Here is a 115,343-nt window from a genome sequence, read left to right as displayed (position 1 = left end):
GCGTCGATATCGGCTTCGCCGGGCACGTGGCCGTACTTGTCCGCCCATGCCTGCGACACACGCGGCAGCGCCATCAGCGCCGCGATGTGCGGGCGCTTGGCCATGCCCATCGGACCGCGCGCTTCGTCGATCGAGATCGAGACGCCGAACTGTTCGAAGGTCTCGACGAACGCGCCCATCGGCGCGAGCGAACCATAGTCGACGACCGTGCCGGCCCAGTCGAAAATCACCGCTTTGACGTGTTTCATTGACTTCGATCCTCAAGAGGTTCAAAAGCTCGCGCGATGGATCGCACGCTAGCATTCATTCGTGACAGCCTGGTGAGGCTTGTCGGCCCAATGCGTTTCAGGCCGCCTGCGCCAGGGTTTTGCGTTCTTCGAGTGCGGCTTCGGGCGGCGCGGCGTGCGGCACGCCCATCGCTTCCAGCGAGCGCGCGCAGGCGTCGACCACGCGCCGCATCACGTCCTGATCCACCTGACCGATGCAGCCGATACGGAAGCTGTCCACCGCCGTCAGCTTGCCCGGATAGATGATGAAACCCTGCTGCTTCATCAATTCATAGAAGCGTTCGAACCTGAATTGCGGATGCGCGGGCGCGAAAAACGTCACGATGATCGGCGAGCGCCAGCGCGCATTCAGCAGCGGTTCGAAGCCGAGTTCGTGCATGCCGGCCACCAGCACGTCGCGATTGTTCGCATAGCGCGCGAGCCGCCCGGGCTGGCCGCCTTCGAGCTTGTGCAGACGCAGCGCCTCGATAAACGCGGCCACCGTGTGCGTGGGCGGCGTAAAGCGCCACTGCCCGGTGCGGTTCATCACATCCCATTGATCGTAGACATCGAGCGCGAGTGAATGACTGCGGCCCTTCGCTTCGCGCAACGCACTCTTGCGGGCGATCACGAAGCCAAAACCCGGCACGCCCTCGATGCATTTATTCGCCGACGACACGAAGGCCTCGCACGCAATCTCACGGACATCGAGCGGCACTGCGCCGAAGGCGCTCATCGAATCGATCAGCAGCTTGCGGCCTTTCTTTGCGGTGGCAGCGGCGATTTCCTCGAGCGGATTCAAGATGCCCGAGCTGGTTTCGCAATGCACGGCGACCACATGCGTGATACGCGGATCGGCGTCCAGCATCCGTTCGATTTCGGCTCCGCGCGGCGGCAGGTAGTCGCCTTTGTCGAGCACCGTGCAGGCACGGCCCAGGTAGCCGAGCGTGGTCGCGATGCGCTTGCCATAAGCGCCGTTGGCGAGCACGAGCGCGTGGCCGTCGCGCGGCATCAGGCTGCCGAGCATCGCTTCGACGCAGTAGCTGCCGCTGCCTTGCAGCGGCACGCAGTCGTAGTCGCCCGCCGTGTCGCCGGCGATATCCAGCAGGCTGCGGCGCAGATGGGCGGTCATCGCGCGGAAATCGCCGTCCCATGAACCCCAGTCGCGCAGCATCGCCTCTTTCGTCGAGAACGCCGTGGTGAGCGGCCCCGGCGTCAGCAGATACGGCTCCCCCTTGGCGGGCGCGGCGCAGCGCACGGTTGAGACTTCCGCCGACGCGTCCTGCGAACTGTCAATCGCGCTTTCCATGTCCGGTACTCCGATATCGCTATGTCGATGCATGACACAGTACCGAAAGGCCGACCATCGGTAAAATCGATATAATCGATGATGGTATCGCTAAAACTTATCACCTACAGCCAGATGAGGCATACGTGCAATACGCGCAATTGCGGGCGTTCCATGCGGTCGCGGAACACGGCGGGTTTTCGAAGGCGGCGCAGGCGCTGTCGCTGACGCAGCCTGCGGTGTCGGATCACGTGCGGCGTCTGGAACAGGATTACGGGGTCAAATTGTTCGAGCGCGGGCCGCGTGGCGTCGAAACGACCGAACTGGGCCTGCGGCTTTTCAGCGTGACGCGTCATATGCTGAGTTGCGAGCGCGACGCGCGGCAATTGCTGGAGTCGGCGGGCGGGCTGGAATCGGGCTCGCTGTCGCTGGTGGCCGATGCGCCCGATCTGGCGGTCACGCTGATCGGCGCGTTTCGCAAACTGCATCCGGGCATTGTCGTGACGCTGTCGATCGCGAATGCCGCCGACTGCATGCAGCGCGTGCTGTCGAGCGCGGTCGACGCGGCCATTACCGCTGCGCCGCAGGTTCACAGCCGGCTCGAATCGCGCGTGTTGCGGCGCGACCCGCTGGTGGCGATGGTGCCGCTCGGCTATCCGGTCGCGAAGAAGCGCAAGCTGAGCTACGCGGAACTCGTTCGTCAACCGATGATTTTCCGCGAGCCGCAATCGGTCACGCAGCAGTTGCTCGAAATCGAACTGGTGCGCGAGTCGTTGCAGGTGGAACCGGTGATGTATGTCGACGGACGCGAAGCGCTCGAAGAAGCGGTTGCGCAAGGGATGGGCGTCGGCGTGATCGCGCGCGCCGAATTCAACGAGTCGCGGCGGATCAGGATGATTCCGCTACAGGACTGCCGGGTGCAGATGATCGAATCGCTGACGCGGCTCGCCGAGCGGCCGGGATCGAATCTGCTGGATGCGCTGTTTGCCGTCGAGTTGCCGGCGGTGCAAGCACCGGTTATCGGTGGATAAACAGCGCCACATAAACAGAAACCGCCCGCCAGGGGTTGCCTGGGGGCGGCTTGACGGCTTCTGTTCCGATGCGGCCTTTGCCGCAGCTATCCCGACAGAGGCCATCGGGACCGTCGCATTGCGCTAACTCTCTTAACGCGAGCCGCCGCTGGCAATCAGGCTTTCGCCGGTCAACCAGCGCGAGTCGTCGGAGGCGAGGAACACGGCGACATCGGCGATATCTTCAGGCTGACCGATACGGCCGAGCGGCGTCGTGTTGACGGCCCACGTTTCGAAATCCGAACCGATGATGCCTGCCGTATGCGTGCCTTCCGTCGCGACCATGCCCGGGTTCACCGAGTTCACGCGAATCTTGCGCGGGCCGAGTTCCTTCGCCAGCACGCCGGTGATGCCGTCCACCGCGCCTTTGGTCGCCGTATAAACTGCGCTTCCCGGCGGCGTGATGCGGCTCACCACCGAACTCACGTTGACGATGCTGCCGCCTTCGCCGAGATGTTTCGCTGCGGCCTGCGTGGTCAGCAACAGACCCAGCACGTTCACGTTGAAGTGCTTATGGAAATGCTCTTCGGTGATCTCGTCGATCGTCGCGAATTCGTACACACCCGAATTGTTCACGAGGATGTCGAGACGGCCATACGTTTCGACTGCCGAGTCGATGATGCCCTTCGCATCCGCCGCTTTCGACACATCGCCTGCGACGGCGATCGCCTTGCCGCCCGCTGCGGTGATCGCGTCGACCACGCTGTCCGCGCCCGCCTTGCTCGACGCGTAGTTCACCACCACCGACGCGCCCTGCGCCGCGAGTGCCTTCGCAATAGCCGCACCAATACCTTTCGATGCGCCGGTTACAACAGCAACCTTACCTGTGAGCTTGCTCATGATCGTGTCCTTTCAATGGGGTTTCGCGCCGGCGTGATATCGCGAAGATTCGCGGACTCACATCGATGAAGCGGGAAAAATGCAGTGGCGCTGTCACTGGACACAATGTAGGCATCCCGGCCAACGGGATAAAGCGGCTGGAGGCGAATAGATACGTCGGTTCAGCCGAACAATCGGAAATTAGTCGAACGCAGGCGAGGTGCGACTTGATGCAGAGGCGGCGTTTTCAGGCGTTCTCAGGCGTTTCCCAGCGTTTTCCACCACGCATGACGAATACCGTGCTCCGTTCATTCAACGCTTACGTATCAGCGTAATCTGCGCTGCGACGCTGGCCAGCACCGCCAACGCGCCTAACGTATCGAGAATAATGGGCCACATGATTTCGCCCTCCTTATCCGGTTTCGTCGCCTTGTCGTTAAACGAATGCGCGCGCGATCAATTGAATGCCGAGCGCCAGCAGGCAGATAAAGAACCAGCGTCGAAATGTTTCCGCGCTGATGCGTCCGCGCACGCGCTGTCCAATAGCCATCCCCGCCAGCGCCGGGACGACCGCAAATAACGACGCGCGCAGATCGCCCACTGCGAATGCGTTTTCGCGGACGAGACCGATCGCGAGCGCAATCGTCGACACGGTGAACGACAGGCCGAGCGCCTGAACCAGATCCTCCTTCTTCAACGCGAGTCCCTGAAGATAAGGCACCGCCGGAACGACGAACACGCCCGTGCCACCAGTGACCACGCCCGTCACCGTGCCGATGGCCGGCGACAGCCAGCGCTCATATCGCGCCGGAACCGAAAAGCGCCACGCCATCAACCCGGCGGCTGCGTAGAGCGTCAACGCCACACCAAGACCGACGACAGCCCACACGCCTCCACCACCCGCGATGAACGACGCGGCAGCAATCGTTCCGACGACGATGCCGGCCATCATCGGCCAGAGCCGCCTGGTCAAAGCAAGCACGCCGGGCCCCGCGAACAGTTGCCACACGTTGGTGACGAACGACGGTAACAACAGCAACGCGGCCGCCTGCGCGGGCAGCATCAACGTGCCGAGAATGCCCATCGCGACGGTCGGCAGGCCCATGCCGGTCACGCCCTTGACGAAGCCGGCCACGACGAAGGTCACGACCACGATGCCGGTGCGCAGCACGAACGAAGAGATCATCGGAGAGTTGATGGATGGGGAAGATGGCTGGATTCTCGATCGCCCCGGCGCGCTCCACAATGCGTAAGATACTTACCGTGGCTTAGGCTGCGGCTAAGGCTGACCCAGGCAATGGCCGCTTTCGTTTTCATTTGCAACGGTCCTTCATGCGCTTCGATCTCATCGATCTCCGGCTGTTCCTGCATATTCTCGATACCGGCAGCATTACCCACGGCGCCTCGCGCGCGAACATGTCGCTGCCGTCCGCGAGCGCCCGGTTACGCGGCATGGAAGACGCGCTGGGCATGCCGCTGCTCGAACGCGGCCGGCGCGGTGTCGAGTCCACGCCGACCGGCGACACGCTCGCGCATCACGCACGGCTGGTGCTCGGGCAGATCGAGCGCATGCAGGGCGAGTTGGGCGAACATCAGGAGGGACGCAAGGCGTGCATCCGCCTGTGGACCAATACCGCGGCGATGACGGAGTTTTTGCCGTCCGCGATCGCGGTGTTTCTGCGCGATCATCCGAATGTGCAGATCGACATGAAGGAGCGGCAAAGCACGGAAACGGTCAAGGCGGTGCTTGGCGGCGCGGCCGAGATCGGCATCATTTCCGATGCGGTCGATCATGGCGCGCTGCACACATTGCCCTTTGCCGTCGACAAACTGGTGTTGATCGCAAGCCGCGACGACGTGCTCGCGACGCGCCGTCGCGTGACGCTGTCCGAGGTGGTGGATCGGGAATTCATTGGTCTCGATACGGAAAGCGCATTGCAGACGTATCTGGGAGAACGGGCGCTGCTCGCCGGTCAGGCGTTGAGTTTTCGCACCCACGTGCGCACGTTCGACAGCATCTGCTGCATGGTCGAACAGGGCGCGGGTGTGGCCATTGTCCCGGCCACGGCGGCGAAGCGGTATCGCGGCACCCTGGGCATTCGCGTCATCGAACTGACAGACAACTGGGCCACGCGGCAGTTGCTGATCTGCATGCGCGATCTGAACGGGATGGCGCGCGCGGAGAAAGCGCTCGTCAGGCATCTTTCAGGTTCATGACCGGCGGATAAGTCCGACTTCTGCCGATGCAGTCGTCAAGCTGCAAGCAAAAGCGTAAGACCGAGTTGCTCAACGAATTTGCGCCGGGTTAAACCCGCTTTCAAACCGGGGACATAAAAACTCAAGAGATTGATTTCAAACATAAAGACCGATTTATTACCCTTTCTCGCGCGACTCTTGAAAGGAAAAGTAATTTTTTGCCACGCGCGATTAGAACCGATTCGCCCGATCCTGTATGACGAGTACCTCCAAGTTAATCCAGTTACCGAGAAACTGAAGTCACGGCGAAACGGATTATCAGATCTCCCTGCTCTCGTCATTCGGGCAGAAAAATAATCGACAAATATCTATTAAGAATACTTTTACATGGTCGTTAACTGATTTGACCTGTGCCGGCTTCCCCGGGTTGCGCCGATCCGCAATATGCGAATTCGTCAGAACAACCGGACAACAATCTGCAAACAACGGTTAATCCCGCTGTCATCGCGATCGGCAAGAACATTGCACCGGTTATCCGTCGGGTTTTGCCAACGGTTTGCCTGGAGAGAAATAGCAGCAATGAAAGTTCATGCAGATATCCTGCATCGCGATCTCGCTCTGATCACTGTTAATCGATCAGGCGATGTCGTCATGTATTACACCGCGCTTGCGTCCACATTAGTCGCGCTGGCAATCGGCCAGTACTATGGCGATCTGCAGCTTGCGATCATTATCGGCGCCGTCGTTATCGCGGCCGCCAGCCTTGCGTTCTGTTTATTGCGAGGTTCATTCGCCGCACGCGCGGTATTGACTGTCTGCAACGTCTGTCTCGTTGCGCTGCACATCCAGTTGGGACGCGGCACAACCGAATTTCATTTCGGCGTATTCGTTCTTCTCGGGCTATTGCTCGTGTACCGGGACTGGCGGGTGCTCGTGCTGGCGGCCGCGCTCTTCGCTATCCATCATCTGGTATTCGACCGGCTTCAGGCGCTCAGCTTCAACGTCTACTGCACCACGCAACCCAATATTCTGGTCGTGATCCTGCACGCAGGCTATGTGGTCGGGCAAACGGCCATCGAGGTCTACCTTGCGCGGAAGTTGAATCAGGCCGCGGTCGAAGCATCGGACCTGCTGTCCCTCGTACGGGCGGTCGATCAGGGCGAGTTGATCTGCCTCGACGTCGAGAATATCCACGTTGAGGCGCCGACCGCCCGCGCGTTGAAACGCGCCGTCCTGAATATCGGTGAAGCGATCCGCGAGGTCAGCGTGGCGACGTCGTCGATCGAGAATGCGTCGTCCGAAATCGTGCTCGGCAACAACTATCTGAGCCAGAGAACTTCGGAACAGGCGAACAGCCTTCAGCAGACAGCGGAATCGATGGAGCGCCTCACAGGCTCCGTCACCGACACGGCCCAGACGGCCGAGCAGGCGTCTCTGGTGGCACGTTCGGCCTCGTCCGCGGCGCTCGACGGCGGCAAGGCCGTCGGCCGGGTGGTGGCGACGATGAACGAGATTTCGCAGTCGTCGGAACGGATCGGCGTGATCAGTTCGGTGGTCGACAGTATCGCGTTCCAGACCAACATCCTCGCGCTCAATGCGGCGGTCGAGGCAGCGCGCGCCAAAGATCAGGGCCGGGGCTTCAGCGTCGTCGCCGCCGAGGTGCGCATGCTCGCCCAACGCTCGGCGACCGCCGCGAAAGAAATCAAGGACCTGATCGACGACAGCCGCAAGCGGGTGGACGTGGGCGTCGACCTCGTTCACGAAACCGGCGGCAGCATCGAAGAACTCGTACACCAGGCGAGCCGCGTGAGCGAACTGATCGGCACGATTTCCGTGGCGAGCGAGCAGCAGACCTCGGGCATCACCCAGGTCAGCGTGGCCATGAATCAACTCGACAACGTCACGCAGCAGAATGCGGCGCTGGTCGAGCAAAGTGCGGCGGCGACCGAAAGCCTGAAGGATCAGGCGACACGGCTGAAAGAAGTCGTCGGCAGTTTTGTTCTCGCGCAGCGCAGGACCGCGTGAGCCGCCGGTAATGGGTATCGGCGAATCGTCGCGCCGGGACCGGCGTTCGGTCCTGGTCAGGCGGTTCATGTTCGAGGTCGAGGGCGCCGGGCGGCAGTGACCGTCAATTCGCGTCGATACAAGCAAGCAAGGAATGATTGAATGCTGTCCGGCACATACAACCCGTTACTCGTTCTCTGGTCGCTACTGGTAGCGATCCTCGCGTCTTACACAGCGCTCGACATGGCTGGGCGCATCACCACGGCCACGGGGCGGGCCGCTCACTGGTGGCTCGCGGGCGGAGCGTGCTCGATGGGGCTGGGTATCTGGTCAATGCATTTCGTGGCCATGCTGGCGTTCCGCCTGCCCGTTCCGCTTGGCTACGATCCCGAGATCACCGGGCTGTCGCTGCTGCTCGCCGTCGCGTCCTCGACGCTGGCCTTGTGGCTCGTCTCGCAGAAGACCTTGCCGTGGTCGCGTCTGTTCGTCGGCGCGTTGCTGATGGGGTCGGCCATCGCCGGCATGCACTACACCGGTATGGCGGCCATGCACATGACGCCCGCGATTCAATACAAGCCGGGACTCTTCGCGCTTTCGATTGCCATTGCCATCGGGGCGTCGGGAGCCGCGCTCTGGATTGCCTACCGCTTGCGCCGCGAAGGTTCGCGGGTGTGGTCCTTGCGGGCGGGCGCGGCGGTCGTGATGGGCTTTACGATCGCGGGCATGCATTACACCGGCATGGCTGCCGCGCGCTTTCCGTACGGCAGCATCTGCGGCGCGGCGCGAACCGGCGTCAGTACCGGCTGGCTGGCCGTGGTCGTCATTATCATCACGCTGGCCGTGTTGGCGATCGCGCTCATCATCTCGGTTCTGGATTTGCGGCTGGAGGCGCGCACCTCGGTTCTGGCGAGTTCATTGGCCAAGGCAAACCAGGAGCTGACCTACCTGGCGCTGCACGACAGCCTGACCAAACTGCCGAACCGCCTGATGCTCGAAGACCGTTTGAGCCAGGCCATCCAGGCATCCGATCGCAGTAGCGGCAGCTTCGCTCTGTTGTTCATGGATCTGGACGGTTTCAAGGCGGTGAACGACGCGTTCGGACATCATGCGGGCGACCTGCTGCTGCTCGAGGTGGCGCGCCGCATCGGCGCTCAGGTCCGCAGGCAGGACACCGTCGCGCGGCTGGGCGGCGACGAATTCGTCGTGCTGGCCGGCATCGACGAACCCGCGGACGCGGCCACGCTGGCGGAAGCATTGATGACGGTAATTCGCGAGCCGATCCATACCGACGAACACGAGTTGTGCGTGTCGATGAGCATCGGCATCGCGATCTATCCGGGCAACGGCGCGCAGCAACACGATCTGATGAGCAACGCGGATGCGGCCATGTATCACGCAAAAGCACTAGGACGCGACGCCTACTGCTTTTTCGAGACCTCGATGAACGCCAACGTTCACGAACAGTTGCAGATCGTGCAGGATCTGCGGCTCGCCCTGACGCGCGGACAACTGATCCTCCATTACCAGCCCAAGTTCGACGCGCCCAATGGACCGCTCGTCGGCGCAGAGGCACTGCTGCGCTGGGAGCACCCGACGCGCGGACTGATCCCGCCCGACCAGTTCATTCCGCTCGCGGAGAAAAGCGGGCTGATCGTGCCCATCGGCGAGTGGGTGCTCAACGAGGCGTGCCGGCAGATGCGCGCGTGGCACGACGCCGGCAACACCAACTGGACGGTGGCCGTGAATCTTTCGCCGCTGCAGTTCAATCACACGCATCTCGTCGAAACGGTCAGGCAAACGCTGCTGCGCCATTCGCTCGAACCCGCCTGCCTGACGCTGGAAATTACCGAAACGACCGCGATGCACAACGTCGAGGCGAGTCTCGCGATCCTGATGCAACTCCATGCAATGGGCGTGCGTATTTCCATCGACGATTTCGGTACTGGCTATTCGAGCCTGCTGTATCTGAAACGGCTGCCCGCGAGCGAACTCAAGATCGACCGCGGGTTTATCCGCGACATGGCCCGCGACAGCGAGGACGCGGCGATCGTCTCGGCGATCGTGGCGCTCGGCCGGACCCTGAAGCTCAATATCGTCGCGGAAGGCGTCGAGACGCCGATGCAGCAAACCTTTCTGACCAGCCTGGGCTGCGATACGCTGCAAGGTTTTCTGCTCGGACGCCCGATGCCGGCCGAGCAGTTCGTCGAGGCGGCATCCCAGTTGAAATCGCCGCCCTTGCTGGATGAGCCCTCGTCGCTCGCCGAGGAAGGCAGCGCGGACTGAGCGTCGGCGGTCACAGTCCGTGGCGCCGTGGCCGCTGCCGCGCGGGGCGGATCTTCCGCCTCGCCTGTCACGCGTCGAACGACGCACGTTATGCACATAGGCACATAGGCACATAGGCACATCAGGCATGCCCCACGCATGCAATCCGGCAAACTCCCGTTTTTTGACGTGGATAAAAAGGGTAAGGTGACCGTCATCATCGGGACCCGTGTGCGAAGGACCGTCATTTTGCACATGCCTCGCTCCCCACAACCTGTTGACGAGTGCCCATCTGATGCTGCCCGTTTCCCTGCAGATCGAGCCGACGGCCCTGCGCAAATACCGATATTTCGAATCCACGGACGTCGACGACACGCGTCAGCGCATTGCGGCCGTGCTGCAACCGCATCGGCTGATGCCGGGTCCGGCGCGGCCCGGCCACTCGGCGTACATGAACTACGCGCGGCTCGAAAACCTGGCCTTCGGCTCGCTCGGCTACGCGGGCGCGATGAGCGTCGAGGCGGGCGAACTGGGCGACTACTACCTCGTGATCCTCACGCTGAGCGGCTATGCGGACGTGTCGGTCGGTTCGCGGCGGCTGATCGCCGCGCAGTCCCAGGGCGTGGTGGTCGGGCCGTCGACGCGCTTCGGCGGCACCTTTTCCGGCGATTGCGAACAGTTTTTCGTCCGCATCGACAAGCAGGCGATGCTCGCGCATTCCGGTTTCGAGCATCTGCAGATGGAGCCGACGATCGATCTGTCGCGCCCCGAACTTGCGCCGTGGCTCGCGCAATTGCGGCTGCTGGCCGGGTCGCCTGAGACGGTCGCATTGGCGCAGCGCGACCGCCGTGTTGCAGTTGAAATCGAGCGGCTGCTGGTGATGCTTCTGCTGGCCGGGCAACCGCATCACAGTCAGGAACGGACGCAGACATCGGTGCTGCTGCCGCGTACCGTGCGGCGCGCCGAGGCGTACATCGGCGAACATGCGTGCGAGCCGCTGACGCTGTCCGATATCGCCGATGCCGCAGGTGTGCCGGTGCGCACGCTGCTGCACAGTTTCCGCCGCTTTCGCGATGTCAGCCCGATGCAACTGGTGCGCGAGGCGCGTATCGAACGTGCCCGCGACAGGCTGATGCGTGCCGGCGACGCCGACCGCGTCGCGGATATCGCGCTGAGTTGCGGCTTCGTGAATCTCGGCCGCTTCGCAAGCGTGTATCGGGAGAAATTCGGCGAAGCGCCGTCCGACACGTTGCGCAACGCGCAGCAGCGCGGCGTTTAGGCCGCCGTCCTGATTCCCGGTTGGCGATCGCGGCGCGCGTTCGCGCGCATCGCCGCTTTATTTTCCCCTGTTACGCCCCCCTCCTTCCCGCATTCGCCCCCTCCCGCGCGATAAAGCTGCGCATTCTGGACATTCGCTGCGATCAACGGCTATAGACCGCCAAAGCGCTGCCCTACAGTCGTCTGGATCGACCCCGCAATGCAATCGAAGGAGTTCCAGGATGACAACGCTGCGCATGCGCGTTGCGCGTATCGACGCGCTGACGCCGACGATACGGCGCCTGCTGCTGGTCGCCGCCGACGGCGCGCCGCTTCCCGCCTTCAGCGCAGGCGCGCATATCGGCCTGCATGTGCCGATCGACGGACGCACGCAGCGCCGTGCGTACTCGCTCGTCAACGCGCCCGCTCACACGGACCACTACGAAATCGCCGTGCAACTGGAAGCCACGAGCAGCGGCGGTTCGCGCTGGGTGCATGAACTGGAACCAGGCGCGGAACTGGAGATCGGCGTACCGCGCAACGACTTTCCACTCGATCCGGCCACTCAGGATGCGCTGCTGATAGCCGGCGGCATCGGCATCACGCCGATCCTTGCCATGGCACGCGCGCTGGATGCCGCCGGGACCGCCTATGCGCTCCACTACGCCGCCCGCGAAGCCGCGACCATGGCTTACCGCGACGACGTGCTCGCAATGCCCGCCGCGACCTGCTGGCTCGACGGCGGCGATCCGCGCAACGGCATGCCGCTCGCGACGACGATCGGTGCGCCGCAAGCCGGGCGTCATCTGTATGTTTGCGGGCCGCGTCCGCTGATCGACGCCGTGCTGGCTCAAGCGGACACGCTCGGCTGGCCGGCTGCGCAAGTTCACAGCGAACTCTTCACCGCCAATCAGGACAGCACCGGGGACACCGCCTTCGAAGTCGTGCTGAAAGCCAGCAACCTTAGCTTGAACGTAGCCGCAGGAAAAACCGTGCTCGACGCGATGATCGACGCCGGACTCGATCCGCTATTCGACTGCCGGCGTGGCGACTGCGGTGTCTGCACGACCCAGGTGATCGACGGCACGCCGGATCACCGCGATATCTGTCTGTCGGAGCAGGACCGCGAACGCGGCGACTTCTGCCCGTGCGTGTCACGCGCGACATCGTCGCGGCTCGTGCTCGACCTGTAAACCTCTCCCCATTCAAGGAAGCCGAATGAGCCTCAGCAACGAGACCCTCGCGAGCCTGGTGCGCCCGGACAGCGTGCATAAACGCGTCTACACCGACCCGCAGATTTTCGAGCTTGAAATGCAGCGTATTTATGGTCAGGCGTGGATCTACGTCGGCCATGAAAGCCAGGTGAAAAATCCCGGCGACTATCACACCACGCTCCTCGGCGATCAGGACGTCGTCATGGTGCGCGCGGGCGACGGACAGATTCACGTCGTCTACAACCGCTGTCCGCACAAAGGTGCGAAAGTCGTCGCCGACGGCGACGGCTCGACCGGCAAGTTCTTTCGCTGCCCGTATCACGCGTGGACCTTCAGGCTCGACGGCGCGCACCTGTCGGCGCCGCTGAAAAACGGCCTGCAAAACACCTGCTTCGATCCGAAGCACCCGGATTTTTCGATGCGCAAAGTGGCGCGCGTCGGCGTGTATCGCGGCTTCGTGTTCGCGAGCCAGTCGAAAGAAGGACCGGAGCTGGCCGAGTTCCTGAACGGCGTCGCGTCGTCGATCGACAACCTGTGCGACCGCTCGCCGGTCGGCGAAGTCGAAGTGGCGGGCGGTGTGTTCCGCGTGCTGCAACGCTCGAACTGGAAGGTGTTTTACGAGAATCTGCACGACACGATGCATGCGCCGGTCACGCACGAATCGTCGGTGGTGTCCGCGCGTTCGCAGGCCGAGGCGCAAGGCTCACTGCCCTTCGAACTGTTGATCATGGAAGGCAACGGCGAGCCGTACGAGTTCTGGGAAAAGCTCGAACTGCGCGCGTATGAAAACGGCCACGGCTACATGGAAGGCATTTTCGATCCGGCCGCCGCCGAACGCGATCCGGTCTCGAGCGCGCATTTCGCGGCGCTGACGGAAGCGTATGGCGAAACCCGCGCACGCGACATTCTCGGCATGAACCGGCATAACACGGTGATCTACGGCAGCGGATCGCCGCATACGGTGTTCCAGCAGTTTCGCGTGATCCGTCCACTCGCCGTGGACCGGACCCTGGTCGAAATCCAGATATTCAAACTCAAGGGCGCGCCCGACTCGGTATTCGAACGCGCAATGACCTACGCGAACGTGATCAATTCGCCGTCGTCGAACGTGATGCCCGACGACGTCGAAGTGTATGCGCGTTGCCAGCAGGGCAACCAGACCAACGGCGGCGACTGGATCAGCATGCACCGCTATGCGGGCACCGATCGCGCGGTGGAGAACGGCATGGTGTCGATCAACGGCACCAGCGAGTTGCCCATGCGCAATCAGTTTGTCGCGTGGAAGCGCTTCATGCTCAACGAGATCGCCGGAAACCAGGGAGCCGCATGATGTTGTTCGACACGACTTTCGACCTCTCTACCCAGGTTGCAAATCCAGTTCGCGTGACTGATACGTTGCGCGTTGATGTCGAGCAGTTTCTGTTTCGCGAAGCGCGTTTGCTCGACACGCGCGCCTTCGACGCGTGGCTCGATCTCTGGACCGCCGACGGTATGTACTGGATGCCGCATGATCCAGAGCAGACCAATGCACGCGACCACATTTCGCTGTTCTGGGAAGACGCGACATTGCGCGAAGTACGCGTGCGCCGCATCACGAATCCGCGCAACTGGTCGCAACAACCGGTCACGCGCACCGCTCGCGTGATCGGCAACGTGATGATCGACGGCACCGATGAAGCCGGCCGGCTGATCGTCCATTCCACGTTCAGTCTGACCGAATGGCGCAACGGCCAGCGTCAGCTCGCCGGACTCACGACGCACAAGCTCGTCGCCCAGGACAACGGCGGCTGGCAGATCTACCTGAAGCGCGTGGACCTGATCAATGCCGCCGACGCCTTCGCGAATCTGGAAGTGTTCGTCTGATGACGGCGATTTCCACGCCCCCGTTGCAGCGCACCGCCGTGCTCGCGCTGCACTATCAGAACGACGTGCTGCATCCGGACGGCAAGATTCGCGTCGGCCTCGCGGCGGCGGACCCGGCGCGCGAACGTGTCATCGATGCGGCGAAAAAGCTGCTCGACGGCGCGCGACGCATGCACCTGCCGCTGATTCACGTGCGCATCGCATTTCGTCCGGACTATGCCGACCTCGTGCAGAACTGCTGGATTTTCCGCAAGACCGCGGAACTCGGCGCGGTGCAGGAAGGCACATGGGGCGCGTCGTTTTACGACGGACTCGGCCCCGATGAAACCCGCGCGAACGAGTTCGTGATCCGGCATCGGCGCACCAGCGCTTTTATCGGCACGCCGCTCGAACAGTTGCTGCTGAAACTCGGCGTGCGTCATCTGATCGTGGCGGGCGTGGCGACGCATTCGGTCGTCGAAATGACGGTGCGTCATGCCGTCGATCTCGGCTATGAAGCAACGGTCGCCGCCGATGCGTGCGCGGCGGCCGATACGCGAACTCACGAAGCGTCGCTCGACAGCATGCGTCTGCTGGCGGAAATCGGCAGCGTCGACACGGCGCTCGCGCAACAGGAGAACCACGCATGAACGCGCCCGCTTCCACCCGATTGCATGGCCGGCTGGCCGGTAAAGTCGCGATTGTCAGCGGCAGCACGCAAGGGCTCGGCGCCGACATCGCGCGCGGGCTCGTCGCGGCGGGCGCCTCGGTGACGATCCTCGGACTCGACGCACCCACGGGCCGGGCCGTCGCCGATTCGCTCGGCGACGCCGCCTGTTTCGTCGACACCGATATCACCGACGACGCGCAGATCGACCGCGCAATCGACGTGACGTTGCGCCGTTTCGGACGGCTCGACTTTCTGATCAATAACGCGTGCACGTATGCCGATTCCGGCCTCGCGTCGACGCGCGAGCAATGGACGCATCTGCTGAATGTGAACCTGGTGTCCGCCGCGATCTTCGCGCAGAAGGCCGCGCCGCATCTGTCGCGCGGCGGCGTGATCGTCAATCTGGGCAGCACCGGCGGCAAGTTCGGCGCGGCGGGGCGCGCGTTGTATCCGGCGTCGAAAGCGGCGTTGCAGCAGTTCACGCGCAATCTCGCGGTGACGCTCGCGCCCGACGGCATTCGGGCGGTCACGGTGTCGCCCGCATGGACCTGGTCGCCGTCGCTCGAACAACTCGCGCAAGGCTCGATCGATACCGCCGACAAGGTCGGCGAGGCACTGCATCCACTCGGGCGCGTCGGGCGTGGACACGAAATCGCGCAGGTGGTCGCATTCCTCTGCTCGGCCGACGCGTCGTGGATTACCGGCGTCGATATTCCGGTCGACGGTGGTTTTTCGATTCTCGGACCCGACCAGGGCGTGTCGCCGCGCGACTGGTTCGCGCGTCTTCAGCCTGCCGATTGACACGGCATCACACACACGTTTCGTCCCATTCAGAAAGAACGTCCCCGAAGGAGACACCCATGTCGCAGCAGATCAAGATCACGTCGAACGGCTCGCAGTTCGATGCCTGGCTCGCGTTGCCGGATACGGGCAGCGGTCCGGTCATCGTGCTGTTGCAGGAGATTTTCGGCATCAATGCCGAGATGCGCGAAGTCGCGGACCTGTACGCGAGCGAAGGCTATGTCGTGCTCGCGCCGGATCTGTTCCACCAGTTCGAGCCGAACATCGAACTTGGCTATAGCGAAGCCGATCACGCGAAAGCATTCGATTACTACAAGCGCTTCGACGTTGCGCGCGCCATTGGCGATATTCGCGCGACGGTGCAATTTGCGCGCTCGATGCCGGAATCGACCGGTGCGGTGGGCGCGCTCGGCTTCTGCCTCGGCGGCAAGCTTGCGTATCTGGCGGCGGCGCAATGCGGTGTCGATTGCGCGGTCGGCTATTACGGCGTCGGCATTCAGGATGCACTCGATCTCGCGGCAGAGATCACCTGTCCGCTCGCGTTGCACTTCGGCGAAACCGATCCGATGAATCCGCCTGCGGCCGTTGCGGCAATCAAGGCGGCGCTCGGCGACAAGCCGAACGTCAAACTCCACGTCTATCCCGAAGCCGGCCACGCGTTCAACCGTAGCGGCCCGACCTTCGTCAAGAGCGCCGCGATGCCCGCGCATACGCGCAGTCTCGACGTATTCCGCAAGACGTTGGGGCCGGACTACGACCTGAGCGCGATCGCCGATCATCACTTCTACCTCGAATTCGCCGCGCGCGATCCCGAAGCGACGATGCAGACGATGGTGCCGCAACCGTACGTCAACCACGTGCCGACGATGACCGGTGGCACCGGCTATACCGAACTCAAGCGCTTTTACGCGAACCATTTCATCCACAACAATCCCGCCGACACGAAGATGGTGCCGATCTCGCGCGTGGTCGGCGTGGACCGGATGGTCGACGAATTCATTCTGTGTTTCACGCACGATCGCGAAATCGACTGGCTGTTGCCCGGCGTCGCGCCGACCGGCCGCTACGTCGAAATTCCGATGCTCGTGGTGGTCGGCTTTCGCGGACCGAAGCTCTACAACGAGCACATCTACTGGGATCAGGCGAGCGTGCTCGTGCAGATCGGGCTGCTCGATCCCGCTGGATTGCCGGTGTCCGGCGCCGAAGCGGCGCGCAAGCTGATGAACGAAAAACTGCCGTCGAACACGCTGATGGCGCGCTGGAAAGACAGCGCGCCGGTCGAATAGATCCGGGGCTTGCGCGCCGCCCTCTTTCAGCTCTTCCGCACGTCAACCGCTGTTTCCTCTCTGGAGCCGCATCATCATGACAACCGATACCGCCGCGCGCGTGATCCGCGAAGGCAAACTGTTTATCGACGGGCAATGGGTCGCCGGGTCCGACGGCCAGACGCGGCCCGACTACAACCCGGCAACCGGTGAGCAGTTTGCAAACGTGCATCAGGCGACCCGCGCCGACGCAATGCGCGCGGTCGATGCCGCGCATCGGGCGAAAGACATGTGGGCGAACATGGTCGTGTCGAAGCGCGCGGATATTCTGCTGGCCTGCGCCGATGCGCTGGCCGCCATGGCCGACGACGTGCGCGACGTGCTGATCGAAGAGTCCGGTTCGACCTATCCGAAAGCGATGTTCGAAGTGATGAGCGGCATCGACCTGCTGCGCAGCGCGGCGGGCGATGCACGGCATGTGTTCGGCGAGACGCTGCCGCATAGCATGCAGGGACAACTCGGCTTCACGCTGCGCCGTCCGCTTGGCGTGATCGCCGGAATCGCGCCATTCAACGCACCGTTCTGGCTGGCGATGAAAAAGGTCGTGCTCGCGCTCGCGGCGGGCAATACGTTCGTGCTGAAGCCATCTGAAGAAACGCCGGTGACGGGCCTGAAAATCGCCGAACTGTTCGAGCGCGGCGGCTTGCCGCCCGGCGTGCTGAACGTGGTGCCCGGTCCCGCCGATGAAGTCGGCGACGTGCTGCTCACCGATCCGCGCGTGCGGATGCTGACGTTCACGGGTTCGACGCGTGTGGGCCGACACCTGGCGGTCGAAGCGGCGAAGCAGATGAAAAAGGTCACGCTGGAACTGGGCGGCAAGAATCCACTGATCGTGTTGCGCGACGCCGACCTCGACTACGCAGTGCGCGCCGCCTGCTTCGGCATCTTCTTTCATCAGGGCCAGGTGTGCATGGCGAATTCGCGGATCGTTGTCGAAGCACCGGTGTACGACGCGTTCGCGGAAGCCTTCGTCGCGCGGGCGAAGACGTATCAGGTCGGTGATCCGCGCGATCCAAAGACCGTCATCGGACCGCTGATCCGCCGCTCGCAATGTGGCGTGATCGACGCGCAGGTGGAAGACGCCGTGTCGAAAGGCGCGCGCCTGCTGATGGGCGGCACGCATCGCGAGAACTTCTACGATCCCACCGTTCTCGCCGATGTCACGTCCGCGATGACGATCTACGACGACGAGAGTTTCGGCCCGGTCACCTCGCTGATTCGCGTGGCCGATTCCGAGGAAGCGTTGCACGTCGCCAACGATACGTCGTACGGATTGTCGGCGGGCGTGATCACCAACGATCTGCAGAAAGCGTTCGATCTTGCGTTGCGGATCGAAGCCGGCATGGTTCATCTCAACGACACGACGGTGTCCGATGAACCGCATGTGCCGTTTGGCGGCACGAAAATGAGCGGCAGCGGCCGTGAAGGCGGCCGTTATTCGATGGAGGAAATGACCGAGCTGAAGTGGGTCACGGTGCAGATGGGGCAGCGGGTGTTTCCGTTTTGAGGGTTTGTCTCGTTCTGATTCTGACGTGAACTGAAGATAACGATCTGTTGTCGGGGTGCGGGTATGCCGCCGCACCCTTTTTTATCGGCCTCTCCTCGCCTGAAGACCAGAACGCTGCGGAGCAGCGTTTTCGGTGAATACGATCGGCCTGACGGTTAGTTGCATTTCAATCGTTATCTGAAACTGCGTGCTGGTCCTGTCCACGACACCATAATCGACGCCCTCCACGATAGTGGAATTTATGTCACGCACTGGTGCGATGAAACGTGACGGTGCATCGCTGCACAAAAACGCGCCCTCGAAGTCTTTCGAACCGCACCGCATCCCTCATCCACCGCCCGTCCTCGCCGCGTCCCAAACGCAGCAACCCCGTCTTTTTTCTCCTCCGCGAGAAGCTGACAAATCCCCCGCCAACCCCATTCGTACGGCTTTCACCCTCCCTCATCACCTTCCTTTTCGCCGGGAACATAACCACGGCCCCTCTCAAATGGCATGGACGTTGCTCTACTTTAAGAGAATCGCCTCTACCATCGTTACAGGGAGCCACCATGAGTCAAGTCACGGCAGACGCGCCGCCGGCAGTCGCAACACCCGCGTCGCAGCATCTCCATCACGAGCGACGGCGCGTGCTGATCGCCAGCGTGATCGGATCGATCTTCGAGTGGTACGACTTCGTCGTGTACGCGATTGCCTCCGCGCTGGTCTTCAACAAGTTGTTCTTTCCAGCGGCCAATCCGCTGGTCGGCACGATCGCGGCATTCGGCACCTATGCGGTCGGCTATGTCGCGCGACCGCTGGGCGGCATCGTGTTCGGCCACTTCGGCGACCGGCTCGGGCGCAAGGCGATGCTGTCGTTGACGCTCGCGATCATGGGCGTCGGCACGTTTCTGATCGGCTGTCTGCCGACGTATGCGCAGATCGGCCTGTGGGCGCCCGCGCTGCTGATCGTGCTGCGCTTCACGCAGGGTCTCGGGATCGGCGGCGAATGGGGCGGCTCGATCCTGATGGCCGTCGAACACGCGCCGCCGAATCGGCGCGGACTGTTCGGCAGTCTGGTGCAACTCGGCTATCCGGTCGGCGTGATCGTCTCCACCGGCGTGTTTTCGATGATGGCGTGGCTGCCGCAAGCGGACTTCCTGTCGTGGGGCTGGCGTCTGCCCTTTCTGATCAGCATCCTGTTCGCGGTGGCGGGAATCGTGATCCGCCTGCGTGTCGCCGAAAGCCCCGCGTTCGAACGCGTCGCCCAACCGGAAAAGCTCGCCAAGGTGCCGTTCTTCGAGATTCTCGCCAACCACCGCCGGACCTTCCTGGTGGCGGTCGGCCTGAAAATTTCGGAGATCGCGTGGGTTAGCGTCGCGACCATCGTGACCATCAGCTACGTGACAGTTCATCTGAGCCTGCCGAAGAGCGTGATTCTGAACGGCCTGCTCTTGGCGGCCGCGCTCGAACTCGTGACGATTCCGTTGTTCGGCTGGCTATCCGATCTATACGGACGACGCACCATGTTCTTCACCGGCTGCGTATTTTCGATCGTGTTCGCGTTTCCGCTGTTCCATCTGCTCGATAGCCGCGATCCCACCACGATTGCACTGACCATCGCGATCGCAGTCAGCCTCGGACAAGGGATCATGTTCGGCCCGGAAGCAGCATGGGTGTCGGAACTGTTCCCGACGCGTCTGCGCTACAGCGGCGCATCGCTCGGCTTCCAGCTAGGCGGCGCGATATCCGGCGGATTGACGCCGCTCGTCGCTACGTTGCTGATGAACTGGGCGGGCGGCGCGACGTGGCCGGTATCGATCCTGCTGATCGGCACGGCGTGCATCACGTTGCTCGCTGCGTGGCACGCGCCTGAAACCGCGCATGAGCCGTTGCGGAACTGAGTGGCCGCGCCTTTCTGATCTACGTTGGAACCGTATCCGGCCACGAGTTCTCGCGTGTGCCGGATACCGCTCCTTGCATCGCCGAGACGCTTCAGCTACGAACCGGATTGATGATGATCAGATACTTGCAGACGCTGCGTCCGGTGTTTTCGAAACGATGCGGCGCGTCGGCGCGGTAGTACAGCGAATCCGTCGCATTGAGCACGGTGCGGGTATCGCCGATCGTCACAATAAGCGAGCCCGACAACACGTACACATACTCCTCGACCGGCAACGTATGCGCGACCAGCGGCCCCGTATCCGCTTTCGACGGCATTTCCGCCATCACGAAATCGAGGCCGCGGCCTGGCAGGATCGGCGAAAGGACGCGCCGCGAGAAACCCGTATCGGGATCGACCAGCACCGTTTGCTGGTCGTGCCGCATCACGACGACATCGTGCTGACGCACTTCCTGACCGAGCAGGCGAGCGACCGTCGTGTCGAGTGCATCGACGAGTTTGGAGAGAATCGACGTTGACGGTGAAGACTGAGCGCGTTCGATCTTCGAGATCATCGCGCGGCTGACGCCCGACGCGCTGGCCAGATCGTCGAGCGACATGCTTTTGAGCTTGCGCTGACGGCGCAATTCGTCGCCGAGCGCGGCATTGGTCGCGTGAGTTGCGGGGGTCGCTGCTGCGGCGCTGTCTGCCGCAACCGGAGCATTGTCGTGGTCGACGGGGACAGTATCGTCCTGCGCCGTCTGACTGGTTGAACTGGCAGGATGCCGCGCGCCGGTTTTGCTTTTTATCACAGTCGAATTCGCGTTCGTTTGAATCCCGTGATTTTATAGCGTTACGCGCGCGCGGCATTGAATCACATCATGAGACTACGCCATGACCTCACGCCGCGAGGCAATCCGGGTGATTGCGTTGAGCACGCCGCGCGTAGTACGCGAAGGTCACCATGTCGCGTTTGATCGTGGAGACCCAGTCGTGCGCTTCGACCGCCAGCATCTGAGGCAAGGGCTTGATGGTGCCCGCCGCCATGGCCAGCAATTGCAGGCGCGCCGCCCGTTCCATCAACAGCGCGAGCATGCACGCTTCCTCGATGGTTTTACCGACCACCAGTTGACCGTGATGCGCGAGCAGGATCGCGCGTTTGTCGCCGAGCGCCGCCGAAATGATCTCGCCTTCTTCGTTGCCGACCGGCACGCCAGGCCATTTTTCGAGGAACGCGCAATCGTCGAACAGCGGACTGGTGTCCATATGCGACACCGCGAGCGGCACTTCGAGCATCGACAAGGCCGAGATGTACGGCGGATGCGTATGGATGATGCAGTTGATCTCGGGCCGCGCCCGGTAGATCCACGTATGAAAACGGTTAGCAGGGTTCGGAATGCCCTCGCCGGACACCACCTGCAAGTCTTCGTCCACCTTGATCAGGTTGGACGGCGCAATCTCGTCGAAGCCGAGGCCGAGCCGCTGCGTGTAGAACGTGCCCGCTTCGGCGCGGGAGGTGATCTGCCCGGCAAGACCCGAATCATGACCGCCGTCGAACAGAATGCGACAGGTCAGCGCCAGTTTTTCGGACACACTCCAGTTGCCTTCGCGCACGTCGGCGTCGAGCCTGCGCTCGGCCAGTTCGATCAGGTCCTTTTTGGACATCTCAAGCGTTTCTGCCATGACATCGACCCCTTTATGAAATCCACCTAAAGTAGAATTAGCTCTACTTTAGGAGATAAATAAAGCGGTGTAAAGCAGCGCTCACCCCTTGTGGAGCGATCCGTAGTGTTGCGCTGTCCGGGAGCGCGAGCGCAGCAGCAGATAGAAGGCGGCGCCGTGCGTCAGCATCAGCAGCGGCACGTAGATGATCACGATCGCGTACATCGCGCCCAACTCTCCCGCGCGCGCCGGCAGATCGGCCTGGATCGCGTGGTAGTAGTCGAGCATGAGTTCGCCTGCGCCGACCACATTGAACGCGACGACGAACAGCCAGAAGATGCGCGGCATCCGTGCGGTGAGGAGCGCCAGCAGCGCCAGAACGCCGGTTGCGAAATCGCCGTATGCGGCGGGCCCGGCGAAACTGCCCGGCAGATGCGCGCCGACCACGCCCGGCAGAACGAATACCAGCCCGAAGAACCGGAAGCTGTGCAAAGTGGCGATGGCGCGATGCGCTTCGAACGGATCCATCGATTTGAGCCTGGGCCAGATGTACGTGCGCAGGCAGAGCAGCCACGCGAGGTATCCCAGAACGAGATGCGATAGAAAGATAAGTTCGGGTGGCATGCTGGCTCCTGTCGCGGGATAGGTGCGGTGCATCGGGGGGCAGTTGGCGAGGTGTCGGATACATCAGGCTGATCCGGCACATCGGTTGGGCGTCCCGGTTGGGCGTATCACGCACATCCATCGCTCACCGCAAGTTTTTTCCGTGAGTTTCCTCACCGGTCTTAACGGCCTTGCGAGCCTGCCTGGCGCGACTCACCGGCTACAGGCATAGGTGTACCATGGCCTCTCGCGACCGACTATTCATCACAATGTTGACGGGCTATGAAGCAGAACTTCACAGTCAGGCAAGGCGCGCTCGACGGCGTGGAAGTGTTCCTGAGCGTGGCCCGGCATCGCAGCTTCCGGCAAGCCGCCGCGGAACTCGGTGTGACGCCGTCGGCGGTCAGTCAGACGGTGCGTGTCCTCGAAGCGCGCATCGGCGCCACGCTCTTCATACGGACCACACGCAGCGTCGGCCTGACCGAAGCGGGCGAACGGTTTCTGGCGCACGCAAAACCGGCGTTCGACGAGCTGGTCGCCGCCAGCGAGGTGGCGCGCGGATTCGGTCAGCGGCCCACCGGCCTGTTGCGTCTTTCGGTGCCGCGTGCGGTGGTGCCGATCCTGCTGGAACCGCTGATCGCCTCGTTTTGCGCCGCTTATCCCGAAGTCGAAGTGGAGATCGCCGCCAGCAAGGAACTGATCGATCTTGCCGCGCAAGGATTCGACGCCGGAATCCGGCTCGGCCAGTTCGTCGACGCCGATATGGTCGCGATCCCGTTGACGCCGCCGCTTCGTCTGATCGTCGTGGGCAGTCCGGCTTATCTGGCGGCGCGCGGTCTGCCGACCCACACCGACGAACTTCGCCAGCACGCGTGCCTGCGATGGCGGCGATCCGGCGGTGCGCTCGCGCTATGGTCGTTCAACGACCAGGGCCGCACGATCGAGATCGCCGTAGCGGGCCCGCTGATCGCCAATGACTTTCCCACGATGCTCGGTGCGGCGATCGAAGGCATGGGTCTCGCCCAACTACCCGAACCGCTGGCCGCCGAAGGATTGCGGGCGGGGAAACTGGTGCAGGTGCTGGAACCGTTCGCGCCCGTGATTCCGGGGGTGTTTCTCTACTATCCGGACCGGCGGCAGATGATGCCGAAGCTGCGCGCATTCATCGATCATGTGAAAAGCCGAGCGGCGGCTGACGGCAAGGCCGCCGATACGCAATGAGCCAACTCGCCGCGCCGTCGCCCTGAACACGGCGAGCGGCGCGGCGCATCTCCGCATTCCCGCGTTACTTCACGTTGAACGAATAGTCGCCATGCGTGCGATGCCCGTCCGACGCAACCGCCACCCAGTGCACCTGATAACGGCCCGCTGCCAGCGTCGGCAAGGGCACCGTGATCAACGCCGCCTCGTGATCATCGACTGAGGATTTCGCGGTGTTCACCTGCTTGCCGCTGGCATCGGTGACGGTCAGCGAACTGAAGGCCGGTTCCAGCGGTCCATCGAACATCACGCGAACCTGAGCGGGCGACGTGACCGTCGAGCCCGCACCGGGCTCCTGCTTCTGCGGAAACACATGCGCGCAGGCAGCACCCGCCAGCGCGAGTCCCGCCAGCAGCGTCGTCAGTTTCGCGATGCCACGCAAACCGGCATCGTTCGAAAAATGCTTCGTTTTCATCGTCTCTCTCCTCGTTCACTGGAATAGCGGTTTGCCGATCGTCGTCGGCGCGATGTCGTCGAGGAAGATATGCGCCTGCACCAGGATGCCCACGTGCGACCCGCTCGCGCGATTGACCGGAATCTGTGCCTCGACCCCGAACTGCCCGTAACGGTTTATCCAGATAAAGCCGGGATTGACCGTGCCGGTGGTCTGCCCCTGGCTTCTCGACAACGGAATTTCGACCAGCGGAATCAGGCTCGCGAGCGGCTGCGGCAACCCGACGTCGTGCACATGCTGCTGCAGATACGGCAGGCTGTACTGCACCGTCACGCCGTAGTTGAACGCGTTCGGCTGACCTGCGCCGGTGGTGAGCGCCGGACCGGCCTCGGCGGTGATCGCGACCGGCCGCAGGTACGCGAGCGAATCCGGCAGATCGCCCATGCCCTTGCCGGCATAGACAGTCGGCGAAATCGTCGAGAAATTATCGGCAATCGCACGGCTGCCAGTGCCGCCGAGTTCGGCATCCACGCCAATCGACGTCATGAATTCGTGCGCATCGTTGACATACAGCAGGTACTTCAGCCCGACGCCGAAGTTGTCGAATCCGCGCGCCCGCGGATTGTTCTGCATCGCATAAGTGCCGTCGACGGATACCGCGAGGCGCGGCGTGATCAGCTTGTCGTATTCGACGTCGAAGGTGTTGATGCTCTGATCGCCGTCGTCGCCGGGTACACGCTGATGGCCGTACTCGAAGTTGGCTTCGTCGCCGACACCGGGGTCGTCGACGGACATCGTCGACGGAAAGACGCGGTCGCCCGCAATCGCGTGCGCATTCGCCAGCGACGGCGCGCATAGCGCGATACCGGCCGCAACGAGCGATGCCGCGCGCAGCGTGCGAGCGCAGCGGACTGATTGTTTCTGCATGGTTCATCCTGTTTCATGGGTCGTGACAACGCCGGCGCGCACGCCCGAACGGACGTGCGGCGGCAGCCGCGCTGCGCATGGGCGCAACGGGCGACGAGGACTCGAATCAGGCGATGAACGGAGGTGCGCGAGGCTGCGCGAAGGTAAGCGGTTCGACGCGGCGGACGCTCTTGAAGCGTGTTGCGACGACGTGCTGGCGAGTGCGCACGGCGGCGACGAAGAGCGTCTCGACGCCGGGCATGACCGGCAGGTGAGCGAGCAGGCTGCAATAGCCGCAGGCGTCGCCATCGGACATTTGCGTGTGTTTGGTGGTGGAGTCGCTGGTTGGGGTGGAGGCTTGAGGGGCGTCGTCGGTGGCGTCGCGCATGGACGACATCGAGCCCATCTGCGGCATGGCGTGCATCGATTGCATGGAATCCATCGACACCATGTCGCAATGCTCATCCGCCATCGCCCCTCGCTCTGCGCGAGCGGCGAGCGTTTGCGAAATCGTCGGAGCGAGCGTGGCCATCAGGATCGCGAGCAATCCCAGCCAACTGCCAATGTTCCGATAAAAACGACTCAAGATGCGCCCGGCAAGACGATTAGAAGCGGATTAAAGCCGATTAGAAGCTGTCGCGGATTATGCCACGGTCAATAGAGCAAACTGCCGACGGCAAAGCCGCCCCGGACGATGGACAATGCATCATTCAGGCCCCGGCACGGAGTGCCCATGAAAGCGCAGCGCCCGCATCCCCCGCACTTTCCCGGCGACCACCATGCCGAATGGCGCGACCATACGATGCCTTACGTCATCGTCGCCGTGCTGATCCTGCTGGCGATCACGCTGGTCATCTGGGTGGTCGATCCGGCGCCGCCCAAAACCATCACGATCAGCGCAGGTCCGCGCGACAGTTCGTTCTTCGTCGCCGCCAGTCAGTACAAGAAGATTCTCGCGCGCAACGGCGTGAAGCTGAACGTGCTGGAATCGGACGGCTCGGTGCAGAATCTGCAACGTCTGCTGGACCCGAAACAGCGTGTCGATCTTGCGCTCGTGCAAGGCGGCGTCGCTGACGGAATCGATACGTCGTCGCTGATGTCGCTCGGCAGCGTGTTCTATATCCCCGTGGTGGTGTTTTATCGCGGCGCAGGGCTGACGCAGCTTTCACAACTGGAAGGCAAAAGAATCGCGATAGGCCGCGAAGGCAGCGGCACGCGCCTGCTCGCGCTCAAGTTGCTGGAGGCGAACGGCATCGGGCCGGGCGGCAGCACCGTGCTGGTGCCAACCGATGGTTTGCAGGCCGCCACGCAACTGGTGTCGGCCGAGGTCGACGCGGCGATTCTGAATGGCGACTCGGCAACCCGCCCGCTCATGTTGCGGCTGCTCAAGGTGCCCGGCGTTTCCGTGATGAATTTCGAAGAAGCGAGTGCGTACGCGCGCCTGTTCCCCTACCTTGCGGACATCAGCCTGCCGGCCGGCGTGCTGGATCTGAAGTACAGGATTCCGCCTGAAACGGTGCATCTGATCAGCCCGACTGCCGAACTCGTCGCGCGGACCAACCTGCACCCGGCGATTTCCGATCTGCTGATCGAAGCCGCGCAGGAAGTGCACGGCATGCCGGGCCTGTTGCAGCATGCGGGGGAATTTCCGAATCCGGTGGCGCGCGAATATCAGATCAGCGAGGATGCACAGCGTTATTACAGGACCGGTAAAAGTTTTCTGTACCGGACGCTGCCGTTCTGGCTGGCGAGTATCGGCGACCGCACGCTGGTTCTGCTGCTGCCGATGGCGGTGCTGCTGTTTCCGACCATGCGCCTGATTCCGGCGCTCTACCGGTGGCGGGTGCGTTCGCGCATCTATCGATATTACGGATCGCTGATTGCGATCGAACGCGGCGCGCTGGCCGATCCGAGCGACGATGAACGCAAGCACTTATTCGCGGAACTGGATCAGATCGAAGCGTCGCTGAACCGGCTGCGTATGCCATTGGCATATGCCGATGCGTTTTACGTGCTGCGCGAGCATGTGGGTTTTGTGCGCGGCCGGTTGACGGCCGCGGCGCAGGTGAGCCATCCCTAGGCGGGATGGCGTGCACTTTATGCTTCGGGTTGTGCCGACGGAGTGTCGGTGGAGCTTGCCGGCGCGGCAGTTTCGTTGCTGACCGGTGCTTCCGTCGAAGCGGCTTGCGGCTTGTTGCCGGTGGCCTCGGTAGCTTCGGCTGGTGCGGCGCCTGCTTCCGCAGATGCCGCTTCCGTCGGAGCAACCGCCGTCCCGTCAGCCGGTGCCGCCGCATCGGCCGTACCAGCCGCTGCGGCCTTCGCAGCGCTCCGGTTCGCGCGATGCGCCTGCAGACGCTGCGCGCCCGCGGCTTCCTGCGCGGTGACCTGCCCCGCTTCAGCGCCCGTCAGATCGACGCGTGCTGCGCCTTCGACTAGGCACTTCCAGTAGCGGCTGCCACGGCACCACGTCTTGATCGCGTCGCGCAACTCGGCTTCGCTCAGCGACAGGTCTTTCGCGTGCACGACGAGGTCTTCGAAGATACCGACCTTCAGCGGCAACTTGGGCGCCGGATTCTTCGGGAACGCAACCGGGAACCGCTTTTGCAGTCGCCCAATCGATTTGACCACCGGATCGACCGGTTTGGCATCCACAGCTGGCTTTGCGTCGACGGCAGCCGGGTTCGCGTCGCGACGCGGATGCGCCGGCTTGCGCGCGGGCCTCGCGTCGGGCCGGGCACCCGGCTTGGAACCGGGCTTGAAACCCGCCTTCGCGCCGGGCTTGGAAGCCGGGTTAGAAGCGGCATTGGAGGCATGCTTCGAAGCGGGCTTGGCACCGGATTTGGCGGCAGGCTCAGCTTCGGCACGTGCCGCAGCCAGTTGCTTCTTCAGTTCAGCGAGTTGTTCGAAACCCATAGCGCACAGTCGATTGAGAAAGACGAGATTGTAGCAGCGTGCGCAAACGCGCTTGTGACAACGCTGCGAGGCAGATTCGGCATGACGCCGCGATGTAGCTGGAAGAGTAGGATTTTTACCGCGTTTTTGCAGGTTTTGTCGTTTGAATCGCGGGCGAAATAGATGCGGTGGGGCTGTGGGATGCTGCTGTGCGCCGGCACCTGAAAGCCACTTCCGCCAATATTCGCAAATTCCGAATTTTTATCACGTTCTGGTGGATGCCGCCGCTGCCGCTTCGGCCTCTTGCGCCTTCAGCCCCGTCACCGTGACGCACAAACCCGGCCGCCCCACGTTATTGCGCAGCGAAAGATCCAGTTGATGCCGCCCCGCAATCCGCGAAACGATGGCAAGGCCGAGGCCGCTGCCCTCGCCCTGCGCGTTCTCGCCGCGATAAAACCGGTCGAACACGCGCTCGAGTTCGGCCTCGGGGATGCCCGTCCCGGTATCGACGACCGCCAGCCCCACGCGCCCGCCGTCCGCACGCCGGACGATCACGTCGACACGCCCGCCGTGAGGCGTATGGCGAATCGCGTTGTTGACCAGATTCGCCAGCAGAACGTTCATGCCGTGCGGCTCGGCCAGCACGGTGTAAGCGTCGTCGTCCGTTTGAGCGTGCTCGCATTCGAGACCGAGGTCGATCCCCTTCGCCTCCGCCAGCAGCGAAAAATCGCCGACCACCTGCTCGCCGATCCGTCGCAGGCTAACCGGTTTCATCGACGTGACCAGGTGCGCGTCCTCGCGCGCCAGCGTCAATAACTGCTGTACCAGGTGGATGATCCGGTTGACCCGCCCTTCGACGCGTTCGAGCGCCTGCCCCTCGCCCTTCAACGACCCATCGCGCGATGCCGCCTGGAGTTGCAGCTTCAGCGCGGCGAGTGGCGAACGCAGTTCGTGCGCGGCATCCGCGATAAACGTGCGCTGCGCCTGCGACGCCGTATGCAAGCGCTGCAACAGATCGTTGAGCGCCTCGACCAGCGGCTTGATCTCGACCGGCACGGTGCCGTCCAGACGCAACGGCTCGAGTGAATCGATCGAACGCGTGGTCAGTGCGCGCGACAGCCCGCCGATCGGCCCCAAACCGCGCGCGACCACCAGCAGCACCAGTACGATCGTCACCGGCACCAGCAACGCGAGCGGCCATAGCGTGTGCAGCGCCAGTTGCAGCGCGAGATCCTCGCGCACGGAGACCGGCTGCGCGACCTGCACATAGCGGCCCTTCTGCTCGACCCCGAAAATGCGCCAGTGATAGCGGCCGCGCTCCACCGTGCTGAAACCGGCCGGTTGACGCGAGATTGCCGGTTCGCGCGTCGAGTGATAAATCAGCTCGCCGTCGCCGCCCCAGATCTGGATGACGATGCGGTCGTCGGCGAGATCGCCGAGATCGGGATCGCGATGCTCGCCGTTGCCGACGCCCGCGAGGTTCGACGGTAACGACAGCGCGACCGTGCGCAATTCATAGTCGAACAGCTCGCTGGCCTCCTGCCGCGCCGTGTGAAAGATGCCGTATCCAGCCATGCCCGACGCCGCCGCCATGCCGAAAATCAGCCAGCCCAGCAGCCAGCGGCGAATCGACGTCATCCGCACCTCTTCAGGCGATAGCCCACGCCGCGCACCGTCACGACCTGCTCCGCGCCGATCTTGCGGCGCAGACTGTGCACGTGCACTTCAATCGTGTTGCTGCCGACTTCCTCGCCCCAACCGTACAGTTTTTCTTCGAGTTCGGCCTTCGTGAAGACTCGCGTGGGCTGTTCGATCAACGCATGCAGCAGTGCGAATTCGCGCGGCACGAGCGGCAACGCCGCGCCGTTCAGCGTGACTTCGTGCGCGGCGGGATCGAGCGTCAGTTCGCCGTGCGCATAGACCGGCTGCTTCTGGCCGGTGCGCCGCCGCGACAGCGCGCGCACACGCGCGGCCAGTTCGTCGAGATCGAACGGCTTGATCAGATAGTCGTCGGCGCCGGCGTCGAGACCGCGAATCCGGTCGTCCACCGCATCGCGCGCGGTCAGGATGATGACCGGCGCGTCGCCGCCGTTCTTCCGGTAGGCATTGAGCACGTCGATACCGTCTTTCTTCGGCAGACCGAGGTCGAGCAGGACGAGGTCGTACACGCCGTTTCCCAGCGACAACTCGGCTGCGCGACCGTCTTCGGCCCAGTCGATCGCATAGCCGGCGCGGCGCATCGCGCCTAACACCGTCTCTGCAATCATGTCGTCGTCTTCTACCAGTAGCAGACGCATGGCCTTCTCCTCTGTCCAGTTTTGGCCCGCATTGTCGTGGTTGGGAGCTTAACGGTTCCTTAAGATCAGCGGCAAATCATGACAGATTGGGGGTGCGGTTGATGCCGGCATCGATATTGTGATGCCTATCGCGATGGCCGCGTCGCGCGCTGCTGCGGGCTAGTGACAATCCGTCAGCGGCCAGGAACTGCGAAGGTAGTTATGTTCGAGGATGACGACGGGCAACGTCAATGTCATCGTAAGGCCCAGCCTTCTCTATAAACGAAGGAAGGAGGCGCTCGGGGCATCCCTGCTGCCGTGGATGGGACACGGCAATGTCAGGGCGAAGTACACCATCTCGTGGCGCAGTGACTCGTGGATAAGTCTCACCTACTCGGTTGGTTGCAAACGGCGAGGCAGGATTGTGCTGTTCGAACACTCCCTCAGCATGCTCGACGCATGATGCTCCCTGAAAGGGATCCCACGTCCCAATTGACATACAAGGGACGCCGAGAGCAGCCATTCGAAATGGTGCATCATTGAAACACTCCTCAACGATAACTGACGAAAACCGATCAATGCTTCCCGACGACATCAACGCTGGATGCGCCGAACTGTTCGACATCTGGTGCGAGCGTCGCGTCGTGCGTCCTTTGCGCCACTTGCTGCGGACGTGGCCGCTAACGAGCGGCTTGACAGACGACTGGGGTGACTTGCACGAAGCACTACGAGCATTACGCTCCGACTGTCGAGCAGCGATTTCCGAAGCGGAACAGGTAACGGTCAATGACCTGATCCAGGCTATCGCCGTAAACTTCTTTCAGCGATGAGCGACTGCGATAAGCCAATGAAATGTGATTGCCATGATCAGCCGGCAATCCGCAGGATTGACGGGGTCGTGCCGAAACTGTTTCCCGGCTTCCGACTCGTAGATACCGCGCACTGGAGAGCGCTTGTTCGATGCCCGATGTGCGGGCAACTATGGGCTGTTGACGAATGGGACAAGTATCAGATTCAGTTTGCGGTAAAGGTCGAAGATGCGAAAGGTTGGAATGCTTCAGACGAGGCGCTGCGCAAGGAGTATCTTGTTCAGTCACGCGGGGAGAATGCGACCGCAAAATGCATGTGGAATGGCTGCGAGAAGAACCAGTTGAACGGTAGCGCATACTGCGTTGACCATCTTTACGCCACCGGCGCAAGAACTTGATCAAGTCGCACACCAGTACCGAATCGACCAGAGAGTCGGAAAACGGAAACTGGCTGTTGTTGGTCAACAGGCGTGCTGCACTTTCGAGGTCAGCTAATCGCTAACACCTGGCTGCAACCATAGCTCCGATCCTGGTATCCATGTAATGCTCCAGCCAGTTCCTCGGCCCGCCGAGATAGGCATATTCGAGGTTCGGGTAATCGGCCACGTACTTCCGGCTCAGCGGATTTTTTAGCCATGCATTCACATTTGGCATTGGCCAACCGCTAGTGACCTCAACCATAACGTTACCGACCGAAAGCTCAGCGTCGAGAACCTGACGAAGAGGGCCGGTGAGACGAGGCAAGACAACAGAGAGGTCGTAGCCATGGATCATGGGCGTCCGTAGGCTTAGTAGGTGAGCCAAGGTTTCATTGTCAACGATCTACGTAGCTTCGTCGAATGACCGGAGCTCGCCAAACTGATTCCGATTATTACCCGAACAACTCTCCTCCAACTCGTTAATTGCACGGCCGACATAGATCGAACCACAAGGGTCGGTCGACCTGGTGTAAAGCGGCAAGTCTAGTAAGTTCACGCCGTTATCTACAGCGATGCAGTACAAGGATCGACACTGAACGACGAAAGAAAGGCCACCACGCGGCGGCCTTTCCTCAAGAGAAAATTGTCGCTCGCATTCAGTCAATCATGCAACTCGACGTTGCAACGGCCGATACCCCTATATCAAGATAGACGCCACTCACCACGTGGGAGACTAGGGCAGCAACAGTCCCTAAAATTTCCCAATAGTGAGAAATCGTTCGATGACAAAGTGTGATAACCAACGTTGTCCAATCTGTTACCCGAACTGGAAAGAGGAAGAAGCTGCCGCAAAAAAGCGCGCAGAAGATGACCACCAGGACTGCATCAACTGTTGGCGCTTCTATCAGAAAAAAGCGGAAGCCATCGTTTCTGCCGGCGATCCGATCGCCCGTAACCGACGAATCAATGCGGCCTATGCGCGATTGTGGTTAGATGACCGCCGCTTCCAGTGGGCAGGACTGGCTGCATTCGCATCCAAACAAGTCGGATGCGGCCTGCTTAACGCCGCGGAGTTCATTAGCAAGTCAAATCGCGAACGCAACGCGTATCAGCAATGGGAAAAACAGAGCTCCCTGCTTGAACGGATGGCACCCTACGGATCCCCGCGCATGCCCATTCCCGATCAGGCCAACGGCGCTGGCGCCGGGAATGTTTATCAAATGCTTGCCAAGGGCAACACCGCGCTCTTCCTGGACATCTGGCCACTGCACATGTTCTTTAAGGAGTTCGGTTTGCAGCGGTTCAAGCGCTGTCTGCAGGAGCGTCGGGAACTGAACGGATCGGTCGCATGGCCGCTCGCTGATAGCGTTCCGTTTGGGGTTACCAAAACGCAAGTTGTACAGGGGTTTGAAGCGATTGATGCTGGCGCTATCACTAAAAGTGTCGAATTACTCGCGTGGCATGAACAGATCAACATTTTGCAACCGGCCATGTACGACGATCAGAACTTCGCTCTATTGATGCGGGCCAATCAGTTCGCATGGGCGCTGAACATTCCGACCGGATCGGCGCGCGAAATCCAGCTAACGCTCGCCAACCAGTGCACCGTAACAGGCGCTAGTGCAAGATATGAAACGTTCAGCAAGGAGCCTTTGGCCAATCTTGCGGACGGCCGCCAGCGGATGGCGTTTGTTTTACGCGCTGCGCTGCGGTTCGATCAGCTCTTGAAGGACCCGATTCAGCGGCATTTTGTGGAGAATTCCCTGTTCCTTATCGCGCACGGAGACGCCTGATGCAGATCACAAAACTTAATCGGCGTCGGCGCCTTGCTTGCGCAGGGTTTGTACTCACCGCCCTGTTGGCTATTTACGCGATAGCGCGTCCATCGGATGAATTAGTGCTTGCGATTGGAGAGCCGTATGAACAGGTAAGGCTTCAGTCTCCGTCGGTCTTGCCGGCTATCGAGCCCGATGCAAACTGGGGTGGCTTGGCAAGCCGCCCTGCCAGATTGCGTTTCGTCGATCCCCAATACGGTTTTGTCACTCCCGCAGCGAAATTCCTGGCGGTACATTACGACAGCAAGGGGAATGTCGACTCCGTTACGCTATCCCCGCAAGTGGCGACATTGCTCCTTGATGATGCGATGCAAGTCCTAACGGATTTGCAGGACCAGCTTCGACGCGGAGGGTGGAAGCCATTTCGAGAAGCACGAAGCCAGCCTATAGAAGACACGCCCGCGAGACGCGCAGAAATTCAAACGTGCGTGGCACCTACGAGCTATTGGCAAGCCGGAATCAAATACCAACTCTCGCTAAATATTCGCTGCTTTCGCAGCGAACAGCATCCGGACGATGAGCGTTACCTGATCACGTTGGACCTGGGGCCGCCCGTATTTGAAGACTCAGTTGTCCCTTGAGCGGTTGATAGCGTTTCGGTCGCCTCATGGGCTTACGCTAAAACAGTCCTGCAGGATCAGCCGCTCGCTCTCGACTGTAGATAATCAACGCCTATCGCTGCGCCATCCAATCCGCCCCTCCAACCATGTAGTCAATATCGGTCACCTCATTCTGGAACGCCTCGAAAATCGCTCGCATCGTTGCGATGATCATTCACGCCCAAAATCGCCCTTCCCTTGATCCGGCTCCGAGAGGTACCGGCTAGTACGCGCCGGAGAACTCACGTTCATAAAACTTGGCACGCGCGCATCGGCAATTACAGAGGACAGTCTGTCCCACTTTGTCGCCACCCATACGAGGATCTTGGGAAATGGTAGCTAGCCAGGTAGCTGGTGGCCGGTATTCGGCAGCCAGGCCTTGCTGGCTATAGGCTTCAGTCATTTTTACGCTTAAGCGTTCCTTAAGCCCCCCCTCTGCAAACTCGGCCCCTATTCTGCGGCATCCGTTTCCGGTTGCCGCCACTTCTTCATACAGGAGCCGGATTTTGCCCGTTTTCGACGCCGCGACTGCGGCTACACCCACGGTCATATCGAGCACGGCGTTGCGCCATCTGCGCAGGCTCACGCCCGTTTTCGCGTTGCTCGTCGCCGGTTGCACGTGGTACCACCCTGAGCCGCTTGCACCGCAAAACACGTCGACGTCCGCGCATTCGCTCGAACGTATCCAGATCGATTCGTCGAAGATGCCGCTGCCCGAGCTGGCCGCGCATCGCTTCGATCCGTCCGACGGGCTCGATATCGACGAACTCGCGATGCTCGCGGTCGCCAACAATCCCGATCTCAAACTGTCGCGCGACGACCTCGGCATAGCGCGCGCGCAAGCGTATTCGGCGGGTTTGCTGCCCGATCCGCAACTGAGCGTGTCGAGCGACTATCCAGGCGAGCTCGGCACCACGCGCGCGTTCAACTACGGCCTGAGCATCGACGTGATGGCGATCGTGTTGCGCAGCGCGAATAAACAATCCGCCGACGCCACCGTCGCCAAAACCGATCTCGGCCTGCTCTGGCAGGAATGGCAGATCGTCGCGCAGGCGCGGCAACTGTTCATCAAGACGCGCTTTCAGCAGGACACGTTGCCGCTTCTCCAGCAACAGCGCGACCTCGCGCGTACCCGCTACGAACGCATGGCCGAAGCGCGCCGCGACGGCAACCTGACCGACGACACGCTGACCGCCGCGCTCACCGCTTACAGCGACGCCCGCAAGCAATTCTCCGACGCCGAACGCGCAGCCGAACAGACGCATCACGACCTGAACGCGTTGCTCGGCCTTGCGCCCGAGGTCCGCGTGCAGCTTTCGGGCGACGACCGCATCGAACCGCTCACCGACACGGCACTCGACGCAACACTGCCCGGTCTCGCGCAACGCCGTCCCGATCTGATCGCACTGCAAGCCGGTTATGAGGCACAGGAACAGAAATATCGCGCGGCGATCCTGAGCCAGTTTCCGAGCCTGTCCGTCGGCTTCGTACGCGCACGCGATACGTCGAACATCTACACCAGCGGCTTCCAGATCAACCTGAGCCTGCCGATCTTCAATCGCAATCAGGGCAACGTCGCGATCGAAAAAGCGACCCGTCAGCGCCTGCGCGACGAATATCAAACGCGCTTGAATCAGGCCTATGCGGACGTCGCCCATCTTCGCGCGGACACCGTGATTCTCTCGCGTCAACTTCAGCAGACCGAAGCCGCATTGCCCGATGTTGACCTTGCCGCACAGCACGCCGCTGCGGCCTTCGCCGATCACAACCTCGCACTCGGCGCATACACCGATGCGCAAAGCGCGTCGCTCATCAAACGTATCGACATCGCGACACTGCGCGAATCGCTCGCCGAACAACGCGTTGGCTTGCAGGCGCTGCTAGGCAGTGCGATACCCGACGCCTTCACATCCGCTCAGACCTTCACCGACTCTCATGCGAAATAACCCCTTTCCAGCGATGCGGCCGCGTATCGCCGCAGTCGTCATGTCCGCCGCGGCCTGCAGTGCACTCGCGTACATGACCATCCACGCATCGCCTGCGGCGAGCGCTCCCGCAGCGGCACCCGACGCGTCGAGCCAACCCGTCGTATCCGTGCAAACCGTTCGCGTGCAGCAGGCAACGATTGCGCAACCGGTCCGTGCTTTTGGCATCGTCGCGGCATCCGCATCGAATCTGACGACGGTCAATCTGCCGTACGTCGCGCGGATCGTGCAGATGCGCGTGCAGTCCGGTCAAACGGTGACGCGCGGCACGCCGCTCTTCGCCGTGCAGGCCGACCCAGCCGCCGTCCTCGCTGCGACCCAGGCAAGAAGCGCGGTGACCCTCGCACAGGGCGAACTGGCGCGCACACAGTCGCTGCTCGACAAAGGGCTCGCCACGCAGTCGCAACTCGCGACCGCCCGCAAGGCGCTCGACGATGCACAGCAGGCCAGCGCCGCGCAGAACGAGACCGGCGTCACGAGCGGCAACAAAATCGTGGCCGCGCCGATCGACGGCGTGGTCATGCAACTGTCGGCCGCACAGGGCGACCAGGTGCAGGCGGGCGCGCCAATCCTGCAGCTCGCGGGCGGCAATAGCCGCAATAGCCACGATTTGCGCGCCAACGTGACGCTAGGCGTCGAGCCGTCGGAAGCCGCCTCTATTCATGCGGGCGATTCCGTCACGTTGCGCGGCCTGTCCACCTCGCTCGCGAGAACCACGGCGAACGGCAGCGTGATGCTGGTCGGCGCAGCAGTCAACCAGCAGAGCCAGCTCGTCGACATCGGCGCGAACGTGCCGCTTGCCCAGACGCCGTTCATTCCGGGCACCCGCGTCAGCGCCGATATCGCGACCCGCGCCGGCACGCACTGGATCGTGCCGCGCGCGGCCGTGCTGAAAGACGACAAAGGCGCCTACGTTTTCCAGATTACCCCGCAAAACAAGGCTCGCCGTGTAGCGGTGATCACTCGTGTAGAAAACGGCGACCGCTATGGCGTGGATGGTCCGATCGATGCCGCGCAAGGACTCGTGGTCAGCGGCAACTATGAATTGAAGGACGGCATGGCGGTGCGAACCAGCGGAGGCGCGCCGCAATGAATTTCGGTCAATGGATGCAAACGCACCGGCGTTCGCTGCTGTTCGTGATTGCGCTGCTCGCGATTGCGGGCGCGCTCACCGCGTTCCGTCTGCCGATCTCGCTGTTTCCGAACGTCGCGTTTCCACGCGCCGTCATCTCGCTCGACGCAGGCGACCGCCCCGCCGAACAGATGGCCACACTCGTCACGATGCCGGTCGAAGAAGCGCTGCGGCGGGTGCCGAACGTGCGCGACGTGGAATCGAAAACCAGTCGCGGCGCGGCCGAGATCTCGCTGAACTTCGACTGGGGCACCGACATGGCGCAAGCCACCTTGCAGGCGCAGGCGGCGCTCAGCGAAATTCTCGCGACGCTGCCGCAAGGCACCTCGATGCAGGTCCGGCGCATGGACCCGACGGTGTTTCCGGTGCTCGCCTACAGCCTCACGTCGACGCAGCAGTCGCTATCGGCTCTGCACGATCTGGCGCAATTCCAGATGCGGCCTCTGCTGTCGTCGGTGGAAGGCGTGGCGCGGGTCGATGTGACGGGCGGCGCTCAGGACGAGTTCGAAGTCGCCGTCGATCCCGCGCGCCTCGCCGCGTACAAGCTGTCGCTCGCGGATGTATCGAAGGCGATCGGCGCGAGCAACGTGCTGATGGCGAACGGCCGTATCGAAGATCACGACAAGCTGTATCTCGTGATTACCAACACCACCATCACGCAACTCGACGAACTGCGCAACGTGGTAGTGTCCGCGAACGGCGCGACGCAAATCCGTCTCGGCGACATCGCCACCGTTCGCCAGGGCGTGATGCCGCAATGGCTGCGCGTCACCGCCGACGGCCAGGACGCCGTGCTGCTCAACGTGTATCAGCAGCCCGGCGCGAACAGCGTGGCGATGGCGCAGGCGATCCGCGCGAAGATCGCCGACTTTCAGCATCAGATGCCGCCCGGCGTGCATCTGTCGAACTGGTACGACCAGAGCGAACTGGTGATCGCGTCGGCCACCAGCGTGCGCGACGCGATCATGATCGGCGTGGTGCTGGCCGCGTTGACCCTGTTCGTGTTTCTGCGCAACTGGAAGATCACCGCGATCGCGGTTGCGCTGGTGCCGGTCGTGATGGCCGCGACCATCCTGTTGCTCGACGTGTTCGGCATGGGCTTCAACATCATGACGCTGGGCGGGATGGCGGCGGCGGTGGGCCTCGTCATCGACGATGCGATCGTGATGATCGAACATATCGTGCGACGCATGCGCGAAGGCGGATCACGCGCGTTTCATGGCCGCGTGATGGCCGCCGCGCTCGAATTCACACGGCCGTTGGCGGGATCGTCGGCGGCGACGTTGATCATCTTCGTGCCGCTGGCATTTTTGTCCGGCGTGACCGGCGCGTTCTTCAAGGCGCTGTCGGTGACGATGGCAAGCGCGCTGTTCATTTCGTTTCTCGTCACGTGGCTCGCGGTGCCGATTCTGTGCGACCGCTGGCTCAAACCGAAGGACGCCGAGGAGCATGCGGAAACGCGCTTCGCGTCGTGGATGAACCGGCGCTATGCATTCCTCGTCGAGCGCGTCACCGCCCGGCCGCTGCTCGTGCTGATCGGCCTCGTGCCGCTGATCGTGGTCGCCGCCATCGCGTTCACGCGAGTCGGCAGCGGCTTCATGCCGACCATGGACGAAGGCGGCTTCGTGCTCGACTACCACACGGAACCGGGCACGTCGATCACCGAGACGGACCGGCTGATGAAGCAGATCGAGGCCATCGTCCGCGCGAATCCGAATGTCGCAACTTACTCGCGTCGAACCGGAGCGGGCCTGGGTGGCGATCTGAACGAACCGAACAAGGGCGACTTTTTTGTCCGATTGAAGTCGGGCAATCGTGAACCGATCGACACCGTGATGGAAGAAATCCGCTCGCAGGTCGAGACTCAGGTGCCCGGCGTCAGCGTCGAACTCGCGCAGTTGATGGAAGATCTGATCGGCGACCTGACGGCCGTCCCGCAACCCGTGCAGATCAAGATTTTCTCCGACGACCAGAACACGCTCGATACCACCGCGCGCAAAGTCGCGGCCCGCATCGGCCAGATTCAGGGCGTGGTGGATGTGAACGACGGCATCAATCCCGCCGGTGATGCGCTCGAATTGCACATCCTGCCCGCCGCGGCCGCAGCCGAAGGCATGGACCCGCAATCGATCGCACAGGCCGTATCGGACATGGTCGAAGGCAACGTTGCGACGCAGTTCCAGAACGGCCCGAAAACGGTCGGCGTGCGCGTGCGGGTGGACGGCGCGTTGAAACTGACGGATACGCAACTCGGCCAGTTGCAGATACGCGCGCCGGACGGCCATCTGTTCGCCCTGAACCGCGTGGCCGATCAGATCAAGGTGACAGGTCAGCCGGAAATCAGCCGCGACAATCTGAAACGGATGGTGGCAGTCACTGCACGTATCGACGGACGCGATCTGGGCTCGACCATCGCCGACGTAGAGAAAGCGCTCGGCGACAAGAGCCTGTTACCTACCGGCGTGTACTACGAGCTGGGCGGTTTGTATCAGCAGCAGCAGATTGCGTTCAAGGGCTTGCTGACGGTGTTCGGCGCGGCGATTGCGCTCGTGTTCGGCTTGCTGCTGTTTCTGTACGAACGCTTTCGCGTCGCGCTGGCGGTGATGGCGATGCCCTTGCTCGCAGCGGGCGCGGTGTTCATCGGCTTATGGATCACCGGCATCGAGTTGAACATCTCCGCCATGATGGGCATGACGATGATTATCGGCATCGTCACCGAGGTCGCGATTTTCTACGTGTCGGAATTGCAGTCGCTGGTGCGTGAGGAAATGCCGTTCGATGAGGCATTGTTGAGCGCGGGCCGCAATCGTCTGCGCCCTATCGCGATGACGACGATTGCCGCGATTCTCGCGTTGCTGCCGCTGGCATTCGCGCTCGGGCAAGGTTCGGCGATGCAGCAGCCGCTGGCGATTGCGATTATCTCCGGGTTGATCGTGCAGTTGCCGCTGGTGCTGTTGTTGCTGCCGGTTTTGCTGAAGCTGCTGATGAAGAAGCAGGCGATCTAACGCGTGTTGTTTAGCCACCTGCACGTTCGCGGCGCGCTGCCGTGAACGTGCACGTGGCTCACGTATGGCACGCTACATCGACGCCGGTCACATCAGTACGTCGGCGAATCCGCCGAGCCTCGCGCCCAGCGAGTCAATCGCCGCAGCCACCCTCGGCGATAACAACGCGTGCAATTCATCGGCATGCCGGTAATCGCGCATGCCGTCACTCAGCGCGGTGTCGCCCGGCAATGCAGGGTGGCAATAAATCTCGCCCACACCTTCGGGCAAACCGGCAAGCGCCGCGAGCCATGCCGCCTCGTCCATCCGTCCCGTGTGCGTGATACCGACCACATAGTCGTTGTGGACGATTCCAGCGCGATCGAGACGCGCCCTCACCTGCGCGATCCACGGCCTCAACCACAGCGACGCATCGGGCTCGAACGGCAAACGCATCGCCGTCATGCCGTAGTCGCGGCCAATCGCGAGAATCATTCCGAGCACCGTCGGATGCAGATGAAAATGCTTGTGTGTGTTGACGTGGTCGAGAGTCAGCCCGGTTCGCGCAAACGCGTCGAACTGCGCGCGGATCTCGCGGGCCAGCTGTTTTCGCACATGAGGCAGGAAGAAAAACCGCACGCCGTCGCGCACCATGTTGTCGCCGAAACGGCCATGTTCGTCGAGCAGCGCACGAATCGCCGTGCGCGGCATCAGCGCCGCGCCGTCAGCCAGCACCAGATGCAGGCCGACCCGCAAATGCGGCAGATCGCGCGCGCGTGCCACTGCATCGCGCGCAGCGGGTGCGCCGATCATCAGGCTCGCGGCGCTCAGCACGCCATCGCGATGCGCGCGTTCGACCGCCAGATTCACGCGCTGGTGCAAGCCGAAATCGTCGGCGGTGACGATGAGGCCGCGCGGCTTAATTTCCATCGGAAGCCTCCATGGCGTCCATTGCGGTCAGACGTCCATTGCGTGCATCGAACACATTGAGTGTGGGCGACGTATCGACCGGCACGCGCGCGCCGCGCCACATCACATGCGAACCGGTCCACGCGCTCAGCCATTGCAACATCAGCAGCAGATCGCGTAACGGCACAAGCGGCAGATCGCGCCAGAACCGCTGCTGATGACGCGCTGCACGCAGGTGCAGCAGCAAACGCGCGGCCAGTCCGCCTGCCGCGATCCCGGTACTCAGGAGCGCGGCGGCGATGTGCGGATGGCCGCACGGGCCGGCCGACAGCAGTCCGGTCAGCCACGCGCCGGCCAGCAGCCACGGCGTCGTGAACGTGATCAGCAACGACGCGAATCCCGGCGGATTCACCGAGCGGATCGTGCGCAGCCAGCGCGTCTCGCGCTGCCATAGCGCGGTAAAAGTCGGCTCGATCACATCGGTGGCGACCATCACGCGCGACAGCACCGTTTGCAGGCCGAGCGCGCGGACGTGCTCGGCGAGCCAGTAGTCGTCGGCGAGACAGTTTTTCAGCGCGTCGAAACCGCCGATGCGTTCGAGCGTCGCGCGCCGCAACGCGAGGGTCGCGCCGAAACCGAAACGGCGCGAACCCATCGCATGCGCGACACGCACCGACGGAGCAAACCATTCGTTGATGAAAAGCGCGCCCACACGCGGCCAGAAGCCGCCCACGCCCTCCGCGACGTACAGACAGGTGACGACGCCTACGCGCGGGTCCGCGAGCGGCGCAGCGACGCTATCGAGATAATCGGCTTCGACGGCGATGTCGCTATCGGCGATCACGATCAGATCGTGCCGCGCATGCTCCGCCATGTTGATCAGATTGCTGACCTTGAGATTGCTGCCATGCACGCGCGGATCGACGGCCAGTTCGATGTCGTGTGCCGGATAGGCGGCCTGCAGCCGGCGCACCACGGCAATCGCCGGATCATCGGGCGACGACACGCCGAGCACCAGCTGAAAGTGCCGGTGCCGCTGCTCGCAAAAGGTCCGCAGATTTTCATAGAGACGCGGCTCCGCGCCGCACAGCGGTTTGAGCACGCTGACGCCGACCTGCGCAAATGAACCTGACGTTGGCGAGCAGGTTGCGCTGGAATCGTAGCGGGAGTGTGGTGCGGAGAAACCGGACGAACGACGCCGGCCGGCAAGTGTGCGATGTGTGCGGCGGGGGCCGAAAAACGGCATCGCTACCGCTGCGAAAACCGCGTACAGCGTCGCGCACATGCAGCCGGCCAGCAGAATCCATTCGCATGCCGTCAAAGCGTGCGCCGCCATTGTCCGCGCCTGTCAATGTCCGGCCAGCACGAACGGCTTACCTGTCAGCCGTAAATGAAGAATGACGAGCCAGCGCCGCGGACAATCGGCGTCTACCGCGAATTCGACCGGCCATGCGGCCCGGTTGACCGGCATCGTGTGATGTTTTTCCACAGCGGATTCGAAGGCGGCCTGCGCGAATTCGCGCGCAGCGATGACTCCACCGAGGATCACCACGATCGCAAACAGCCTGAACGACGTGGAGCCGAAGAATTGCTGCGACACCGGCAACACCAGCAGCGCGACGCAGACCAGCGCTTCCGTGCCCACGGCAGTGAGCGAAGCAACCAGCAGATGGGCTCGCAGCATGTCGACGGTGACTGTTTTCATAACAGAAGTCTCGTGACCTGACGGGATGCTTGGCGCGTTGATCAACGCGATTCGTCGAGGCGATTGGCCGGAATAAAACTCCGTGCCCACGCTATCGACATACTTTCAATCACGCCGCGACAACCTGACAAAACACCTGTTTCATCTGTTCGGAAAAAGGCCGCGCGACTGGGGTCTATTGAGGGGCGATAGTATCGATTCAAGCTGAAGGAAACCTTAAGCATCCGCGTGTTAAAACGCTCACTGAACAGGATGGTTCAACTCAGGATCCAGCAGTCGGCACTTGCATAAAAGTGCTTACCGTTGTGCAATAAACATCAAAACGGAATCCCCACCCATGCGCGTACTTCTCGTAGAAGACGACGATCTGATCGGCTGCGGTATCGAAGCCGGGATGCGTCAAGCCGGCTTCACGGTCGACTGGGCGCGCGACGGCCACAAGGCCGGACTTGCGCTCACCACCACCGTTTATGCACTGGTCATTCTCGACCTCGGTTTGCCTCGTGTATCGGGCATGGAATTGCTCAGACGTCTGCGCGATTCCGGCAAGGACGTGCCGGTGCTCGTACTGACCGCGAAAGGCACGGTGGTCGACCGGGTCGGCGGACTCGAAGCGGGCGCCGACGACTATCTCGGCAAGCCCTTCGATCTCACCGAACTGATCGCGCGTTGCCGCGCCCTGCTGCGGCGCGCGCAAGGCCGCAGTGTCGAGTTGATCCGCTATCAGGATCTGACCGTCAATCCGGCTGCGCAGACGGTCGAGGTATCCGGCACGCGCGTGCCGCTCACGTCGCGCGAATGGGCGGTGCTGATGCAGTTGCTGACCCACCAGGGCATTCCGCAATCGCGCTCGCGGCTCGAAGAAAGCCTGTATGGCTGGCAGGAAGAAATCGAAAGCAATGCGATCGAGGTCCACGTGTCCAACCTGCGCAAAAAGCTCGGCGCGACGCTGATCAGAACGGTGCGCAATATCGGCTACGTCGTGGAGAAACTGTGATGGGCGCGTCGATCCGCCGACGCCTGGTGCTGCTGGTTCTCGCCAGCATCGTGCTGTGCTGGGGAATCGCGCTGGTGTCCAGTTATCGCCAGGCCACCCGCGAGCTCGGCGAATGGGAAGATGCGCGCATCGCCGAACTCGCGCAGATTCTCGCGCTGCTCGACCAGCACAATCTGATCACGCTCGCGAACGCGCGCATCGACGTGCGTGAAGAAGAAAAAGGCGGCGAGCCGGGTGCCAACGATCTCGACGACGACGACTCGTTGCCGCGCGATGCGCTGTTCCAGGTGCGCAACGCGAACGGCGACATTCTCGCGGGCAGCCCGCCGTTGCATGCGCTGAACGCATGGGACCTGCCGGTGCCGCCGGTCAGCGGCGCGCGCGACATTACGCTCGGCGGCCAGATGTATCACTCGTTCACGTTGCGCGACACCGCGCTCGGCCATACCGTGCGCGTCTTCGAACCCGCCAATACGCGTAGCGATCTGGTGAGCGGCGTCGCCAGCCGGATCGCGCGGCCCACGCTCGTCGCGTTGCCGCTGCTCGCGCTGCTGGTGTGGTTCAGTATCGGCTGGAGTCTCGCGCCGCTGAAGGTGCTGTCCAACGCCATCCGCTCGCGCGACATCCACCGGATGGAGCCGGTCGACATCGGCCACGTGCCGACCGAGGTGCGGCCGCTGGTCGACGCGATCAATCTGATGCTGTCGCGCTTGCTGAACGCACTGGAACGCGAGCGCGCATTTACCGCCGACGCCGCGCATGAACTGAAGACGCCGCTCGCCGCGATCAAGGTGCAGGCGCAGGTCGCGCTCGCCGAACCGGACACCGCATTGCAGCGGCTCGCCATGCAGCGGGTGGTGCAAGGTGTGGATCGCAGCGCGCGGCTCGCGGAGCAATTGCTGCTGCTGGCGCGTCTGGACGTGCAGGAGAAATTGTCGGCGGTGCCGCTCAAGCCCGCGACTGTCGCGAAGAACGCGCTGCTGGCCAATGAGCGCAACGCGCAGCAGAAGAGCATCAGCGTGATGCTGATGGGCGACATGCGCGCCGAAATCTATGCGGAGCCGGTGCTGATCGGCATTCTGCTCGACAACCTGCTCGATAACGCGATCAAGTACGGACGCACGGGCGGCAATATCGAGGTCGCCGTGCAACATGCGGACGACCGCGTGCAGGTCACCGTGCGTGACGACGGCCCCGGCGTGGCGGCCGACGACCTCGCGCGTCTGACGAACCGCTTTTTTCGTGCGACAGGGAATCAGGCTACCGGGAGCGGTTTGGGGTTGTCGATTGTCGCGCGCATCGCCGAACATTTTGGCGCGAGCCTGCGCATGGGAGCGGGTATTGGCGAGCGCGGCCTGGCGGTCGAGGTGTCGTTTCCGGCCTATGCGCCGGTGCAGCAGTGAACCGAACGGACAATGCCCGGCAAGCTCAATGGCGATGACTCTCGCCGGCCACCGTTTGCTCCGCCATCTCCACCCGCGCCTCCCTCTGCCCACCGCTGGAAGCGCGGTTCGACGACTCGAAAAACTGCCACGCCACCAGCCCGGGAACGAACATCAGCAGATCGCGAATCCGCCGCGCACCGGCGAGTGCGAGACAGGTGGGCGCATCGAGTCCGAGCGCGCCGCCGATCAGGATGAACCCGCCCTCCTGCACGCCCAGACCGCCCGGCACAAAGAACGCCGCGCTGCTGACCGCCTGGATCAGCGATTCGATCACCACGGCTTCGACGAGTGTGACGGGCGCGCCGAGGAAATACAGCGCAAGCCAGATTTCCAGCGACGTCAGGAAGCTTTGCAGCGGCTGCCAGAAGAACAGATAGCGCAACACCACCGCGCGGCGACGCCAGATCAGCCGGATGGCCTGATCGATCTGCGCGGATTGCCCGACGAGAGCGGCGAGCTTGCCGCTCGTCATCCGGTTGAGCACGCGGGTGATGCGCTCGAACGGACTCGCATGCTGCACGAGCGCGAACAGCACCAGCAATGGAGTGAGCACCACGACGCCCCACGCGAGTTGTCCGGCGAGCCGCAACGTGCCGGACTGCGCATGCGCGAACAGAAAGCCGATGCCGACCATCGTGAACAGCAACTGGCTGATGACCGTGAGCTGCATGTCGACGACGATGCTGCCCACCGCCGTCGACGGTTTCACGCCCCAGCGCCTGAGCATGCGGAACGACACGACTTCGCCGCCGATCCGCGCGACCGGCAGCATGCTGTTGACCGACTCGCGCACCCACACCAGATGCAGCATCCTGCCGATGCCGGGCCGGTTTGCGCCGCGAATCAGCGAGCGCCAGTCGATGGCATTCGCGAGCATCGGCAGCACGTGAACCAGCGCTGCCAGCACGAGGCCCGCGCCAGCCGCGCGCAGTGCGCCGAGTACCGCGCCAGGGTTGCTCTGCCACACGAGCCACAGCGACAGCACCAGACCGGCAAGCGCGGCGAAGCGGCCAAGATGTTTCATCACGCGGACACCTCGCGCGCGCGTTGCTCTGCGATTGCCGCCGTCCTCTTTGTGGAACGCGGTCGTTCAGAAAACCCATGCATCATTGCCAATCCAGCCTGCCATTCATATCTGTTCGACCTGTTCGTCCTGCGTGGCCGACAACAGGCCGTCGCCGTCCACCTTGAAACAGAAGCCTCGCCAGATCACCCGCGACGACCAGAAGCTCGCGACAAAAATCGCAAACGATACGAGGTCCCACAGCGGCAGCAGCCACAGGTCGCGATGCGGTTGCCGCAATGCGCGGTCCAGCAGCAGCTTCAGCGTGAGCCGCGCGCACATCGCCGCGAACGCGAGTTGCCACGCCCACAGCATGCCGCCCGAAAACGCGACGGCCAGCAACGCGAACGCGAGCGGATGAATCAGCGCCGAGCCGAAATGACCGAGCGGATCGATACGCCGGATCGTCCGGCTCCAGCGCAGTTCATGCGAGATCAACTGCGTCGCGCTCGATTCGACGCACGCATGCGAAATCGTGAACGGCGGAATCACCACCTTTTCGCCGATCTGGCGTACAGCTTCGCCGATTGCGTGATCGTCGGCGAGATGCCGCACGAACGGCATGAAGCCGCCGATTTTGTCGAGCGTATCGCGGCGCATCGCGATGGTCTGTCCGAAACACGGACGCGCGAGGCCGAGCGCGAGTCCGGTCACGACGCTGGGTAAAAACTGGTAGTTGGTGGCCTTGGCCGACATGCGCGGCCAGAAACCCGGATCGGGTTGTCCGCGATACACGCAGGTGACGAGCCCCACGTCAGGCTTCTGCAATTCGCCGATCACGTTGCGCAGGTAATCGGGCGCGACGCTCACGTCGCTATCGGCGAACACCAGCACGTCGTGCAGCGCATGCGGCAGCATGTTGACGATATTGCTGATCTTGCGATTGGGACCGTAAAGGCGCGCATCGGCGATCACGGTAATGTCCGCCTTGGGATGCAGCCGCCGCAGTTCCTCGACGGCTTGCAGCGCAGGGTCGGTCGAATCGTGTACGCCAAACAGAAATTGCACAGGACCAGGATAGTCCTGCTGACAGAAGCTCGCCAGATTGGCGAGCAATGCCCACTCGGTGCCATGCAGCGGCTTGACGATCGTCACCGGTGGATAGCTGGCCGGCTGCGCCACCGGCCGCCTGAAAAAACGCCCGATCAGCACACCGGTCAGCGCGGTGTACCCGAGCCCGAAGACCGCGCCCGCCGCGCACGCGTAACCCAACGTGACGGCGAGCAGGTGCGTGGCGCTCACGCCTCGTGTGCGCGCAGGAAACGGAAGAATTCGACGCCTTCACGCAAGCGCCGCTTCATCATGTCCCAACTCGTCAGCATCTCGCGCAGGATTTCCCAGATCTTCGATGGACGGAAATAGAAACGTTTATAGAAGTTCTCGAGCTGGTGATACATCTCGTCGCGCGACAGATCCGGATAGCCGATCGCCGCGAGTTGCACGCCTTTCTTGCTGACGAGATTGATGACCTTGTTCTCTTCGAGCCAACCGCTTTCCACTGCCTGCTTATACAACGTGGTGCCCGGATAAGGCGCGGCGAGCGACACCTGGATGGTCAGCGGATTGATCTCTTTCGCGTACTCGATGGTCTTCTGGATTGTTTCCGGCGTCTCGCCCGGCAGACCCAGAATAAAAGTGCCATGAACCTTGATGCCGAGCGTGCGGCAGTCTTTCGCAAAACGACGCGCGATATCGGTGCGCAAGCCCTTTTTCACGTTCAGCAGAATCTGGTCGTCGCCCGATTCATAGCCGACCAGCAGCAGACGCAGACCGTTTTCCTTCATGATCTTCAACGTCGCGAAGGGCACGTTTGCCTTGGCGTTGCAGGACCACGTCACGCCGAGCTTGCCCATGCCGCGGGCAATTTCCTCAGCTCGCGGCTTGAAGTCGGTGAAGGTGTCGTCGTCGAACATGATCTCCTTGACTTCGGGCATGTTGTCGCGAATCCACTTCACTTCTTCCAGCACGTTTTCGACCGAACGCACGCGATAGCGATGACCGCCGACGGTTTGCGGCCACAGGCAGAACGTGCATTTCGAACGGCAGCCACGGCCCGTATAGAGCGAGATATACGGATGTTTCAGGTAGCCGTTGAAGTAGTTCTTGATCGTCAGATCGCGCTTGTAAATTGGTGCTACAAACGGCAGTTCGTCCATGTTCTCGAGGATCGGACGTGCTTCGTTATGCTCGATCGATCCATCGGCGTTGCGATAACTGAGGCCCTTGATGTCGGCGAACGGCTTGCCTTCCGAGACTTCCTTGCACGTGAAGTCGAATTCTTCGCGGCCCACGAAGTCGATGGCGTCGCTCGCGGTCAGCGAGTTATGCGGATCAACTGCGACCTTTGCGCCGACCATGCCAATCAGTAGCGAGGGCTTGCGCTTCTTGAGGTCTTCGGCGAATAAAGCGTCGGTGGGAAACGACGGTGTGCTGGTGTGAATGACCACCAGATCGTATTGCTGTGCAATGTCTAGCGTTTGTTCGACGGACAGGCCGTCTGCGGTGGCGTCGAGTACGCGGCTGTCGGCGATGAGTGCGGCGGGCTGCGCAAGCCACGTGGGATACCAGAACGAGCGGACTTCACGCTTGGCCTGGTAGCGCGAACCCGCACCACCGTCGAAGCCGTCATACGACGGCGCCTGCAAGAACAGAGTTTTCATGGACGCTCCAGCAAGCCTGTTAGGCGCTTTTCAGTTTTCTGGGGAAGAAACTTTCGAAACTATTGCCCCGCATGGATGCGAGAAGGTGGCGCAAATAGTACGGAGCGAAGCTGAAGGAAACCTTAACAATCATACTGCGTTCCGACGGCAAACGGCATTCTTCTAATGGTTCGTTTTTAGTGGCGGATTCATGCTGCAGTCATATTAGTAGGCGCCAAAATAAATCGCGCCACACGTTTGAGAAGATTATGAAGATTGGGAATCGCGCATGAATTAACTGCGCTGCGAAGCCTGGTGTCTGCTCGCGCTTATCGTGCTTACCGCGTTTACCATTAGGCGGGCAGAGATTGAATCAGCCTCTATTCATATGCCGCAGGTTGAACCCAGCTTGAACCTGGCGTTCTGCCCGATTCCGCCATAGCGTCCAATCTGCTTTGATTGTGCGTTTTTATTGGTTCAGTTTCGCTTACGCTTTCACTACATTGAGCGGTCACTACTCAACAATAGACCAGGACCGTTCAATGATCTTCTCGCGGGACACGGCACGCTTGCCGCATTCATCTTCGGGCTCTTCGGGTTTTTCACGCGCGCGGTATGCGGGCTTTCGCACCGGCTTCGCATCGCTTCTCATTGCCGCTACGTCCACGCTCGCTCTTCTCGCGCCCACTATTGCGCGCGCTGCGCCGCCCGCAGAATTGAAACTCGACTACGCGTACTACTCGCCGGAAAGCCTGGTAATCAAACGCAATGGCTGGCTCGAACAGGCACTCGCGCCGCAGCATACGGAAGTCAAATGGGTGCTGAGTCTCGGCAGCAATCGCGCACTGGAGTACCTGAATAGCGGCGCAATCGATATCGGTTCGACCGCCGGACTCGCCGCAGTACTCGCCAGGGCGAACGGCAATCCGATTCGCGCGGTGTATGTTTTCTCGCGCCCTGAATGGACCGCGCTCGTCGTGCGCAAGGATTCTCCGATCAAAACGCTCGCGGACCTCAAAGGCAAGAAGATCGCCGCGACCAAGGGCACCGATCCGTTCCTGTTCACGCTACGCGCATTGCATACCGCAGACCTCTCGCGCGACGACGTGGAGATCGTCAATCTCCAGCATCCCGATGGCCGCACCGCTTTGGCGAACGGTCAGGTCGACGCATGGGCCGGACTCGATCCGCACATGGCCGCCGCGCAGATCGACGACGGCGCGAAGCTGCTTTATCGCAATGTCGATTTCAACACCTGGGGCCTGCTCGACGCTCGCGAAGATTTCATTCACGACCATCCCGAAACGCTCGTGCAAGTGTTGAAGGTCTATGAAAAGGCGCGCGCGTGGATCGCCGCGCATCCCGACGAAACCGCGAAGATCGTCGCCGAGGAATCGAAGCTGTCGTTGCCGGTCGCGAAGCTGCAATTGAGCCGCAACGATTTCAGCCATCCGCAACCGGGTGCGCAGCAACTCACCGCGCTCAAGGCAGCCGCGCCGATTCTCGTGCAGGAACAACTGGTGAAGCCGGGCACGGACCTGAATCAGGTAATCGACGCGCTGATCGACGTGCAGGCGGCGCAACCCGTGATCGCAGCAAACGCCAAGTGAGATGGCGCGCGTTACTGCTTCGACTCCTTGCATCTGACTCGCTGATCTACGCACATGGCTACCGACGAATCGCTCGCCCTTGACCGCCTCGCGCCCGCAGCAACTGAACAGCGCGCACAACCGGCGCGCGACCCGCTCAGACGCTGGCGGGTCGCCGGGCTGATCCTGCCGCTCGCCTTTCTCGCGCTGATCGAAGTGCTGGTGCGTGCGTCGGTGTTGCCGGAGCATCTGGTGCCGGCGCCCAGCTCGATCTTCGAGACGCTCTGGCAACTCGGCGCGGAGCGTCTCGGCCGACATATCGGCGCAAGCACGCTGCGCGTGTTCGCGGGCTTCGGCCTCGGCGCTGCGCTCGCGCTGTTGATCGGCGCGGCGATGGGGCTGAGCCGTCGCCTCGACGCGCTGCTCGACCCGGCGTTCCAGGCATTGCGGGCGATTCCATCGCTGGCATGGGTGCCGATCCTGCTGCTGTGGATGGGTATCGACGAAGCGCCGAAAATCGCACTCGTCGCCATTGGTGCGTTCTTTCCCGTGCAACTGAGCGTGGTGGCCGGGATTCGCGGCGTCGACCGGAAGCTGATCGAACTCGGCGAGGTCAACGGCTTGAGTCGACGGGCGCTGTTCACACGTATTCTGTTGCCCGCATCGTTGCCGCATATTTTCACCGGGCTTCGCACGGGCTTGAGCCTCGCGTGGATGTTCATGGTCGCCGCCGAACTGATCGCGGCCACTCGCGGCCTCGGCTACATGCTCAGCGACGGACGCGAGACCGGACGCCCCGATCTCGTGTTCGGCGCGATCCTGTTGCTCGCGCTGCTGGGCAAGCTCAGCGACAGCGTGCTCAAGGCAATCGAAACGCACGTGCTGTCGTGGCGCGATACGGCTCATGACGATGCCGTCACCGGAGACAAGCAATGAGTGCCCTGACCGGAGTTTCCTCTGCGGGCGCCGCTGCCAGTGACTCGCCGCTGCTCGACGTCCGCGCGCTCAGCAAGCGCTACGACACGCGAACCGTGCTCGATCGGGTGAACTTCACGTTAGCGCGCGGCCAGATCGTCAGCCTGGTCGGTCCGAGCGGATGCGGCAAGAGCACGTTGCTGCGCGTGCTGGCCGGGCTCGACCGCGATTTCGACGGAGAGGTTGTGCTCGACGGCCAGATTCGACGCGGTCCCTCGCCGCGCGTGGGCGTGATTTTTCAGGAGCCGCGTCTGCTGCCGTGGCTGAACGTGGCCGACAACGTCGCGTTTTCCGCCGGACCGCGCCAAGGCGACGATCCGCGTGTGGCACGTCTGCTCGATGAAGTCGGGCTTGCCGGCATCGGCTCCGCTTTGCCCAAACAACTGTCGGGCGGCATGGCGCAGCGTGTCGCGCTCGCCAGGGGCCTGTTTTCGCAGCCGGACCTGCTGCTGCTCGACGAGCCGTTCAGCGCCGTCGACGCGATGACGCGCATGCGTCTGCAAGACCTGCTGTTGTCGCTGACGCAGGCGCACGGCACCGCCGCGCTGATCGTCACGCACGACCTGGACGAAGCGCTGTATCTGTCCGACCGCGTGCTGCTGCTGAACACGACGGGGCCGCACGGTTCCGGGCGTCTGGTGCGCGATATCGCTGTGAGCGGCGGGCATCCGCGTGACCGGCGTGATATGTCGATTGGCGATCTGCGGGATGAATTGCTGGAGGGGATTGGCGCGGGACTCGGCGTCTAGAAACGCTGAAGCGGAAGTTATCAGCGGACTCATGCACCGAAATCGCACATCGAACCGCATCACCCGTGAGAACCCCACGCGTGACCTAACCGCTTCCGGTGACACAAAAAAATCGCGGCCGGCCCACGCTTCCTATAGCGTGAACCAGCCGCCGCCCCGCTCACACCGGCTTGATATCAGCCGCCTGCTTGCCCTTGGGCCCCTGCTTGATTTCAAAACTGACCTTCTGGTTTTCCTGCAACGACTTGAATCCCTCGGAGCGGATCTCCGAGAAATGGGCGAACAGATCTTCACCGCCGTCGTCTGGCGTAATGAAGCCGAAGCCTTTAGCGTCGTTGAACCATTTCACTGTACCGGTAGGCATGTCGATTCCTCGTTTGCATCTGGGTTGATTGGGCGGTATTCGCCGTCGGTTGACTGCTGACTGCTACTTCCGAACCTCGCCCCGCGCCGCTACTGCCTCTATCCGGCACCGTTCAAGGCTGCGGGCCCGCGCCCGCTCTTGCCACTGCATCTGCCACACTGCACCTGCCGCACTGCCACTGCCACTGCCACTGCCACTGCCGTCTGACTTTACGCCTCTTTGCGCGACGCCGCTTCGACCGCAATCCCAGCGCCACCGCAGCATCCGAGCAAGACACGTGCCGCGCACCACGATCGGGCGGACAGCCGATGCGATCGCCCGCAATCAGATAAGATAATTGGTATCGGCAGTCCATCCAGCGCCGCGCACGGCCCGTTGCAGACTTTATGCAGCTTCCACCCGACCGCGCGGCCTGTCGTTTTTTCCACTAACAGGAACCCAGCATGGCCACCTCGAGCTATACCGATACCCGACTTCTGATCAACGGCGAATGGTGCGACGCCGCCAGCGGCAAGACTCTCGACGTCATCAACCCGGCCTCCGGCCAGGCCATCGGCAAAGTGGCGCACGCCGGCATCGCCGACCTGGACCGCGCACTCGAAGCCGCGCAACGCGGCTTCAACGCCTGGCGCAAGATTCCCGCCAACGAGCGCGCTGCGACGATGCGCAAAGCTGCTGCTCTGGTGCGCGAGCGCGCGGCCGACATCGGCCGTCTGATGACGCAGGAGCAAGGCAAGCCGTTCGCGGAAGCGCGCGTCGAAGTGCTGGCCGCCGCCGACATCATCGAATGGTTCGCTGACGAAGGCCGCCGCGTCTACGGCCGGATCGTGCCGTCGCGCAACCTGTCCGCGCAGCAACTGGTACTGAAGGAGCCGATCGGCCCGGTCGCGGCGTTCACGCCGTGGAATTTCCCGGTCAACCAGATCGTGCGCAAGCTGAGCGCGGCGCTGGCAAGCGGCTGCTCGTTCCTCGTCAAGGCGCCGGAAGAAACCCCGGCGTCGCCGGCAGCGCTGCTGCAGGCTTTCGTCGAAGCCGGTGTGCCGGCCGGTACGGTCGGCCTCGTGTTCGGCGATCCGGCTGAAATTTCGAGCTACCTGATCCCGCATCCGGTGATCCGCAAGGTCACGTTCACCGGCTCGACGCCGGTCGGCAAGCAACTGGCCGCGATGGCCGGCGCGCACATGAAGCGGGCCACGATGGAACTGGGCGGTCACGCTCCGGTGATCGTCGCGGAAGATGCCGACGTCGCACTCGCCGTCAAGGCAGCGGGCGGAGCCAAGTTCCGCAACGCAGGCCAGGTCTGCATTTCGCCGACGCGTTTCCTCGTCCACAACAGCATCCGCGAAGAATTTGCTGCGGCGCTGGTCAAGCACGCCGAAAGCCTCAAGCTCGGCGACGGCCTGGCAGAAGGCACGACTCTCGGGCCGCTCGCCAACGCCCGCCGCCTGTCGGCAATGAGCAAGGTAATCGACGACGCGCGCAAGACCGGTGCGAAGATCGAAACCGGCGGCGAACGCGTCGGCTCGGAAGGCAACTTCTTCGCGCCAACCGTGCTGACCAACGTGTCGCTCGAATCGGACGTGTTCAACAACGAGCCGTTCGGCCCGATCGCCGCGATTCGCGGTTTCGACAAGCTCGAAGAAGCGATCGCCGAAGCGAACCGTCTGCCGTACGGTCTCGCTGGCTACGCGTTCACGAAGTCGTTCAGCAACGTGCATCTGCTGTCGCAACAACTGGAAGTCGGCATGCTGTGGATCAACCAGCCCGCTACGCCGTCGCCGGAAATGCCGTTTGGCGGCGTGAAGGATTCGGGCTACGGCTCGGAAGGCGGTCCTGAAGCGATGGAAGGCTATCTTGTCACCAAGGCGGTTTCGGTGATGGCGGCTTAAGGCTCGCTCTAGCTCGCTGTCGATAGCCGGGGCGGGTTTTGCCTGCTGTCCCGGCTGTCCTGCGAAATGCCTGATCGGGTCCGCGAGCCTTCGCTCACGGACCTTTTTTTGCGTCTGCTTTTTCTCCTCTGATCACCCTCTTCGACTCATGCAACCCACGCTCACCGGTCAAATCGTCGAACTTCGTCCGCTGCAGCAGGAGCACGCGCAAGCGCTGCTCGACGCCGCCGCCGACGGACAACTGTGGAATATGAAGCTGACCGTGGTGCCGGGGCCGGAGACCGTCGACCGCTATATCGCGACGGCGCTCGAAGGCCGAGCAGGCGGCACTGTGATGCCGTTCGTGATCGTGTTGCGGGAAACCGGCGCGGTGGTCGGCAGCACGCGGTTCTGGAAGATCGACCGCGCGAATCGCAAGCTCGAAATCGGCCATACGTGGCTGGGCGAATCCGTGCAGCGCTCGCCGGTGAATACCGAGGCGAAGTATCTGCTGCTGAGCCACGCGTTCGACGTGATGCGGTGCGTGCGCGTGCAGTTCACGACCGACGAGCTGAACGAGAAATCGCGCGCGGCGATTCTGCGGATCGGCGCGAAACTGGAAGGCGTGGTGCGGCATGAGCGAATCATGCCGGATGGACGCAAGCGTAACTCGGTGCGCTTTAGCATCATCGATGATGAATGGCCGGCGGTGAAGGCGATGCTCGAAGGGAAACTGGCGCGGTAGCGTTTGACGCCAGTGTGACGCATGTCGAGGCCGCTCATTGGCTTCTGCGAGCGGCCCCGTTCAGGTAAAACGCTCATCTCTCCCGCTTCGCTGCCTTCCCGGCCCGCTCACGCCACTACCGCGCGCGAGCAGGCCGCCCGCAAAGCAGGCTCAAACGTGTGCGTCCCGCTCATTCAAAGGCGCCGACTGCGGAGCAACAGCGGCAAACTCCTCGCGCAACGCATCGCGCGCATGATGCCGGCGCACCCACAGCGCCGTCAGGATCGGCACCAGAATCGCGGTCACCAGGCAGGCCGTCGCGACCATCGCGGTCGCGGCAGGCACCAGCGGCTTGAAGCTAGGAATCATCTCGCCGATGATCGCCGGATTCGCGACCGCCGCTCCCGCCGTCGACGATGCCGCCAACCCCGCCGCTCCATTGCCGCCAGCCAGCCAGCGATCCGCGAGAATCAGCGGAATGCCGGTCACGACGATCACTGCGAGCCCGAGCACGACGCCCGGAAAACCGCTCGTGACGATCACGTTCAGATCGATGCCGTTGCCCAGCGCAAAGCCGAAAAACGGAATCAGCGGATGCACGCAACGTCCGAACAGTTCGCGCAGATCGCTGTCGAGATTGCCGAGCGTGAAGCCGATCAGAAACGGCAGCACCGCGCCGACAAAAAGCCGCGGCTCGAAAAACGCCACGCCCGTCGCGCCGAGAATGATCATGCTGACGAGCGGCCCCGATTCGATCGACATCAGCACGAACGCGCCCGCTTCTTCCTTGGTTCCGTACTGCTGCATCACCGCGGCGTAGAGACCGCCGTTGGTCATGTCCATCGACGTGGTGATCGCCAGCATCGAGAGGCCCGCGAATAAACCGGTTTTGATGCCGTCGACGGGAATGAAGCGCGCGGCGATCAGCGTCACGATCCACGCCACCAGCATTTTGGTCGCGAGCAGCGTGCCGGACTTGCGCAGCACCACGCCGGTGGCCCGCAAATCGATCGTTGCGCCCATGCAGAAGAACCAGACCGCCAGGATCGGCACGGTGCCAGTTATCAGACCATTGGTGAACGAGCCGAAATATTTCCCGGCGCCCGGCGCGAACGTGTGGACACAGGCGCCGAGCAGCAACGGCACCAGCATCAGGCCGCCAGGAATGCGGTCGAGAGCCTTCTTGAGCTTCATGCCTCCTCCATGGACTTGCGTCCCGTTACCGGGCGGATAACCCGGTGTAGTGGATTGTTGGCCCGGTCTGATGTCGGACTTCTCCCCTTTCGGCGCAATATATCACCGTGAAAGGAAGCGGATTCCGATTCGTTTTCGATTTTTCGGTCATCGTTTACCCGCGCGCCGGGTGTGGGCGGGTGCTGCGAATCCTCGCGCCGGAGGGTGATTCCGCGCACGTCCGACGGCGGGCATGAGGGCATCGCCGGGACGTTGGGCGATCCACAACCGACAAGGCAACTGGCGAGCGGCAACGCCGTGCTCTCACCGGCCATTTCCATCACGTCGTGAGCCAATCGTGCGTGATTCACACGCCTCGCTCGCGTATTCGTCTTCACGTGGATGCGAGCCGTCGAGCGTGAATAAGCCATCAGAAGCGCACTCCTACTGTCGCATCGCGTCGTCAGTCTGCAACTGAATGTATCCGCACGGCATCGCAGCGGCGAAACACGATGTGCGCCATTTATCGACAGTTAATGTGTTTGCCGCCCCACGCATTCAAGCGCGCCGCGCCCCCGTATACAGCGTTTTTTTCATAGCGCGTTCAATGGCTTGCCTGCAGTTCTGTAAGCAGGTACCGGGCCGCGAATCCATCCGCGAATAGTGTCCGGTCAAATCCGCGCGCGCCATCTACATGCAGCGCAAACGACACGTCCTGTTACACACAAACACAACCGAAATTTCACCGCTCAGTAGAGTTCGGGTCACAAGCAAAAAGGGAGCAACGTCATGAGAAAAATTATCGCGCTGGCCATTCTGGCAGTCACACTCGGCACCGCTTTGAGCGGCTGTATCGTGGTCCCGGACGGCGGTTATCACGACCATCCGCACTATCACGATCACGATCATTACTAAGCGCATCGCGCGCAGCAACACCCACAATTAAGAATCCGGGATTAAACATGAACACTTCACGAAACCGCTGGATGTCGCTGGCGATCGTTGCAGGCCTGGGGATTGGCGCATCGTCGGCCGCTATGGCTCACGTGGATGTCGGCGTGAACATCGGCGTGCCGGGTGTCGTTCTCGCCGCGCCCGAGCCGGTCTATGCACCGCCGCCGCCCCCGCCGCCCGTCTACGCACCGGCGCCGGTCGTCGTGGTGAGCCCAGGCTGGTACGGCGAACGTTACTACGACGGACATCGCTACTGGGAACGTCGCGAGTGGGAATCGCGTCATCACGATCAGCGCGAGTGGCATGACGCACGCGGCCCGCACGGCGACTGGCACGGTCACGACGACGGCCCGCACGGCCGTGACGACGACCATGGTCGCGGCTACCACTAATGCATCGGCTGGAGCGGCTTCGGTAACGCGGCCGCGCCGCGTACGCATTCGCGCCACCCATCCTGCAGGAGCGACGATATGGTACGCAGCGATCCACGACGCGTGACGGCGCAGGTCGATGGCACGCTCATCTGCGCGGAATATAGCGAGCAGACCGGGCAATTGTGCTTGCGGCAGGACGGCACGCTATTGCGCGAATGGTTTCCGCCGCACTCGTGGATGGCGATCGCTTCGGTCGCGGGTGCGCGTCACTGGGGCACGCGTCCCAGTGACGACGATCTGCTGGCGCTGCTACGCAACGAGATGGTGTTGTTGCGCGTGATCTGATGATGCAAACAAAAAAGCGCACGAGGAGTCAATGACTCATCGTGCGCTTTTTCAATTCTGGTGCGCTGTTTCGTTGTAACCGGATGCTGGCGGCAACGCTCAACGTGCGTTGTAAATCGGCGGCGAATATGAGCTTACCGTGGTGCTGCCGCCTCGACCGGATTGCCACGTACCGTGGCTGCCTGAACCATAACCGCTGTTGTCGACCTGGGCTGCGTTCTGCCGACCCGACGCCTGAGCCTGCGTGGCCTGCGTATCTTGCGAAACGCCCTGATCAGCCGACTGCGCAAACGATGCAACCGGCGCAGCAAGAACGACAGCGATAGCAACAGCTTGAATGAGCGACTTCATGAAACCACCTCCGGGGATTGTCTCTGTGCGGGCTGCCGATGCAACTTGTGAGGCAGCGTTAGACAAAGTGTAGGTGGCGCGAGGTGCGAGATAAATCCATCAATCATGAATTCACTGTTGTGTTTCGCACGACAATGAAAAAGCGGCTGCCAGAGCGTAATTACCAGCACACGGCAGCCGCTTTTGCGATGCAGCAATCATTTCCCTGCCATAGCGGCAACTGCTCCCTTTGACGATGCCTCCTCCTCGGGCACGCGCCGCATCATCAGATATACGCCGCCGGCCGCAATGACCGCCGGCACGCAAAGCAGGCTGAAGACCGCGCCGAATTGCCAGCCGAGTCCCATTAGCGCGGCGCCTACCAATGCCCCTGCCACACCGCCAATGCGCCCCACGCCGAGCATCCACGCGACGCCTGTTGCACGTGCCCGCGTCGGATAGAAACTCGCGGCAAGGGCCGACATCGACGTGACCGCGCTAGTGGCGACCGCGCCGGTGAGGAAAATCAGCGTGCCGAGCCACAGTTGATGTCCGACGCCTTGTCCCACGAGCAAAACGAGCACGCCAACGAGTGCATAGGTCAACGCGACGACGCGGTGTCCGACGAAGCGGTCCATGATCCAGCCGACGCACAGGTTGCCGAGCACACCGCCGAGCGGAAACAGCGACGTCATCAGCGCCGCTTTTTCGGCTGAAAAACCGGTGTCTTTGAACAGCGTGGGCAGCCAGTTCGTGAGCAGGTAGTAGATCAGCAGCCCCATGAAATACGCGAGCCACAGCATCAGGGTGCCAAAGCGATAGCGCGATGACAGCACGACGGCGAGTGCCCATTGAGCGCGTGTGCCGTCGCCGCTGTGTCCTCGCGCATCGGATGCGTGGGTCACGTGCCCCGCGCGATCATCGCGCGCGACGAAGCGGCATCGTTCCAGATTGATGTGCGGCGAAATGCGCTGCAGTATCCGCGCGATACGTTGGTCCGCTTTCCTGCGTACGGCGAGAAACTGCACCGACTCCGGCAGTAACAGAATCAGCAACACGGTCAGCACGATCGGGCCCACACCGCCTGCGACGAGCACACTGGGCCAGCCGAAATGTGGAATCAGCCATGCGGACGCAAGACCGCCAAGCGCGAGTCCACATGAAAATCCGCAGAACATCGCATTCACGGCCACCGCACGAATTCGAGCGGGCGCGTATTCGGACATGAGCGTGACGGCATTCGGCATCGCCGCGCCGAGACCCAGGCCGGTGAAAAACCGCAGCAGCGTGAGCGACTCGATCGAGGTCGCGCGAGCGGCGGCGAGACTCCACAGTCCAAAGAAAAATACCGATAAAACCAGCACCGTTTTACGTCCGACACGATCCGCGAACGGACCGGCCGCGAGCGCGCCGATTCCGAGTCCGACGAGCGCCGCGCTCATCACCGGACCGAGCGAACTCCGCGCAATGCCCCACTGCTGCACCAGCGAAGGCGCGATGAAGCCGACTGCGGCGGTATCGAAACCATCGGCGGCGACGACCAGAAAGCACAGCACGAGAATCGTCCATTGAAACGGCGAGAAGCGTTGTTCGTCGATGAACACCTGAACATCGACGCTGCGGTCGGGGCCTGTCATAACGCGCCTCCGTGCCCGCCAGTTTCTGACGTTAAACGTGTTTCCAGATCATGCGGATGCAGAGCGGCCGCCCTGCAGGGTTGGGGCTGATTCATTGCGGTGTCTCCGTGATATGACGTGATGATTTTTTATTTTTCGAATGCTGGCGATGTTGCCGATGTTGCTGTTGCCAGGCCGTGAATCTGAACCGCACACGCGATACGTCTAATACGCCGCGCCATACGCATGCCAACCGCCGTCCACGCTGAGCGTCGTGCCGGTGATATAGCTCGCGGCGTCGGATGCGAGAAAACCGATTGCCCGCGCAATTTCATCAGGGCGCGCGAGCCGGCCCATTGGCGTGCGCTTTTCGATCGACTGGAGATTCATCTGCCCGTTGCGTTCGAGCGCTTCGACCAGTTCAGTCGCGACGTAGCCAGGCGCAACGGCATTCACGCGAATTCCTTCGCGTGCCCATTCGCACGCGAGCGAGCGGGTCATCGCGACGATGCCGGCTTTGGCCGCGCTGTACGCGTTGCGTTGCGGGATACCCGCGAGCCCCGCAATCGACCCGAGATTGACGATTGCGCCGCTGCGCTGCGCAAGCATCAATTTCGCGGCCTCGCGGCAAGCGAGAAAAGTGCCGCGCAAATGGATATCGACAAGGCGGTCGAATGCGTCGATGTTCTGCTCGATGGTGGGATACGGCTGATCGCTATTGCCAGCATTGTTGACGAGTACGTCCAGTCTGCCGAAGCGTTCGACGCACGCACTGACCAGCGCGATCACGTCTGCTTCGATAGCCACGTCGGCAGCAATACCCAGGTGAGCCTCGCCCAACTCCTCAGCGCGGCGACGCGCACGTTCGGCGTGCAGGTCTGCAACGACCACGCTGTATCCGTCTTGTGCAAAGCGCTGCGCGGTCGCCCAACCGATACCATTCGCGCCACCTGTCACGATCGCGACGCGTCGTGTTGGTTCGTTCATGTCTGTCTCCTCCGTGATCGCGCCGTTAGCGAAGCATGGCCAGGCTTCTGAAATCGACGCGTTTAATAATCCGGCTCTCCTGCGCGACGATCAGATGCGCCGACGCCTGCAGATAAGCGGGCCATTCGGGATCGGCATCGCGCGCGGTGCGGCGCTGGTCGTAATCGCCGATGCTTTCGTAGCCCCATAGATGCACCACCTGATTCAACGCGCCGATGTCGCTCATGTAGAAGCCAACCGGCGCACCGAGATACTTCACCTGGATCGGCATCGCCAGCCGGTCGAATACGTCGATGAATTCCGCCATGCCGCGCGGACGAATCGTATAAATGCGGTGATCGACAAAGGGTTTGCCGCTGCTCATGTGCCTGTCCTCAATGCTGTTTTCGATGCCTGCGATGCGTCTGGCTGGCTTTGCGCTGGCGCGGCGGCATCGCTCACCCCTGCGAGATGGCGGCCGGTGATGTAGCCGAAGGTCATGATCGGTCCGAGCGTGATGCCCGCGCCCGGATAGTTGCCGCCCATCACGCTCGCCCGGTCGTTGCCGACGGCATACAGGCCGGGAATCGGTGCGCCCGCTTCGTCGAGCACTTCGCCGGTGACCTTCGTCGAGATTCCATCGAAGGTGCCGAGGTCGCCCATCAGCACTTTCAACGCGTAGTACGGGCCGTCGCCGATTGGCGCAACGCAGGGGTTAGGCCGCTGTTCCGGGTCCGCCAGATAGCGGTTAAACGACGTCGTGCCCCGGCCGAATTCGGTGTCTTCGCCGCGAGCAGCGCCGACGTTGTAGTGCTTAACGGTTGCCTCTAACGCCCGTCCGTCGAGCCCAGCATTGCGCGCGAGTTCAGCCAGCGTTCGCCCCATGGTCAGATAGCCATTGCGCAACAGCGGACCGAGCGGCACCGGCGCGGGCTTCGCAAAACCAAGCCCGTATTTGCGGATCGTCGCGTGATCGCAGATCAGCCACATCGCGGTTTCCCGCTCGTTCGCGCACGCTTCGATCATCGCCGCGCCCACGTCGTGATACGAATTCGCTTCGTTCGTGAAGCGCTTGCCCGCGCGCGTCACGCCGATAATGCCGGGCTTGTAGCGATCCAGAAGATGCGGAAACACGCCGACACTGCCGTCGCGCATCGGCACGCGCGACACCGGCATCCAGGCCGCCGGTTGCGGATAACGGATCGCCACTTTCGCGCCGAGTCGTTCCGCCATGCCGACACCGTCCCCGGTATTGCCTGGGGGCACCGGCGACACATGTTCGCCGCCGCGCTTCAGATGCGGGTATGCGTTCGCAATACGCGCTACGTCATGTGAAAAACCGCCACATGCAAGCACGACACCGCGCCGCGCGACGATTCGAATTTCACCGTCTGCTCCACTGACAAGCGCACCGGTTACGCGCTGACCTGTCGTCGTCAATTCACGCGCTGCGGTATTCGTGTGAATCGGAATGCCCAGATCGAGCGCCGATTTAGCCAAACGTGCGGCAAAAGTGCATTGCCGCTCGTCACCTGCACGCCACGCCGGTATAACGCGAGGTCTTTCAGATGTCCCGCAAGGCGTTTTGCTACATAAATCGCGGACTTCAGCGAACGCGTCGCATTGAAAAAGTGCTTGAGATCCGCGTTCGACGAATTGAACATCATGCCGATAAACGTGATCGTGCTGAGCGGCGGACGCAGCCGCACGATGTCCTTGCCGAGCGCCCGCGCATCGAATGGCGCGGCCACCACCGAGCGGCCGATATCCACTCCGCCGTCCACGTTCGGGTGATAGTCGGGATACAGCGTCGGCACGAACTTGACCGTGGTTTCCTTCTCGAAGAAATCGAGCATTTGCGGACCCGTGTCGAGAAAGGCATCGACAGCGGCCGCGTCGAAAAATTCGCCGGTTTCGTGGCGCATGTACCTGAGCGCCGTTCCGCGCGTGTCGTGCACCTGGTTGCTGTGCGCGTGACGATTACCGGGGATCCACAATACGCCGCCCGAAAACGCAGTGGTGCCGCCAAAGAACGGCTCCTTCTCGATCACGATCACGTCGAGCCCCTGCTTGCGTGCAGTGATCGCCGTGGAGAGGCCGCCTGCCCCCGAGCCGATGACGAGCACGTCGCAAGTCAACACGGCGTTTCGCGTGGTGTCAGTCATGATGGTTGTCCTTGAGATGGCTTAGCGTGCAGCAGACTGCACGGCTTCGAAACCGGGGCGCGGCACGAGGTCCATCAACATGCTTTCGAGTCCGCCATCGACCACGATCTCTGCGCCGTTCACATACGCGGCTCGCGCGCTCGCAAGAAACGCGACTACGTCTGCGATATCCTGCGGCTCGCCAATTCGGCGGCTTGCCGTCATCGCGCTACGGCGCTGTTCGATATCGCCGTGCTCGTAAAAGGCGGCGGACAGCGGTGTGCGGATCATGCCGGGACACACGGTATTGCTGCGGATGCCGCGTGGCCCCCACTCCGCCGCCAACTGTTTCGACAGCATTGCCACGCCCGCCTTGCCGGGGCTATACGCGCCGCTATAAGTTTGCGGATGATGTGCGGCCACCGAAGCCACATGCACAATCGCGCCCGCGCGCTGCTTCAACATGCCGTGACCGAACTGTTGCGAGCACAGCATGTAGCCAGTGAGATTCACGCGCAGCATCGCGTTCCACGCTTCAAGGCCGATTTCCTCGATGCCTCCTGGACGCAGCAGGCCCGCATTATTCACGAGCACATCGGCCACGCCGAACGCCGCTTCGACCCCGGCCACCGCGCCACGCACGCTATCTATGTCGCCGATATCGCAGGCGAATGCGAGTGCTTCGACACCGTTTTCGTTTAGCGTCTGCGCGAGTGCACGGCATTTTTCTTCGTCATGGTCGAGTAACGCGACGCGTGCGCCTGCATCGCCGAGCACGCGCGCAATGGCGCTGCCTATGCCGCCCGCAGCACCGCTGACTACGCAAACCTTGCTGTCGAGCGCGAGCCAGTGTCGTGAATTCCCACGATCACCAGCCGTATCAATTTGATTAGCCATCCGAATCTCCATGATTTTAATTCTGGCTACGGTCCGCAGAACGACGTTACCGCCGTGCTTTCGAACCGTCCCATCCATGGAAAAAAGTATAGCGATGCGAGTGCAGGAGAAATTGGACAAAGGGAGCGCATCGCAGGACAATCCGTACATAGGAGACAAAAACGCATGAGGAAAATCCCTAACTACGATCTGTACGGAGAATCGGCTCGGCCGCCGTGGTACGACGCATTCAATTTCGAATGTATCGCCGAGCGCAGCCGTCCTAACGACTGGCATATCGCCGCGCATCGTCATGACGCGTTATTGCAGATTCTGTACATCCGCAGTGGCGGCGGTCATGTGTTGATCGAGAGCGAGAAGCTCTCCATTGAACCACCATGCATTCTGCTGATTCCCGCGCAAACAGTGCATGGTTTCGTGTTTTCGCCCGATGTGGACGGACTCGTGATTACTGCCGCACAACGTGCGCTGGAGTCGATTTCAAAGGCAGTGTCGCCCGGGCTTTTGCCGGTGCTGCAACGTCCAGCGCTGATCCCCGTTCGCCCTGCTCTCGGCGAAGGCACGTTGATGCCGCTATTCGGTTTGCTGGAGCAGGAATTTCGCGGCAGCGCGCGTGGCCATATCGCCGCGGGCATGTCTCTGATGATTGCACTTTTTGTACAGGTGGCGCGTTTGAGCGACGCAGCGTCGGCGACCGGCGCGACTGTCAACGACCGGCGCGCTGCGCAGATCAAACGGCTGCGTGAACTGGTCGCTGCGCATGTTCGCGAGCATCAGCCCATCGAGTTCTATGCGGGGAAATTGGGCGTGACTGCAGCGCAATTGGGTCGTATCTGCCGCGACGAATTGGGTCAGTCACCCATGTCGCTTGTCAACGATCAGTTGATACGCGAGGCGCAACGCGATCTGGTTTATTCAGGCATGACCATCAAACAGATTGCGCATGCGCTCGGTTTCGAAGACTCGGCGTATTTCAGCCGCTATTTTCGCAAGCAGACGGGCGTCACGCCTACGGAGTTTCAGGCGGCAGCGCATCGGGATTTATCGCTCAACTGAAACGTGCGTTCCGATGCCTGAATGTCGCGCGAAAAAATCAGACTGCTGCGACGCCGACGTAATTTTCCGCCATCGCCATCGCTGCGGGACGTGACGTCGTCACGTATTCGAGTTCGGCGACCTGAAGCTGTTGCTCGAACGGCGACGCGCCTTCAATACGGTGCATCATGCTGGTCATCCAGTACGAGAAATGCTCGGCGCGCCAAATGCGTTTGAGCGCAGTTTCGCTATAACCGTCGAGCAGATCGGTGCGGTTTTCCACGTAGAACGCGTTCAGCGCTCTGGTCAACACGCGCACATCGGCGACGGCCAGGTTCAAACCCTTAGCGCCGGTGGGCGGCACGATGTGCGCGGCGTCACCGGCGAGAAACAGGCGGCCGTGCTGCATCGTCGCCGAAACGAAGCTGCGCATGCCGACAATGTTCTTCTGGAAAATCTTGCCGTCGACAATCTTCTGACCGTCGTGCGAATCGACACGTGCGTGCAATTCCGCCCAGATGCGATCGTCGGACCAGTTCTCGACCGAGTCTTTCGGATCGCACTGAAAGTACATGCGTTGCACGTTCGGCGAGCGCGTGCTGATCAACGCAAAGCCGCGATCGTGGCGAGCGTAGATCAGTTCGTCCGACGACGGCGGACCTTCGCACAGGATGCCGAACCAACCGAACGGGTACACACGTTCGTAGTCTTTGCGCAGCGCCTGCGGAATCGATGCGCGCGAAACGCCTTGCGAGCCGTCGCAACCAATCACGAAGTCGCATTGCAGTTCATACGATTCGCCTTCGTGGCGATAGCGGATCGACGGCTTGTCGGTATCGATGCCGTGAATCGATGTGTCCGATACGCCGAAACGCAGCGCACCGTTTGCCGCGACACGCGCCGCGACCAGGTCTTTGATCACTTCGTGCTGCGCGTAGACGGTGATCGAATGTCCGGTGAGATCCGTCAGATCGATGCGGCGGCGCTTGCCTTCGAAAGCCAGTTCGAAGCCATGATGCAGCGCGCCCTCTGCTTTCATGCGCGCGCCGACGCCCGCTTCGGTCAGCAGGTCCATCGTGCCCTGTTCGAGCACACCGGCGCGGATGGTGGATTCGATCTGTTCGCGACTACGCGTTTCGAGCACGACCGACTCGATGCCGCGTTGATGAAGAAGGTGGGAAAGCAGCAGGCCCGCGGGCCCGGCACCGATGATGCCAACTTGGGTGCGCATGAGTTGTCTCCTGAATGCGGCGAGTGATTTGCGCTCAGTGTGACGATCGGGTGGTGTATCCCGCAACGCGATATGGCGGATAGGCTGTATCGCTTATGGCGATAGACAGTCTATCCAGGACGCTTGCGCGGATGGGTTGCATCGGGCGCTAACGCTTGCCAGCCGGGGCTTTTGGCCCGTGCGTGGCGATAACGGTTAGTCGTGGCTATGTTTTGCAGGCTCAAGGTAAACCCCGAGCTTGCTTTACCTGTAGTTAGCTTAGAAACAGGCGATAAACCGGGTTCTTCGTCTCTTCCCAATACGGATAGCCGAGCGTCGTAAGGAAATTGTCGAACCCGTCGTTCTCGGTCATCGGCACCTGGATGCCGACGAGGATCGAGCTGTAGTCCGCGCCCTGGTTGCGGTAATGAAACAGGCTGATGTTCCAGTTCGGCGCCATCGACGACAGGAATTTCATCAGCGCGCCCGGCCGTTCGGGAAACTCGAAACGGAACAGGCGTTCGTCGTGCGCCAACGGCGAGCGACCACCGACCATGTAGCGGATGTGCTGCTTCGACAGTTCGTCGAAAGTCAGATCGACGGTGGCGAAGCCGTGCGTTTCGAATGCGCCTGCAATCTGCACGGACTCGCTGCGGTTTTTCGTTTGCACGCCGACGAAGATATGCGCCGAATTCGCGTCTGCGATGCGGTAGTTGAATTCGGTGACGCTGCGTGTGCCGACCAGCTCGCAGAAGCGCCGGAAGCTGCCGCGTTCTTCGGGGATCGTCACCGCGAACACGGCTTCGCGTGCTTCACCGACTTCGGCGCGTTCCGCCACGAAGCGCATGCGGTCGAAATTCATGTTCGCGCCGGACGTGATCGCGATCAGCGTCTGGTTTTCGATGCCTTCTCTTTCCGCGTACTGCTTGGCACCCGCTACCGCCAGTGAGCCGGCTGGTTCAAGCACGCTGCGCGTGTCCTGGAACACGTCCTTGATCGCCGCGCACAATGCGTCGGTGTTCACGAGCAGCACGTCATCGAGATATTCGCTGCACAGGCGGAAGGTTTCTTCCCCGACCAGCTTGACCGCTGTGCCGTCCGAGAACAGGCCCACTTCGTTCAGCGTGACGCGCTCGCCTGCTTTCAGCGAGGCGGCCATCGCGCACGAGTCGTCGGTTTGTACGCCGATCACCTTGATCTCCGGTCGCACCGATTTCACGTACGCCGCCACGCCCGCCGCCAATCCGCCGCCGCCGATCGGCACGAAGATCGCGTGAATCGGGCCTTGATGCTGGCTGAGAATTTCCATCGCCACCGTACCCTGGCCTGCAATCACGTACGGGTCATCGAACGGATGCACGAAGGTCAGGCCGCGTTCTTCCTGGAGCTTCACCGCATGGCCGTAGGCGTCGCTATACGACTCGCCGAACTGCACGACTTCAACCGTTGCGCCGCCATGCGCGCGCACCGCATCGACTTTCACCTGCGGCGTGGTAGTGGGCACCACGATGATCGCCTTCACGCCCATGCGAGCCGCCGACAACGCCACGCCCTGCGCATGATTGCCCGCCGATGCGGTAATCACGCCACGCTGCAACGCATCCGCCGGAATATGCGCCATCTTGTTGTACGCGCCGCGCAGCTTGAACGAGAACACCGGCTGGTTATCCTCGCGCTTCAGATACACCGGATTACGCAGCCGCGCCGACAGATTCGGCGCATGTTCGAGTTCGGTCTCGCGGGCCACGTCGTAGACGCGCGCGGTCAGGGTCTTTTTCAGGTAGTCGTGACGCAACGCGACGCTATCGGATGCATCGGCTGCATGTTCGAATTCGAATAATGACAAGGCAAGCTCCTGGGTGGCAAAGACGAATCAGCAAAGAGTTCACCAGGAGGCAGGCAGCGCGGACATAAAAAAACCCGCCTCGTGGGGCGGGTTAATGTGTCACTGCTACCAGACGCGCGCTAACCCACCATTCGATGAATGATGCTAATAATCAGCGCAATACGGATGTGGGTGCAGTTCATGCGTTCGATCTTCGTTGACTTGACGGCCTTTGTCAATCCTTGTGCTTTGCGCGAGAAGATGTGGGACTCGTCCATCGACGCGCCCCACATCACGCCAAGAAATTCAATCGTGCGCGCCGCTCTGCTTTTTAAAGGCCACCAGAATGCGCTGTTCCAGCGAGTTATAGTCGCCGCCGAAATGGTGATCCCCGCCTGTGCGAATCACGTCGATACCGGTCGTGGTCAGCGCCGGACACAACGTATCTTTCTCGTCTGCGCCATAAAAACACTGCACGATGGCAGGCGGCACACGCGTCAGTTCAGGCCGCACTTTCAGAGCCTTGTCGCTGGCCGGCATACCGAGCCATCCGCCCACGCGAATCTGAAAATCGGCGTCGGGTGCAAAGCCCAGCAATGAAATCAGCGAGACCTTCGCGCGCTGCGCTTCAGGCAAGCGGTTATACGCGAACGGCATCACATCGGCGCCAAACGAATAGCCGACCAATGCGATGTGCTGAGCGTGCCAACGCGCGCTGTAGGTTTGCATCACGCGTGCGAGGTCGCGGCTGGTTTGCGCAGGCGGCTTCTCGCTCCAGAAATAACGCAGACTGTCCCAGCCGATCACCGACACGCCGTCTTTCTGCAAAGCCTGCGCGATGGTCTTGTCGAGATCGCGCCAGCCACCGTCGCCGGAAATCACGATCGCCATCAGCCCGTTCGGATGTGCCGCGGGCAATTCGATCAGCGGCAGGTCGGAGACATCGTCATCGCTGGTCGATACCGCCTGCAAATGCGGCGTGACCAGCGACACAAGCCGCTCGCGATCCGCGCTACCCGTGGTGGCCTTTTCGACGAAACCCGGCACCTTGTCGCGAATCACCGTCGGATCCGGCGGACACGGCTGAAAACGCGCATCGAGATTGCGTTCGGCATCGACCGATACAGCGCCGGCGATCGTATTCGACGGCGCCTGTTCGAGCACATGCATTGCGAGCGTCGCACCCTGGCCGGTACCGACGACGATCGGCGCGAAATAATGGCTCGATTGCGACTGCCGTTCGAGCTGATGGCTCAACGCTTCAGCATCGCCCACCAGTTGATGGCAGGCCTCTTTCTTCGCGTTCAGATTGGCCGCATAACGCGCGGTGTCCACGCCGACCGTCAACGCACCGGCTTTGGCAAGCGCATCGGCGCTCTGCTGGTCCGCCGCGCTCCAGCCGCTCGCCTGCGAATACAGCACGACGAAGCCGCGCAACGGGCCGGCTGGTTGCGTCACCGTGACGTCGCCATAGCGGCCGCCCGGCACGGTAGTGGTAGATGCCTGCGCGAATGTGGCGCAAGTCACGAGGCCCGCTGCGGCAGCGAGTTTGAAGAATGGATGCAATGTCATGAACGCCGGCCTCCCGCCAGCAATGACAGGTCCGCGAGCGTGAAGAACACGCCCACCGAACCCGACGCCGCGAGATAACGCGGCTCCCAATGCGGCTGGAACTTGCTCTTGAAAGCACGCAGTCCGCGGAAGTTATAGAAGCGGCCGCCGAAGCGCCAGATGATGCCGGCCAGCCGATGCCAACGCGAAGCGAGCGGCGTCGGCAGCATGCCGGAGAGCGGCGCAATGCCGAGACTGAGCGAGCGGAAACCCGCCTGCTTCAGATGCAGCGCCAGTTGCGTGAACAGATATTCCATCGCGTACGGCGACGCGCTTTCCACATGCCGCATCACGCCGACTGTTGCCTCGGTATTCATATCGGTCGTCATGAACGTGACGAACGCAGCGGGCTCGCCGTTCTGGCGAACCAGCATCACCGATTGGGCGGCGAGATACTCGTCGGTGAACGCGGCCACCGAGAAACTTTTCTCGCGCGCATCGCGGCTATCGAGCCAGCCATCGGAAATCTGACGCAGCGTTTCGAGCGATGCGGGCACGTTGGCCTGATCGATCACTTCGACCGTAAAGCCGTCGCGGTCACCTCGTTTGAGCGCGTAACGCAGATGTGCACGATGCGAGCCCTTCAGATCGAAATCGTCGAGCACGACGTGCGCTTCCTCGCCGAGTTTCATCAGCGTGAGACCGGCGTCGAGATACAGCGGCAATGCGTTCGCGCGAACCTGGTAGAACGCGGCGCGGCCGCCGTGCGCATGCGCAAGCGCGACGAACTTGCTGATGAGTCCGGCCCACTCCTCGCGCGGTCCGACCGGATCGTGCAAAGCGGCCCACGTACGGCCGTTTTTCGCATACATCAGGAAAGCCTCGCGCGACTCGGAGAACAGAAAACTCTTGTCGCCCATCAGCGCGAGACCCGCGTCGCTGCGCTCCTGCGCGCGCACGATACGCGCGGCGTCGTGCAGATCTTCCGGCGCGGGTTTGACGAAGCGGCCCGGCGCGGGACGCAGCAACTGCCAGAACGAAAACGTCGCCGCGAACAGACTCGCAGCCAGCGTGGCGCGAAGCGCACGCGGCGCGCGTTCGTCGAAGGCGAATTGCCACCAGAGGTCTTGCGTGTACGGCACGTCGCGGAAAGCAAACAGCATCACCCACGTTGCCAGCATCAGCACCATCGCCACCGACACCAGCCAGCCCGCCGTAAAGCGCTCGGCAAACAGCGACGAATGACGGTTGAAACGCCGGCGCGTGGACAGCAGCAGCACGATCAGCATGCCGAGCACGCCCGCCTCCACGAAGGCGAGACCTTTGGTCAGCGACAGCGCGAGACTCGCCACTGCGAGCGCGAGAGTCATCCACCATGCGGCGTCGAGGCGTCGCAACAAACCGCGCGCGACGAACAGCAGCAGCACGCCGAGCACACTGCATAGCATCTGCGAGCTTTCGATCACCCACAGCGGCACGACGTCGCGCAAGATGTGAATCCGTTGCCAGAATGCCGGCGTTGCGCTGGAAATAACCAGCATCCCGCCGACCACGAACGTAACCAGGCTCAGGAACAGCGGCGCGAGTTTCGCCGCGGCTTCGGCCTGCAGCATCGGCAGACGCTTCTTCAGCAGGCGCCCTTCGAAGCCCGCGAGCAGCCCGGCCGACACGATCAGCGGGACACCGAAGTAAATCGCGCGATACGCGAGCAGCGCGGCGAGCATCTGATGCGTTTGCACATTGCGGCTCAGCGTGAACACCATCGCCGCTTCGAATACGCCGACGCCGCCGGGCGTATGGCCGATCATGCCGAGCAGCATGGCCGCGGCGTAGACGGTGATGAAGGTGACGAAACTCACGTCCGCGTGCGGCAGCAGCGCCCACAACGCGAGGCCTGCCGCGACCACGTCGAGAACCGCGAGCGCGACCTGCTCGATCAGATCGAGGCGCGCGGGAATATCGAACGACAGCCACTGCCAGCGCGTGCGAACCGGGCGGGTCTCGCTGCGGCATGCGGCGGCGGCCAGCGCCAGTGCGACGAGCAGCGCAGCGCCGATCCAGCGCAATGCAAGCGGCGAAAGATGCAGCATCGGCGCAATCGATCCGGCCTTGCAGACCATGCCGAGCGCCGTCATCAACACCAGCGCGAGCGCGAGCGACACGCTGGTGAACACCGTCATGCGGCCGATCTGTGCGGGCGTCACGTCCGCCACGCCATAGACGCGCGCGCGCACGGCGCCGCCGGTCAGCGCGCCGAAGCCGGTCGCATTGCCGAGCGCGGAGCCGGCGGTCGCACCGATCCACAGCGCCATGCGCGGCACGACTACGCCGAGGTAACGCAGGCCGACCGCGTCGCGCCCGACCAGCGCCACGTAACTCAGCGCCGTGGCGCCGAGCGCGGCGCTCCATTCGGTGCCGGTGAGCCCGCGCAACTGGCGCATGACCGAGCGGTAGTCGACTGCCTGGGACAAATGCTGGAAGACGAGCAGCAGCAACCCGCAGATAACGAGTGCAAGTACTGGCGAGAGGATGCCCCGATTGCCGAGGGCTTTCGACGCCCGGGTGAGCATCGCGCCGAACCGGCCGGATTGATCGTTATAACGACGAAACATGGACATGCGGGCCTTGCGTGGAGCTGTCGCGACGACGGAACGTCCATCGCGGCGTCGCCTGCTTTTGGCGATTACAAAGGGATAACGGCAAACCGACCAAAAGGTTGACAGGGGGAATGATTTCCAGCGGAATTAACTCAGCAGGCCATTAAAAGGGCGCGTTCGAGCAGCGTGATCGACGCCGCAAAGCCGTTAAACGGGCAATTTTGCCGATCGGCTTCCCATTCAATCGATAGATCGAAGCCGAGGGGGCCGGAGTTTAAGCGCAATCGCGTATGAATAGCGATTCGACCCTATCGCATCGGCGCACGACGGGTTGTCGGCGGAATCAAAAAACTGTCCCGAGACCCGTTTTCCGGCATCAAGCTTTCCGCTTCACCTGCCGTAATCGCAAGCAATGGAGCGACGAAATACGAAGCACGCGCCATGTGAACAGGGACTTGAAGGGGAACGATGATGGCAGATCAGGATTGGGTGATGGCGGGCGTGTATCTGGTGGGACTGGTGGCTACCCTGCTGTTGATGAGCGCATTGTCCGCGCGGGCGACGAAGATGCGCGCGGCGGCGTCCGGTTCAAACCATTCCAGCGAGTAAGGCGCCATCCGGGAAGCTGCTCTTTAGCAAACGCGTGCAACGCCAGGGGCGAAAAGCCGCTGGCGCGAGTTGCACGTGAATGCTGATTTGCCTGCCCGGATAGCGAAATAGCAGAGGACTATGCCGGCGGCGCGCTGATCCTGTAAGGATCGCGCCGCTGCACCGGCAATAAGACATGGACCATCTACATATGAACAGATGGCAGCCGACCGACTGCTAAAAATTGCCTGATCGACCAAGGCACATCAAAGACCGCACACACGGCCCGACACGCCCAGCCCTTCCTGCGCCCCGCCACTTTCCGGCGAACGGCGCGCAATACCTGCCTTACTGCGGACGACGATGAGCTTCAGCGATAACCGCGCAGTTTTGCAGATGCAGGTTCAGCGCATGCAGCGCCAAAGCGCGCAGCTTGCCCAACCAGGTGGTGTTGCGAGCGGAAGTAGCGCGGGCAGCGGCGTTGGAAGCGGTGTTCATGGTCAACTCCTGTATAGGGTTTATACCTAGGGAATAACCCGATTATAGTCCTCCCATGTCGCGCCGCAACAAAAATTAAATACAGATTTGCGATGTTGTACGACGACCACATCCGCCAACGCACATAATTTCGCTTAGGGTGCCATCAGGCGGCCGTCTATTAACCATCCGCACCGTACAGGTGCAATAATGGCCCCTTTGCCTGCGACCGTCCGCCGCAGCACTCCGCCGTCATGACCGTGGTCCAGAAAGCACTGATTGCGCCCCTCATCGTCGCGTGCGCGATGTTCATGGAAAGCGTCGACGCGAACGTGATCGTCACAGCATTACCGGCCATGGCGCGCGATTTCGGGCGCGATCCGGTCACACTGAAAATCGCGGTCACGAGTTACGTGCTCGGACTGGGCGTGTTTATCCCGGTGTGCGGATGGCTGGCAGACCGTTTTGGCGCACGCACCGTCTTCCGCACGGCAATCGGCATCTTCGTGACGGGCTCGCTGCTGTGCGCGGCGTCGAATTCGCTTGCCACCTTCACGCTGGCGCGCTTCGTCCAGGGTGTCGGCGGGGCGATGATGGTGCCGGTCGGACGCATCATCATTTTCCGGGTGGTCGACAAGGCCGACTTCATCCGCGCGATGAACTATCTGAGCGTTCCCGCGATGCTCGGCCCCGCCGCCGGCCCGCTGCTAGGCGGCTTCATCACCACCTATCTGCACTGGCGCCTGATCTTTTTCATCAACGTGCCGATCGGCATTCTCGGTATCTATCTGACCAACCGGTTCATCGCGAACACGCGTGAGCCCGACCCCGGCCCGCTCGACTGGATCGGCCTCCTGCTGTCGGCGACGGGCGCGGTGCTGCTTCTGCTGGGGTTGTCGCTGGTCGGCGGCGAACTGATTTCGAACGCGGACGCCTTCGGCATGTGCGGCATTGGCGCGGCATTGCTGGCGATCTACGTCGTCTACGCGCAACGCGCGAAGCTGCCTCTGCTAGATTTGCGCTTTTTCAAGGTGCCGACGTTCCAGGCGAGCGTGCTCGGCGGCTCGCTGTTCCGTATCGGGTTAGGCGCGCTGCCGTTCCTGTTGCCGCTGATGCTGCAGGAAGGCCATGGGATGAGCGCGTTCCAGTCCGGGCTGATCACCTGCGCGTCGGCGTTCGGCGGCATGTTCATGCGGACGGTCGCGTCCACGGTGCTGCGGCGCTTCGGCTTCCGCTCGGTGCTGGTCGTCAACGCCGCGTTATCGGGTATTTCGATTGCGGCGTGCGGGCTGTTTTTCCCCGGCACGCCCACGTGGATCATCTGGGTGGTTGTGCTGCTCGGCGGCTTCTTCCCTGCGCTGCAATTCACGAGTCTGAATTCGCTGACGTATGCCGAAATCGCCAGCCGCGACGTAGGGCGCGCGACCAGTCTCGGCAGCGTCGTTCAGCAGATGTCGCTTGGCCTCGGCGTAACGGTTGGCGGGATCGTGTTGCAGATGTCGCGGGCGCTGCACGGGCATCCGAGCATCATGTGGTCGGATTTCTGGCCGGCGTTTCTGGTGGTCGGACTGTGCTCGTTCGCGTCGATTCCGGTCACGCTGCGCATGCCGCGCGGCGCGGGCGCGGAAATATCACGCGGCGGACGCGGTTAAGCGCCCTGCCCGTCATTCGGCCGGCCTTGCTTGCGGATCACGCTGATATCGCCGTTGCGCTCGAGAATCGCCTCGGCCACGCTATCCATCGAATGTGAGCCGGTTTTCTGCCGCACGCTTTCGTGAACGTCGGTTGGCGTGATCAGCGCGGCGTTCATCTCACTCGCGTCGAATGCGCCATTGCGGAACACCTCGCGTTCGACTCCGCCCACCAGCCGCTCGAAGCGGGTCGAATGCACGCAGGCCAGCGCCAGCAGCCGATGACAGGCGACGATCACGAACGACGACAGCACCGTCGCGCCAAACGGCGACGCGCCGACAATCGCGCGGCTCAGCGTTGCGCCGAGCAGAATCACGACGACCGAATCGAATGGCGAGCGCTGTCCGAACGAACGCCGCCCCGACACGCGGATTAGCACCACCGCGATCACGAACACGACGATCGCGCGCAGAGCCATCTGCAATGTGTTGAGATCACGGCCCTCGCCGAACAGAACGAAGATCGCATTCGTCATGTCGTCCTCCTTGGGGCTTGTGGCGTTGTTTGAGGCGTTGTTTGAGGCGTTGCTAGCTGCCTTGCTTATGGCGTTGCTTATGGCGTTGCTTGTGGGCGTTGCTTGTGGGCGTTGCTTGTGGCGTTGCTTGTGGCGTTGCTTGTGGCGTTGCTTGCGGCCTGCTTGCGACCTTGCTTGCGGCCTCGCCTATGGCCGTGTTCGCCGCCTAGCTGGCTGCCTTGCTCATAGCCGTGTTGGCGGCTTTTTTTCTTGTGGTGTTTTATCAGAGCCGCACCCAAAGCAAACCGGATCGGCCCACCGCTGTTATCCGGCCGCCCACCCAACGAGCGTATCGCCGAAACCCCCGCTTGCACGGGCCGCCGCGCGCGCACTCGTAATCACCCGCGGCGCGGCGCTCCACGCGATGTGCGCGCCGATCGCGATCAGCCGGTCGACCAGCGCGACATCCTCGCTGCATGTCAGCGGTGGAAAGCCGCCTGCGCGCCGGTAAGCCTCCGCCGATACGCCCAGATTCGCGCCGTGAATATGCCGGTGGCCGTCCGCATCGACATAGGTCTTGCGGAAATATTCGCGCACGCTGTGCGGATGCGCGCTCCAGTCGTCGACGGCAATCGAGCCGCACACCGCGTCCGCATCGAGCGACAACTGCGCGACCAGCCACGTCGCCGACACCCGGCTGTCCGCATCGGTGAACGCGAGCCAGCGCGCGCCGTCGGCGAGCAGATAATCCGCGCCGGCAGCCCGCGCAATGCCGACATTGCGCGCCTTCAGCGCCAGCGTTTCGACGCCGTAAGCCCGCGCAATCGCGCCGGAGAAATCGTTGCACGCGTCGAGCACGACGACGATGCGCACCGTCTCGCCCGCGAGGTCTTCGTGACGCGACGCTTCGAGCAGCGCTGCGAGGCAAGGCGCGAGCAACGCCTCTTCGTTATGTGCCGGGACGATCACGCCGATCATAGAAGCCCCTCGCGTTGCGCGACCGACCGTGCGTCGCGCGACCATACGTCGATCAGCAGATCGGCTTCGTCGTGATGCGCGAGTCGCGACAGTCCGCATCGCGCATCGAACAATGCATGCGCGGAATCGGCGGATTGCAGCGCTTCAGCAAACGGCCTGCGCCAGTGACAGGCGAGCAGCGTGCCGTCGGTGGTCAGCGACGCGGCGATTCGCGCAGCGAGCGTTTCCAGTTCGTCGCCGTGCAGGTAATACGCGAATTCGCTGATCACGATCAGATCGAACGGCCCGGCTTCGGTCGGCCATTCGAGCGGCACTGTGCGCCGTTCGACGCGCACTTGCGGCATCCCGGCGACGCGTTCGCGCGCCAATGTCACCGCGCGTTCGTGCAGATCGGCGGCGAGCAGCGCGTCGCAGCGGCCCGCCAGTTCGGCGGTCAGTTCGCCGTTCGCGCAGCCGGGCTCGAACGCATTCCGATAACGCGGACGCGGCAGCAACGCGAGCGTCAGCGTACGTTTTCGGCGCTCATACCAGCCCTCGCGAAGCTTCCAAGGATCGTCGCTTTCCCTGTAGAGGTCGTCGAAATATTGGGCCGTCGAATTCATTCGATGATCCTCTGCTTCTTCAAGCGGTTTGACGCGGAGTGTCAGAGCGTCCATGGCGTGACTCCCGGCGTGGCGGAAACCAGTTCGCCGAGCGACGCCAGATCGCGTTCCGCATGGCTTTGCCGCAGGAACACGGGCAGGTCCGCGAGCGCGCGGGCAAAGTGCGCGTCGCGGCAGAGCGGACCGGCGCCGAGGGTGCGCGTGGCGTGTGTCATCACGACCGTCGCCGCTTCCTCGACGACAAGTCGCGCGCGCATCGCTTCGCGTTGTGCGTCGACGAGCGGATTGGCGTCGATATAGGCCGCCGTTTCGCGAAGCACAGCGGCGGCGGATACCAGCGCGACATCGACTGCGCCGAGGTGAGCCAACCGATGCGGATCGGCGCGCTGGGCGCAGGCATCGCGCAACGTGCGGCCGATCTGCGCCGCCGCGCCATACCAGCACGCGGCAATACCCGCACCGCCATGCCAGAACCCCGGCCGACGCACATACGCATGGGCCGCGCCGACCAGCGTCGCGGGCGTTCTGTCGAACGTCACATCGGCGCTGGCGGTGGCCTGCATGCCGACCGCCTGCCACTTCGACGCATCGATCGTGATCGACGGGTGATCCATGGCGACAGCGGCAAGCACGGGCTCGTTATCGAACCACGCAGTCACAAGCGCATGGCTGACAGCTTCCGCGCCCGAGCACCACGCCTTTGTTCCCGCGAGAACGACTTGAACGCCAGCGTCGGCATTGCTTCGGATTCCTGCCTGGATTGCCTGGACGCGCGCATCCGGCGGCTCGGCGGCCCACACGCCCCAGCGGCTCGCTGGAGGCGCGATTGGGCCACGCAGCTCCGCGAGAATCGCAAGCGCGTCGGTATGGCCTTCGAACAGTTTGATGAGACTGAGATCGCACGCGGCGACGGCCGCCAGTACACGCCAGCGGGCCAGCGTCTGACCTTGAGCGGGGAGCGGCATGAGTGGCGCATGGTCATAACCGTGCTCGATGAGCAGGCGCAAACCGTCACCTGGCGAAACGGCATGAATGGAGTCGAAGCGCGTGTCGCGCAGAACGTCTTCCAGCGCATTTTCCGGCGCATCAACAGGCTTTACGTCCTGCCCCGCCCCCGCCCCAACTGCCGGATTCGATGAAGCCGAAAAACACGAATCGCCGCTTCCGGTTTTACCGGACGGGCTGTCGCCCGGTCTTCCGCGAGAATCGGCAAAAGGCCGCGCATTGACGGCGGCCGCACGGCCTTGCGTATCGAGCATCGTGCCTCCCTGAAGCGCTTCGATCGGTCCGCGGCGCTGGTCGCCGCAGAGCATACAAAACGCACAGCAAGCGTCGTGCCGCAACTATTGGACGACGAAACGCATTGCTATCTTCAGGGACTTCGGTTTATGCGAAGGACAATTCGCAACAGGAACACGACGGGAACACTACGGCCGCCGACGCGGCTCGACCCGCGCGAGCAACTCATCGAACAACGACAACTCCACCGGCTTCACCAGATGCGCATGGAAACCTGCATCGCGAGTACGTTCGCGGTCGCTCGCGTGACCGAAGCCGGTCATCGCCGCATACATCGTGTCGGCCAGCTCGGGCATCTTGAGCAACGCGGCGATGGTCGCGTAACCGTCCATCTTCGGCATCGCGATGTCGATCACGCAAAGATGGGGCGCAAATTGCGGTGCGATCTGGATCGCCTGCTCGCCCTCGTACGCGACACGCACTTCGTGGCCCTTGAGTTCGAGCAGCATCCCGAGGCTGTCGGCGGAATCGTGGTTGTCGTCGATCAGCAAAATCCGCAATGGCGTGACCTGCTGAGACTCCGCGCCGGTTTCATCGGCGGGAGACTCGGACGATGCAGCCGCGAGCGGCAAACTCAACGTGAACGCGCTGCCGCAACCCGGCCCGTCGCTGCTCGCAAAAATGCTGCCGCCGTGCATTTCCACCAGCGATTTGCACAGCGTCAGGCCAATCCCAAGACCGCCCTCGCCCGAACTCTGCGCGGCCTTTTCCTGCGCAAACAGTTCGAAGATGCGGTCGAGCGAACGCGCGGGAATCCCGCAGCCCGCGTCGCGTACTTCGATCACGGCCATGTTGTAGTCGATGCGTGCCAGCACGTCGATGACACTGCCCACCGGCGAAAATTTCGACGCGTTATGCAGCAGGTTTTGCAGCACCTGAACAAGCCGCGTCAGGTCGCCGCGAATGGTCATCGGCTCGAGCGGAAGATGCTCGACGACACGCTGATTACGCGCGTCGGTGAACGGCCGCGCGGCCTCGGTCGCGCGCGCGACCAGTTCGCCCAGATCGACACGCGAATAACGCAGTTCGACCTTGTCCGACATGATCCGGCCCACGTCGAGCAGGTCGTCGACCAGCCGCGTGAGGTGCGTGACCTGACGGTCGATCAGATCGCGTGCGCGTGCGAGCACGGGGCTCAGCCCGGTCTCCATCTGCATCACGCCCACCGCGTTGCGGACTGGCGCGAGCGGATTGCGCAACTCGTGCGCGAGCGTCGCCAGAAATTTGCGCAGACGTTCGCTCGAACGCTCCGCTTCTTCCCGCTGACGCCGCTCGGTCAGATCGCGCGTGACCTTGGCGAAGCCGCGCAGCCGGTTCGACTCGTCATGCACCGCCGTAATGTTGACGTTCGCCCAGAAGGTCGTGCCGTCCTTGCGCACCCGCCAGCCCTCGTCTTCCACATGCCCAAGCTGCCGCGCGATAGCCAGCTCGCGAGCCGGCTTGCCCGCAGCCGCTTCTTCCTGCAAATAGAACTGCGAGAAATGCCGGCCGACGATTTCATCGCGCGTATAGCCCTTGATTCGCGCGGCGCCCGCATTCCAGCTCACCACGAAGCCTTGCGGATCGAGCATGAAGATCGCGTAGTCCTTGACGCTGTCGACCAGCAAACGGAAGCGCTCTTCGCTCTGCCGCAATGCTTCGACGTACTCGCGTTGCGCGGTCAGGTCGCGCGTGATCTTTGCAAAGCCGGTCAGGATGCCCGCATCGTTACGGATCGCCGTGATGACCACATTCGACCAGAACGTTGTGCCGTCCTTGCGAACCCGCCAGCCTTCGTCTTCGAAACGGCCGGTTAGCGACGCCTGCTGCAACTCGTAAGCGGGCCAGTCGCGCGCTATGGCTTCTTCGGTATAAAAGCGCGAAAAGTGCTGGCCGACGATTTCCGCCTCCGTGTAACCCTCGATCTTCTGCGCGCCGACGTTCCAGCTAACGACCCGTCCGGTGGCGTCGAGCAGGAAGATTGCATAGTCTTCGATCGCCTGCACCAGTTGCCAGTAATCGACATCGAGAGGCCGGGCCGGACGCGTTGGGGTGACATGGGCCGGCTCACCGCTGTCGTGGGAGGGGGGGACGTCGAGCTGTTTCATGGTGCATATGTAGAGGGGGTTTTGCCCGGAAGGATACACCGCGCATGCGTCGCTGCCGGGCCTATCGTTTCACCTGAGAGGTTTTTTTCCGGGAGGCTTTCGCGTTGGCAGGAGCCGCATAAAACAGACCCGGAGCACGTTGCCGGATGCCAGGCCTCGCGTTTGCTACTCCATGTCTACCTCACTTCGAAGCATCGACATAAAGGAGCCTCAATGAAACAAGCCTTCACAACCCTCGCCTTCGTCGCCGCGGTCGCGCTTACCAGCACGGTCGCGCATGCCGAAGGCTGTACCAAAGGCGCTGTGGTGGGCGGCGTCACCGGCCACGTTGCCGGGGATCACGGCGTAGCGGGCGCAGCAGCAGGCTGTGCGATCGGCCATCACGAAGCGAAGAAGAAGGACAAGGCGGCAAGCGCGGCGGCGTCAGCGAGTCAACCTGCGGGCAAATAACCGCTCGCCCAGCGTATTTATGCCCATGTCGCCAGTCATTTGAAAAACAGGCCGCTCGTGACAGGAAATCACGAGCGGCCTGCTCGAATAGCCCCTAGTTAAATCAGTGCTTAAACCGCCACTGTCTGGTCCTTAATTCGTGGGTTAAAACCATCGGCTTCCGGGAACGCGCTCAACTTGCCGCGCCCAGCTTTTCCGCCAGTTTCGCGTCGTAACTCGAATGCACATGCACGCGTTTTTTCTCGGGATACGCGTACGAATACGCCTTGCGCAGCGCGAGCGATGCCTCGTGGAAACCCGACAGGATCAGCTTCTGCTTGTTCGGATAATTAGCGATGTCGCCCACCGCGAAAATGCCGGGCCGCGAGCTTTCGTAATAGGAAGTATCGACATCGATGCGGCCGCCGTGAATCGTCAGCCCCCACTGCGCAATCGGACCGAGATCGGCCACCAGGCCGTATAGCGCGACGACGTGTTCGGTTTCAAGTTGCGTCTCGCCTTCGAGTTGCCGCAGCGTCAGCGACCTGAGCGTATCGCCTTCGACGTTAAGCGCCGAAATCGCCCCGACGACGAAGTCCATCTCGTCCGCCTCGACCGCGCGCCGCATCAACTCGACGCTCGAATCGGCCGCGCTGAAACCGTTGCGCCGATGCACCAGCGTCACGCGCCGCGCAACTTTGCGCAACGCGAGCGCCCAGTCGAGCGCCGAATCGCCGCCGCCCGCGACGACCACGGTCTTGTCCGCGAAATCGGCGAGGCGCGGCACGCTGTAATGCACATGACGCGACTCCAGAGGCACGGCCTCGGCGAGCGCGAGCTTTTGCGGCACGAACGCGCCGTTGCCCGCCGCCAGCAGGATCGCCGCGACGTCGAACACGAGCGCGCCGCTGGTCCGCACGGTCCAGCGGCCGTCGTCGCGCTGTTCGACCGATTCGACTCGCTGTTCGAGGTGAATCGGCACGTTGAACGGCTTGCATTGCGCAATCAGACGGTCGACCAGTTCGCGCGCGGTGCATGACGGGATGGCGGGAATGTCGTAAATCGGCTTGTCGGGATAAAGCTCAGTGCACTGGCCGCCCACTTTGTCGAGCACGTCGACGATCTGACACGACAGGCCGATCACGCCCGCCTCGAACGCCGCAAACAGTCCCACAGGACCGGCGCCGACGATCAGGACATCGGTGCGGATGGGGGTTGGATGGGGGTCGGCGGTGGGCGTCATGGGCGTTTCTCTTCGATTGGGTCGATTGGGTAGTGGCTCACCATACCGAATCGACCGAAGCGCGGCAACGATGCCATTACAAGTGGTAAGGACGCTTGGCGAAGGCCTGGAGGCAGAGCTTTAACGTTCTGCGACGACGAGGATGACGATTTGCACACGACGGCGTGGGTGTACAGAAGGCCCCCTAATACGCCCCCCATGCGAGGTAGTCGTAAGAGATCCGGCTACCGTGTCGGCCCTTTAGCGCAATCTGTAATCGCGCCAATCTGCAACGTCGCGGAGGTCAGAGGAGACACCCGCGACGCCTTACTTTCCAAGCGACGCAAGAAAAGCCAGAAAATCGTCAATCAGCAGTGGTTTGGCGAAGTAATGATCGAAGCCGGCCTGAGCCGCATTGTTTCGATAATCGTCGCTGGAATATCCGCTGAGTGCGACGAGCGTGAGATGCGTAGAAGCCCGCACTTTGCGCAATGCAATCGCAACATCGAACCCAGGCATGTCCGGCAAGCCGAGGTCGACGACCGCGACCGAAGGATTGAATGTTTCCGCCGTCGACAACGCGCTCCTGCCGTCGTAAGCAACCGCACATTCGTAGCCGTGTATCTCCAGAAGCGCCGCCAGCGAATCGGCCGAATCTTTGTTGTCGTCGACAATCAACACCCTGTGTTCGCCGTTGCCCTCGCTCTGTAGCGCGGCTGGGGTTGCTTCAACAACTTCCTCGTCGACGATCGGCAAGGTAACCACAATACGGCTTCCCATGCCGATGCCGTCGCTATACGCAGCGACCGAGCCTCCGTGATCCCGTACGAGTCGCTGCACGACGGTCAATCCGATGCCGAGGCCTGCGTCCTGCCGCCCGATCGAGGTCGCGCCTTGCGCAAACAGGTCGAATACGCGCGGCAGCATGGCTGGATCGATCCCCACTCCCCGGTCGCTGACCGTCACCTGCACGTCGTCACCGACGCGCGTAGCCCGGATGTCGATCACATCCGGCTGCTTCGTATAGCGGGCGGCGTTATGAATGATGTTATTGAAAACCTGCTTCAAACGGGCGATATCGACTCGAACCGAGAGGATTTCGGGCGGGTACTCGACGCGAACCCGATGGCCGCGCCGCTCTATCTCCGCCAGCGACATTTCGATGCCCCCGTCGATCAGCGCGGTGACCGAGGCGACTTCGGTCTGAAGCTCCACCTTTCCCCGGGTGATACGGGAAACGTCGAGCAGATCGTTGACCATGCGGGACAACTGCGCAGTCTGCCGGGCGATCACCGCAAACGTCTGCTCACGAGATTCCGCGACGGTGCGCTCAGCTAATTCGAGCGACAGCGAGATCGCCGCCAGCGGATTGCGCAACTCATGCGCGAGCATCGCCAGAAACTCGTTCTTGCGCAAATCGGCGTCTTCAAGTTCCGCTTTCTTCCGACGCAATTCTTCGAGCGTCAACAGCATTTCGCGGTTCTGCTGTTCGAGTTCCTCGACCGGCGTTTGCGGCTTGCGGCGTGTGAGTTGCTCGACACGCGAGCTTAATTCACGCCCGGAAAGCCGTGCGGTACCGCGCGGGAGAAATATTTCCAGCGTGACCGTTGTCCCTTTGCCGGGTTCGGAGTGAATAAAGAACCCGTCGGTCATGCGCTGGCTGCCGGGGATGCCGACACCGACTTCGCCCGTGCGGCCCTGATGGTCTCTGAGCAACTCATCGACATTCGCGATGCCGGGGCCGTTATCGCTGATCTGCGCGATCACGCACTGCGTCTCGTCCGCGTCGGTGGCGTCGCCGACCAGGAAGGTCAGCGTACCGCCGCCCGCAAACTGAACCGCGTTGCGCGCGATCTCCGACACGGCGGTGATAAAGCGCGTCCGCTGCACGTTATCGAGTCCAAACAGTTCGCCGATCTGTCGCGACCGGTCACGAATGGCCACGAGGCTGAGGTTCGTACTAATCGGCGTCGACAGAATTCGGTGACGCATATCAGGATGCCTTCACGACGACGATCGTTGCATCGTCCGTATCGCGCGCGAAGTCGCGGTGCAGGACGTTGGCGATCAGACTCGGATGCCGGTCGACAAGACCGGGATGACGGTTCAGATTCCAGCGTGTGGAGAGCCCGTCGGTGGTCGCGACGAATACGCTGCCCCGGGTCAGGGGCACTTCGCTCGGACGAACGGTGCGCATGTTATAGCCGACGGTGCCGTCCGTTGAAATCAGATGCTGCGTATCGTTACCGGAAGCGACGATTCCAACTATGTTACCGACGCCGGCAAACGACATGAGCGCTTTATCCGCATTGAACATCGCGACGGCCATCACGGCTCCCCGCGTCGTCTTGATGCCTTGATGAACGGCGCGCAAAACGTCCGCCGGTGTGTCGTTGATACCGGCTTGCTGGAATATGCCGACAGCACGGTTCGATGCCTCTGCGGCCAGTGGGCCATGACCTAGTCCGTCCAGCAGCGCAATCCAGAGACCGTTACCGGTGTGCCGGATGCCAAACGCGTCGCCGCAGATATCCTGCCCAAGTTTCGGCGTGGATCTCGCGCCGACCTCGAACGGGTGCGCCGCTGCATCACAGGAGTTGGCAATCCGGGCCAGCAGTGCCGTCCCGCAACCCGTCACGGAGTAGATATCGAACAGCGTCGAGTGCCGTTCGATGGTGCCGAGGCCGGCTCCCAGACTCCCGCCGGTAGAGAAGCCGTCAGTGCGTGCCGAGGTCAGATTGGTAATGCCAGGGCCTCGATCGAGCGCGATCACTTCAAGCCCTTGAGCCGCGCCTTCCTGATAATTCCTGAGCGTGACCTGACCCTGGCCTGCGTACTTGAGAATATTGGTCGCGGCCTCTGTGACGACGAGCGCGGCATCGGCCTGGCGTTTTTCCGATAACCCTAGCGCGTGCGCCATATGTATTGCGCGACGACGCACATCAGCGACACCGCTCTTGTCGGTCAGGCTTAGCGTCGCTTCCATTGGATAATGCTCACTCTGGTGCCTTGTCCCACAATTGAAGTAATTTCGAATTCGTTGACGAGCCGGCGCGCACCGCCGAGCCCCAGACCCATGCTTTTGGCTGTGCTGAAGCCGTCTTCGAGCGCGCGCTCGATGTCGGGAATACCCGGTCCAGAGTCTTCAAAAACAAGTTTGATGCCGGGCCGGCCTCCCTGATTGACCTCGGCAATCGTGAGCGTGCCGCCCTGCCCGTGAACCAGCGTGTTGCGAGCCAACTCGCTCGCAGCGGTGACGAACTTGGTCCGCTCCAGCGTGCCGAAGGCCATTCGCACGGCCCATTCCTGGACTGTTTTACGAGCGAGATTGACCTGGTCGCCAGAGCGAATGTCCAGTACGACTTCGCTTAATTTAACGATGGCGGCTCTCCCGCGTCGTCCAGCGATGCGCGCAGTAACGCCATACCTTTGTCGACATCGAGCGCCGTGCGGATTCCGTGAAGCGACATGCCAAGTTCAACCAGCGTGATCGCCACGGCAGGCCGCATTCCGACGAGGACGGTCGTGGCGTCCATGATGCGCGCCATCGCGGCGATATGGCCCAGCGTGCGTCCGATGAACGAATCGACGATCTCGAGAGCAGAGATGTCGATCAGCACGCCTCGCGCACGCGTGCGCTCGATCCGCGACGTCAGGTCGTCCTGCAGGCCCAGCACCAATTCGTCATGGAGCTCGACCTGAATCGAAACCAGCAGAAACTCGCCGAGCTTGAGAACTGGAATCTGCTCCATTTCAGTTGTCCTGCTTCAGGGCCGAGAGCTTGCCGACGCCGAGGCCGACTCGACGCAGGGCGACCTTCAGCGCTTCAGCGAGCGTCGCCTTCGTGACCACATCGCCCAGATCGACGCCAAGGTGCACGATGGTCTGCGCGATTTGCGGACGAATTCCGCTGATGATGCATTCGGCGCCCATCAGGCGCGCAGCGGCCACTGTCTTGAGCAGGTGCTGTGCAACGAGCGTGTCGACCGTCGGAACACCGGTGATATCGATGATGGCAATCGCAGCTTCGTTTTCGACGATCGAATCGAGCAGGCTTTCCATGACGACCTGGGTGCGCTCGCTGTCGAGCGTACCGATCAGCGGCAGCGCCACGATCGAATCCCACAGCCGCACCACCGGCGTGGTCAGATCGAGCAATTCCTGCTGCTGACGCTCGATGATCTCCTGACGCGTTTCCTGGTAAGCCTCGACCGTCAGCAGGCCGAGCCTGTCGAGCGTTTGCGTCAGCTTCCAGAGTTCGTCTACCAGGCGGGACGAATCCTTGCCGAACTCTTTCCGCAACGCGTCAAACAAGGGCTTTTTCAGCGAAAAGATGAAGGTGGCAGTTTCCGCCGGGGAAAAACCCTGCACGACACGTTCACGCGACAGCGCGATGAGATGTGCGCGGATAGCCTGCCAGGCTTCGCCGCTCAATTCCTCGTCGTAGTCGCTTTTGACTGCCTTCGCGAAGATCGCGAGAAATACCCGTGACGTTTCTTTCAGTTCGCCGTCCGAGATCACTCCTTGCCGCGAACCGCCCGCCAACTGTCCATCGACCCACGCCGTCAGGATAGAACTTTCGTTCTTTTCCAGAATGGCACCCAAATCTGTCTGATCGCTCAATGTTTGCTCCTGAGTGGGTTCATGCGCTATCCAACGAGTGCCATATCATACAGTCCGGCGATTTCGGCGGACCGTGTGTCTTCTCTTCCTTGAATGAATTTTTTAGCGGAGGTTGCGCTCTCGCACAAAGGAAGTTTTGGGCGCACACGTAAACCCTGAATTTTCCGATCTGGCAGCCGTCTATCGGTACTTTCTACGACACCCGATCCGTTTTTTTCGTGCAGTGCCGCACGCAAATTTGCGATTTCCCCGGCGCGCATTCAGCCACCACATTACGTCGCTAGTGGCCTTGATAAGAGTCTGTATGGCAACCTGCCGACTCTTTCCGATTTCCGCAGCCGCACCGGTATCGATTTAGACGCCGGCACGAGGCTGCCCTTCGCGTGATGCGACAGCGGGATGAGCCGGTTGCATTCAGTAGCGGCTCATGACACAACTGGCCGGCGTATCGAGAGCATGTACGCGCGAGAAGTTAATACAGGCAGGAAGTTCCGGGCGACGCGCGTCCTGACACGTAGAACATGGCCTCTTCTGCTTCAATTGCGCGTCACCCTTTTGCGATCCCGGCGAACGCGTGTTCCCCTGTCGTTTGCGAGGACCGGTCGGTGGCCGGGTCCCAGCGCGCGGGTGCAGTCAGCCATCCTGACGATTCGGGTTCGGTCAGTGTGTGTGGTGCAAAAAAATCGGGATCGATATGTTTGCTGGCGACGTCCCATGCGGTCGCATTCGCCCCCTTCTCGCAGCATGTAGCGTCACGCGAGCTCACCCTCACTGGCACGCTTTTATCGTCGATTGGCGGCTGAGGTATGAAGCTCCCGATTACTCCCGGCTCATCAAATGCGAAGACGGTTTGCGGGTCTTACGTCGTGCTGGCAGTTGCCAAAGGCGGCTTCGCACGCGCTGATGAGCTGGGTATGCCACACGCAATCTGGTGCACGGCCCGCTACGACAAACGAATAAAAACGGGCAGCGTAACGCGTCCGCACATACGCACCTTTATCCGCGTGCAGGGAACGGCTCTTGCGATGTCAGCAACACCAGGCCGCGCTCGATCATCGTCGTTGACATCGTTCGCAGGTAATGCGCAGCGACATCTGACGAAGATCACAACGCCTTTCCTATCCCGGAGTTATTCATGGCCGACACCCGCAATCAATTCACCATGCAGGACCCCACCAGACAATATCCGCAGCCGCCCTTCGAACGGCAGCCGCAATCAGCGCCCGGACTGGCGCAGAAGATGACTCCGAAGCCCGATCACGGCGAGACGAGCTACAAGGGATTCGGTCGACTCGCCGGCCGCCGCGCACTGATCACCGGCGCGGACAGCGGCATTGGACGAGCGGTTGCGATCGCATTCGCCCGCGAAGGTGCCGATGTGGCGCTGAACTATTTGCCGAGCGAGGAAGCGGACGCACGCGAGGTCATCCGGCTCGTTGAAGAAGCTGGCAGGAAGGCAATCGCCCTGCCCGGCGACGTTGGCGACGAGGCGTTTTGCCTCCGACTTGTCGAACAGTCGGTCGGGCAACTCGGCGGCCTCGATATTCTGGTGAACGTGGCGGGCAAGCAGGTATTCGTCGAAGATATCGCCGATCTCACCACGCAGCAGCTCGAAACGACCTTCCGCACCAATGTCTTTGCGATGTTCTGGCTCTGCAAGGCAGCTTTGCCGCATCTGCCGCCGGGCGCGACCATCATCAATACGACGTCGATCCAGAGTTATCAGCCAAGCCCGGGTCTGCTCGACTACGCGTCGACCAAAGCGGCCATCACGGCCTTCACCCACGGCCTGGCGAAACAGGTGATCGGTAAAGGCGTCCGTGTCAATGCAGTTGCACCAGGTCCAGTGTGGACACCGCTTCAGCCGAGCGGCGGGCAGCCGCAGGAGAAAGTCGAAGAATTCGGCTCCGAAGCGCCGATGAAGCGCCCCGGCCAGCCTGCGGAACTCGCGCCTGTCTATGTACTGCTGGCGTCGCAGGAGTCGAGCTTTGTGACGGGCGAAGTGTATGGCGTGACCGGTGGCAATCACTTGCCTTGATAAGACCTGAAGCGGGTATGCGGCGGTGTCGGCGTTCGATTCGTGCGCCCGGCATCGCTTCGCAAGATCGCGTTGCTCGTTGCCATTGGAAAAACTGCTTTCTGCGGGCTGTCTGCACGGCATCGAGCGATGCTAACCATAAAAAATGAGAGCCCTGAGAACGCCTGTCCGAAGCCGCCGCGAAACCGTCAAAGTGGTCACCTGAAAATACCTAAAATCGGTCATTTTTAGAATCCATTTCGACGTCTAAGATTCACTCATCGCGTCACGGAATGCCAGCAGAACAGCGTCCAGCCACGCGTTCAACCATCCCACTGAGGAGTGAATCATGGAACAACGTCTCGACTTCTACAAAGCCAATCCCGCCGCGATCAAGGCAATGCTCGGCGTCGAAGAACGCATCGGCAAATCGGCGCTCGAAAAATCGCTGACCGAACTGGTGCGTCTGCGTGCATCGCAGATCAACGGCTGCGCATTCTGCGTCGACATGCACACCACCGACGCCCGCAAAGGCGGCGAAACCGAGCGCCGTCTCGCCACCGTAGTGGTATGGCGCGAAACGCCGTTCTTCACCGACCGCGAACGCGCCGCACTCGAATGGACCGAAGCGGTGACGCTGGTGTCGCACGAGCATGTGCCCGATGCCGTGTGGGAAGCCGTGCGTCCGCATTTCAGCGACGAGGAACTGGTCGACCTGACGCTGCTGATTTCGGCGATCAACGCATGGAACCGCTTTGCGATTTCGTTCCGCAAGATGCCTGCATAAAAGGCTGCACGACGCGCTGCATGAAAGGACTCCCTAAGGCCTGCATGAAGGACCCGCGTCAAAGCCAGATCATGCCGAACCCGCTACGCGAGCGCTCAATAAGCCGCTTCGCGTAGCGCCCGGTCGCCCGACACCTTGAAAGCCGCCGTCAACTCGCTCAACTGCCGCGCCTGATCGGCCAGCGAGTTCGCGGTCGCCGCGCTTTCCTCGACCAGCGCCGCATTGTGCTGGGTCACCTCGTCCATTTGCGTGACGGCGAGGCTCACCTGTTTGATCCCCTCGCTCTGCTCCTTCGACGCCGCCGCGATCTCGCCGACGATCCGCGCGACCCGTTCGATAGCGGCTTCGATGTTCTGCATCGTGCCGCCCGCTTCGTTGACGAGGCCTGCGCCGTTTTCCACGCGCGAGGTGGACTCCGCGATCAGCGCGCCGATTTCCTTCGCGGCCGCCGCCGAGCGTTGCGCGAGACTGCGCACTTCGCCCGCGACCACCGCAAAACCGCGCCCTTCCTCGCCCGCTCGCGCCGCTTCGACGGCCGCATTCAGCGCAAGAATATTGGTCTGGAAAGCAATGCCCTCGATTGCGGTGATGATGCCGGTCATCTTCGACGAACCCGCGTGAATCACGCGCATGGTCTCGACCATGCTGCCGACCGAATCGCGCCCGCGCGCGGCCATCTCCGATGCGCGCAGCGCCAGTTCGCTCGCGTGATGCGCGTTCTCGGCGTTCAGTTGCACGGTCGACGTGAGTTGCTCCATCGCCGCCGCCGTCTGTTCGAGCGACGCGGCCTGTTCCTCGGTCCGTTGCGACAGATCGAGATTGCCTGCCGCAATCTGCTGGGTCGACGACGCAATCGAATGAGAGCCGGCCCGCACCGTGGTGACGGTTGCGCCGAGCTTGTCCTGCATCGACGCGACGCCGCGCAACAGCGTCGCCATTTCGTCGTTCGAACGGATCGTCACGCGGGTCGTCAATTCACCGGCGGCGATCGCGTCGAACTGGCGCAGCGCGTCGTTCAGCGGCGTCATGATCGCGCGGCGCAACGTGCGCCAACTGACGAACGCCACCGTCAAGCCCAGCACGATGCTGCCGATACACGCGATCAGCAGCGTATGAAAGCGCGCCGCCGAGCGGTCGTTCGCGTCGCTCGCCTGCTGATTCAGGTAGTTTTCCAGCGCACCCTGGCTCGTGTTCATCGCCGTATAAAGGCCGATCAGGTGATTCGCGCGGCCCTCGTCCATCCAGCTCACGTCGCCGCTGCGGATCGCCTCGACCAGCTTGTCGATACCGTCACGCCGCACAGCCGTGCGCTTCGCGTCGAGGTCGTCGGTGAGGGTTTGCAGTTCCGGCGTTTTCGGCAGCTCGCGGAATGTGCGCCACCATTTGTCCGATTCGCCGAGCAGCATGTTCGCGCGTTCGAGTTGCGCGGTCAGTTGCGGCGAGTGCGGATTGCTCATCGCCCAGTCAAGGCCGAAGCGCGCCCGCGACATGGCGGTGCCCGATTTGCCGAGCGCGACGACCGACGCGAAGTGGACCGCGTACGCGTCGTGCTGCGCGTCGTTGCTTTCGTCCATGCCGAGAATGCCGAGGGCGCCGGTGGCGATCAACAGCACGCCGAGAAACGCGATGGTGATCGCGATGCGGAGATTGATGGTGAGGTGTCTGGTCATCGTGATTGTTCTGGCTCTGGCTGGTCTCGCGCTCTGGCTCATGACGTGCGGCTCCTGCGCACGGATGAAAGGCGATGTGTCCCGACGCCTTCCACGTGGCCACTCTGTACTTCCTGCTCAAACGATTTTTTGTTCCTTATTTGGAACATCTAACCGTATATGGAAAGTATATCGAGACAGGATCGTGCGAAAAAATAAAATCTGAAAGACGCGGTAAACGCGCAACAGGCGTGGCAGCGTCTGTGGAGACCGTATCTGGAGGAGTTGGAGGGCCGGGAAAGGCCACGATCAGGGCGCGCATTGCGCGCGCCGCCATTCATTTCTGGTTGCGGCTAACAGCATGTGCGCCGCTTGCTTCCCGCTTATTCGCCGCGCGAATTGCCGCTCCGTTGCGGAACGGCATCCATCGGAATCATTCGCCGATCCACGAACCCCGCAGATCGCTGTCATGCAGCAATTGCAGCAGCGTCCCCGCCGGACGGCTGAGCCGTTTCGCCGCGAGTGCGATGAATTCCACCGACGGCAGCGTCGGCAGACCGGCCGCATTCAACGGCGGCGTCAGCCCGCGCGCGGCCAGATACTGCGGACGCACGGTAATACCCAAACCGCCGCGCGCCGCCGCAATGCATCCCGAGTGACTGCTGCTCGTACACACGACCTGCCAGCTGAAACCCGCCTCGGCGAGCGCGTCGAGCACGACCGCGCGCGTCACGCTCGGCTCGGCGACCAGAATCAGAGGCAACGGCTGGCTCAGATCGACCAGCGTGCCCGCGCGCGCGAGCCACTCCAGCCGTCCGGTGAAAAGCGGCACGCCGCGCCGGTCGCCGAGCCGCCTCTTGCCGACCAGCAGATCGATCTCGCCCGCGTCCAGCAACTCGTACAGCTTGCCGGTCATGCCGATGGTGATTTCCAGTTCGACGTCGGGATGGGCGTCGCGGAAAGCCGCCAGCACCGTGGGTAGCGGGCCGAGCGCGACATCGTCGGAAGAACCGAGACGCACGCGGCCTTTCAGACGCGGCGCGCGAAACTGCGATTCGGCGCGTGCGAGCGCCTGCAGGATCACGCTGGCGTGCGCGAGCATGGCCTCGCCGTCGGGGGTCATTGCGAGCGAATGGGTGTCGCGCACGAACAGGCGCCGGCCAACGCTCTCTTCGAGCCGCCGGATGTGTTCGCTGACGCTCGATTGCGTCAGGTTCAGCCGCCGCCCCGCTTCGGTGAAGCTGTGGCAAGCGGCGACAGTTGCAAAAGTCTTGAGCCAGATGGGATTGAGCATGATGCGCCATTGTCGCGCTGCTTATCGGCAAAGTCGATAACAGTCAGCGTCGCTAGTGGGGTTCCCGATTGACGAAGATGTCAATATCATGACGGAATTCCCCAATGAATTGCCCCGCGCAGACGCCGTCAAGGCCGCCTGAGCGCGTCGTGAAAAATGACCAAGGATTCCTCCCAGACCGCGCTGCTGTGGATCGTCGCCGCCGGTTTCTTCATGCAATCGCTCGACACGACGATTGTCAACACCGCGCTGCCCTCCATCGCCAACAGCCTGCACGTCGCGCCGCTCGCGATGCAGCCGATCGTGGTGGCCTACACGCTGACCATGGCGATGCTCACGCCCGCGTCCGGCTGGCTCGCCGACCGCTTCGGCACCCGCCGCGTGTATTTCGTGGCGATCCTGATCTTCGTGCTTGGCTCCGTCTGCTGCGCGAGCGCGCATACGCTCGGCCAACTGGTGATGGCGCGCGTGCTGCAAGGCATCGGCGGCTCGATGCTGCTGCCGATCGGACGCCTCGCCGTGTTGCGCAGCGTGTCGGGCGAGCAGTACGTGTCGGCGCTCGCGTTCATTTCGATTGCGGGCCAGCTCGGGCCGATTGCCGGGCCGACGCTCGGCGGCTGGTTCGTGCAGGCCATCACCTGGCACTGGATTTTTCTGATCAACGTGCCGATCGGCGCGGTGGGTCTGTATGCGGTGCAGCGCTATCTGCCGTCGCACGGTGAAGCCAAGGCGCCGCCGTTCGACTTTATCGGCTGCGGATTGCTGTCGCTGTGCATGATCGCGTTCTCGCTCGCCATCGACGCGCCGGTTCCCACGCATCGGGCCGCGTGGTCGGCGGGACTGTTCGTGCTCGCCGTGCTGAGCGCGCTGGCCTACATTCCGTATGCACGGCATCGGCGCGAACCGCTGTTCAAGCTCTCTCTGTTCGGCGAGCCGAATTTCAGCGTCGGGCTGGTCGGCAATCTCGTCTGTCGGGTCGGCTCCAGCGCGGTGCCGTTCCTCGTGCCGCTGCTGCTGCAATTGCAACTGGGCTACTCGCCGCTGCATTCCGGGCTGATGATGCTGCCCGCGGCGCTCGCCGGCACCGTCGCCAAACGCTGGATCGCGCCGCTCGTGCGCCGCTATGGCTACGACACGTTTTTGCTGGTCAACACGATCATTGTCGGCTCGGCCATCGTGTCGTTCGCGCTGATCTCGCGCGGCACGCCGCTCGTGATCGAGGCCGCGATTCTGGCCGTGTTCGGCGCGGCCAATTCGATGCAGTTCGCGGCGATGAACAGCGTCACGCTCAAAGGTCTCTCTCACGAAGATGCGGGTAGCGGCAACAGCCTCTTTTCGATGGTGCAGATGCTGGCGATCGGGTTGGGCGTGTCGATCGGCGGCGGACTGGTGAACGTGTTCTCCGCGCACTGGGGATCGGCGGAACTGGGATTCCGGTTCGCCTTCGTGTGCGTTGGCGTGATTACGCTGGTGTCGGCGTGGGTCTTCCGCCATCTCGACGACGCGTCGGGGACAAGCCCCGTACGCGGCCAGGCGGCTCAAGGCGCGGGGCGCTGATTTTGCGTTGGCACGGCGGGCCCCGAGTCCGGGGGCTTGTCGATCCGCAGTGCTTCGACCGGGCCTGCTTTGCATTTTTCGACCTGCGTTGTCTCGCAAGCGCGGTCTGAAAAGACTAAGCCCGTGCCCTGGTCACTCCGGTAAACGCACGCCCGAAAAACCCTCGCACGCTTCGATCAGCCGCTCCTGCACAGCGACATCGCGCAATGCCGGATGCGTGTCGCGCGGCTGCTTGTGATAAAAATACGCGCCGCTCACCCTGGCCGCCGGTTCGTCGCTGACGGCCAGCCACACCTGTGTTTCCGGTGCGGCCTGCAAATCGTCCGGCGCGCCCTTCCCGCCCATTTTCGTCGCGACCCAACCCGGCTCCAGCGCATTCGACAACACCCCCGGCCAGCGACGCGCCATCGCGAACGCCAGCAACGCATCGTGCAGCTTCGAGTCCGAATACGCAGCCGTGCCGCGCCAGGGACGCCGCTCCCACGCGAGATCGACCAGACTCGCGTCGCCGCTGCGATGCAGGCCCGAACTGAGATAGACGAGCCGCTTCGGCTTGTCGATCAGCGCGGTCAGCACGTACGGAGCCAGCGTGTTCACCGCGAACACATGCGGCAAGCCGTCGACGGTCGACACCCGGCGCGGCTCCTGAAAACCGACCGCCGCATTGTGGATCACCGCATCGAAATGGCCGAGCCGATTGACCTGCTCAGCGAGCGCTTTCGTCGCCGCAATACTCGACAGATCGCCGACGAGTGCGGCCCGCGCTTCAGGCACCGCCTTCAACGCATCGGCCGCGCGCGCATCGCTGCGCGCATGCAAAACGACTTCATGTCCTGCATCGACGAGTAGACGCGCGGCCATTTGGCCTAAACCATCGGAAGATCCGGTAATAAAAACACGCGACATGATCGATTCTCCGTTGAATAGTCCAAATATGCCCGATGCATGACGAGAAGCCCATTCCATCGCATGTGGGCCGAGTCCGAACAGGCTAACGCCTGGCGCGCGATTGACGCGATAGCGTCGCTATCATGGCACTCATGACATCGCATCATCGATAAGCGCTGAGAGGCCCGCACCGCCTGCGTTCTCGCGTGAATCAAAGGCTACTTTCGCGTTAGCATGTCGTGCATTAATGCATAACAAAAGGAAGATCACATGCCATTTGACGAGCGCATGCTGAACGGCATGGGCGTCTTGACGGCGATCGTCGATTGCGGCAGTTTTGCGGCGGCCGGCGAAGCGCTCGACATGTCGCAATCCGGGGTGAGCCGTTCAGTTGCACGGCTCGAAGCACGTTTGGGTATCCGCCTGTTCGACCGCACCACACGCTCGGTCACGCTGACCGACGAAGGGCGCCGCTTCTACGAACAGATCGTGCCGCTGCTCGGCGGACTCGAAGAGGCGGCGGCATCGGCGGCACAAGGCGCGACAGCGGTACGCGGACGTTTGCGCGTGAACATGGACCCGTTCTTTTCGCGCCTCGTGCTGGGGCCGCGGCTCGGCGGCTTTATCGACAAGCATCCCGATCTGCAACTCGAACTGATCACGCGTGACCAGTTGGGCGATATGGTCGCCGACGGCTTCGATCTCGCGATCCGTTTCGGCGAGCCGCCGGTGTCGACGCTGATCGCGCGCAAGCTGCTCGACACGCGCATCCTGACCGTGGCTGCGCCTTCGTATCTGAAGAAGCATGGTCATCCGGTGAACCCGGCCGATCTCGAGAGCGGCAAGCACGTGTGCATCAAGTTTCGCGATCCGCTCACCGGGTATCCGTTCGCGTGGGAGTTTCATCGCGGCCGCAAGAAGCATGTGATTACGCCGCAGGGACGCCTGACCGTGAATGACGTGGGCACCTTGCATAGCGCGTGTGCAGCGGGCCAGGGGATTGCGCAGATTCTGTCGCTCGGGGCCGAGTCGTTGCTGGCGAACGGCAAGCTGGTCGAGTTGTTCCCCGACTGGGGCGATGAGGTTTATCCGCTATATGCGCTGTATCCGTCGCGGCATCATCCGCCGGCGAAGGTGCGGGCGTTCTACGATTTCATCGTTTCGCTGACGGGTGGTGCGGCCCGCGAAGCGGGCGTCTGAAGCGTGCGGGTTGCGGTCGCTTTACGGTGCGGATTTGCTGCGCTGCGTTGTGGTGTTACGAGTTGGCGTTATGCACTAGCGGTACGCAGCAGCACCGTGCCGCAGTGTGATGCCAACCCGCGCTATCCAATCGTATAGCGATTCTGCGAGCCAGGAACGTACACGCCACGCGCGAGCATCAGTATCTGCTCGCGATGGCGGTCGAATGCCGCCAGCACCGCCGGTTCATCCGAGCCCGCATTCGGACTCAGATTCGACAGCACCGAATCGTTGACGGCGAAGGCGATTTCGCGTGCATTGTCGTAGCCCCAGAAATTGACGCAATGGTGATAAGCGTCGTAGCTGCGGCTCGGGTTCGGGAAGTTGAGCGACATGTCGTGCTCCGGCAGTTGTCCATTTCCTTTTGCACGTTGCGCTGAATGAGTGGCGCGGTCAAGCGGTTTTTGCTCCGCATTTCACGGCTTGCAGGGCCGCGCCATTCGCTCCGATCGTCTGACGTTGCGGGTCGTTTCAGGCCACCTCCTCCAGCAATTCCCGCACCGCCGTCCTCGCTTCGCGTGCGAGTTCTTTCAGATCGACACCGTCGATCTGGTCGTCGGCGACCACCTGCCTGCCCGCGCAAAACAGAGCGGCCAGCGAAGGCCGTCCACCTGACGCAACCGGTCCGATAGCCGGATCGTGCAGGCCGAAATATCGTGGATCGTCGAGCCGGTAGACCGCGAGGTCGGCCGCGAAACCCACGGCGATCTTGCCGACTTCGTCGAGGCCCATGATCTGCGCGCCGCCCGCCGTGCCCCAGTGAATCACGTCGGCAATGCTGGCTGCATTCGCGCCGCCTTCGAAGCTGCCGCCGCGATAGGTCGGCTGCGCCATCATGCCGAGCCGCGCGCGTTGCGCGAGCCACGTCATGTGGACTTCGGAAATCATGTCGGCCGCTTCGTTCGAAGCCGCGCCGTCGACGCCGATCGACACCGGCACGCCCGCATCCGCCATCTCGCGCACCGGACAGATGCCGCTGCCGAGCCGTCCATTGCTTTGCGGACAATGCGCGACGCCGGTGCCGGTCTGCGCGAGCAGCGCGATTTCGTCGGCATCGACCTTGACCAGATGCGCATACCAGACGTCATTGCCGAGCCAGTCGTGCTCGCCGCAGAACGCGACCGGCGACTGCCGGTACATCGCGTGCGCGCTGTCCTGATAACCGACCGTCTCCGACAGATGGCTATGCAGACGCAGCCCGTGGCGACGCGCCAACGCCGCCGTCTCGCGCATCTCGGCGGGAGAAATGGAATACAGCACCGTGGTCGGCGCGACCACGACGCGCTGCATCGCGCGCGGCGACGCATCGTGATATTGCGCGGCGAGACGCTCGATATCGGCGGCATACGCGTCCAGCGTTTCGGGACGCAATGCCGTCGGCAATTCCGCTTCGAGCTGGCGCGTTTGCGTCGCGCCGCCGCGCAGCAGTACGAAGCGCAAGCCGAGCTTGTCGGCTTCGTCGAACAGGATCGCCGAACTGTCGAACGGCATGCCCGGGTAGTACACGTAGTTGTGATCGGCCACCGTCGTGCAACCGGAACGCGCCAGTTCGATCAGACCGATGCGCGCCGCGAGACGAAAGCGCCGCTCGTCGAACAGCGCGCGAAACCGGTATGGCGTGGCGGCGAGCCACGGCGTGAGCGTTGCATCGAGACCGGCCGTATCGCCCTTGAGCAGCGACTGGAACAGATGATGATGCGTGTTCACCCAGGCCGGGTAGACCACGCAATCGGTCGCGTCGACGATCGTCTCGCCCGGACGCGGCGTCAGCGCGCCAATCGCCTCGATCGTATCGCCGACGATGCGGATGTCCGGTCCCTTCACGCGGTCAGGGTCGTCGGCGGAACCGCGACCGCCGGTCATGATGGCGGCCGCGTTGCGGATCAGCGTGGAAGCTTGCGTAGTGTGTGTTGTCATAAGCCTGAATGCGTGAATTCGTGAACGCGAAGAATCAGAGTTGGCTATCGTGCCAGCCGCGCAAACCGATGCGCGACACCCACGCGGTGATCGCGAACAGCACGACACCCGTCACGGTAATCAGCAGCAAGGCCGCAAAAAGACGCGGAATATTCAGCTGAAAACCGGCTTGCAGAATCTGATACGCGAGCCCTGCACCACTGCCGCCCGTGCCTGCAACGAACTCCGCGACCACCGCGCCGATCAGCGACAAACCGCTTGAAATCCGCAGTCCGCCGAAAAAATACGGCAATGCGCTTGGAATCCGCAAGCGCACCAGAGTCTGCCAGCGCGTCGCGCGATTGATCTTGAACAGGTTGATCAGGCCGGGGTTCACGCTGCGCAAACCGAGCGCGGTGTTCGAGATGATCGGGAACAATGCGACCAGCGTCGCGCACAACACGAGCGCGGCATTCATGTCCTTGACCCAGATGATGATCAGCGGTGCGATGGCAACCACCGGCGTGACCTGCAACAGGATCGCGTACGGAAACAGACTCGCCTCGATCAGCGGACTCTGCACAAACAGCAACGCAATCGCGACGCCGAGCACAGTCGCCAGCGCGAACGCGAGCAGCGTGATCTTCAACGTCGCGAGCAGGCTGCCGAACAGCAACGGCGCGTCCTGAATCAACTCAGTCACGATGGCCGACGGCGACGGCACCAGGTACGCGGGCACCTTCATCAGCACGCACCAGCTTTGCCACATCGCGAGCACGAGCACGCCGACGATCCACGGTGCAAGTGCTTTCGCCATGCCGGGACGTTGCAGCAACGGCCGACGCGCGGGCTTCGCGACCGTTGTCGTTACCGCAGACGTTTCGCGTCGCGTTTTAGCCGAATGACCCACCAGCACTTCGCCTGTCATGATTGCACTCCTGTTTCCTCGTTCGCGAACGATGCGCGGTGCGCATCGGCAATCAATTCCGAGAGCGTCTTGCAATGACGCATGAACGGCTCGCTGACACGATAAGCATCGTCGCGCTCCAGCGCGCCTGCAGTCGCGTCGTCGATCGGCACCTCGGCGATGATCCGCCCAGGCCGCGCGCCCATCACCACCACGCGGCTCGACAGATACACCGCTTCGTAAATGCTGTGCGTGACGAACACCACCGTCATGCCGCGTCGTTTCCACAAGTCACGCAGATCGCTGTCGAGCCGGTTGCGCGTGAATTCGTCGAGCGCGCCGAACGGTTCGTCGAGCAGCAGCAGATCCGGCTCGGTGACCAGCGCCCGCGCGAGCGACGCGCGCATCTGCATACCGCCCGACAGTTCGCGCGGCAGCACCTTGCCGAACTTGCCGAGCCCGACGCCTTCGAGCGCGTCGGCCACCCGTGCATCCGCTTCGCGACGCGGCACATGCGCGAGATCGAGCGGCAGGCGTACGTTATCGGCGACGCTCGCCCACGGCATCAGCGTGGCTTCCTGAAACACCATCGACATACGCCGCCCTTTCGAGCCCACCGTGTCGAACGGTTGACCCCACCAGCGAATGTGTCCATGCGTCGGCGTTTCGATCCCGGCGAACATTTTCAGCAGCGTGCTCTTGCCGCAACCGGACGGTCCGAGCAACGAGATGAACTCACCGGGTTCGATCGCGAGCCGCACGTCTTCGAGCGCGACCGTGCCGTTCGGATAGCGCTTGTCGACGCGCTGCACCGACAGCAACGGCGCGGCCGCTTTGGGAATATAAGCTTCAGTCGCGGCCATGTTCATTGCTCCACGTGAATGGGGACTATTTCGCGAAAGACTTCGTTTTCGCCGTGGTCGTTCAGCAGCTTGAGCAGCATGCGGCGCATCAGCAGGCCTGGCTTGTCCGACTCCATATGACATTCCTGCTGACGGCGCACGTCGATGCACGCGTCGTAGTCGGTGGCTTCGAGGATGTCGCGGTCTTCGTCGGTGATCGGGCGATCCCAGTCGATCAACTCCTGCGTCGTGCAGGCCTCTTCGGTGTCGTTGCGGTAGAGCCATTGCGACAGCATCAGCGTGCGGTCGTCAATCGGCGTCGCGCAGTTGTAGATGATGTGATGGATGCCGCTCGCCGGATACACGCAGCCAAAGCGCCGCGCAAACGGCATGAACCAGCGGTTGATCAGATGCCGCTCGGTGACTTCCTCGGTCGTGCCGGTAATGCGGTAGCTCGCCGGCGGATTGCGCACCGGCACATGCGTTTCGGCTTCGAAGCCCCAGTCGTTCGGACGGAATTCGTAGCTCGACGGCTTCGGGTTGTCGAACAGACCGAAGTTGCCCTTGTGCACGAAACTGAAATGCGAGTTGTCGAACGAGTTCTCCATCATCCGCAACGGGCTGGTTTGCCAGCGCTCGTAAAACTGCAGGATGCGGCGATAGCCCGGCGCGCCGTCTTCGGGGAATTCGGGAATCGGCCGCAGAGGTTCGTCGAGTGCGACCCATGCGTAGCCGTAGCGCTCTTCGCAGTGGTACGACTGCACCACCGCGCGCGACGGAATCGTGCCGCCGTCGTTCTGCGGAATCTTCACGCATTGACCGGTGCAGTCGTAGGTCCAGCCGTGATAACCGCAGGCGATGTTGCCGTCGCCGTCGACGAAACCCTTCGACAGTTTCGCCGTGCGATGGCAGCAGCGGTCCTGCAACGCGTGCGGCTTGCCGCCCGCGCCCTTCCACAACACGATCGGCTCGCCGAGCAGCGTGAACGGCTGCGGACCGGCGTCGAGTTGCGACATCGGCATGATCGCGTACCAGAAGCGGCGCAAAACTTTTTGACGGGTGACCAGCATGTGAGGCTCCTTCTTTTTCTGACGTTCAGATGTGGGGTTGTTCAATGCGTGCGATGCCTGTGTTCCATATGCACCGGCACGGCATCAAGGCATCACCTTCACGTTCTGAATGAATTGCAGCGTGTAGGCCGCGTGGTAGTCGGTCGCGGGCTTCAGCAGTTTGGCGTCGACCATGTAGTCGAAGGTCTTCTTCCAGCGCGCGTCGCTCATCGTGCCGATGCCCTGGGTCGCCGCATCGCCGCCTGTCACGATCTTCAGCTTCTTCAGTTGCGCAACGCCGTATGCGAGTTGCGCGTCGCTCATCTGCGGGTTGTCTTTCTTGATCAGCGCATTGCCCGGCGCGGGATCGTTCAGATAGCTCTTCCAACCTTCCATCGACGCCTTCACGAAACGTGCGACCACGTCCGGCTTCGTCTTCATCGTGTCGCGCATCGTGACGATGGTCGTGTTGTACGGCGGATAGCCGTCATCCGCGAACAGGAAGAAGTGCGCGTTCGCGTGCGCCTGCTCGGCCTGGAACGTTTCCGACGACGGGTATGCCTGCATTGCGACGTTCTGATCGGCGAAGAACGGTTGCAGGTTGAAGGTGTACGGGCGCGCCTGCGCTTCGGTGTAGCCGTACTTCGCCTTGAGCCACGGCCACCATGTCGTGCGGCCCGAACCGGCCACCAGAATCGTCTTGTTCTTCAGACCGCCGAGGCTGGTGACGTCCGCGTGGGTCATCATGCCTTGCGGGTCGTACTGGAACGCGGCGGCGACCGTGGTCACCGGAATACCCGCCTCGACGCTCGACAACACCTGGAAGTCGTAGCCGAGCAGAAAATCCGCCTGGCCGCCTGCCAGCAACTGCATGCCGTTGACCTGCGGGCCGCCCATTTTGATCGTGACATCGAGTCCGTACTTCTTGTAGATGCCGGTCGCGACAGCCTGATAGAAGCCGCCGTGTTCGGCTTGCGCATACCAGCTGGTCAGCAGCGTGACGTGGTCTTCGGCATGGGCCAGCGGCGTCGCGAGCGCGAGGCCGGTCAACGCGGCAGCGGCGGCACGGCGAGCGATCAACGAAGAGATAAGCGAACGGCCCGACACTGCAACGCGAGCAAGACGGGAGAGAAGATGCAGAACGCGCATGACTGAACTCCGTGTGAAAGTAGGAATCGTGGGAATGGTTGGAATAGCGGAAAGGCGTCGCAACAGGGAGCGCGCGATGACACCGCCGAGCGTGATCGCGCAGAGGCTCATTGCAGTGACGCAAAACAGTCGGGTGACAATTTGGGGCAACTGCATCGCACGCTCCTTGTTGGCGAAACCGGACGGTTCCGATCAAACGTCGAAAGGATCGACGTGGGCGCACGATGCGCCCCAAGAGCAATGCCCCACGGTGACCGGCATTAACATGCCGGCTCGCTAGCCGCTTCTACTCTGATTGCGTATTAAGCGAATGTTGTGCCAGCCGAGCACGGCGCCGTGAGATGCATGACCACACGCGTCCGACGCATTTCCTGCGCAGCCGTTTGACCCCAGGCCGCACCCGCTCAACGCGTTAAGGCACCACATCGGTGCGCGCAGGCCGTGCTTGAGGGCGTGGACGTAGGCAACGAGAAAAGCACCGGGACTGCGGCTTGCTCCATTCAAGGAGTCCAACCAACCGGAGAGCGACCATGAGCGAAACCAAAGACGATGCGAAGACCAAACCGGCCAACATCGAACATCCGCAACCGGCAGTGCATAGCGACAACGAAAAAAGCAAACTGCCCGAACGCAACGACGCCAACCGCGATCAGTCGCCCGCCGACCACCCCGGCAAGAAGCCCGGTGAAGGCGAACCGTCGGTCAGTTAAAAGCTCGTTGAAAAAATAATTCAAAATGTTCCGGCGGCTTTGCTGCATTTTCCGCAACAAAGCCGCGCAAAATTCTTCCTTACAGCGCCTTTCGGAACGCAAACATTTCTTCCGGTTTTTTACCGATTATTTTTCCCGCGTAATGGACTATTTTCCTGCTTGCAGCGATCTCCGCGCCAAGCGGGCCGGCTGCCGCCCCTTAATCGATAAAAAAGGCGACGCCCATGTCCATCTCTCCCACCTCGCGGCATCTGCCGAAAGTGTCGATCTGTCTGCCGACCTGCAACCGGCCTGAACTGCTCGTCGAATGCATCGATTCGTGTCTCGCGCAGACCTACGACAATCTCGAAATCGTGATCGGCGACGATTCGAAGGACACCCGCACCGAACAGTTGATCTCGGCACGCTATGCGCAGGAGCCGCGCGTGCGCTATACGCTGAATCAGCCGCCGCTCGGCCAGGCTCGCAATGTCGCGAGTCTTTTTGCACGCGCGAGTGGCGACAAGATCCTGTTGATCCATGACGACGACCTGCTCACCACCGACGGCGTCGCGAAACTCGTGTCGCTGTGGCAGCTTCATCCGCAGCTCGATGCCGCGTTCGGCGACCAGTACGAAGCCGATCACGACGGCATCGTCGACTTCGACGCGAGCGTCCATCTGAATGCCGCGTTCCGGCGCACGAAAGACGCGCAGGGTCTGCAGGCGCAGCCTGGCCGCACCGGGCTGGTCCAGATGTTCCCGAACAATGGCTGGATGGCGAACGCGGATCTCGTGAAGCGGATCGGCTACGACGAGCAGTACGGCATCTGCTGCGATTTCGTGTTCGGCACGGAACTCTGTCTCGCGGCGCGCGAGGTGTACTACCTGCACGACTACGTGTCCGTCTATAGAAAGACGGCGACCTCGGTCTCGCACAGCACGCGCGGCACGGCGATCGCGGCGACGGTCAGCGCGTACGGGTTCGTGAAGGCGCTGAAGCTGCCGCCCGAACTGGAATCGTCGCGCAGGCTGGCATTGCGACGGCTGGTGCCGATTGTCGTGTCGGTGCACGCGCGTAACCGGCAAACATGGGCCGGCCTGAAGATCGCGCTCGGGCATCTGTTCGCGTACAACTACGGAGTCAGCGCGCGGCTTTACTACCATCTGCTGACGCTGGCGCGCGCCGGGTTCACTGTGCGCAGACAGGCCGTCGCTGCGGCCGCGGTTGCGGCGGTGGCTGCCGCGCCTGCCGTTGCCGATTCGGCGGCGGTGGTCAAGGAGCTGGTCAATGAGCTGGTGACGGACCGGTCTGAGCCGGTCTGAGCGTGTTTGAGTTTTTAACCACCCTGCGTGCTAAGCATCGGCTGATTAGCAAACGCGTATTTGTTGCTTGGCCCTACGCGCGGCGCTGATTACGATGAACCTTCGTTATCCACCAAGGTGAGTCGCCACCATGTCCGACAGTGCCTGTTTCAAGCCGCGAGTGATCGAACCCGTCGTCGACAATCAGCCCGAAGGCCTCGGCCTCGCCGTGGAGTTATGGCTCGCGCAGCCCGTTGACGGCATCGCGGGACGCGCGGTGCAAATTCATCTTCGAAGCGATGCGAAAATGGCGCAGGCCGAGACGTTGCGCGATCTGTTGCATGCGTTGGGAACGCAGATTGTGGTGAGCTGAAGGCGCGACTTATACGTGTGCATGGGCGTGACATGTTATAAAAAAGCAGCGGCCGAAGTCACCTCCGGCCGCTGTTTTTCAGTTTTTCAGACGCGTATCACACCTTCAAGGCTCGTGCCGCAAATACCCTTCCTTCGACGGATCGCGCATACGCAGCGACACCAGCCCGGCAATCGCGCACATCGCGGTGACGTACCAGAAGAACATCGACTCGACGCCGATCGACTTCAGCCACAACGCGACATATTCCGCCGAGCCGCCGAATATCGCATTCGCCACCGCATACGACAAACCCACACCGAGCGCGCGCACCTCCGGCGGGAACATTTCCGCCTTGATCAGCCCGCTGATCGACGTATAGAAGCTGACGATGGCGAGCGCCGCCACGACCAGCGCAAACGCCGCGTACGGGCTCGACACATCCTTCAGCGCGTGCAGCAGCGGCACCGTGCCGAGAGTCGCGAACAGGCCGAAAAACAGCATCGAACGACGGCGGCCGATGCGGTCGGACAACGCACCGAACGCAGGCTGCATCAGCATGTAGACGAACAGCGCGGCGGTCATCACGTTGCTGGCGGTTTTGGTTTGCATGCCCGCGGTGTTGACCAGATACTTCTGCATGTAGGTCGTGAACGTGTAGAAAATCAGCGAGCCGCCGGCCGTGAAGCCGAGCACCGTCATGAACGCGCCTTTGTGCATCCACAGGCCGCGCAGCGTGCCCGCTTCCTTGCGCTGACGCGTCGCGGCGGTGGTCGTTTCATCGAGCGATTTGCGCAGATACAGCGCGATCAGCGCGGCGATCGCGCCGATCACGAACGGCACGCGCCAGCCCCATGCCTTCAGCTCTTCGGTGGAAAGCGTCTGTTGCAGAATCACGAGCACCAGCAACGCGCACAACTGTCCGCCGATCAACGTCACGTACTGAAACGACGCGAAGAAACCGCGCCGTCCCTTGAGCGCGATTTCGCTCATGTAGGTTGCGCTGGTGCCGTATTCGCCGCCCACCGACAAGCCCTGGAACAGACGCGCGAGCAGCAGCAGCGCGGGCGCGAACGCGCCGATCTGCGCATACGTAGGCAACATGGCGATGACCAGCGAGCCGCCGCACATCATGAACACCGACACCATCATCGCCGTGCGCCGGCCGCGTTTGTCCGCAAGACGGCCGAAGAACCAGCCGCCGATGGGGCGCATCAGGAAGCCCGCGGCGAACACGCCGGCGGTGTTGAGCAACTGCGTGGTGGTGTTGCCGCTCGGGAAAAATGCGGGCGCGAAATACAGCGCGGTGAACGAATACACGTAAAAGTCGAACCACTCGACAAGATTGCCCGACGAAGCGCCGACGATCGCAAAAATGCGGCGCCGCGTGTCGTGAGCCGAGCCCACGGATTGATCGGTCAGTTCACTCATATTGATATCTTTCCCTTTTCTGAAACGGAGATGGCGATCGTCTCGCCGCCTTTGCGACTCGCGCCGACGTATGTAACGAACGTCCATCGCGTGGCGCGCGAATTTTACAGAATAGAAAGGCAAAGATGGGATTTTGTTAGTTTAAGCAGACAGAAGACAAGTCTGGAAAACGCTATGAAAACAACGCACTCCAGCGCGTAACCAATGAAAAAGCCCCAGCAGTCGCGAGACTGGCTGGGGCTTTGGGGCGACGTGACCGGAAGACTTCGGCGTCACCGCGTTTCCGGCGAAAAGGCTTACAACCTCACGGCAGGCGGCACATACCGGCAGTCATATTTCTTCCTGACCGTACCGTTTTCGTCGACGCTCTCCAGATACACGTCGAACTGCCACAAGCGTGCCATGTGCTTGAGCACTTCATCGCTATCGGACGACAGGTGCCGGTTGTCGCTCATGAAATGCCGCAGTGTCAGGCTCCGGTCGCCGCGCGTGTTGACCGACCACACCTGAATATTCGGCTCCCGATGATGCATGTCGTACTGCCGCGACAGCGCCTGACGCACGTACTGATAGCCGCTGTCGTCATGAATCGCCGACACTTCGAGCGAATCGCGCATGTCGTCGTCGAGCACCGAGAACAGACGCATTTCGCGGATCAGATGCGGCGACAGATATTGCGCGACAAAGCTCTCGTCCTTGAAGTTGCGCATCGCGTAATGCATGGCCGGCAACCACGGGCTACCCGCAAGCTCAGGAAACCACCGGCGATCCTCCTCAGTCGGCGCTTCGCAGATGCGGCGAATATCGCTCATCATCGAAAAACCGAGCGCGTACGGATTGATGCCGCTGTAATACGGCTTCGTCACAGGCGGCTGATACACCACGTTGCTGTGCGAATGGAGAAACTCCATCATGAAGCCGTCTTCGAGCTTGCCCTGGTTGTACATCGTGTTGAGCAACGTGTAGTGCCAGAACGTGGCCCACCCTTCGTTCATCACCTGGGTTTGCCGCTGCGGATAAAAATACTGGCCCACCTTGCGCACGATACGAATCACCTCGCGCTCCCACGGCTCCAGCAAAGGCGCATTTTTCTCCGCGAAATACAGCAGATTTTCTTGTGGCTCGGGCGGATAACGCTCCTCGGTTTCCTCCGGCAACGGCGTATGCCGGGTGGGCAGCGTGCGCCACAATTCATTGACCTGCGATTGCAGATAAGCCTCGCGTTCGCGGCGCGCCGCGAATTCCTTTTCGAGCGACAGCTTCTGCGGACGCTTGTACCGGTCCACGCCGTAGTTCATCAGCGCGTGGCACGAATCGAGCAGTTCCTCGACCCGATCGAGTCCGAAGCGCTCCTCGCACTCCGCGATGTAATTCTTCGCGTAGACGAGGTAGTCGATGATCGCGTGCGCATCCGTCCAGAGTCTGAACAGATAGTTGCCCTTGAAGAACGAGTTGTGCCCGTAGGCCGCGTGCGCGATGACGAGCGCCTGCATCGTCATCGTGTTCTCTTCCATCAGGTACGCGATGCAAGGATTCGAATTGATGACGATCTCGTACGCGAGCCCCATCTGCCCGCGACGGTAGCTTTTTTCAGTGGAAAGAAAGTGTTTGCCGAACGACCAGTGACGGTAGTTCACCGGCATACCGACAGACGCGTAAGCGTCCATCATCTGTTCGGCGCTGATGAGTTCGAGCTGGATCGGATACACGTCGAGTTCATATTGCTCTGCAACACGGGCAATATGCGAGTCGTACTCTTCGATCAATTCGAAGGTCCAGTCGGACGGGCACGGCAGAGGCCGTCTATCGGCTACGTTCATACGGACTTCCCTTTGCCCTTGATTGGGCGTTCCGGTGTGTCCCCGTGCTGCAGCGCTGTGGACTGCTGCGGCTGCGGCGGCGCCTGTGTCGTCCGCCCCAACCGTGGCATGCCCCGAAGATTGCTGCGGCACGCCTATCTCGCGCGCCGGCGTTGCATTGTCTGCGTCGCCGCGCGCATCGTCGTGCAGGGGCTTGCTCGTCATGAATTCGCCGCCTGCTTCTCAAACAGTTCGCGAAACACCGGATAAATGTCAGCCGCGGTTTCGACCTTCTTCATCGCCATGTGCGGCTGGCTTAACGCTAACTGCGCATATTCGAGCCACAAGTTCTGCTCTTCGGGCGCCACCTGAATATACGCAAAATAGCGCACCTTCTCCAGGATGTCATCCGACAGAATCTTGCGACACTTGGGCGAGTCGTCGGTCCAGTTGTCGCCGTCCGATGCCTGGGCGCCGTAAATATTCCATTCAGTCGGCGAATAGCGCTCGTCCATCACCTTCTGCATCAGTTCCAGCGCGCTCGACACGACCGTGCCGCCGCTTTCGGTCGAATGGAAGAACGTGTCTTCGTCGACTTCTTCGGCGCGCGTGTGGTGGCGGATGAACACCACCTCGATCTTCTCGTAGTTACGCTTGAGGAACAGATACAGCAGGATGAAAAAGCGCTTGGCGAGGTCCTTGCGCTGCTCGTCCATCGAACCGGACACATCCATCAGACAGAACATGACCGCCTGACTGGACGGCGTGGGCTGCTTCACACGATTCACGTAGCGCAGATCGAACGGATCGATAAACGGAATTCGCCAGATGCGGCCGCGCAAATGGTGGATTTCTTCTTCGAGCAATTTGATCTCGTCGCGACGATCGGCCGGGTCGGCCTTCATCAGCTCCAGTTGCCGTTCCATCTCATGCAACTGATTGACGAGCGGCGCGCCGAGCGCGATACGCCGGCCGAGCGCACTGCGCAGCGAACGGACCACGTCGATATTATTCGGCGTGCCTTCGGCAGCCCAGCCCGCGCGGATGCTTTTCCACGTGGGCACGGCCATCAGATGGGTTTTGACGAGACGCGGCAGTTCGAGGTCGTCGAAGAAATACTGCATGAATTCTTCGCGGCTCAGCTCGAATACGAAGTCGTCCTGCCCCTCGCCCTCGTTGCTGGCCTGATTGCCCCCGCCTCCACCGCCGCCGCCCTGCGGGCGCTGGATCTTGTCGCCGCGGATGTAGTCCGAGTTGCCCGGATGCACCATTTCCCGCTTGCCGCCCGGACCGTGACGGAACGACGGTTCCGCGATGTCTTTACGCGGAATGGTGATGCTCTGGGTATTCTGAATGTCTTTAATGCTGCGATCGCGTACCGCTTCCGACACGGCGCGACGAATGTAGTTTTTGACGCGACGCAAAAAACGCTCGCGATTCGCAATGCTTTTGTTCTTGCCTGCTAACCTGCGGTCGATGATTTGATGAAGCACGCCCGGTCTCCCATGCAACGCTCTAGATCGGAAGTTGGCGCTTAACCTCAGTTCCGATCCCATGCAGCTGCGCTAATTTCCGGTACGCGAGACGCACGCTGCCTGTGCTACACCGGCAACACTATGTCCATACAGCCTGCGCCTCGCAAGGTGCCCGCGCGGTCTGACCGCGCGGGCGGCACGCAATGCGCATCATGACGACTTGCGCACACGCAGATACCAGTCACACAACAAGCGCACCTGCTTCGGCGTGTAGCCCTTCGTCACCATACGATTGACGAAGTCTTCGTGCTTGCGTTGCTCTTCCGCCGAGCCCTTGGCGTTGAACGAGATAACCGGCAGCAGTTCTTCCGTGTTCGAGAACATCTTCTTTTCGATCACGACGCGCAGCTTTTCGTAGCTGATCCATGCGGGGTTCTTGCCCGCATTCGCAGCACGCGCACGCAGCACGAAGTTCACGATCTCGTTGCGGAAGTCCTTCGGGTTACTGATGCCTGCCGGTTTCTCGATCTTCTCCAGTTCGGCGTTCAGCGCCGCGCGGTCGAAACTCTCGCCGGTGTCGTGGTCGCGGAACTCCTGATCCTGAATCCAGAAGTCGGCGTACGTCACATAGCGATCGAAGATGTTCTGACCGTACTCGGAATACGACTCCAGATACGCAGTCTGAATTTCCTTGCCGATGAACTCCGCGTAGCGCGAGGCGAGCACGTCCTTGATAAAGGACAGGTACTTCTGTTCCGTTTCCGGCGGGAACTGTTCGCGTTCGATCTGCTGTTCGAGCACGTACATCAGATGCACCGGATTCGCCGCGACTTCCGTTGAGTCGAAGTTGAATACGCGCGACATGATCTTGAACGCGAAGCGGGTCGACACGCCGGTCATCCCTTCATCGACGCCTGCAAAATCGCGGTACTCCTGATACGACTTCGCCTTCGGATCGGTGTCCTTCAGATTCTCGCCGTCGTACACCTGCATCTTCGAGAAGAGGCTCGAATTCTCGGGCTCCTGCAAACGCGTGAGCACCGACATCTGCGCCATCATCTTCAACGTGCCGGGCGCGCATACCGCATTCGCCAGCGACGAATTACGCAGCAGCTTCTCGTAGATCTTGACCTCTTCACCGTAACGCAGGCAGTACGGCACCTTCACCACGAAGATCCGGTCGAGCAGTGCTTCGTTGTTGCGGTTGTTGCGGAACGCCTTCCATTCCGACTCGTTCGAGTGAGCGAGAATCACGCCGTCGAAAGGAATCGCGCCGAAGCCTTCCGTGCCCTTGAAGTTGCCTTCCTGGGTTGCAGTGAGCAGCGGGTGCAGGACCTTGATCGGCGCCTTGAACATTTCGACGAACTCGAGCAGACCCTGATTGGCGAGACACAGGCCACCGGAGTAGCTGTAGGCGTCTGCGTCGTCCTGTGCGTACTGTTCGAGCTTGCGGATGTCGACCTTGCCGACCAGTGACGAGATGTCCTGATTGTTCTCGTCGCCCGGCTCGGTCTTGGCAATACCGATCTGGCGAAGAATGGACGGGTAGCGGCGCACCACGCGGAACTTGCGGATGTCGCCGTTATATTCGTGCAGGCGTTTCACCGCCCACGGACTGAGGATGCTTTTCAGGTAGCGGCGTGGAATGCCGTATTGTTCTTCGAGAATCGGGCCGTCTTCCTCATAGTCGAACAGACCGAGCGGCGACTCGTTCACGGGCGAGCCCTTGATCGAGTAAAACGGCACGCGTTCCATGAGTTGTTTCAGACGTTCCGCAATCGACGATTTACCGCCGCCGACCGGACCCAACAGATACAGAATCTGTTTCTTTTCTTCGAGCCCCTGGGCCGAGTGCCGGAAGTAGGCGACCACCTGCTCGATCACCTCTTCCATTCCGTAGAACTCACGGAATGCGGGGTATACCTTGATGACCTTGTTCGCGAAGATACGCGACATGCGCGGATCGTTACGAGTGTCGATCTGTTCCGGCTCCCCGATGGCCGTCAACATGCGTTCGCCAGCCGTGGCGTACGCGGCGGGATTGTCTTTGCAGAGCGCGAGGTACTCCTCGAGCGAGAGTTCATCTTCTCGCGTTTTCTCGAAGCGGGTCGCGAAACTGCTGTAGATATCCATGCTACCTCCTCGCCGAAGTCTAGACCGATGTCGTGCGCGGCGCGCTATTCGGAAACGACATCGCTCGAATTCATCCTAAACCCTTTTAAATTTTTTTTCCATGAACTACGTGGCGAAAATCGCGCCGTATGCGCATCCCAACATTCGCTACTTGGAAACAAAATTTCGACCACCTACAATCTTGCACTCACATCGCAGCGATTATTGCTTCACGTGATTGCATTACTGCGTGACTGTCTGCTGCGTTGCCACCTTTGGCGTCGTCATGCCACGACATCTATGCCTCGGTGTCTGTCCCATCTCTGCGCTTTCGATGCCCGGTCCTAAGGGTCGTTATGCTTATCCTGTTCAGTGAACAATCTCACTGCTGCATCGGACAAGCTGTCTGTGTCCACACACTCTGTAGCTAAAAAACGCGGACGTTATGGGCTATTTGCATGCCCGGCCATTTTTTCATCAACGCGCGGCACTCGCATCCGGTCTACAGCGAACACGCGTCTGTTACATGTTCCCAGGCAATGCCTCTGCTGAAACACGGGTCGATCATCTTCAGCCTGTTCGTCAACGCGTGAAGATTTTGGTTCCGCTTCATCACGCACTCATACGATGCATGCCTGCGCGAACAATCGGCCTTGCATCATTCCGATTAACCGTTTGGACAGTATGGTTGTCCCCTGCCTATCTGAATGACGGCGGTACATCGAATCGCTTTCATAGGTGTATACGGCAAAGCGGCCATTGCAGATGCGACAAAGGATTCGACCAATAAAAAACGGCCGCCCTCAGGCAGCCGTTTGAATAAAGCTTCGTAATGCGCTGTTACACACGCAGCGCGACATTGGCGCTGTTACAGATCGTGTCGAGCCTGCCTGTTTCAGCACTGCTCGTGGGCGTCAGTTCACGTCAGTTCAATCTCCACTTCACCCAGCCCGTCGATGTGCCCGCGCACCACGCCGCCGTGTTCCAGCTTGTGTGCGCCAACATACGAACCGGTGGTCAGCGTCCATTCGGGTTCGATGGTGATGCCCATTGCCGCGCAGTGATTGACGAACCACACAAGTAGCTCGCGCGGGTCGCCCGCCGGATTGCCGGTCGCTTCCGGCACCAGCGACTCACCGTCGAAGGTCAATTCCAGTTCCGGCGAAACGAAATCGAAGTTGCGGGCGAGACCCGCATAGGCGACCGGATGGCCCGTAATCAATGCGCCGTTGTTCTGTGCATCGGCGAGTTGCGCGAGCGGCGCGACGTTCGGCCATTCGCTGAAACGGCTATCGACGATCTCGATGGCCGGCAGCACGACGCCGACCTTCGACAACACTTCATCGCGCGCGTAGGCCCGGCCGCGCGGCTCGATCGCCTCGGCGAAACGGAAGGCGATCTCCAGTTCGATCAGCACCCGGAAAAAACCGCCATGCGCGACCCGTGCAGGCGAGGGCAGCACCAGCGAGGCCGGAATCGGCGCGCCCGCAGCGGCGCCGCCTGGGGCTTTCGCGCCGATCTTCCAGGCGCCGGTCGAGTCGCCGAGACCGGTGATGACCGCCTGCTGGATCGCGTACGCGGTTGCCGCATCGGGCGGCAGACTGTCGGGGGCGGGCGCATCGATCGGGCGATGCAGCCGGCGTGCTTCGACGAGGCGTTGCGCGAGGTCGTATGGCGTCATGTCGGTCCTTTCTGGCTGGCGCATTAAGCGGCCTGGTATGGCGTACTGGTTGAAGGAAGCCATGTGTTGCGGCGCCTGAAGACAGCAAGCCCATGCGTGCGGAATAACCTGATGCGCATGGACATTGCAGCCGCGAAGCCATGACTGCGCCCGTCAATGTACCGGATCACGACGCCCGCCAGGGTTCGGACTGTGATCGGAAAGGTGACTTAATGCGCACACGATAAAAAAAGACCGCGGATGCCGATGCATTCGCGGTCTTCAGGTCTGGGCAATGGCCAGTCGGAGGCCATGAGCGTGCGTCTGGAATGCGAGATTCCGGGAATGAATGTTGCGACTCCCGCGCGGCTCGACGTGGCCGGTTGGGATCAGCGAATAACCCGCAGAGTGGGACGAAACCACTCTGCGCCTGCTCGAATCGTCTGTCAGGCTGCCCGGACCGCCGAGCCGCCTCCCCACACGTCAATCGCCGCATCGAAATCGAACTTCGACCCCGACTCCTGCCGGCGACCGTTTAGAACGTTTCCCAATCCTGATCGCCACCGGCGCTCGCGGTCACTGCGGCCTTGGCGGGTGCTCTAGCCGGCGCAGCAGCGGCCGGTGCAGCAGCAGACGCCGCCGGAGCGGCAGGAGCACGCGTCGCAGCCGACATCGACGGTGCCTTGCGCGCAGCCGGACGCACCGGCGTCGACGCACGGCGCGGCGCGCTTTCCGGCGCGCGATAGCCACCCTCGTCGAGTTGGAACACGGCCACCGCCGTGCGCAGCTTGCCGGCCTGGTCTTCGAGCGAAGACGCTGCCGCAGCCGCCTCTTCCACCAGCGCCGCGTTCTGTTGCGTCACTTCGTCCATCTGTGTGACAGCGCGCGCCACCTGGTCGATCCCGCCGCTCTGCTCTTCCGATGCCGCCGCGATCTCGCCCATGATGTCCGTCACGCGCTGCACCGCGCCGATGATCTCGGTCATCGTGCGGCCGGCTTCGTCCACCAGCGCCGAGCCCGACTGAACGCGCTCCACCGACGTGTCGATCAATTCCTTGATTTCCTTCGCCGCCGCCGACGAACGCTGCGCGAGGCTGCGCACTTCGCCCGCCACGACCGCGAAACCGCGCCCTTCTTCGCCGGCTCGCGCCGCTTCCACGGCCGCATTCAGGGCCAGGATGTTGGTCTGGAACGCGATCCCCTCGATGATCGAGATGATGTCGGCGATCCGGGCCGAACTCTGGTTGATGTCGCCCATCGTGCCGACCACCTGGCCGACCACGGCGCTGCCCTTGTTGGCGATTTCCGACGCGTTCGCCGCGAGCGAGCTTGCCTGGCGGGCGTTGTCGGCGTTCTGCTTGACCGTGCCGGTCAGCTCTTCCATGCTCGACGCGGTTTCCTGCAACGCCGACGCCTGCTCTTCAGTACGCGACGACAGGTCGATGTTGCCGGCCGCGATCTGACGCGTGGCGGTCGCGATCGACTCGCTGCCGCTGCGCACCGTGCGAACGGTTTCGATCAGACTGCGCTGCATTTTCGCGATGCCTTCCAGCAGCTGGCCCATTTCGTCACGCGAAGTCACGGCGACCGGGCGACGCAGATCGCCGGAAGCGATCGCGTCGAAATGGCCGAGCGCTTCGTCCAGCGGACGGGCAATCGCGCGGCTCAGCGTCAGGTACGAGATCACGGCGGCCAGCACGCCGATCAACAGTGCGGCGAGGCTGACCATGCGGAACACGTCGAAGCTGCCCTGCGCCGCGTCGTAACCCTGCTGGGCCGACTCGAACTGGAACTTGCGCAATGCGTCGTCGGCATTGGACAGTTCGTTGTAAGTGGCCTGCAGACGCTTCGCGCCGTCGACCACCTTGGCCGAATCGTTCGCTGCCACGGTTGCCGAAAACGCGTCCATTTCCTGATGCAGCGTGTCGCGCTTGCCCGCGACGTCCTGCGCGAGACGGTCTTCGTCGGCGCTGCGCGGCAGGGAGAGATACTTTTTCCACCACATGTCGGAGGTGGTGCGCATTGCGTGCGCGCGCTCCAGCGTCGGCACCGCGTCGGGCGTGCCGATCATGAACGCGGCGCGGTCGAGAGCGAGGCGCTCGCGCGCGGCGTACAACTCGGCATTGCCGATATTGACGGCGCTAGGCATCGCGTTGGTGAACGTGTCCTTGTATGCATCGTTCGAACGGCCCATGCCGAACAAACCGAAACCGCCAATCGCTACCAGCAGCGCGGCGAGAAAAGCCATCGTGAGGCCAATCCGCGCCTTGATCGTAATGCCTTTGTTCAACATGCTTAAGTCCTGTGCTTGACTATGTGAGAGGCCGCTTACGCAGCACTGGATAACGGGTGGCGTTTGCGTGCATGGCGCTTTTTGAAAGTGCGCTCTAATAAGCTCGTTTACGGCACGCCAAATGCATACTTGAAGGTTTTATATGGTATGAGGAAACGCGCCGTAAGGGACTGGAAGAATTACACGACGGGGTGTCGAGCGGGGCCTGGATGGGCAGGAGTGCCCAGCAGAACGGGGATTTATCAGAGCCGATGCGGATGTGTGCGAACTGTTTTGCTCACCGCCGTTTTATTGGTGACTCCAAAACGACCGGACGCCACGCCG

Annotated in this window: 102 protein-coding genes and 1 pseudogene (1 of these 103 only partly in view); 44 read left to right on the top strand and 59 right to left on the bottom strand. The window is 62.1% G+C overall.

Features of this window, described 5'->3' with window-relative positions; all coding sequences use genetic code 11:
• Positions 1-248: the 5' portion of a phosphonoacetaldehyde hydrolase gene (gene phnX / locus ABH945_RS06195; RefSeq protein WP_429250018.1), read on the bottom strand. Its footprint begins 556 nt before the window's first position; the window shows 248 of its 804 coding nt (coding positions 1-248); it begins with the start codon at positions 246-248; the stop codon falls past the left edge of the window.
• A 97-nt stretch (positions 249-345) separates the two neighbouring features.
• A complete protein-coding gene (locus tag ABH945_RS06190; protein WP_429250017.1) occupies positions 346-1,575 on the bottom strand; it encodes a 2-aminoethylphosphonate--pyruvate transaminase in 1,230 nt (409 codons plus the stop codon).
• Positions 1,576-1,700: 125 nt separating this feature from the next.
• On the opposite strand from ABH945_RS06190, the gene ABH945_RS06185 reads away from it, so the two are divergent.
• Complete coding sequence (locus ABH945_RS06185; protein WP_074764069.1) at positions 1,701-2,585, top strand: LysR substrate-binding domain-containing protein; 885 nt, start codon at positions 1,701-1,703, stop codon at positions 2,583-2,585.
• A gap of 132 nt (positions 2,586-2,717) precedes the next feature.
• On the opposite strand, the gene ABH945_RS06180 is transcribed toward ABH945_RS06185, so the two are convergent.
• Complete coding sequence (locus ABH945_RS06180) at positions 2,718-3,464, bottom strand: glucose 1-dehydrogenase (RefSeq protein ID WP_074764070.1); 747 nt, start codon at positions 3,462-3,464, stop codon at positions 2,718-2,720.
• A 415-nt stretch (positions 3,465-3,879) separates the two neighbouring features.
• Positions 3,880-4,629 (bottom strand): sulfite exporter TauE/SafE family protein, encoded by a 750-nt coding sequence (locus ABH945_RS06175; RefSeq protein WP_429250016.1) that lies wholly within the window; start codon positions 4,627-4,629, stop codon positions 3,880-3,882.
• 146 nt (positions 4,630-4,775) lie between these two features.
• Here ABH945_RS06175 and ABH945_RS06170 point away from each other — a divergent pair, with 146 nt between their 5' ends.
• From ABH945_RS06170 to ABH945_RS06115, 12 genes are all read left to right on the top strand, one after another.
• Positions 4,776-5,660 carry a LysR family transcriptional regulator gene (locus ABH945_RS06170; RefSeq protein WP_429250015.1) on the top strand — a complete coding sequence of 295 codons (885 nt, stop codon included), beginning with the start codon at positions 4,776-4,778 and terminating at the stop codon, positions 5,658-5,660.
• A 558-nt stretch (positions 5,661-6,218) separates the two neighbouring features.
• Complete coding sequence (locus ABH945_RS06165; RefSeq protein ID WP_429250014.1) at positions 6,219-7,664, top strand: methyl-accepting chemotaxis protein; 1,446 nt, start codon at positions 6,219-6,221, stop codon at positions 7,662-7,664.
• Between the two features lie 141 nt (positions 7,665-7,805).
• Positions 7,806-9,926: a putative bifunctional diguanylate cyclase/phosphodiesterase gene (locus tag ABH945_RS06160; RefSeq protein ID WP_429250013.1), complete on the top strand. Its 2,121-nt coding sequence runs from the start codon at positions 7,806-7,808 to the stop codon at positions 9,924-9,926.
• A 274-nt stretch (positions 9,927-10,200) separates the two neighbouring features.
• Positions 10,201-11,184 carry an anthranilate 1,2-dioxygenase regulatory protein AndR gene (andR, locus tag ABH945_RS06155; RefSeq protein WP_429250012.1) on the top strand — a complete coding sequence of 328 codons (984 nt, stop codon included), beginning with the start codon at positions 10,201-10,203 and terminating at the stop codon, positions 11,182-11,184.
• 220 nt (positions 11,185-11,404) lie between these two features.
• The gene (locus ABH945_RS06150; protein ID WP_429250011.1) at positions 11,405-12,355 is read left to right on the top strand and encodes a PDR/VanB family oxidoreductase; all 951 of its coding nucleotides are present in this window, start codon (positions 11,405-11,407) and stop codon (positions 12,353-12,355) included.
• 25 nt (positions 12,356-12,380) lie between these two features.
• A complete protein-coding gene (locus tag ABH945_RS06145) occupies positions 12,381-13,706 on the top strand; it encodes an aromatic ring-hydroxylating dioxygenase subunit alpha (protein WP_429250010.1) in 1,326 nt (441 codons plus the stop codon).
• Positions 13,706-14,239 carry an aromatic-ring-hydroxylating dioxygenase subunit beta gene (locus ABH945_RS06140; protein WP_429250374.1) on the top strand — a complete coding sequence of 178 codons (534 nt, stop codon included), beginning with the start codon at positions 13,706-13,708 and terminating at the stop codon, positions 14,237-14,239. Before ABH945_RS06145 ends, ABH945_RS06140 begins: the two co-directional genes overlap by 1 nt.
• Positions 14,239-14,868, top strand: a complete 630-nt coding sequence (locus ABH945_RS06135; RefSeq protein WP_429250009.1) for a cysteine hydrolase family protein — start codon at positions 14,239-14,241, stop codon at positions 14,866-14,868. Before ABH945_RS06140 ends, ABH945_RS06135 begins: the two co-directional genes overlap by 1 nt.
• Complete coding sequence (locus ABH945_RS06130) at positions 14,865-15,689, top strand: SDR family oxidoreductase (protein ID WP_429250008.1); 825 nt, start codon at positions 14,865-14,867, stop codon at positions 15,687-15,689. Before ABH945_RS06135 ends, ABH945_RS06130 begins: the two co-directional genes overlap by 4 nt.
• A 59-nt stretch (positions 15,690-15,748) precedes the next feature.
• Positions 15,749-16,975 (top strand): dienelactone hydrolase family protein, encoded by a 1,227-nt coding sequence (locus ABH945_RS06125; protein ID WP_074764080.1) that lies wholly within the window; start codon positions 15,749-15,751, stop codon positions 16,973-16,975.
• Between the two features lie 76 nt (positions 16,976-17,051).
• Positions 17,052-18,521 (top strand): aldehyde dehydrogenase family protein, encoded by a 1,470-nt coding sequence (locus tag ABH945_RS06120; RefSeq protein ID WP_429250007.1) that lies wholly within the window; start codon positions 17,052-17,054, stop codon positions 18,519-18,521.
• A gap of 548 nt (positions 18,522-19,069) precedes the next feature.
• Positions 19,070-20,401, top strand: a complete 1,332-nt coding sequence (locus ABH945_RS06115) for an MFS transporter (protein ID WP_429250006.1) — start codon at positions 19,070-19,072, stop codon at positions 20,399-20,401.
• Positions 20,402-20,492: 91 nt separating this feature from the next.
• On the opposite strand, the gene ABH945_RS06110 is transcribed toward ABH945_RS06115, so the two are convergent.
• The 3 genes from ABH945_RS06110 to ABH945_RS06100 form a co-directional block, all read right to left on the bottom strand.
• Positions 20,493-21,191 (bottom strand): helix-turn-helix domain-containing protein, encoded by a 699-nt coding sequence (locus tag ABH945_RS06110; RefSeq protein WP_429250005.1) that lies wholly within the window; start codon positions 21,189-21,191, stop codon positions 20,493-20,495.
• 88 nt (positions 21,192-21,279) lie between these two features.
• Positions 21,280-22,062: an aldolase gene (locus ABH945_RS06105; protein ID WP_074764082.1), complete on the bottom strand. Its 783-nt coding sequence runs from the start codon at positions 22,060-22,062 to the stop codon at positions 21,280-21,282.
• 81 nt (positions 22,063-22,143) lie between these two features.
• Positions 22,144-22,665 (bottom strand): hypothetical protein, encoded by a 522-nt coding sequence (locus ABH945_RS06100; RefSeq protein ID WP_074766429.1) that lies wholly within the window; start codon positions 22,663-22,665, stop codon positions 22,144-22,146.
• A 261-nt stretch (positions 22,666-22,926) separates the two neighbouring features.
• On the opposite strand from ABH945_RS06100, the gene ABH945_RS06095 reads away from it, so the two are divergent.
• Positions 22,927-23,865, top strand: coding sequence for a LysR family transcriptional regulator (locus ABH945_RS06095; protein ID WP_429250004.1), 939 nt, complete (start codon positions 22,927-22,929; stop codon positions 23,863-23,865).
• Between the two features lie 64 nt (positions 23,866-23,929).
• On the opposite strand, the gene ABH945_RS06090 is transcribed toward ABH945_RS06095, so the two are convergent.
• The 3 genes from ABH945_RS06090 to ABH945_RS06080 form a co-directional block, all read right to left on the bottom strand.
• Positions 23,930-24,319: a copper resistance CopC family protein gene (locus ABH945_RS06090; protein ID WP_074764084.1), complete on the bottom strand. Its 390-nt coding sequence runs from the start codon at positions 24,317-24,319 to the stop codon at positions 23,930-23,932.
• Between the two features lie 15 nt (positions 24,320-24,334).
• On the bottom strand, positions 24,335-25,225 hold the full coding sequence (locus ABH945_RS06085; protein WP_429250003.1) for a hypothetical protein: 891 nt from the start codon (positions 25,223-25,225) through the stop codon (positions 24,335-24,337).
• A 106-nt stretch (positions 25,226-25,331) separates the two neighbouring features.
• Positions 25,332-25,736, bottom strand: coding sequence for a DUF2946 domain-containing protein (locus ABH945_RS06080; RefSeq protein WP_429250002.1), 405 nt, complete (start codon positions 25,734-25,736; stop codon positions 25,332-25,334).
• A gap of 201 nt (positions 25,737-25,937) precedes the next feature.
• Between ABH945_RS06080 and ABH945_RS06075 the strand changes: the two genes are divergently transcribed.
• A complete protein-coding gene (locus ABH945_RS06075; protein WP_429250001.1) occupies positions 25,938-27,284 on the top strand; it encodes a TAXI family TRAP transporter solute-binding subunit in 1,347 nt (448 codons plus the stop codon).
• Between the two features lie 17 nt (positions 27,285-27,301).
• Here the strand turns inward: ABH945_RS06075 and ABH945_RS06070 are convergent, their stop codons facing one another.
• From ABH945_RS06070 to ABH945_RS06060, 3 genes are all read right to left on the bottom strand, one after another.
• On the bottom strand, positions 27,302-28,117 hold the full coding sequence (locus tag ABH945_RS06070) for a ProQ/FinO family protein (protein ID WP_429250000.1): 816 nt from the start codon (positions 28,115-28,117) through the stop codon (positions 27,302-27,304).
• Between the two features lie 243 nt (positions 28,118-28,360).
• Positions 28,361-29,734, bottom strand: a complete 1,374-nt coding sequence (locus ABH945_RS06065) for an ATP-binding protein (protein ID WP_429249999.1) — start codon at positions 29,732-29,734, stop codon at positions 28,361-28,363.
• Positions 29,731-30,393 carry a response regulator gene (locus tag ABH945_RS06060; RefSeq protein WP_074764090.1) on the bottom strand — a complete coding sequence of 221 codons (663 nt, stop codon included), beginning with the start codon at positions 30,391-30,393 and terminating at the stop codon, positions 29,731-29,733. The genes ABH945_RS06065 and ABH945_RS06060 overlap by 4 nt, the downstream gene beginning before the upstream one ends.
• Positions 30,394-30,479: 86 nt before the next feature.
• Between ABH945_RS06060 and ABH945_RS06055 the strand changes: the two are divergent.
• The 8 genes and pseudogenes from ABH945_RS06055 to ABH945_RS06020 form a co-directional block, all read left to right on the top strand.
• Positions 30,480-30,744, top strand: a pseudogene (locus tag ABH945_RS06055) (hypothetical protein); the annotation flags it as partial.
• Positions 30,745-30,950: 206 nt separating this feature from the next.
• On the top strand, positions 30,951-31,202 hold the full coding sequence (locus ABH945_RS06050; RefSeq protein ID WP_429249998.1) for a hypothetical protein: 252 nt from the start codon (positions 30,951-30,953) through the stop codon (positions 31,200-31,202).
• A 68-nt stretch (positions 31,203-31,270) separates the two neighbouring features.
• Positions 31,271-31,579, top strand: a complete 309-nt coding sequence (locus ABH945_RS06045; protein ID WP_429249997.1) for a hypothetical protein — start codon at positions 31,271-31,273, stop codon at positions 31,577-31,579.
• An 803-nt stretch (positions 31,580-32,382) separates the two neighbouring features.
• Positions 32,383-33,393 (top strand): DUF2515 family protein, encoded by a 1,011-nt coding sequence (locus ABH945_RS06040; protein WP_429249996.1) that lies wholly within the window; start codon positions 32,383-32,385, stop codon positions 33,391-33,393.
• On the top strand, positions 33,393-34,016 hold the full coding sequence (locus ABH945_RS06035; protein ID WP_429249995.1) for a flagellar biosynthesis sigma factor: 624 nt from the start codon (positions 33,393-33,395) through the stop codon (positions 34,014-34,016). Before ABH945_RS06040 ends, ABH945_RS06035 begins: the two co-directional genes overlap by 1 nt.
• 524 nt (positions 34,017-34,540) lie before the next feature.
• Positions 34,541-35,980 (top strand): TolC family protein, encoded by a 1,440-nt coding sequence (locus tag ABH945_RS06030; RefSeq protein WP_429249994.1) that lies wholly within the window; start codon positions 34,541-34,543, stop codon positions 35,978-35,980.
• A gap of 40 nt (positions 35,981-36,020) precedes the next feature.
• The gene (locus tag ABH945_RS06025; RefSeq protein WP_429249993.1) at positions 36,021-37,112 is read left to right on the top strand and encodes an efflux RND transporter periplasmic adaptor subunit; all 1,092 of its coding nucleotides are present in this window, start codon (positions 36,021-36,023) and stop codon (positions 37,110-37,112) included.
• The gene (locus ABH945_RS06020) at positions 37,109-40,156 is read left to right on the top strand and encodes an efflux RND transporter permease subunit (protein ID WP_429249992.1); all 3,048 of its coding nucleotides are present in this window, start codon (positions 37,109-37,111) and stop codon (positions 40,154-40,156) included. Before ABH945_RS06025 ends, ABH945_RS06020 begins: the two co-directional genes overlap by 4 nt.
• Before the next feature lie 87 nt (positions 40,157-40,243).
• On the opposite strand, the gene hpnK is transcribed toward ABH945_RS06020, so the two are convergent.
• Genes hpnK through ABH945_RS06005 form a run of 3 tightly spaced genes read right to left on the bottom strand, consistent with a single transcriptional unit; the run spans position 40,244 to position 42,749 of the window.
• On the bottom strand, positions 40,244-41,065 hold the full coding sequence (gene hpnK / locus ABH945_RS06015; protein WP_429249991.1) for a hopanoid biosynthesis-associated protein HpnK: 822 nt from the start codon (positions 41,063-41,065) through the stop codon (positions 40,244-40,246).
• The gene (gene hpnI, locus ABH945_RS06010; protein ID WP_429249990.1) at positions 41,055-42,380 is read right to left on the bottom strand and encodes a bacteriohopanetetrol glucosamine biosynthesis glycosyltransferase HpnI; all 1,326 of its coding nucleotides are present in this window, start codon (positions 42,378-42,380) and stop codon (positions 41,055-41,057) included. The genes hpnK and hpnI (ABH945_RS06010) overlap by 11 nt, the downstream gene beginning before the upstream one ends.
• Positions 42,381-42,392: 12 nt before the next feature.
• Complete coding sequence (locus tag ABH945_RS06005) at positions 42,393-42,749, bottom strand: hypothetical protein (protein ID WP_074764097.1); 357 nt, start codon at positions 42,747-42,749, stop codon at positions 42,393-42,395.
• A 337-nt stretch (positions 42,750-43,086) separates the two neighbouring features.
• On the opposite strand from ABH945_RS06005, the gene ABH945_RS06000 reads away from it, so the two are divergent.
• Both ABH945_RS06000 and ABH945_RS05995 read left to right on the top strand, forming a co-directional pair.
• On the top strand, positions 43,087-43,746 hold the full coding sequence (locus ABH945_RS06000) for a response regulator (protein WP_074764098.1): 660 nt from the start codon (positions 43,087-43,089) through the stop codon (positions 43,744-43,746).
• Entirely contained in the window at positions 43,743-45,149 is a 1,407-nt protein-coding gene (locus tag ABH945_RS05995; protein WP_429249989.1) for an ATP-binding protein, read from the top strand. Before ABH945_RS06000 ends, ABH945_RS05995 begins: the two co-directional genes overlap by 4 nt.
• Positions 45,150-45,174: 25 nt before the next feature.
• On the opposite strand, the gene ABH945_RS05990 is transcribed toward ABH945_RS05995, so the two are convergent.
• The 3 genes from ABH945_RS05990 to hpnJ all read right to left on the bottom strand — a co-directional run bounded on the left by ABH945_RS05990 (position 45,175) and on the right by hpnJ (position 48,914).
• The gene (locus tag ABH945_RS05990) at positions 45,175-46,215 is read right to left on the bottom strand and encodes a lysylphosphatidylglycerol synthase domain-containing protein (protein WP_429250373.1); all 1,041 of its coding nucleotides are present in this window, start codon (positions 46,213-46,215) and stop codon (positions 45,175-45,177) included.
• Between the two features lie 105 nt (positions 46,216-46,320).
• Positions 46,321-47,496, bottom strand: a complete 1,176-nt coding sequence (gene hpnI, locus ABH945_RS05985) for a bacteriohopanetetrol glucosamine biosynthesis glycosyltransferase HpnI (RefSeq protein ID WP_429249988.1) — start codon at positions 47,494-47,496, stop codon at positions 46,321-46,323.
• Positions 47,493-48,914: a hopanoid biosynthesis associated radical SAM protein HpnJ gene (gene hpnJ, locus ABH945_RS05980; protein ID WP_074764102.1), complete on the bottom strand. Its 1,422-nt coding sequence runs from the start codon at positions 48,912-48,914 to the stop codon at positions 47,493-47,495. The genes hpnI (ABH945_RS05985) and hpnJ overlap by 4 nt, the downstream gene beginning before the upstream one ends.
• Positions 48,915-49,435: 521 nt before the next feature.
• On the opposite strand from hpnJ, the gene ABH945_RS05975 reads away from it, so the two are divergent.
• Genes ABH945_RS05975 through ABH945_RS05965 form a run of 3 tightly spaced genes read left to right on the top strand, consistent with a single transcriptional unit; the run spans position 49,436 to position 52,206 of the window.
• The gene (locus ABH945_RS05975; protein ID WP_429249987.1) at positions 49,436-50,503 is read left to right on the top strand and encodes an aliphatic sulfonate ABC transporter substrate-binding protein; all 1,068 of its coding nucleotides are present in this window, start codon (positions 49,436-49,438) and stop codon (positions 50,501-50,503) included.
• A 54-nt stretch (positions 50,504-50,557) separates the two neighbouring features.
• Complete coding sequence (locus ABH945_RS05970; RefSeq protein WP_429249986.1) at positions 50,558-51,418, top strand: ABC transporter permease; 861 nt, start codon at positions 50,558-50,560, stop codon at positions 51,416-51,418.
• Positions 51,415-52,206 (top strand): ABC transporter ATP-binding protein, encoded by a 792-nt coding sequence (locus ABH945_RS05965; protein ID WP_429249985.1) that lies wholly within the window; start codon positions 51,415-51,417, stop codon positions 52,204-52,206. The genes ABH945_RS05970 and ABH945_RS05965 overlap by 4 nt, the downstream gene beginning before the upstream one ends.
• A 160-nt stretch (positions 52,207-52,366) precedes the next feature.
• Here the strand turns inward: ABH945_RS05965 and ABH945_RS05960 are convergent, their stop codons facing one another.
• On the bottom strand, positions 52,367-52,570 hold the full coding sequence (locus ABH945_RS05960; RefSeq protein WP_007181784.1) for a cold-shock protein: 204 nt from the start codon (positions 52,568-52,570) through the stop codon (positions 52,367-52,369).
• 443 nt (positions 52,571-53,013) lie between these two features.
• On the opposite strand from ABH945_RS05960, the gene ABH945_RS05955 reads away from it, so the two are divergent.
• Together ABH945_RS05955 and ABH945_RS05950 are read left to right on the top strand one after the other, a co-directional pair.
• Positions 53,014-54,459, top strand: a complete 1,446-nt coding sequence (locus tag ABH945_RS05955; protein ID WP_429249984.1) for an NAD-dependent succinate-semialdehyde dehydrogenase — start codon at positions 53,014-53,016, stop codon at positions 54,457-54,459.
• Between the two features lie 148 nt (positions 54,460-54,607).
• Positions 54,608-55,183 carry a GNAT family N-acetyltransferase gene (locus ABH945_RS05950; RefSeq protein WP_074764107.1) on the top strand — a complete coding sequence of 192 codons (576 nt, stop codon included), beginning with the start codon at positions 54,608-54,610 and terminating at the stop codon, positions 55,181-55,183.
• Between the two features lie 150 nt (positions 55,184-55,333).
• Here ABH945_RS05950 and kdgT read toward each other — a convergent pair whose 3' ends face one another.
• A complete protein-coding gene (kdgT, locus tag ABH945_RS05945; RefSeq protein WP_074764108.1) occupies positions 55,334-56,356 on the bottom strand; it encodes a 2-keto-3-deoxygluconate transporter in 1,023 nt (340 codons plus the stop codon).
• Positions 56,357-57,124: 768 nt separating this feature from the next.
• On the opposite strand from kdgT, the gene ABH945_RS05940 reads away from it, so the two are divergent.
• From ABH945_RS05940 to ABH945_RS05930, 3 genes are all read left to right on the top strand, one after another.
• Positions 57,125-57,250: a hypothetical protein gene (locus ABH945_RS05940; protein ID WP_290439519.1), complete on the top strand. Its 126-nt coding sequence runs from the start codon at positions 57,125-57,127 to the stop codon at positions 57,248-57,250.
• A 47-nt stretch (positions 57,251-57,297) separates the two neighbouring features.
• Positions 57,298-57,681, top strand: a complete 384-nt coding sequence (locus ABH945_RS05935; RefSeq protein ID WP_074764109.1) for a hypothetical protein — start codon at positions 57,298-57,300, stop codon at positions 57,679-57,681.
• A gap of 78 nt (positions 57,682-57,759) precedes the next feature.
• Positions 57,760-58,008: a hypothetical protein gene (locus tag ABH945_RS05930; RefSeq protein ID WP_429249983.1), complete on the top strand. Its 249-nt coding sequence runs from the start codon at positions 57,760-57,762 to the stop codon at positions 58,006-58,008.
• Positions 58,009-58,107: 99 nt separating this feature from the next.
• Here ABH945_RS05930 and ABH945_RS05925 read toward each other — a convergent pair whose 3' ends face one another.
• From ABH945_RS05925 to ABH945_RS05895, 7 genes are all read right to left on the bottom strand, one after another.
• On the bottom strand, positions 58,108-58,359 hold the full coding sequence (locus ABH945_RS05925; RefSeq protein ID WP_074764111.1) for a hypothetical protein: 252 nt from the start codon (positions 58,357-58,359) through the stop codon (positions 58,108-58,110).
• A gap of 197 nt (positions 58,360-58,556) precedes the next feature.
• Positions 58,557-59,975 (bottom strand): MFS transporter, encoded by a 1,419-nt coding sequence (locus ABH945_RS05920; protein WP_429249982.1) that lies wholly within the window; start codon positions 59,973-59,975, stop codon positions 58,557-58,559.
• 204 nt (positions 59,976-60,179) lie between these two features.
• The gene (locus tag ABH945_RS05915) at positions 60,180-60,941 is read right to left on the bottom strand and encodes a glucose 1-dehydrogenase (protein ID WP_429249981.1); all 762 of its coding nucleotides are present in this window, start codon (positions 60,939-60,941) and stop codon (positions 60,180-60,182) included.
• 25 nt (positions 60,942-60,966) lie between these two features.
• Positions 60,967-61,305, bottom strand: coding sequence for an NIPSNAP family protein (locus tag ABH945_RS05910; RefSeq protein ID WP_074764114.1), 339 nt, complete (start codon positions 61,303-61,305; stop codon positions 60,967-60,969).
• On the bottom strand, positions 61,302-62,471 hold the full coding sequence (locus tag ABH945_RS05905) for an FAD-binding protein (RefSeq protein ID WP_429250372.1): 1,170 nt from the start codon (positions 62,469-62,471) through the stop codon (positions 61,302-61,304). The genes ABH945_RS05910 and ABH945_RS05905 overlap by 4 nt, the downstream gene beginning before the upstream one ends.
• Positions 62,357-63,085, bottom strand: coding sequence for an FAD-dependent oxidoreductase (locus tag ABH945_RS05900; RefSeq protein WP_429249980.1), 729 nt, complete (start codon positions 63,083-63,085; stop codon positions 62,357-62,359). Before ABH945_RS05900 ends, ABH945_RS05905 begins: the two co-directional genes overlap by 115 nt.
• A gap of 21 nt (positions 63,086-63,106) precedes the next feature.
• Complete coding sequence (locus tag ABH945_RS05895; RefSeq protein WP_429249979.1) at positions 63,107-63,961, bottom strand: SDR family NAD(P)-dependent oxidoreductase; 855 nt, start codon at positions 63,959-63,961, stop codon at positions 63,107-63,109.
• Between the two features lie 165 nt (positions 63,962-64,126).
• Between ABH945_RS05895 and ABH945_RS05890 the strand changes: the two genes are divergently transcribed.
• Positions 64,127-65,017: a helix-turn-helix domain-containing protein gene (locus tag ABH945_RS05890; protein ID WP_429249978.1), complete on the top strand. Its 891-nt coding sequence runs from the start codon at positions 64,127-64,129 to the stop codon at positions 65,015-65,017.
• Positions 65,018-65,054: 37 nt separating this feature from the next.
• Here the strand turns inward: ABH945_RS05890 and ABH945_RS05885 are convergent, their stop codons facing one another.
• The 4 genes from ABH945_RS05885 to mprF all read right to left on the bottom strand — a co-directional run bounded on the left by ABH945_RS05885 (position 65,055) and on the right by mprF (position 72,152).
• Positions 65,055-66,227: a 4-hydroxybenzoate 3-monooxygenase gene (locus tag ABH945_RS05885; protein WP_429249977.1), complete on the bottom strand. Its 1,173-nt coding sequence runs from the start codon at positions 66,225-66,227 to the stop codon at positions 65,055-65,057.
• 253 nt (positions 66,228-66,480) lie between these two features.
• Positions 66,481-68,052 carry a threonine ammonia-lyase, biosynthetic gene (gene ilvA, locus ABH945_RS05880; protein ID WP_429249976.1) on the bottom strand — a complete coding sequence of 524 codons (1,572 nt, stop codon included), beginning with the start codon at positions 68,050-68,052 and terminating at the stop codon, positions 66,481-66,483.
• Between the two features lie 285 nt (positions 68,053-68,337).
• A complete protein-coding gene (locus ABH945_RS05875; protein WP_074764120.1) occupies positions 68,338-69,603 on the bottom strand; it encodes a virulence factor family protein in 1,266 nt (421 codons plus the stop codon).
• Positions 69,600-72,152: a bifunctional lysylphosphatidylglycerol flippase/synthetase MprF gene (gene mprF / locus ABH945_RS05870; RefSeq protein WP_429250371.1), complete on the bottom strand. Its 2,553-nt coding sequence runs from the start codon at positions 72,150-72,152 to the stop codon at positions 69,600-69,602. Before mprF ends, ABH945_RS05875 begins: the two co-directional genes overlap by 4 nt.
• Before the next feature lie 498 nt (positions 72,153-72,650).
• Between mprF and ABH945_RS05865 the strand changes: the two genes are divergently transcribed.
• Positions 72,651-72,788, top strand: a complete 138-nt coding sequence (locus tag ABH945_RS05865) for a hypothetical protein (protein ID WP_171910174.1) — start codon at positions 72,651-72,653, stop codon at positions 72,786-72,788.
• 327 nt (positions 72,789-73,115) lie between these two features.
• On the opposite strand, the gene ABH945_RS05860 is transcribed toward ABH945_RS05865, so the two are convergent.
• Complete coding sequence (locus ABH945_RS05860) at positions 73,116-73,265, bottom strand: hypothetical protein (RefSeq protein WP_171910217.1); 150 nt, start codon at positions 73,263-73,265, stop codon at positions 73,116-73,118.
• Between the two features lie 233 nt (positions 73,266-73,498).
• Here ABH945_RS05860 and ABH945_RS05855 point away from each other — a divergent pair, with 233 nt between their 5' ends.
• The gene (locus tag ABH945_RS05855) at positions 73,499-74,896 is read left to right on the top strand and encodes an MFS transporter (RefSeq protein ID WP_429249975.1); all 1,398 of its coding nucleotides are present in this window, start codon (positions 73,499-73,501) and stop codon (positions 74,894-74,896) included.
• Here the strand turns inward: ABH945_RS05855 and ABH945_RS05850 are convergent.
• From ABH945_RS05850 to ABH945_RS05830, 5 genes are all read right to left on the bottom strand, one after another.
• Positions 74,893-75,411: a DUF421 domain-containing protein gene (locus tag ABH945_RS05850; RefSeq protein ID WP_429249974.1), complete on the bottom strand. Its 519-nt coding sequence runs from the start codon at positions 75,409-75,411 to the stop codon at positions 74,893-74,895. The genes ABH945_RS05855 and ABH945_RS05850 overlap by 4 nt on opposite strands.
• 303 nt (positions 75,412-75,714) lie before the next feature.
• Positions 75,715-76,368, bottom strand: a complete 654-nt coding sequence (locus ABH945_RS05845) for a glycosyltransferase (protein WP_074764123.1) — start codon at positions 76,366-76,368, stop codon at positions 75,715-75,717.
• Positions 76,365-76,970: a class I SAM-dependent methyltransferase gene (locus ABH945_RS05840; RefSeq protein ID WP_429249973.1), complete on the bottom strand. Its 606-nt coding sequence runs from the start codon at positions 76,968-76,970 to the stop codon at positions 76,365-76,367. The genes ABH945_RS05845 and ABH945_RS05840 overlap by 4 nt, the downstream gene beginning before the upstream one ends.
• A 41-nt stretch (positions 76,971-77,011) precedes the next feature.
• Positions 77,012-78,229: an acyl-CoA dehydrogenase gene (locus ABH945_RS05835; RefSeq protein WP_429249972.1), complete on the bottom strand. Its 1,218-nt coding sequence runs from the start codon at positions 78,227-78,229 to the stop codon at positions 77,012-77,014.
• Positions 78,230-78,397: 168 nt separating this feature from the next.
• A complete protein-coding gene (locus ABH945_RS05830) occupies positions 78,398-80,356 on the bottom strand; it encodes a hybrid sensor histidine kinase/response regulator (RefSeq protein ID WP_429249971.1) in 1,959 nt (652 codons plus the stop codon).
• 213 nt (positions 80,357-80,569) lie between these two features.
• On the opposite strand from ABH945_RS05830, the gene ABH945_RS05825 reads away from it, so the two are divergent.
• Positions 80,570-80,806 (top strand): hypothetical protein, encoded by a 237-nt coding sequence (locus ABH945_RS05825; RefSeq protein ID WP_429249970.1) that lies wholly within the window; start codon positions 80,570-80,572, stop codon positions 80,804-80,806.
• A 172-nt stretch (positions 80,807-80,978) separates the two neighbouring features.
• Here the strand turns inward: ABH945_RS05825 and ABH945_RS05820 are convergent, their stop codons facing one another.
• The 6 genes from ABH945_RS05820 to ABH945_RS05795 all read right to left on the bottom strand — a co-directional run bounded on the left by ABH945_RS05820 (position 80,979) and on the right by ABH945_RS05795 (position 86,630).
• Complete coding sequence (locus ABH945_RS05820) at positions 80,979-82,028, bottom strand: NAD(P)/FAD-dependent oxidoreductase (RefSeq protein WP_429249969.1); 1,050 nt, start codon at positions 82,026-82,028, stop codon at positions 80,979-80,981.
• A gap of 306 nt (positions 82,029-82,334) precedes the next feature.
• Positions 82,335-83,999: an ATP-binding response regulator gene (locus ABH945_RS05815; protein WP_429249968.1), complete on the bottom strand. Its 1,665-nt coding sequence runs from the start codon at positions 83,997-83,999 to the stop codon at positions 82,335-82,337.
• Between the two features lies 1 nt (position 84,000).
• Positions 84,001-84,993 (bottom strand): ATP-binding SpoIIE family protein phosphatase, encoded by a 993-nt coding sequence (locus tag ABH945_RS05810; protein WP_074764128.1) that lies wholly within the window; start codon positions 84,991-84,993, stop codon positions 84,001-84,003.
• Positions 84,978-85,298 (bottom strand): anti-sigma regulatory factor, encoded by a 321-nt coding sequence (locus tag ABH945_RS05805; RefSeq protein WP_253189671.1) that lies wholly within the window; start codon positions 85,296-85,298, stop codon positions 84,978-84,980. Before ABH945_RS05805 ends, ABH945_RS05810 begins: the two co-directional genes overlap by 16 nt.
• Positions 85,299-85,375: 77 nt before the next feature.
• On the bottom strand, positions 85,376-85,759 hold the full coding sequence (locus ABH945_RS05800; RefSeq protein WP_074764130.1) for an STAS domain-containing protein: 384 nt from the start codon (positions 85,757-85,759) through the stop codon (positions 85,376-85,378).
• Between the two features lies 1 nt (position 85,760).
• Complete coding sequence (locus ABH945_RS05795; protein WP_074764131.1) at positions 85,761-86,630, bottom strand: STAS domain-containing protein; 870 nt, start codon at positions 86,628-86,630, stop codon at positions 85,761-85,763.
• A gap of 1,135 nt (positions 86,631-87,765) precedes the next feature.
• On the opposite strand from ABH945_RS05795, the gene ABH945_RS05790 reads away from it, so the two are divergent.
• Together ABH945_RS05790 and ABH945_RS05785 are read left to right on the top strand one after the other, a co-directional pair.
• Positions 87,766-88,668, top strand: coding sequence for an SDR family oxidoreductase (locus ABH945_RS05790; protein ID WP_429249967.1), 903 nt, complete (start codon positions 87,766-87,768; stop codon positions 88,666-88,668).
• A gap of 328 nt (positions 88,669-88,996) precedes the next feature.
• Complete coding sequence (locus ABH945_RS05785; protein ID WP_074764133.1) at positions 88,997-89,434, top strand: carboxymuconolactone decarboxylase family protein; 438 nt, start codon at positions 88,997-88,999, stop codon at positions 89,432-89,434.
• Between the two features lie 95 nt (positions 89,435-89,529).
• Here ABH945_RS05785 and ABH945_RS05780 read toward each other — a convergent pair whose 3' ends face one another.
• Both ABH945_RS05780 and ABH945_RS05775 read right to left on the bottom strand, forming a co-directional pair.
• Positions 89,530-91,104 carry a methyl-accepting chemotaxis protein gene (locus ABH945_RS05780; RefSeq protein ID WP_074764134.1) on the bottom strand — a complete coding sequence of 525 codons (1,575 nt, stop codon included), beginning with the start codon at positions 91,102-91,104 and terminating at the stop codon, positions 89,530-89,532.
• A gap of 412 nt (positions 91,105-91,516) precedes the next feature.
• Complete coding sequence (locus ABH945_RS05775; RefSeq protein WP_074764135.1) at positions 91,517-92,377, bottom strand: LysR family transcriptional regulator; 861 nt, start codon at positions 92,375-92,377, stop codon at positions 91,517-91,519.
• 156 nt (positions 92,378-92,533) lie between these two features.
• Between ABH945_RS05775 and ABH945_RS05770 the strand changes: the two genes are divergently transcribed.
• Complete coding sequence (locus ABH945_RS05770; RefSeq protein ID WP_429249966.1) at positions 92,534-93,934, top strand: DHA2 family efflux MFS transporter permease subunit; 1,401 nt, start codon at positions 92,534-92,536, stop codon at positions 93,932-93,934.
• Positions 93,935-94,066: 132 nt separating this feature from the next.
• On the opposite strand, the gene ABH945_RS05765 is transcribed toward ABH945_RS05770, so the two are convergent.
• On the bottom strand, positions 94,067-94,840 hold the full coding sequence (locus ABH945_RS05765) for an SDR family NAD(P)-dependent oxidoreductase (RefSeq protein ID WP_429249965.1): 774 nt from the start codon (positions 94,838-94,840) through the stop codon (positions 94,067-94,069).
• Between the two features lie 252 nt (positions 94,841-95,092).
• Between ABH945_RS05765 and ABH945_RS05760 the strand changes: the two genes are divergently transcribed.
• Positions 95,093-96,022, top strand: a complete 930-nt coding sequence (locus ABH945_RS05760; protein ID WP_074764138.1) for a LysR family transcriptional regulator — start codon at positions 95,093-95,095, stop codon at positions 96,020-96,022.
• Positions 96,023-96,144: 122 nt separating this feature from the next.
• Here ABH945_RS05760 and ABH945_RS05755 read toward each other — a convergent pair whose 3' ends face one another.
• From ABH945_RS05755 to ABH945_RS05730, 6 genes are all read right to left on the bottom strand, one after another.
• The gene (locus ABH945_RS05755; protein ID WP_074764139.1) at positions 96,145-96,396 is read right to left on the bottom strand and encodes a DUF1488 domain-containing protein; all 252 of its coding nucleotides are present in this window, start codon (positions 96,394-96,396) and stop codon (positions 96,145-96,147) included.
• A 136-nt stretch (positions 96,397-96,532) separates the two neighbouring features.
• Positions 96,533-97,978: an amidohydrolase family protein gene (locus tag ABH945_RS05750; RefSeq protein ID WP_429249964.1), complete on the bottom strand. Its 1,446-nt coding sequence runs from the start codon at positions 97,976-97,978 to the stop codon at positions 96,533-96,535.
• Between the two features lie 34 nt (positions 97,979-98,012).
• Positions 98,013-98,774: an ABC transporter permease gene (locus ABH945_RS05745; protein ID WP_429250370.1), complete on the bottom strand. Its 762-nt coding sequence runs from the start codon at positions 98,772-98,774 to the stop codon at positions 98,013-98,015.
• 107 nt (positions 98,775-98,881) lie between these two features.
• Positions 98,882-99,727, bottom strand: coding sequence for an ABC transporter ATP-binding protein (locus ABH945_RS05740; protein WP_429249963.1), 846 nt, complete (start codon positions 99,725-99,727; stop codon positions 98,882-98,884).
• 2 nt (positions 99,728-99,729) lie between these two features.
• A complete protein-coding gene (locus tag ABH945_RS05735; protein WP_074764142.1) occupies positions 99,730-100,776 on the bottom strand; it encodes an aromatic ring-hydroxylating oxygenase subunit alpha in 1,047 nt (348 codons plus the stop codon).
• 84 nt (positions 100,777-100,860) lie between these two features.
• The gene (locus tag ABH945_RS05730; RefSeq protein ID WP_429249962.1) at positions 100,861-101,904 is read right to left on the bottom strand and encodes an ABC transporter substrate-binding protein; all 1,044 of its coding nucleotides are present in this window, start codon (positions 101,902-101,904) and stop codon (positions 100,861-100,863) included.
• Positions 101,905-102,434: 530 nt separating this feature from the next.
• Between ABH945_RS05730 and ABH945_RS05725 the strand changes: the two genes are divergently transcribed.
• The 3 genes from ABH945_RS05725 to ABH945_RS05715 all read left to right on the top strand — a co-directional run bounded on the left by ABH945_RS05725 (position 102,435) and on the right by ABH945_RS05715 (position 104,270).
• Positions 102,435-102,614: a hypothetical protein gene (locus tag ABH945_RS05725; RefSeq protein WP_074764144.1), complete on the top strand. Its 180-nt coding sequence runs from the start codon at positions 102,435-102,437 to the stop codon at positions 102,612-102,614.
• Positions 102,615-102,838: 224 nt separating this feature from the next.
• Positions 102,839-103,918: a glycosyltransferase family 2 protein gene (locus tag ABH945_RS05720; protein WP_429249961.1), complete on the top strand. Its 1,080-nt coding sequence runs from the start codon at positions 102,839-102,841 to the stop codon at positions 103,916-103,918.
• A gap of 130 nt (positions 103,919-104,048) precedes the next feature.
• Positions 104,049-104,270 carry a hypothetical protein gene (locus ABH945_RS05715; RefSeq protein ID WP_074764146.1) on the top strand — a complete coding sequence of 74 codons (222 nt, stop codon included), beginning with the start codon at positions 104,049-104,051 and terminating at the stop codon, positions 104,268-104,270.
• Between the two features lie 105 nt (positions 104,271-104,375).
• Here ABH945_RS05715 and ABH945_RS05710 read toward each other — a convergent pair whose 3' ends face one another.
• The 6 genes from ABH945_RS05710 to ABH945_RS05685 form a co-directional block, all read right to left on the bottom strand.
• Positions 104,376-105,680 (bottom strand): MFS family transporter, encoded by a 1,305-nt coding sequence (locus ABH945_RS05710; protein ID WP_074764147.1) that lies wholly within the window; start codon positions 105,678-105,680, stop codon positions 104,376-104,378.
• A gap of 296 nt (positions 105,681-105,976) precedes the next feature.
• Positions 105,977-107,704, bottom strand: a complete 1,728-nt coding sequence (locus ABH945_RS05705; protein ID WP_429249960.1) for a SpoVR family protein — start codon at positions 107,702-107,704, stop codon at positions 105,977-105,979.
• The gene (locus tag ABH945_RS05700) at positions 107,701-108,972 is read right to left on the bottom strand and encodes a YeaH/YhbH family protein (RefSeq protein ID WP_074764149.1); all 1,272 of its coding nucleotides are present in this window, start codon (positions 108,970-108,972) and stop codon (positions 107,701-107,703) included. The genes ABH945_RS05705 and ABH945_RS05700 overlap by 4 nt, the downstream gene beginning before the upstream one ends.
• A gap of 192 nt (positions 108,973-109,164) precedes the next feature.
• The gene (locus tag ABH945_RS05695) at positions 109,165-111,087 is read right to left on the bottom strand and encodes a PrkA family serine protein kinase (protein ID WP_074764150.1); all 1,923 of its coding nucleotides are present in this window, start codon (positions 111,085-111,087) and stop codon (positions 109,165-109,167) included.
• Between the two features lie 898 nt (positions 111,088-111,985).
• Positions 111,986-112,747: a hydratase gene (locus tag ABH945_RS05690; protein ID WP_074764151.1), complete on the bottom strand. Its 762-nt coding sequence runs from the start codon at positions 112,745-112,747 to the stop codon at positions 111,986-111,988.
• A 514-nt stretch (positions 112,748-113,261) separates the two neighbouring features.
• Entirely contained in the window at positions 113,262-115,019 is a 1,758-nt protein-coding gene (locus ABH945_RS05685) for a methyl-accepting chemotaxis protein (protein ID WP_429249959.1), read from the bottom strand.
• Between the last annotated feature and the right edge of the window lie 324 nt (positions 115,020-115,343).

The organism is Paraburkholderia sp. GAS333 (genome assembly GCF_050435665.1).
GTDB classification, from domain to species: Bacteria; Pseudomonadota; Gammaproteobacteria; order Burkholderiales; family Burkholderiaceae; genus Paraburkholderia; species Paraburkholderia fungorum_A.
This window is presented reverse-complemented; position numbering and strand designations above follow the sequence as displayed.

Bases quoted from the DNA above. Each gene is read 5' to 3' on its own strand.
- ABH945_RS05935 (WP_074764109.1), top strand. From the start codon at position 57,298: ATGAACACTTCACGAAACCGCTGGATGTCGCTGGCGATCGTTGCAGGC.
- hpnI (WP_429249990.1), bottom strand. From the start codon at position 42,380: ATGGCGGCGCACGCTTTGACGGCATGCGAATGGATTCTGCTGGCCGGC.
- ABH945_RS06160 (WP_429250013.1), top strand. From the start codon at position 7,806: ATGCTGTCCGGCACATACAACCCGTTACTCGTTCTCTGGTCGCTACTG.
- ABH945_RS06170 (WP_429250015.1), top strand. From the start codon at position 4,776: ATGCGCTTCGATCTCATCGATCTCCGGCTGTTCCTGCATATTCTCGAT.
- ABH945_RS05990 (WP_429250373.1), bottom strand. From the start codon at position 46,215: ATGAAACATCTTGGCCGCTTCGCCGCGCTTGCCGGTCTGGTGCTGTCG.
- ABH945_RS06095 (WP_429250004.1), top strand. From the start codon at position 22,927: ATGAAGCAGAACTTCACAGTCAGGCAAGGCGCGCTCGACGGCGTGGAA.
- ABH945_RS06140 (WP_429250374.1), top strand. From the start codon at position 13,706: ATGTTGTTCGACACGACTTTCGACCTCTCTACCCAGGTTGCAAATCCA.
- ABH945_RS05860 (WP_171910217.1), bottom strand. From the start codon at position 73,265: ATGAACACCGCTTCCAACGCCGCTGCCCGCGCTACTTCCGCTCGCAAC.
- ABH945_RS05715 (WP_074764146.1), top strand. From the start codon at position 104,049: ATGTCCGACAGTGCCTGTTTCAAGCCGCGAGTGATCGAACCCGTCGTC.
- ABH945_RS06060 (WP_074764090.1), bottom strand. From the start codon at position 30,393: ATGCGTCTGCTACTGGTAGAAGACGACGACATGATTGCAGAGACGGTG.
- ABH945_RS05840 (WP_429249973.1), bottom strand. From the start codon at position 76,970: ATGAATTCGACGGCCCAATATTTCGACGACCTCTACAGGGAAAGCGAC.
- ABH945_RS06065 (WP_429249999.1), bottom strand. From the start codon at position 29,734: ATGACGTCGATTCGCCGCTGGCTGCTGGGCTGGCTGATTTTCGGCATG.
- ABH945_RS06130 (WP_429250008.1), top strand. From the start codon at position 14,865: ATGAACGCGCCCGCTTCCACCCGATTGCATGGCCGGCTGGCCGGTAAA.
- ABH945_RS06190 (WP_429250017.1), bottom strand. From the start codon at position 1,575: ATGGAAAGCGCGATTGACAGTTCGCAGGACGCGTCGGCGGAAGTCTCA.
- ABH945_RS05850 (WP_429249974.1), bottom strand. From the start codon at position 75,411: ATGACGAATGCGATCTTCGTTCTGTTCGGCGAGGGCCGTGATCTCAAC.
- ABH945_RS05770 (WP_429249966.1), top strand. From the start codon at position 92,534: ATGACCAAGGATTCCTCCCAGACCGCGCTGCTGTGGATCGTCGCCGCC.
- ABH945_RS06070 (WP_429250000.1), bottom strand. From the start codon at position 28,117: ATGGGTTTCGAACAACTCGCTGAACTGAAGAAGCAACTGGCTGCGGCA.
- ABH945_RS05710 (WP_074764147.1), bottom strand. From the start codon at position 105,680: ATGAGTGAACTGACCGATCAATCCGTGGGCTCGGCTCACGACACGCGG.
- ABH945_RS05760 (WP_074764138.1), top strand. From the start codon at position 95,093: ATGCCATTTGACGAGCGCATGCTGAACGGCATGGGCGTCTTGACGGCG.
- ABH945_RS05910 (WP_074764114.1), bottom strand. From the start codon at position 61,305: ATGAGCAGCGGCAAACCCTTTGTCGATCACCGCATTTATACGATTCGT.
- ABH945_RS05975 (WP_429249987.1), top strand. From the start codon at position 49,436: ATGATCTTCTCGCGGGACACGGCACGCTTGCCGCATTCATCTTCGGGC.
- ABH945_RS05725 (WP_074764144.1), top strand. From the start codon at position 102,435: ATGAGCGAAACCAAAGACGATGCGAAGACCAAACCGGCCAACATCGAA.
- andR (WP_429250012.1), top strand. From the start codon at position 10,201: ATGCTGCCCGTTTCCCTGCAGATCGAGCCGACGGCCCTGCGCAAATAC.
- ABH945_RS05755 (WP_074764139.1), bottom strand. From the start codon at position 96,396: ATGTCGCTCAACTTCCCGAACCCGAGCCGCAGCTACGACGCTTATCAC.
- ABH945_RS05695 (WP_074764150.1), bottom strand. From the start codon at position 111,087: ATGGATATCTACAGCAGTTTCGCGACCCGCTTCGAGAAAACGCGAGAA.
- ABH945_RS05735 (WP_074764142.1), bottom strand. From the start codon at position 100,776: ATGCTGGTCACCCGTCAAAAAGTTTTGCGCCGCTTCTGGTACGCGATC.
- ABH945_RS05925 (WP_074764111.1), bottom strand. From the start codon at position 58,359: ATGAAGTCGCTCATTCAAGCTGTTGCTATCGCTGTCGTTCTTGCTGCG.
- ABH945_RS05805 (WP_253189671.1), bottom strand. From the start codon at position 85,298: ATGGCCTTCGGCACGCTGGAGCGGACCAAGTTCGTCACCGCTGCGAGC.
- ABH945_RS05915 (WP_429249981.1), bottom strand. From the start codon at position 60,941: ATGAACGAACCAACACGACGCGTCGCGATCGTGACAGGTGGCGCGAAT.
- ABH945_RS05820 (WP_429249969.1), bottom strand. From the start codon at position 82,028: ATGACGCCCACCGCCGACCCCCATCCAACCCCCATCCGCACCGATGTC.
- ABH945_RS05920 (WP_429249982.1), bottom strand. From the start codon at position 59,975: ATGACAGGCCCCGACCGCAGCGTCGATGTTCAGGTGTTCATCGACGAA.
- ABH945_RS06075 (WP_429250001.1), top strand. From the start codon at position 25,938: ATGAAAGCGCAGCGCCCGCATCCCCCGCACTTTCCCGGCGACCACCAT.
- ABH945_RS06145 (WP_429250010.1), top strand. From the start codon at position 12,381: ATGAGCCTCAGCAACGAGACCCTCGCGAGCCTGGTGCGCCCGGACAGC.
- ABH945_RS05855 (WP_429249975.1), top strand. From the start codon at position 73,499: ATGACCGTGGTCCAGAAAGCACTGATTGCGCCCCTCATCGTCGCGTGC.
- ABH945_RS05960 (WP_007181784.1), bottom strand. From the start codon at position 52,570: ATGCCTACCGGTACAGTGAAATGGTTCAACGACGCTAAAGGCTTCGGC.
- ABH945_RS05890 (WP_429249978.1), top strand. From the start codon at position 64,127: ATGAGGAAAATCCCTAACTACGATCTGTACGGAGAATCGGCTCGGCCG.
- ABH945_RS06120 (WP_429250007.1), top strand. From the start codon at position 17,052: ATGACAACCGATACCGCCGCGCGCGTGATCCGCGAAGGCAAACTGTTT.
- ABH945_RS06105 (WP_074764082.1), bottom strand. From the start codon at position 22,062: ATGGCAGAAACGCTTGAGATGTCCAAAAAGGACCTGATCGAACTGGCC.
- ABH945_RS06150 (WP_429250011.1), top strand. From the start codon at position 11,405: ATGACAACGCTGCGCATGCGCGTTGCGCGTATCGACGCGCTGACGCCG.
- hpnJ (WP_074764102.1), bottom strand. From the start codon at position 48,914: ATGAAAACTCTGTTCTTGCAGGCGCCGTCGTATGACGGCTTCGACGGT.
- ABH945_RS06135 (WP_429250009.1), top strand. From the start codon at position 14,239: ATGACGGCGATTTCCACGCCCCCGTTGCAGCGCACCGCCGTGCTCGCG.
- ABH945_RS05825 (WP_429249970.1), top strand. From the start codon at position 80,570: ATGAAACAAGCCTTCACAACCCTCGCCTTCGTCGCCGCGGTCGCGCTT.
- mprF (WP_429250371.1), bottom strand. From the start codon at position 72,152: ATGCTCACCCGGGCGTCGAAAGCCCTCGGCAATCGGGGCATCCTCTCG.
- ABH945_RS05745 (WP_429250370.1), bottom strand. From the start codon at position 98,774: ATGGCGAAAGCACTTGCACCGTGGATCGTCGGCGTGCTCGTGCTCGCG.
- ABH945_RS05815 (WP_429249968.1), bottom strand. From the start codon at position 83,999: ATGCGTCACCGAATTCTGTCGACGCCGATTAGTACGAACCTCAGCCTC.
- ABH945_RS05775 (WP_074764135.1), bottom strand. From the start codon at position 92,377: ATGCTCAATCCCATCTGGCTCAAGACTTTTGCAACTGTCGCCGCTTGC.
- ABH945_RS06040 (WP_429249996.1), top strand. From the start codon at position 32,383: ATGACAAAGTGTGATAACCAACGTTGTCCAATCTGTTACCCGAACTGG.
- ABH945_RS05750 (WP_429249964.1), bottom strand. From the start codon at position 97,978: ATGACAACACACACTACGCAAGCTTCCACGCTGATCCGCAACGCGGCC.
- ABH945_RS05885 (WP_429249977.1), bottom strand. From the start codon at position 66,227: ATGCGCACCCAAGTTGGCATCATCGGTGCCGGGCCCGCGGGCCTGCTG.
- ABH945_RS05765 (WP_429249965.1), bottom strand. From the start codon at position 94,840: ATGTCGCGTGTTTTTATTACCGGATCTTCCGATGGTTTAGGCCAAATG.
- ABH945_RS06050 (WP_429249998.1), top strand. From the start codon at position 30,951: ATGCTTCCCGACGACATCAACGCTGGATGCGCCGAACTGTTCGACATC.
- ABH945_RS05785 (WP_074764133.1), top strand. From the start codon at position 88,997: ATGGAACAACGTCTCGACTTCTACAAAGCCAATCCCGCCGCGATCAAG.
- ABH945_RS05810 (WP_074764128.1), bottom strand. From the start codon at position 84,993: ATGGAAGCGACGCTAAGCCTGACCGACAAGAGCGGTGTCGCTGATGTG.
- ABH945_RS05895 (WP_429249979.1), bottom strand. From the start codon at position 63,961: ATGGCTAATCAAATTGATACGGCTGGTGATCGTGGGAATTCACGACAC.
- ABH945_RS05720 (WP_429249961.1), top strand. From the start codon at position 102,839: ATGTCCATCTCTCCCACCTCGCGGCATCTGCCGAAAGTGTCGATCTGT.
- ABH945_RS06125 (WP_074764080.1), top strand. From the start codon at position 15,749: ATGTCGCAGCAGATCAAGATCACGTCGAACGGCTCGCAGTTCGATGCC.
- ABH945_RS05900 (WP_429249980.1), bottom strand. From the start codon at position 63,085: ATGACTGACACCACGCGAAACGCCGTGTTGACTTGCGACGTGCTCGTC.
- ABH945_RS06035 (WP_429249995.1), top strand. From the start codon at position 33,393: ATGCAGATCACAAAACTTAATCGGCGTCGGCGCCTTGCTTGCGCAGGG.
- ABH945_RS06100 (WP_074766429.1), bottom strand. From the start codon at position 22,665: ATGCCACCCGAACTTATCTTTCTATCGCATCTCGTTCTGGGATACCTC.
- ABH945_RS05950 (WP_074764107.1), top strand. From the start codon at position 54,608: ATGCAACCCACGCTCACCGGTCAAATCGTCGAACTTCGTCCGCTGCAG.
- ABH945_RS05740 (WP_429249963.1), bottom strand. From the start codon at position 99,727: ATGGCCGCGACTGAAGCTTATATTCCCAAAGCGGCCGCGCCGTTGCTG.
- kdgT (WP_074764108.1), bottom strand. From the start codon at position 56,356: ATGAAGCTCAAGAAGGCTCTCGACCGCATTCCTGGCGGCCTGATGCTG.
- ABH945_RS05970 (WP_429249986.1), top strand. From the start codon at position 50,558: ATGGCTACCGACGAATCGCTCGCCCTTGACCGCCTCGCGCCCGCAGCA.
- ABH945_RS06005 (WP_074764097.1), bottom strand. From the start codon at position 42,749: ATGAAAACAGTCACCGTCGACATGCTGCGAGCCCATCTGCTGGTTGCT.
- ABH945_RS05790 (WP_429249967.1), top strand. From the start codon at position 87,766: ATGGCCGACACCCGCAATCAATTCACCATGCAGGACCCCACCAGACAA.
- ABH945_RS06115 (WP_429250006.1), top strand. From the start codon at position 19,070: ATGAGTCAAGTCACGGCAGACGCGCCGCCGGCAGTCGCAACACCCGCG.
- ABH945_RS06080 (WP_429250002.1), bottom strand. From the start codon at position 25,736: ATGGCCACGCTCGCTCCGACGATTTCGCAAACGCTCGCCGCTCGCGCA.
- ABH945_RS05940 (WP_290439519.1), top strand. From the start codon at position 57,125: ATGAGAAAAATTATCGCGCTGGCCATTCTGGCAGTCACACTCGGCACC.
- ABH945_RS05930 (WP_429249983.1), top strand. From the start codon at position 57,760: ATGGTACGCAGCGATCCACGACGCGTGACGGCGCAGGTCGATGGCACG.
- ABH945_RS05830 (WP_429249971.1), bottom strand. From the start codon at position 80,356: ATGAAACAGCTCGACGTCCCCCCCTCCCACGACAGCGGTGAGCCGGCC.
- ABH945_RS05865 (WP_171910174.1), top strand. From the start codon at position 72,651: ATGGCAGATCAGGATTGGGTGATGGCGGGCGTGTATCTGGTGGGACTG.
- ABH945_RS05875 (WP_074764120.1), bottom strand. From the start codon at position 69,603: ATGACATTGCATCCATTCTTCAAACTCGCTGCCGCAGCGGGCCTCGTG.
- ABH945_RS06025 (WP_429249993.1), top strand. From the start codon at position 36,021: ATGTCCGCCGCGGCCTGCAGTGCACTCGCGTACATGACCATCCACGCA.
- ABH945_RS05705 (WP_429249960.1), bottom strand. From the start codon at position 107,704: ATGACGAGCAAGCCCCTGCACGACGATGCGCGCGGCGACGCAGACAAT.
- ABH945_RS05835 (WP_429249972.1), bottom strand. From the start codon at position 78,229: ATGCTCGATACGCAAGGCCGTGCGGCCGCCGTCAATGCGCGGCCTTTT.
- ABH945_RS05780 (WP_074764134.1), bottom strand. From the start codon at position 91,104: ATGACCAGACACCTCACCATCAATCTCCGCATCGCGATCACCATCGCG.
- ABH945_RS05730 (WP_429249962.1), bottom strand. From the start codon at position 101,904: ATGCGCGTTCTGCATCTTCTCTCCCGTCTTGCTCGCGTTGCAGTGTCG.
- ABH945_RS06085 (WP_429250003.1), bottom strand. From the start codon at position 25,225: ATGCAGAAACAATCAGTCCGCTGCGCTCGCACGCTGCGCGCGGCATCG.
- ABH945_RS06000 (WP_074764098.1), top strand. From the start codon at position 43,087: ATGCGCGTACTTCTCGTAGAAGACGACGATCTGATCGGCTGCGGTATC.
- ABH945_RS06090 (WP_074764084.1), bottom strand. From the start codon at position 24,319: ATGAAAACGAAGCATTTTTCGAACGATGCCGGTTTGCGTGGCATCGCG.
- ABH945_RS06175 (WP_429250016.1), bottom strand. From the start codon at position 4,629: ATGATCTCTTCGTTCGTGCTGCGCACCGGCATCGTGGTCGTGACCTTC.
- ABH945_RS05845 (WP_074764123.1), bottom strand. From the start codon at position 76,368: ATGATCGGCGTGATCGTCCCGGCACATAACGAAGAGGCGTTGCTCGCG.
- ABH945_RS05685 (WP_429249959.1), bottom strand. From the start codon at position 115,019: ATGTTGAACAAAGGCATTACGATCAAGGCGCGGATTGGCCTCACGATG.
- ABH945_RS06165 (WP_429250014.1), top strand. From the start codon at position 6,219: ATGAAAGTTCATGCAGATATCCTGCATCGCGATCTCGCTCTGATCACT.
- ABH945_RS05800 (WP_074764130.1), bottom strand. From the start codon at position 85,759: ATGGAGCAGATTCCAGTTCTCAAGCTCGGCGAGTTTCTGCTGGTTTCG.
- ABH945_RS05965 (WP_429249985.1), top strand. From the start codon at position 51,415: ATGAGTGCCCTGACCGGAGTTTCCTCTGCGGGCGCCGCTGCCAGTGAC.
- ABH945_RS06180 (WP_074764070.1), bottom strand. From the start codon at position 3,464: ATGAGCAAGCTCACAGGTAAGGTTGCTGTTGTAACCGGCGCATCGAAA.
- ABH945_RS06020 (WP_429249992.1), top strand. From the start codon at position 37,109: ATGAATTTCGGTCAATGGATGCAAACGCACCGGCGTTCGCTGCTGTTC.
- hpnK (WP_429249991.1), bottom strand. From the start codon at position 41,065: ATGGAAATTAAGCCGCGCGGCCTCATCGTCACCGCCGACGATTTCGGC.
- ABH945_RS05690 (WP_074764151.1), bottom strand. From the start codon at position 112,747: ATGACGCCATACGACCTCGCGCAACGCCTCGTCGAAGCACGCCGGCTG.
- ABH945_RS05955 (WP_429249984.1), top strand. From the start codon at position 53,014: ATGGCCACCTCGAGCTATACCGATACCCGACTTCTGATCAACGGCGAA.